Source organism: Amycolatopsis sp. NPDC004169 (assembly GCF_040610315.1).
In the GTDB taxonomy this organism is placed as follows: domain Bacteria; phylum Actinomycetota; class Actinomycetes; order Mycobacteriales; family Pseudonocardiaceae; genus Amycolatopsis.
In genome coordinates, this window is the sequence record NZ_JBEXMD010000016.1 from 1 (window position 1) to 113897 (window position 113897).

Below are 113897 nucleotides of genomic sequence, written 5' to 3' on the forward strand. Positions count from 1 at the left end.
TTTCGTCGTCGTAGCCGCGCAGGGGGGCGAGTTCGCCGAGTTCGGGTGGGATGACGCGGACTTGGGCGCCGGTGGTGGTGAAGGTGACCCGGCCGTCCCCGACCGCGTAGGAGAGGCGGCGGTTGACGCGGTAGGCGCCGCCGGAGACCTCGACCCAGGGCAGTACTTTGAGCAGCCAGCGGGAGGAGATGCCCTGCATCTGCGGGACCGATTTGGTCGTCGTGGCCAGGGTCCGGGCCGCCGCCCGCCCCAGGCTCGACGGCGCCTGCTCGGAGCCCACCTGCTCGGATCCCACCGGGTCGGTGACAGTCACAACGAGGACCACCCAATCATTCGCGTTCGGCACGTGCCCGCCGGCCAGCACGCCGGTCATGACCTGCTATTTGCTGATATGCGCGCGGTTTCGCGGCGGCGCGAAATCAACATAGCAACCGCGCCGGGGCGCACAATGACACGATCGGGTCACCGGGGTAATTGCCGGGCGGAGGACTTGATCATTGTCCGGCGATCTTCGGCACCGGTGGTCACCGGCTGTCCGCGGACGTCACTCGGTCGTGAGGATCCCTGCCCGGCAGCGCGATCCGTGATCGCCCAGCGAGACGGCGCGCCCGCGGGTACCCGTTTCAGCTGCGCCGAATCGGCGACTTTCGGGACGCCGGTGCGGCCACCCGGATGAATTCCGGACCCTCTGTTGTCCGGCCGGAAATGGGTGGCTAACTTGAGCGGACCCGGCCCGAGTAATGCCGGGCAGTGCTTCCCGCCTTCCGCGGGCGAAAGGACCCGGATGAACATCTTCGTGGCCGGCAGTCTCTGGGTGGCCGGCGCGGCCCTGGTCGCGGGCGTGGTCGCCTACCTGGTCCGCCGGTTCGGCTGGGACGAAGGCAGGCCCGACAACAACGACGCCGCCGGCCAGGTGTTCACCATCGTCGGCGGGCTGCACGCGGTCCTGCTCGCCTTCGTGCTCATCTCGCTGTACGACTCGGTGAACAACGTCAGCCAGAACGCGCAGACCGAAGCCGACAGCCTGGTCGCGGCCACCTGGGCGGCCGACGCGCTGCCGGCCGAGACCAAGGACCGGGTGCACCAGCTCGCCGCCGCCTACGCCCGCACGGTCGAGGAACAGGAATGGCCGCGCCTGGCCGACGGCGGCGAGGTCCCGGCCACCGGCGCGACGGAGCTCGACCAGATGCGCCACGCGGTCGCGGAGGCCCCGTCCGACGACGACTGGCTGCTGGACCGCAAGACCGAGGCCAGCAACCAGCTGTGGTCGGTCTACCAGGCCCGCCAGCAGCGGCTGAACCATTCCGGGGCCGGCGGGGTCGGCCCGGTCGTCTGGTTCGCCCTGATCCTCGGCAGCCTGATCACCGCGATCCTGCTGCCCAACCTGTTCGGCGGCACGCGGCTGGCCGCGCACATCATCATCGTGTCCACCCTGGCCGGCACGATCACGTTGCTGCTCTTCGCGATCCACCAGCTGCAGAACCCGTTCAGCGGCGGCGTCAGCGTGCCCCCCGAGGCGTTCACCTCGGCGCTGGCCAGGCTGGCTTGACCGGCACGCGCGCCCGCTGGGTGGCGGCGTTCGGCGTGGCGGCCGCGGCCTCGGCGCTGCTGGCGGCGACGGGCTGGCTCGCGCCCCCGAAGGCCCGGCTCGCCGTGGCCAGGGAGCCGGGCGGCTGCACGGTTCTCCAGGCGGAGAACGAACGCGACGGCGCGCCGACGACGTTGCGGTTGCTGTCCCTGCCCGGCGGGGTCACCAAGCGGATCAGCCAGGCCGGGTACTGGATCAACGCGATGGGCTACTCCGCCGCGCAGAACGTGGTCTACGGCGTCGCCGACGGCACCCGCGCCGGCCGGTACGGCCACGGCGCGCACGCGGTCCGGATCGACGCCGCCGGGGTGGTCACCGACCTCGGCGTGATCGGCCGCGCGGGCGCGCGGCGTCCCGTGTGGAGCCTGGTCACCGGGGCCACCGCGGGCGCGATCGACGGCAACCGCTGGTACGTCCGGCAGAACAGCGATCTGTACACAGTGGACATCGACCCGGCCGGCCAGGACTACCTGCGCGTGGTGCACCGGACGGCGTTGCGGCCGGTCTCGCTCGCCGTCGGTGTCGACGACTTCGCCTTCGACCCGGCGGACGGGCTCCTCTACGGCGTTTCGGTGACTTCGCGCGGGGACAACTCGGTGGTCACCCTCGACCCGTCGAGCGGGCAGGTCGCGGTGGTCCCCGGCCTCCGGTTCCCCGAGGGCGGGGCGTACGGGTCGGTGGTGCTGGCCCCCGGCACGATCTACGCCACGGCCAACCACGACGGGCCGCGCAGCGTCACGTACCGCCTGCCGCGCGACGGCTCGAGCCCGGCCGCCGAGGTCGCGACCGGGCCGCCGCTGGTGAGCGGCGACGCGGCCGGGTGCTTGGCCGAGACGCCCCCGCCCCCGCCCCCGCCGACGACGTCCTCGCCTCCGCCGACGACGCCACCGGGGCAGGAGTCGCCGACGCCGACACCGACGCCGCCACCCTCGACCGAGCCGCCGGTCACCCCGGCCCCGGAGCCGCCACCACCGGCGCAGCCGCCGCCGGTGGAACGGCCCGTCGTCGTGCCGCCGACCCCCGAGCCGGCACCCCCGCCGCCGCCGCGCGTGCAGACGCCCACGCCGGCTGCCCCGCCTCCGCCGCCCCCGCCGTCGACGCCCCGCGCGCGGCCGACGGACAAGGCCGAGCCGGTGGTCCGGGACACCGGCGAGCGGACCGAAGAGAAACGGCGCTGGGGACTGACGGCGCTGATCCTCGTGCTCGGCGGCGGCGCGGCGGCCGCGCACGGGCGCCGGCACCGGTAGGCGTGCTCAGTACTTGAACTGGTCGACGTTGTCGGCGGTGATGAGCAGGGGATCGCCCAGCAGGACGGTCCTCGTGGCCGGGTCGTACTTCACCGCCGGCAGCTCCAGGCTCACCTTGTTGACGGCCTGGAGCGGCTTGCCGTCGGCGATCTGCTTCGCCGTCCACGCGGTCAGGTAACCCAGCGACTCGACGTTCCACAGCACCGACTGCGAACACGAGCCGTCGAGCAGGAACGGCTTGATGGCCTGCGGCGTCCCGACGCCGACGGTGAACACCCGGCCGATCTTCTGCTCGTCGCCGACGGCCTTGGCGACACCGGGCGCGGAGGTCGTGCACTCGCCGATCAGCCCGGTCAGGCCGGGGTGCTCGGTCATGAGCTGCTTGGCCAGCACTGTCGCGGTGTCCTCGTCTTCGCCCGCGTACACGGTCTCGACGAGTTCCGCCTTCGGGTAGTGCTTGGCCGCGTACTCCTTCTGGACCGCGATCCACGAGTTGAGGTTCGCCGCGGCCTTGCCGCAGGAGACGATGGCGTACTGGCCGGCGCCGCCGGTCTTCGCCATCAGGGCGTCGACCAGCGCGGTGCCGATACCCTGCGCGCTGGCCTGGTTGACGAACACCTCGCGTTGCGTGCCCGGCGCGTCGGTGTCCGAGGTGAGCACGTGGATGCCCTTGGCCCTGGCCTCGGCGATCACGCCGGCGAGCGCGGCGGGGTCGTTCGGGGCCACCACGATGACGTCGGGCTTCTTCGCGATCAGGTCGCGCAGGATGGTCACCTGGGCGGCCGGGTCGACCGTCGCCGGGCCGGTCGAGTGCCACGCCACGCCCAGCTGCCTCGCCGCCTCGAGGCCGCCGTTGTCCATCGCCTGGAAGTACGGGATGCCGGCGACCTTGGGCACGAACTCGATCCGGGTCGGCGCCGGCGCGGGGGCGCTGCCCAGCTGGTCGGCGCAGCCCCCGAGCGCGAGTGCCGCGACCAGCGTCGCCGTCGCGGCCAGCCGGAAGGTCTTCGTCGGCCCTCGCATCCCCACCCGTTCCTCAGGACTTTCGATCAGTTCGATGGGTCCGCGCATGGTCGAGACCAAGGGCGAACGTAGGGCTCCGGGTAACGGTGGTCAACGGGATGTGCGCAAAGGGTTACGGAAGTGAGTTCTGCTTCGCCGGAAATGCCCTGGTCGCCCTGTTGTGGCTACTTTGAGTGACAGCAAACCGCCTATCCGTGTCTGTCCGGGGTGGGCGGGACTGTGACGCGCGGAACGTGCGTCACTTACCCCCTAGGGGTATGGTTCACGGCATGAGCGAACAGCACGCAGCTTCGTGGGCGACGGCGATCCAGGCGACTCTGCACTGCCTGACCGGCTGTGCCATCGGTGAGGTGCTCGGCATGGTGCTGGGCACGGCGTTCGGCCTGCACAACGCGGCGACCGTGGTGCTGTCGATCGCGCTGGCCTTCGTCTTCGGCTACGGCCTGACCATGCGGGGCGTGCTGAAGTCGGGGATGAACCTGCAGGCCGCGTTCAAGGTCGCGCTGGCCGCGGACACCGTGTCGATCGCGGTGATGGAACTGATCGACAACACCGTCGTCGTGGCGATTCCCGGGGCGATGGACGCCGGGCTGGCCAGTGCCCTGTTCTGGCTGTCACTGGCGCTCTCGCTCGCGATCGCCTTCGTCGTCACGGTGCCGGTCAACAAGTGGATGATCGGGCGCGGCCTCGGCCACGCCAAGGTGCACGCGCACCACCACCACTGAGCGCGCCCGGGGAGGTGGCGGCCTCCCCGGACGCCGCTACCGGCTGGAAAGGTCGATCGCGCGGTCGAGCCCGCGCCGGTCGAGCACCCGCAGGATGCCTTCCAGCAGGTAGTAGTCGGCGTACGGGAGCGACACCTCGACACCGTCCTCGGCGGGCCGGTTGCGGGTGCAGCGGGCGACGCTCGCCTCGGCACGGGCGGACTTCGTCGTCAGGCAGGTCCGCGAGATCGCGGTGAGGATCCGCAGCGCGCTGTCCCGGTAGTGCGGGCGGTGCGTCAGTTCCGCCAGGTCGAGCAGGCCGCACGCCATGATCACGCCCGCGGACGCGTCCTTGACGTCGTCGGGGGCCTGCGGGGCCAGGTAGTCCCACACCGGGACGTGGTCGGGCGTCAGCCGGGACAACGCGAAGTCCGCGAGCCGGCGGGCCGTGGCCAGGAACTCCGCGTCCCCGGTCCGCCGGTGGATCGTGGTGAACCCGTAGACGCCCCAGGCCTGCCCGCGCGACCAGCACGACGCCGGGCTGTAGCCCTGCACGGTGTTCGGCCCGATCGGCGCGCCGGTGACCGGGTCGAAGTCGAACACGTGCGGGGTGGACCCGTCGGGGCGCGGGAAGTTCCGCTGCACCGTCTTGGCGTGCGCGACGGCGATTTCGAGGTACTTCGGGTCCTGCGTCTGCGCACTGGCGAACGCGAGCAGGTCGAGGTTCATCATCGTGTCCATGATGACGCGGCCGGCGTTGTTCGGATCGGACAGCGCACCCCAGGCGCGGATGAACCGGCCGGCCGGGTTGTACCGCTTGATCAGCGACGACGCCGCCTGCACCGCGCCGGCCCGCCACTTCTCGTCGCCGGTGAGCCGCCAGGCCGTCACCCACGAGGGGTAGAAGAGGAAACCGAGGTCGTGCGTGCCCGTGTCGTTCTGGCGCGGCGCGAGCTTTTCCGCAGAGGCCAGCGCGAGGGTCTTGAATTGTTCCTCGCCGCTGTGCAGCCAGGCCAGCCACAACTGACCGGGCCAGAATCCGCCGACCCAGTCGCCGTTCTGCGAATAGGTCCATTTCTCGAACTTCGTGCCGACCGGGAACGCGGTGACGCCGGGCGCCACGGCGCGGAGCTTGGCCACCGCGTAATCGGCCGCCTGGCGGAGCGTCCGGGTGGCCGAGGCCTGGTCAAGAGTGGCCGCGGAGGCGGCCGTCGAGGTGCTGGCGCCCACCGCGACCGCGGCACCGGCCGCGGTGGTCAGCAGGGTTCTCCGGGAAACGCTCACAGGTACCCGCCATTCCGTGAATCCGTGGGAGGAAAGTGCCCGGAATTTTTGCACGATCGACAGTCCGTTGTACACCCGGCGGATGTCTGTTCACGGTTGTGAATTGCGGTCCCGGTGAGCGGAATAACCCGGAAAAAGGGCGAAGGCCCGGCGGGGTACACCGGGCCTTCGCTGTGGTCGCGGGGTGAGGGCAGTCATCCGCGCGACGATTTTCAGCAGTGCGGGGCGACCGGCTGGTCGGAACCCGTCTGCAGGTAGGTGTCCGACACGTAGTGCCCGGGGCCGATCCGGTCCCAGATGTTGCCGGTGCCGAACTTGCCGGTGACGGTGTCACCCTCGACGTAGCACTCGATGTTCACCTTGGCGTAGTTCGCCGCGAGGCCCTTGATGGCGGCCGAGGTGCTCGCGCTCGCCCGGACGTTCATCGGGTCGCCGGCCGTGCTGACCACGCCGGTCGGGCCGGAGCCGGTCCACAGGTAGGTGACGTTGACGTTGCCGTTGTCGGACATGCCGAGGCCGTCCCAGAACACGCCGTCGGCGAGGTCGATGCCCGCCGGGTTCTGCACCTTGTAGCCCAGGCCGCTCTTACCGCCGTTGTACCCGTTGTGGTAGGCGGCATACGCCTCGGGCTGGCCCTGCGGCAGGTCCTTGAACTTGGTCCGCACCGACGACGGGTTCCAGTAGTCGTCCTGCTCGTTCCACGGGCCGACGTCCCACACCGGCGCGTACTCGCACTTGCTGCCGTCGGTGCGGCAGACGCGGACGGAGTAGTTGCCGGTGCCCTTGGGCGCCAGCGCCTTGCCGGACGGCAGCGCGACGAAGTGGTCCCGGCTGGTGATGACGTGGCCGTTGGCGGTGGTCCCGCCGGGCAGGCCTTCGCGGGTGCCGAAGACCTTGTAGGTCAGCTCGGTGCCGGCGGCCAGTGCGCTGGCCTGCGGGACGCTGTCGGCGCTGAGCGCGACGCTCTTGACCGAGGGCCGCACGCCGTCGGTGGTGCTGTGCAGGCTGATCCGCACCTGCACCTCGTTCACGGCGGACTTCAACGCGGTGCCGGCCGGGGTCCACTCGGTCCAGTCGTTCACCCCGGTCCGCCCGCGGACGTCGACGTCGACCGAGGTGCCCCGGGGCGTGTCGGCGGTGAGTTCCGCGCTGACGCGGTTCGCGGCCGAGCCGAGCCGGTGCCCGGCGGTGAGCAGGCTGCCCTCGCTGCCGGCGAACACCCTGGAGGTTCTGTGCCAGGCCGCGTCGGCCAGGGTGAGCGTGCCACCCTGGCCGGTGACGTTGACGTCGTCCTGGTCCACAGTGGACAGATCGGCGGTCCAGTTCGTCGTGGGCGGTGCCGTCGCGGCCTGCGCGGGGGCTCCGGCCAGCGCCGTCACCGCTCCGGCGGCCAGAACCGCCGCGGTCACGCGGCCGGCCTTCATGATCCGGATCATCCCCGGTTCTCCTCTCACACCTGTTGTTTCGAAGGTGGGAGAAGAGTGACTGTCGGGCGTACATGATCCGTACAACGGGATTGTGCGGGTTGTGCGGGCTGTGCTGGCCTTGCTGGATTTGCTCTGCCGTGGCTTCCCCCCCGCCGGCCCGAACGCCGGATTGTTCAGCGGCCGTCAGGCCTTGTCAAGGCGGGAAAGCGTGCCTTGACAAGGCCTGCCGGCCGCTGAAGCGGCTGCGTATCGGGTCGGCAGGGGGGTGTGGCCGGGACGGTCCTGCGGACCGTTGTCCGGTGGATTGCGGTCCTGCGGACCGTTGTCTGGTGGGCCGCGGTCCTGCGGACCGCTCTCTTGTGGCCCCGCGGTCTTGCGGACCGCCTCACGCTGACGCTATGTGCGCCCGGTCCTCCACTACGACCGCAGGCTCCTTCGGCCGTGTCGACAACTCCCGCCAGATCGTCAGGGCCCGCTCCGAATAATCCCGGGACCGCTCCGGCTGTGACAGCGCCCGGTGCAGTTCGCCCAGCAGCTGCGAAACCTCGGCCTCCGAGCGGCGGTCGCCGTTGCGGCGGTGGACCGCCAGTGAGTTCACCAGCAGCAGCTGGGCGTGGGCGAAGTCGCCGCTGTGCAGGCACAGCTCGCCCAGGTTCTGGTTGGCGTAGCCCACGCAGTGGTCGTCGCCGAGGGCGGTGAAGATCGCGATCGCCCGGTCGACGTGCTCTCGGGCCGCCGCCAGGTTGCCCTGGTGCTGGAACAACAGCCCCAGGCGCTTGAGGGCGTGGGCCTCTCGGTGGCGGTCGCCGATCGAGGCCGTCAGTTCCAGTGCGTCGGTGATCCAGCGCTTCGCCACCGCGTAGCACCCTCGCGACATCCAGACCGCTCCCGCGCCCAGGCGGGCCACCGCTTCGCCGTTCGGGTCGTCGGCTTCGGCGAACAGCTCCAGTGCCTCGTGGCAGTGGTCGAGGGCCAGCTCGTCCTCGCCTTCGATGCGCAGGATCGTCGACAGCCCGGTCAGCGCGACGGCGACGCCCTGTGCGTCACCGACCGCGTCGAACAGCTTCTTCGACTCCTCGAACGCCACCCTGGCCTCGGCGTATTCGTCCTGGTACAGCAGGTACTGCCCGAGGTTGCGCTGGACGATCGCCTCGGCGCGCTCCGAACCCGTCCGGCGGGCCGCGGCCAGTGCGACCAGGTGCGTGCTGTGCCAGTCGTCCTGGGGGCCGCGGAGGTCGAAGTACGGCGTCAGCGCCGAAGCCAGCTGCCAGGCCAGGTCGTCGAACCCGTGCTGGGCGGCCAGCGAGACCGCCGCGACGGTCGTGTGCCGCTCGGCCGCGAACCACGCCGCCGGGTCCTCGGGCAGGACGTCGGTGGGCACCGCGGGCCGGGGCAGCTCGTCGTCGCAGTACGCGCCGAAGAAGTGCAGCGGCATCCGGCGCGCCGCCTCGAGCGCCAGGCCCAGGTAGCCCTCCAGGACCCGCCGCAGGCCGGCGCGGGTCTTCGCCGCGTCACTGCGCTCGGCCAGTTCCACCGCGTACACGCGCAGCAGGTCGTGCAGCCGGTAGCGCGGCTGGCCCGCCGAATCGGAGCCGACCAGCTCGACGAGGTGGCCGTCGACCAGCACGTCGAGGACGTCGTCGGCGTCACGGCGGCCCAGCACGGCCGCGAGCGCCCAGGCCGGGAACTGGACCGGCCCGAGCAGGCCCAGCCCGCGAAACGCCGTCGCCGCCGACATCGGCAGCAGGTCGTAGGACAGGGTCACGCTCGCGCGGACGGCCAGGTCGCCGACGCGCAGCTCGTCGAGCCGGCGGCGCTCGTCGCCCAGCCGGTCGGCCAGCAGCCGCAGCGTCCAGCCCGGCCGGTGCGTCAGCTTCGCGCCGGCCACCCGGATCGCCAGCGGCAGGTGCCCGCACTGGCGCAGGATCGCCGCGGCGCTCTCCGGCTCGGCCGCCACCCGCTCGGCGCCGACGATGCCCTGCAACAGCCGCGCGGCCTCGGCCTCGGGCAGCAGGTCGACGTCCACCGGCTTCGCGCCGGCGAGCCCGGGCAGCCGGATCCGGCTGGTCACCAGCACCCCGCACGCCCCGGCCCCGGGCAGCAGCGGCCGCACCTGGGCCTCGCTGCCGGCGTCGTCGAGCACCACGCACATCCGCCGCCCGGCCAGGCGCGAGCGCAGCAGCGCCGAGCGCTCGGCCAGCTCGCGCGGCAGGCCGGCGTCCGGGATGCCGAGCGTGCGCAGCAGTTCCGCGAGCACGCTCATCGGCGCCCGCGGCGACGACGACGTGCCGGCCAGGTCGACGTGCAGCTGCCCGTCGGGGAACTCGTCGCGGACCGCGTGCGCGACCCGGACGGCGACCGCCGACTTGCCAACGCCGGGCGCGCCCGACAGCACGATCACGGCGGGCGTACCGGAGTCCGCGTTCTTCTGGAGCAGGGTGACGACGTCGTGGATCAGCGCGTCGCGGCCGGTGAAGTCCGGCAGGTCGAGGGGCAGCTGGCAGACCGGGGCGACCTCGGCGGCCCGCGCCGGGACGAGCACGTCGTCCGGGACCAGGGTCGCGCGCAGCTCGCGCAGCCGGACGCCCGGTTCGGCGTCGAGCTCCTCGCGCAGCACCCGCTCGGCCGACTCGTACGCCTCGATCGCGTCCCCGGTCCGGCCCGCGGCGCGCAGCGCGACGATCAGCTGGGCCCACAGTTCTTCGCGCAGCGGGTGCTCGGTGACCAGGCCGCGCAGCTCGGCGATGGCCTCACCGGAGCGGCCGAGGCCGATCCGGGCGCGGAGCCGTTGTTCCTGCACCGAAAGCCGCAGTTCGGCGAGCCGGGCGACGGTCGCGCCCCAGCTGTGGTCGTGCGGCAGGCCTTCGAGGATTTCACCGCGCCACAGCGCATCGGCCCGGTCGAGGAGCTTGAGCGCGCCTTCGGCCGAACCGCCGTCGAGCGCTTCCTGCGCCTCGCCGGCCAGCGCGGCGAAGGCGAGGTGGTCCAGTTCTTCCGGCGACGCGGTCAGCAGGTAGCCGGAGGCCCGGCTGCTGATCCGCTCGCCGAGGGCGGGGTCGATCTCGGCGAAGCGTCTTCGCAGCGAATGCACGTACGTGCGGATGTTCGCCGCGGCCGACCGCGGCGCCGATTCCGGCCACAGCACTTCCACCAGGACGTCGGTCGAGACGACGACGTTCGGCTGCAGGGCCAGCGCGGCCAGCAGCAGCCGGGGCTTCGGCCCGCCGAGGGCGATCACCCGCCCGGCGGCGGTGACCTCCAGCGGACCGAGGACGCGGATGGTAAGCGAGGTGGTCTCAACCTGCCCGATGAGTTCCCCCATGTCCCGGACTCTAGGACCCGTCCGGCGCACGGGATAGATCCATTCGGAGTGTCTGAGCACACACGTGCGCGCTTTGTACGGAACGTGTACGGCCGCGGGCGACGCTGCCGCCATGAAGCGTTCGAAACTCCGGCGTATCGCCGGCTCCGGGCTGGTACTGGCCGCGGTCGGCGCGCTCCTGGCCGGCGGCGCGGCCGAAGCGTCGGCGGCGGCGAGCGGAACCGTGAAGACCGCGGGTGACCCGCTCAACGTCCGCCGGGCACCCACCACCGCCGCCACGGCCGTCAAAACCGTCGCCAACGGTGCCACCGTCACCATCGACTGCCAGGTCAACGGCTCGTCCGTGACCGGTCCCTACGGGACGGGCACGTTGTGGGACTACGTGCCCGCGCTCGGCGGGTACATCTCGGACACCTACGTCTTCACCAACTCCGACACGCGGGTCGCACCCGACTGCGGCGTCGGCTCGGGCAGCGGCCAGTGCGCCGACGCCTGCGCGGGCGAAGCGCAGTACCGCTCGTCCGACTCGCACTTCCTGGTCTACGACACGAATTCCGACGGCTACTCCGCCGTGGTCGCGTACTGGCTCAAGGGCGGCGCCGGGCCGTTCTACGTCTGGAACTCCGGCGGCGAGGGCACGAAGGTCGACAAGGCCGTCACGGTCCCGCACGGCGGCTGGGTCTACTACAAGGTGTGCGTCGCGAACTACACGACCGCCAAGCCCGACCTGAAGTCCTGCAGCGACGGCATCACCGACTTCGCGGCCTGACCGCGCGTCCACCACGAGAAAGGGCTTTCCCATGGGTCAGGTCAACCGGCGCAAGGTGCTCCTCGGCGGGCTCGCCGCGGTCACCGCCACCGCGGCTTCGGCGGCGTTGCCGTCGTGGGCGAACGCCCGCACCACGGCCGCCGCCCCCACCATCCGCGATCCGTTCCAGCTCGGCGTCGCCTCCGGCGACCCGCTGCCCGACAGCGTCGTGCTGTGGACGCGGCTCGCGCCCGCCCCGCTCAACCCGGACGGCTTCGGCGGCATGCCGGACGCCACCTACGCGGTCGACTGGGAGATCGCGAACGACGAGGCGTTCACCTCGATCGTGCAGAGCGGCCAGGCGAGCGCGCTCCGCGCGGCCGCGCACAGCGTCCACATCGAGCCGGTGGGCCTGCAGCCCGCGCGGGAGTACTTCTACCGCTTCAAGACCGCCGGCTACATCTCGCCGGTCGGCCGGACGCGCACCGCGCCCGCCGCCGGTGCCGCGGTCAACCAGCTCAAGTACTGCTTCAGTTCCTGCCAGCACTGGGAGGAGGGCTACTACCACGCGTACAAGGGCATCGTGGCCGACGACCCGGACCTGGTGCTGTTCCTCGGGGACTACATCTACGAGAAGAAGTCGGGCCGGACCGCGCAGGAGCGCAACCCGCGCAGCCTCGCGTTCACCGAGGACGTCACCACGCTCGCGCAGTACCGCGCCCGCCACGCCCAGCACAAGACCGACGCCGACCTGCAGGCCGCGCACGCGATCGCGCCGTGGATCGTCGTGTTCGACGACCACGAAGTGATGAACAACTGGAACGGCACCACCGCGCCCGCCACCGCCGCGCGCAAGGCCGCCGGGTTCCAGGCGTTCTACGAGAACACCCCGATCCGCTCGACGGCCAAGCCCAACGGCGCGTCGATCCAGCTGTACCGGCAGTTCGTCTGGGGCAACCTGGCCCGCTTCCACATGCTCGACACCCGCCAGTACCGCAGCGCCCAGGTGCCCGACCCCTCCGGCGACGCCGGCCCGGCCTGCGCCGACATGCGCAGCACCTCGCGCAGCATCCTCGGTGCCACGGAGGAGGCGTGGCTGCTCAAGCAGTTCGAGTCGCACCCGGCGACCTGGGACTTCCTCGGCCAGCAGGTCTTCTTCGCCACGCGTGACTCCGACGGCAACAAGGCCACCTGCGAGAGCAACGACTCCTGGCAGGGCTACGAGGCCTCCCGCAACCGGATCCAGCAGGGCTGGGTCGACCGGAAGGTCGCCAACCCGGTGGTGCTCACCGGCGACGTCCACCGGCACTGGGCCGCCGACCTGCGGCTCGACTACTTCGACCACAGTGCTCCGGTCATCGGCTCGGAACTGGTCACGACGTCGGTGACGAGCAACAGCGACACCGCCTCGGCGCCCAGCGCGGCCTGGTACGCGAACAACCCGCACGTCAAGTACTGCAAGGGCGAGCGCGGGTACGTCCGCGTCACGACCACTCCGGCGCAAATGCGGGCGGACTTCATGACCACCTCGGACACCAGCGTCTACGACCCGGCGTCGGTCGTGATCAAGAACGACGTCAGCTACGTGGTGCAGGCCGGGAAGCCAGGCCTGCAGCAGGTCTGAGGCTACGCTGCGTGACGTGAACGACGAACTGGGCTTGCGGGAGCGCAAGAAGCTCCGGACGCGGGCGGCGATCTCGGTGGCGGCGATCGGGCTCTTCCTCGAGCGCGGGTTCGACGCCGTCGGGGTCGCCGAGGTGGCGCGGGTGGCCGAGGTGTCCAAGCGGACGCTGTTCGCCTACTTCCCGACCAAGGAGGACCTCGTGCTGCACCGGTTCGCCGACCACGAGACCGACGCGGCGGACGTCGTCCGCGCCCGCCCGCCGGGCCAAGGGCCACTGGCGGCGTTGCGGGAAGCGTTCGTGCGGGGCCTCGATGCGCGGGAGCCGGTGACCGGGCTGTGCGACCTGCCCGAGGTCGTCGCGGTGTTCCGGCTCGTCACCCGCACCCCGGCGCTGGTGGCGCGGCTGGCGGAATTCACCTCCGCGGGGGAGGTGGCGCTGGCCGCCGCGCTCGCCGAGGCCGGGGTGCCTTCGCCGGACGCGGGCCTGGCCGCGGCGCAGATCTCCGCGGTCCGGCGGACGCTGGCCACGGCGAACATGGCCGCGGTCGCGGCCGGCGTCGCCGCGGCGGAGCAGTACCCCGAGGCTCGGGTGACGGCCGAACGGGCGTTCACCCTGCTGTCGTCCGGAGTAGGGTTCGGCTGACCGCCGCCGTCCGTGCCGCACTCATGGTCCGGACCATGAAGAACGCACGGGGCACCCGGGCCCGGCGAAGGTAGACTCCGAGAATCCTGAATGGACACCGGACCCCCGATCACGGGGACCCGCGCCCGACTGGGGGTGGCGCGGGTCCCCAAGCCCCGTCGATCTTGACATTCCCTTCGCCGCACTCGTAATCTGGGTGTTCCGCCGTCATGCCGAATTCTGCGATTTCATGACAAGGCGGTTCCACGGTGAAAAAACTCTTGCTGATCACGTTCGCGGTGGCGGGGCTGGTGGTGACCGGCGCCGGCGTTTCCACCGCCGCACCCGGCGGCGTTTACGACGTCAAGGACTACGGCGCCAAGGGAAACGGATCGGCCAACGATTCGGCCGCCATCGACAAGGCCATCACCGCGGCCAACGCGGCGGGCGGCGGCACCGTCCGGTTCGGATCCGGCACGTACAAGTCGGCGAACACCGTTCACCTCAAGAGCAACGTCACGATCCAGCTCGACGCGGGTGCGACCATCACGGGGTCCGGTGCGGACACCTACGACAAGCCCGAGTCGAACCAGTGGGACGAGTACCAGGACTACGGCCACAGCCACTTCCACAACGCGATGTTCTACGGCGACAAGCTGACGAACATCGGCTTCACCGGCGCCGGCACGATCGACGGCGGCGGCAACCTCATCACCGGCAACCCGAAGTCCGGCGAGGCCGACAAGATCCTGTCCCTCACCCGGTGTGACGGCCTGACCCTCTCCGGCGTCAAGCTGCGTCGCGGCGGGCACTTCGCGGCCCTGATCAACGGCTGCACGAACGTCGTTTCCGACCACCTGACGATCGACACGGCGAGTGACCGCGACGGCTGGAACATCATCAGCACCACCAACGTCACGATCACCAACGCGAACATCGCGGCGAACGACGACGCACTCGTGTTCAAGAGCGACTACGCGCTCGGCGCGAAACTGCCGAACGGGAACGTGACGGTGAACAACGCGAAACTTTCGGCGCAGTGCTGCAACGCGCTGATGTTCGGCTCCGAGACGTGCGGTGACTTCACCGGCTACCAGTTCTCGGACATCACGATCACCGGCGCGCACAAATCGGGGATCGGGATCGTCTCGATGGACGGCGCGAAGATTTCCGACGTGCACTACCGCAACATCACGATGTCCGGCACGTATTCGCCGATCATGATGAAGATCGGCACGCGCAAGCGCTGCGGCAACAACCCCGGCGTCGGTTCGATCAGCAACATCACGCTGGACAACGTCACCGGCACGCACACCGGCAGCAACTTCAGCCCGACGATCTGGGGCGCGGACAGCAGCCACCGCGTCTCCGGCGTCACGTTCACCGGCGTGAAGCTGACCGTGCCCGGCGGCAACGGCACGATGGGCACGGGCGTCCCGAGCAACACGGCGACGGACTACAACCCGAAGAGCATCGGCACCCGCCCCTCCTACGGCTGGTACCTGCACTACGCGAACGGCATCAAGTTCGTGGACAGCTCGGTCGAGTTCGCCAAGGACGACGGCCGCCCGGCGAGCATCGTCAACAACAGCTCGGACATCACGTTCGACCACTTCACGGCGGAGAAGGGCTCGAAGAGCCCGTTCGACATCGGCTTCCAGTCGGTGACGGGCTACTGCGTCAAGGACTCGGCGACCACGTCGGGCTCCGCCCTCCGCCTCAACACCTCAAGCTCCACCTCCACCTGCTGACCCCACCCCCCCCGGAGGCCCCTTCCCGCAAGACGGGAAGGGGCCTCACCCGTGATCAGGGAGGCATCACTCGTGATCAGAGGGGCGACACGCGTGATTGGAGGGGCATCACTCGTGATTGGAAGGTCGACACGGCCCGCGCTCGAGGTTCCGCCGTGTCGCCCCTTCAATCACGCATGATGCCCTCCCAATCACGCGTGATGCCCCTTTCCGCACATGGGGAAGGGGCCCCGGCGGTTGGCCGGGGCCCCTTCTGCGGCGTCACGAGGGTCAGTGGGAGTACTGCTCGTTCATGATGAGGAAGGCGCCGAGGCCGTGGAAGTCGTTGGTCTTGCGGGCCCGGCCGTAGTAGTAGGACAGGTCGCCGACGTTGGTGCCTTCGCAGATGTCAGTGATGTTCGTCAGGCCGTCCGAGCCGACGGAGACCTTGCGAAGCACGCCGGCGTAGCCCTTGTCCGCCACCGCCTGGTAGGACGCCGGCAGGTAGCCGCGCTGGACGCCGCGGGCCATCGTGAACGTGTACATCGACGACGCCGACGTCTCCAGCCAGTTCTTCGAGTCGCCGCCGCGGTCGACCACCTGGTACCAGCGGCCGGTCGCCGCGTCCTGGTAGCGCTGGTAGCCGGCCGCCAGGAACTTGACGACGTCGATCAGCGCGGCCCGCCGCGGGTGGTCGGCCGGCAGCACCTCGAGGATGTCGATGGTGGCCATGCCGAACCAGCCGATCGCGCGGGCCCAGTGGTACTTCGAGTGGTGCCCGGTCCCGGACGCCCACGACTCGGAGCCGTCCTCGTCGTAGGCGTGGTACAGCAGGTTTTTCGCCGGCTCACGCAGGTGGCTGAAGTACACGACGATGTTCTTCGCCGCCTCTTCGAAGCAGTAGGCCCCGTCGCCGAAGGACGCGCCGTACAGCGCGAGGAACGGCTGGGCCATGTAGACGCCGTCGCCCCACAGCTGGCCGACCTTGCTGGTCGCGTGGAACATGCCGCCGTCGGACGTGCGCGGGTAGGACGGGAAGCGCTTGCGCAGCTGGTCGGCCGCCGTCTTGTACTTCTTGCGGCCCGTTTCCGCGTAGAGCAGCGGCAGCATCTGGCACGAGCGCATCGAGTCCAGGTTGTTGAAGCTGTTGGAGATACCGCTGTCGGTGATGAACCGGTCGTACCAGGCCACGATGTAGTCGAGGTACTTCTTCTCGCCGGTGCGCTTGTAGAACAGGTACTGCCCGTAGAGGTACAGGCCGAGCGTGTAGCCCCAGCCGCCGATCTTGTCGGGCGTGTAGCGCTTCATCGTCGAGTCGATCACCGCGCGGGACCAGTCCGCCGGTGCCGCGCCGCCGATCGGGGGGAGCTGGTCCGCGGCCCGCGCGAGGGGGCCCGCGGCAGCCAAAGCGCCCAGGGCGCCGAGGGTGCCGGCCAGGACCGCGCGCCGGGTCGGGCGAAGGGGGTGTTCGGACATCGTCGTCCTTTCATGCGCTGGCCCCGCGACGCGGTGAAAGGGTGGCCGGGATGCCGATCCGCCGTCCGTCGGCATCCCGACCAGCTCTGGGGGGCGCGGCGTGCTGCCCGTGTCGCCGGAGCGATGGTCTGGTGAGCGAAAGCGCTCTCGGGGAACATCTACTCACTTCCCGGAGCCGCCGTCAAGAGAGATCAGATCTCTTGCGTCATATATCAGATATTTAACCCGATCGGCGGCAGTGTCGATGTACCGGCCAGCGAAACTCCGCGGAAAGGTCGGATGTAAGTCTTGACCGGCCCTCGTCGTCGAGAGTACACACCGGGTGGACCAGACCACTGGAGGTTGTCAATGGCAGACAGGTTCCTCCGCAGGCTGCTCGTCGCGTGCGCGGCGGCACTGGCGGTGTCCGGGCTCATCGCCGCGCCGGCTTCGGCCGATCTGCAGAAACCCTCCCAGCAGTGGCTGCGCGACAGCCAGGCCGGGCTGTTCCTGCACTGGGGCATGCGCACCTCACCCGGCTACACCAGTTGCAGCGCCTGGGAAAAGGCGATCACCGACGGCGGGTGGAGTCCCGGCTACTGGGTCACCGAAGCCGAGAAGCTGCACGCGTCCTACCTCGTGCTCGCCTCCTTCCACAGCCGCCTCGGCTACTCGCGGGCGTGGCCGTCGAAGATCCCGGGCAGCTGCAGCACCAAGCGGGACTTCCTCGGCGAGCTGATCGCCGCGGCGAAGGCCCGCGGGCTCAAGGTCATCCTCTACATGACCAACGACGCCCAGTGGCACGACGAAGGCGGCCACGAGTGGCTCGACTCCGCCGGCTACTCGAAGTACAAGGGCAAGGACGTCGACCTCGACAGCCAGTCCGGCTTCGGCCAGTTCAGCTACGACAACTTCTTCGAGGTCATGAAGAACTACCCGGACCTCGGCGGCTTCTGGATCGACAACGACAACGCCTACTGGGAGTCGCACGACCTCTACCAGCAGATCTACCAGCAGCGCCCGGACTACCTGCTCAGCAACAACAACGAAGACACGCCGATCATGGACACGATCAGCAACGAGCAGAAGACCGGCATGACGCCGTCGTACGACTACCCGCAGGCGACGTACACGGCGATGCCCCGGCTCACCGAGGCGTGCTTCAAGCTCCCCGACAGCGGCTCGTGGTGGTACGGCGGGTCCAACTCGGCCGTCGGCAAGATGCTCAACATCGGCCGGTTCATCACCAACTCCGGCTCGTCGATCAAGTCGCTGATGGCCGAGACGGCGATGGTGAACGGCAAGTTCCCGTCCAACCAGGAGGCGTTCAACAACTTCGCGAAGACGTACCTCGACGCGATCTGGGAGTCCCTCGGCGGCACCGAGGGTGGCGGGTACATGTACGGCGGCATGCAGCCGGGCTTCTGGAACGACGGCGCCCACGGCGTCATCACCATCAAGGGAGACACCCAGTACCTGCACGTCCTGACCAAGCCGTCGGGGAGCACGCTCAAGATCCGCGACAACGGCTACCGCGTCCGCCGCGTCACGAACCTGCGCACCGGCGCGGCGATCTCCTTCAGCCAGTCGGGCGGCAGCCTGACGCTGACCGGACTGTCCGGTTGGGACACCTACGACACGGTGTTCAAGGTCGAGACGGCGGGCCGCACCGGCACCTACGACCCGAAGACCGTGACGCTGAAGGCGAGCGCCTCGGCCAGTGAACACAGTGGACAGTCCGCGAGCGACGGCAGTTACCTGACCTACTTCGACAACAACAAGACACTGCCGGTCAACCTGGACTACGACCTCGGTGCGGCGAAGAAGGTCCAGTACCTCGGGATCAACCAGCGGGAGGACTCGGTCAGCTACGCCCGGTCGGACTCCGAGCAGTCGGCGCGGATCAAGGCGTACAAGGTGTTCGTGTCGAGTGACGGCAAGGACTGGGGCAGTGCGGTGAAGTCCGGCACGCTGCCGAGCCACCGCGGCGTCCAGTTCGTCGACCTCTCCGCGGTGACCGCCCGGTACGTCCGGCTCCAGGTGACGAGCACGTACGCGGCCTCGAGCGACAGCACGCGCTACAAGCGGCTGAGGATCGACGAAACCTGGGTGGGCTCGGACTACGCGACCGCGGCGGGCTGAGCGGGACCCGGGTGCCGGACCGCCCAGCCGCCCCCGAAAGCGGCTGGGCGGCCCGTTCCTCAGTGCCGCTCGGCCAGCAGGTCCACGGTCAGTGCCGCGGTCCAGCTGAAGGAGCGGGTGCCGTGTCCGGCTGCGGTCAGCGGGTCGACGTACTCGGCGAAGCCGGTCGCGCACGCGGTCTCGACGAGGTCTTCGCCCAATCGGGCGGCGAGCACGTGCTCCCCGTGGCGGAGCAGGCCCTGGCGGACCAGCCAGCCGACGTTGAACCACGACGGCCCGCGCCAGTACCGGCCCGGGTCGAAGCCCGGTGCGGTCAGGTCGAAGCTCGGGACGCCGTGCACCCGGCCGAGCCGGAAGCGCGGGCCGGTCGCGGTGGCCAGCACGGCGGGGGCGACCGCCAGGTCCGGCAGCAGCAGCGGCAGCAGGCCCGCGCAGGTGTACTCGGGGGCCGGCGCACCGGTGCGGACGTCCCTGGCGAAGAACCAGCCGGCCGCGCTGTCCCACAGCGTGTCCTGCAGCGCCTTCGTGACACGGGCCGCGGCCTCGCGGTGGGTGGCCGCGGCCGCGGGCAGCCGGAGGATCTCGGCGATCTCGGCCAGCGCCAGCTCGGCGTCGGCCAGCAGGGCGTTGAAGCCGGGGTCCTCGACGACGAAGTCACCGAAGTCGCGGTAGCCGCTGTCGCGGTAGTCGGTGGCGAGCCGGACGTACCGGCCGTAGTCCTCGTCGCTCGGCCGGTCGGCGGCTTCGCCGTGCTCCAGGTCGCGGCGGACGAACCCGGTCGACGGCGTGACGCGCGAGAGCGGGCCGTCCCACGCCGGGCTGTTGTCCATGCCCGACTCCCACGGGTGCACGATCGCCGCGAGGCCGCGGCCGCCCGCGTCGCGCCCGGTGTGCAGGTACTCGTGCCAGGCCCGCAGCTTCGGGTACAGGGTGGCGAGGAACATCGGGTCGGGGTCGGCTTCGTGCACCGCCAGCACCGCCCGGGCGTGGATCGGCGGCTGGATCAGCCCCGACGTCCGCCCGGCCTGCCAGAAGGCCGGGCCGGGGAAGTACGCCTCGGGCGGGGTGTCAGGATTGAACAGGATGTGGGGGACGCGGCCGTCGCGCCACTGCGCGGAGAACAGCGTCAGCAGCTCGCGCCGGGCCCGCGAAGGGGAGAGGTGGCGCAGCCCGAACGCGATGAAGGCGGAGTCCCAGCTCCACTGGTGCGGGTAGAGCCCGCGCGAGGGCACGGTCGACGAACCGAGCCAGTTGCCCGCGAGGACCTCGGCAGCACACCCCCATGTTACGTTCATGTGTCCAACATATCTCCTACTTATGTCTTGTCAATGGACAAAAGTCGAAGGGAGCTCGATGGCGACCGCCGGCGAGCTGTTGCAGCTGGTCAGGACCGGGCAGGCGACCACGCGGAAGGCCCTGCAGCTCCGCAGCGGGCTGTCCCGCTCGACCCTGACCATGCGCCTGGAGCAGCTCCAGACGGCCGGCCTGCTCGCCGAGGGTGACCAGGAGGACTCCACCGGTGGCCGCCCGGCGCGGCAGCTGCGGTTCGACGACGGGCACGCCGTCGTCCTCGCCGCGAGCATCGACACGACGCACGCCGAGGCCGTGCTCACCGACCTGGCCGGCCGCGTCCTGGCCCGCCGCGCGGGCGCGCTGCGGGTCGCCGACGGGCCGGAGCCGGTGCTGGACCGGATCGCGGAGTGGTTCGAGACGCTGCGGGCCGAGGTGGGCCGTCCGGTGTGCGGCGTCGGGATCTCGGTGCCGGGGCCGGTGGAGCCCGGTCGCGCCCGGGTCGTCCAGCCGCCGATCATGCCGGGCTGGGACGGCTACCCGATCGACGGCCACCTCGGCGCCCGCTTCGGCGCCCCGGTGCTGGTCGACAACGACGCGAACCTGATGGCGCTGGGCGAGCACCGCGCCCGGCACCCGGATTCGGCCGCGCTGGTCGTGGTGAAGGTGTCGACCGGGATCGGCGCGGGCCTGGTCCTGGGCGGCGAGGTGTACCGCGGGATCGACGGCGGCGCGGGCGACATCGGCCACATCCGGCTGCCGGAGCACCCGGAGGCGCAGTGCCTCTGCGGGTCCCGGGGCTGCCTGGCGGCCGTCGCCGGCGGCGGGGCACTGGCGGCCCGGCTGACGGAGCTGGGCCTGCCGACCGCGTCGGGTTCGGGCGTGCGCGACCGGATCACGGCGGGCGAGCCGGCCGCGGTCCGGCTCGCCGAAGTGGCAGGCCGACAGGTGGGGGAGGTGCTGGCGACGCTGGTCTGCGTGGTGAACCCCGGTGTGGTGGTGATCGCCGGCGACCTGGCCGAGCCGCATTTCGTGGCGGGCGTCCGCGAGGTGCTCTACCGCCGGGCGCTGCCGCGGGCGACGCAGAACCTGCGGGTGGAAATCGGCGGCCGCGGCGAGGGAACGGCGCTGGCCGGCGCGGTGGCGATGGTCGTCGACGCGGTGTTCGCCCCGGCCGAGGTGGACCGGCGGCTGACCGCGCGGGTGTGACGGCCGAACTGCCGTCACCCGCCGCACTGTCCGGTGTGGACGGAGCAACCTACTTTGGTAGGTGGCGCACGCCCGTCTCTGCTGGTCCACGATACCGGCACGAACCGGACTTAGTGCCCATCGAATACCATTCCTCGCGTTTTCCGAGCGACAAATCGGATTTCCGTACCACGGTCACCAGTTCGCGAATTCCCGGCCAGATAACGGTTCCGCACGCACTTCCCCGGGGGTGGAACACCGATCTAGTCTCACCCGGTGTTCCAAGGCCCGTTTCTGGGGGCCGCTTTCGAAGAGGGAGATTTCTGTGCGAAGAAGCTCCACCCTGCTCCTTTCGCTCGCGGTGGTGGGTGGCCTGACCGGCACCCTGCCGGCGACGGCGTCCGCGCAGGGGCGTCAGGACATTCCGCAGTCGCACCCGTTGTGGGCGAACGCGCAGGCGAAGGTCGCCGACACCGCGCCCGCCGCGAAGCTGAGCTTCCGGGTCTACCTGAACCAGCGCGACAACGCCGGTGCCGAAGCGCTGGCGCAGGCCGTGTCCGACCCGGACAGCGCCACCTACCGCCAGTTCTTGAGCCCCGACCAGGTGCGCGACCGTTTCGCCGCCAGTGACGCGACGGTGAACGCCGTCAAGGCGTGGCTGACCGGCAGCGGCTTCAGCATCGGCGACATCCCGTCGAACCGCGCCTACGTCGAAGCCACCGGCACCGCCGCCCAGACGGAGCAGGCGTTCGCCGTCGACCTCGGCAAGTACCGGGTCAAGGGCCAGACGCTGCGCGCCGCCGACAAGAACCTGTCGGTGCCCGCGAACCTCGCCGGTGACGTGCTCGGCGTCGTCGGCGTCGACCAGGCCACCAACCTGTTCAAGCCGGACCACGCGACCGGCTCCGGCACGCCGTCGGACGTCCCGCCCGGCCCCGGCTTCCGCAACGCGCCGCCGTGCAGCGCGTACTACGGCGAGAAGATCGACACCACCGATCCCGCCTACAACGGCAAGCAGCTGCCGTACGCCCCCTGCGGCTACACCCCGGCCCAGCTGCGCTCGGCCTACGGCATCGACAAGGTCGGCGCCGACGGCAAGGGCACCACGATCGCCATCGTGGACGCGTTCGCCTCGCCGACCATCTACTCCGACGCGAGCACGTACGCCAAGAAGAACGACCCGGCGCACCCGCTCAAGCAGAGCCAGTTCAAGCAGCACATCTTCCCGGCGAACCCGGTCCTCGAGCCGCCGGACCAGTGCGACGCGGCCGGCTGGTACGGCGAGGAGACCCTCGACGTCGAGGCCGCCCACGGTCTCGCGCCAGGTGCCGACATCCTGTACGTCGGCGGCGAGTCCTGCGAGGACAACGCCCTCGACGTGGCGCTGAACTACGTCATCGCCGGCCACAAGGCCGACATCGTGTCGAACTCCTACGGCGACACCGGCGAGGACATCCCGGCCGACGAGGTCAAGGTGTTCAACCAGATCTCGCTGCAGGCGGTGCTCGAGGGCATCGGCGTCTACTTCTCCTCGGGCGACAACGGTGACGAGGTCGCGCGCCTCGGCACGCCGTCGCCGGACTTCTCCGCCTCGGCGCCGTGGATCACTGCGGTCGGCGGCACGTCCATCGCCATCGGCAAGGACGGCAAGAAGATCTTCGAGACCGGCTGGGAGACCAGCAAGTCGACGCTGACCAACGGCGTCTACGGCCCGGCCAACTACACCAGCGGTTCCGGCGGCGGCACCAGCCGCCTGTTCACGCAGCCCTTCTACCAGAAGGGCGTCGTGCCGGACGCGCTGGCGAAGAAGAACCAGACCGGCAACACCAAGGGCCGCGTCGTCCCGGACATCTCCGCGGTCGGCGACCCGAACACCGGCTTCCTGGTCGGCCAGACGCAGACCTTCCCGGAGGGTGCGCACTACGACCAGTACCGGATCGGCGGCACGAGCCTCGCGTCGCCGGTGTTCGCCGGCATCATGGCGGTGGCCGACAGCTTCGACCACTTCCACCACGGCTTCATCAACCCGGTGATCTACAAGCTCACGTCCCGCACGCCGGCGATCACCGACGTGAAGCACGTGGACGGCCAGGCCGTGGCCCGCGTCGACTACGCGAACTCGGTCGACGCCTCGGGTGGCCTGCTCCGCTCGGCGCGGAACCTGGACTACCAGGGCCTGACCATCCACACCGCTCCCGGCTACGACGACGTGACCGGGCTCGGCACGCCCAACGGGCTGCTGTTCCTGCTGCTCGTCTAGTCAGAAACCCCGTGAAGGCCTCCTCGGACCGTCCGAGGGGGCCTTCACGGCTTTCCGGCGTTTTCGGCGTTTTCGGCGCCGAGCGGGATCACCGCGGTCACCGTGGTGCCCCCGGCCCCGCTGGCGACGTCGAGTTCGCCGCCGAGGGCCTGGACGCGGTCGCGCAGCCCGGCGAGCCCGGTCCCGCCGTCGGTGTCCGCACCACCGACACCGGTGTCCCCCACTTCCACCCGCAGCTCGGCGCCCACCACTTCGATCCGCACGTCGGCGTGGTCGGTCCGGGCGTGCTTCAGCGCGTTCGTCAGCGCCTCCGACGTCACGAAGTACGCCGTCGCCTCCACCGCCGCGTCAAGGCGCGGCACCGTGCCGACGGTCAGCGCCACCTCCATCGGGATGCGGTCGGACAGCGACCGCACCGCCGCGACCAGGCCCGCTTCGGTCAGGATCGCCGGGCGGATGCCGCGGGCCAGCTCCCGCAGTTCGGTGATCGCCGTCTGCAGCTCGTCGACCGCGCCGGTGAGCAGCGCCCGGAGCTCCGGCGGCAGCTCGGCACGGGGGCGGCGGCCGGCCATCCGCAGCAGCAGCACGACGCTGACCAGGCGCTGCTGGGCGCCGTCGTGCAGGTCGCGTTCGAGCCGGCGGCGCTCCTCGTCGCCGGCCGCGACCAGCCGGGCCCGCGACGCGCGCACCTCGGCCAGCCGCTGCTCCAGCTCGGCGGTGAGCCGCTGGTTGTCCAGCACCAGCCCGGCGGCCGCGTTGAGCGCGTCGATCGACCGGCTGTCCTTCCACACCTCGTCGTCCTGCACCAGCGCGGCCAGCCCGGTGCCGTCGCGCTCCAGCAGCAGCCGGATCATCTCGGCGTTGCCGACCCTGGCCCGCATCACGCCGGCCAGGAACGCCAGCGGCCACAGGCAGAACAGGATCCGGTACGCCATCAGCAGCGGCTCGGACAGCGGCTGCCCGTCGCCGAGCGCCGTGCCCGCTCCCGACGTCACGGCCCCGGCCAGCGCGATCACCACCACCGGCGACAGCAGCCGCCGCTGCGGCAGCCGCCCGGTCAGCCACCGGTAGAGCAGCACGACGATCACCCCGGCGCTGATCACCGTCGCGGCGAGCCCGAGGGCGCGGCCCACCACGGGACCGGCCTGCGAGTCGGCCGCGACGGCCAGCAGGTCGCGCCGGTCGTCGTCGGTCAGCAGGCCGACCACGCCGATGCCCAGCACCACGACGTAGGCCGCGGCCACCAGCAGCCGCTCCCACCGCGAGCGGAGCCGCCCGTGCGGGAAGGCGAGCACGAGGTGCGCGATCACCGGGCTCGACGCGGCACGCAGCGGGACGGCGATCGTGTACAGCACCGGGTCGTGCGTGAACTGCAGGTCTTCGAGGAAGAGGGCGACGCCGGCGAGGGCGATGAGCACCCCGATCGGGTTGGCCGGGCGGCGCACGTGCGCGACCGCGCCCGCGAGCAGGAAGAGGAACCCGGTCGTGGTGCTGAGCGCGGTGTCGAGCGCCGAGTGGGTGCCTTCGCCGGCTTTGAGCGTCAGCGCCACCACGCCGAGCGCGCACCCGGCGGCCAGCAGGCCGGTCATCGCCGACGTCCGCGGGTGCTGCACTGCGCGCCCCTCCCGACGGGTCCTGGCGGTTGTGTGGAGCAGTCCGGCAACGGCTAACCGTGATTCGTCCGTTCGGGCCGTCGCGTTACACCACGCGGCTGCGCTTTAGGGTGATCGTGACAGGAGGCAGGACATGAGCGGACGCGGTCTGGACGCCGAGGTCTTCGGCGGGCGGATGCCCGCCGGCGGGCGGGACCTGGCGATCGAAACCCACGGCATCGCGCCGGTGCCGCCGGGCAACCGGTTCGGGCGGCCGTGGCGGCTGTTCAGCGTGTGGTTCGCGCCGAACCTGACCATGACGGCGGTGTTCACCGGCACCCTGGCGGCGTCGCTCGGCCTCGGCTTCCGGACGGGCTTGGCCGCGATGCTCGCGGGCACCGTGCTGGGGTCGCTGCCGGTGGCGTACCTCTCGACGTGGGGCCCGCGCACCGGCACCGGCCAGCTGCCGCTCGCCCGGCTGCCGTTCGGCGGCGGCGTCGTGCTGCCCGGCCTGGTGCAGTGGCTCGGCTCGATCGCCTGGGACGCCTTGGTCGGCCTGTTCGGCGGCGAGGCGCTGGCCGAGCTGACCGGGCTGCCGTTCTGGGCGGCGGTGCTGATCGTGCTGGTGCTGCAGTGCGCGCTCGGCGTGTTCGGCTACGCGCTGATCCACCGCGTGCAGGCGGTGATGAGCGTGCTGCTGGTGCTCGCGTTCGCCGCGCTGGCCGTGAAGGTCCTTTCCGGACACCCGATCGCCGGGGCCGACACCGCCTCCGGTGCCGACCTGGCGGGCGGGGTCGTGCTGTTCACGACCATCACGTTGTCGCTGGCGATCTCGTGGGCGCCCTACGCGTCGGACTTCAGCCGGTACCTGCCGGTGGCTTCCTCCTCGCGATCCGTGTTCTGGGCCACGCTGCTCGGCCTGGTCGTCTCCTACGCGATCGGCGAAAGCCTCGGGCTCGCGCTGGGGTCGTCGCTGGGCGACCAGACGGCGGCGGGCGTTGCCCACCTGCTCGGCGGCGGGTTCCTGGGCGCGCTGGCGCTGGCGGTGATCGCGCTCGCGGCGGTGTCGTCGAACGCGATGAACGACTACAGCGGCTCGCTCGCGCTGCAGACGGTCGGCGTCCGGCTGCGGCGCCCGGTGTCGGCGGTGGTCGTCACGGTGCTGGCGTTCGCGCTGATCCTCTGGATGCACAGCGGCGACCTGTCGGCCAAGTTCGAGAACGTGCTGCTGTTCGTGTCGTACTGGATCCCGCCGTTCCTCGGCGTGGTGGTCCCGGACTGGCTCGCCCGCACCCGCGGCGGCCGGAGCGTGGACGTCCTGGCGGCGGAGTCCGTGCGCCCCTGGGCGGCGGTGGTGGCGTTCGTCGTCGGGTTCGGTGCCGCGGTGCCGTTCATGAACACGTCCCTCTACACGGGACCGGTCGCGGCGGCCCTGCACGGTGCCGATCTCGCGTACTACGTCGGGCTCGTCGTTTCGCTGGCAGCGTACTTCCTGCTCCGCCGCCGCCTTGACCTCAAGTAATGTAGAGGTTTGACGATGGTGTGGTTCCCCTCGAAGGAGGCACCATGCCCACCGCACTCGTCACCGGCGCCTCGGCCGGGCTGGGCCGCGCGCTCGCGGCCGCCCTGGTCCGTCGCAAGTGGACGGTCATCGGCGACGCCCGCGACGCGGCCGCGCTTTCCGCGGCGGCCCGCGAGGACGGCTTCACGGCCATCCCCGGCGACGTCACCGACCCGGCCCACCGAGCGTCGCTCGCCGACGCCTGTCCCGCGCTCGACCTGCTCGTCAACAACGCCGGCTCCCTGGGTGTCAGCCCGCTGCCGCCGCTGGCCCGCTATCCCTTGGCGGACCTCGAAGACGTCTACCGCGTCAACGTGTTCGCGCCGCTGGCCCTGACGCAGCTGCTGCGGCCCGCCATCGTGATCAACGTCAGCTCCGACGCCGCTGTGGAGGCGTACGAGGGCTGGGGTGGCTACGGCTCGGCGAAGGCGGCTCTCGACCAGCTCACCGCCGTCCTGGGCGTGGAGCACCCGGACCGGCGGGTGTACGCGGTGGACCCGGGCGACCTGCGCACGGCCATGCACCAGCGCGCGTTCCCGGGCGAGGACATCTCGGACCGCCCGCTGCCGTCGTCCGCGGTCCCGGCGTTCCTGCGGCTGCTCGACGAGCGCCCGCCGAGTGGCCGCTACCGCGCGGCGGACCTGTTGTCCGCCCATGCCCCCACCGCCACCCTCAACGGAGGCGCTGCGCGCCCGGAGGCGTCATGAGCATGAGCGTCCGGTTCGACCTGCCGGACGAACTGTCGGCATCGGCGCCGCCGGAGGCCCGTGGGCTGTCCCGCGACGAGGTCCGCCTGCTGGTGGCGTCCCCCTCCGGGGTCCACCACACGGCGTTCACCTCCCTGGGCGAGCACCTGAGGCCGGGCGACCTCCTGGTGGTCAACACCTCGGGCACCCTGCCGGCGGCCGTCGACGCCCGTCGCGCGGGCCACCCGATCGTGGTCCACTTCGCCACCGCCCTCGACGACGGCTCCTGGGTGGTCGAGCTACGCGCCCCGGGAGGGCCGTTGCTCGACGGCCGGGAGGGCGAGCGCTTGACGCTGGCGGGCGACGCGGCGCTGACGTTGCTGGCCCCGATGGTCCCGGGGCAGGCCCGGCTGTGGCGGGCCGCGGTGTCGGTTCCGGTGCCCGCGCTGCTCGAGGCGGAGGGCCGGCCGATCCGCTACGGGTACGTCCCGCGGGCGTGGCCGCTGGCGGACTACCAGACGGTGTTCGCCCGCGAGCCGGGCAGCGCGGAGATGCCGTCGGCGGCCCGGCCGTTCACCGCGGACCTGGTGACGCGGCTGGTGACGGACGGCGTGTTGTTCGCCCCGCTGCTGCTGCACACGGGGGTGTCGTCCCCGGAGGCCGCGGAGCCACCCCAGGCGGAGAGGTACCGGGTGCCGCCGACGACGGCCGCGCTGGTCTCGTGGGTCCGGGCGCGCGGAGGCCGGGTGATCGCGGTCGGGACGACGGCGGCCCGTGCCCTGGAGTCGGCGGTCTCGGCCGGTGAAGTGCGCGCGGCGGAGGGCTGGACGGAGCTGGTCCTCGGCCCGGACCGCCCGGCCCGGGTGGTCGACGGGATCGTCACGGGGTTGCACGCCCCGGAGGCGTCCCACTTGCTGCTGCTGGAAGCGGTGGCGGGGGCGGAGGTGGTCCGGAAGGCGTACGCGGCCGCGGTGGCGGAGCGGTACTTGTGGCACGAGTTCGGCGACGTGTCCCTGCTGCTGCGCCGTCCGGGGGAGTAGCCGAAACGGCCCGGCCCCGGTGTCAACGCGACGAACCCCGCCGATCCCGCAGCTCTCCGTTGAGCGCGGGCCCGGCCCCCGAGTTGTCCACAGGAAAGCTCACCTGTGGACAACTCCCTTTACCGCCCCGCCTCGACCCGCCGCCGCGACCGGATCAGCCCGGCGACCACCACCGCGGCCACACCCAGCCCCACGCCGCACACGATCGAGGCCACCATGCTCGCCGTCGCGGTCGTCAGGCCGAACGCCCCGCCCAGGTAGACCGGGATCGAGATGGCCACCGGCAGCCAGTTGCGCAGCAGGAACGCCCGGTCCGACGCCACCCACAGCACCAGCGTCACCGCTGCCGCGGCGACCACCGGGATCGCCCACACCACCGTGCTCGTCAGCGCGTCCATCCCCAGTGACCGGAGCCACTCGAACGACGCCTGGCCGAACCCGATGAACAATACGACCAGCGCCACGCGGACGCCGGCGCCCTTGCTCGTCATGACTTCCTCCCGTATGCGTGGTTCATCCTCTACCACGTCCGGGTGACGCGAGCGGTTGCCCGCTCGGGTGACTTTCTGCGCGGGCCGTAAGCGCCGCGGCCGCCGATGTCAAGAAATCTCACCGGATATCCCGGGATGCGGAAGCTGTGTGCCTGAGTCGGCGACCGTGCGAACCTCGCCCCCGACACACCGACGAAAGGCGATGCTGACGTGCGCACCCCTCGAAGAATCCTGGCCTCGGCGCTGGCCGCCCTGACCGTCGTGGGCGCGCTCGCCGGCTGTTCGCGCGCCGACAGCACCGCCGCTCCCGCCGCCAACGAGGGCGCCGCCGGCGAGGTCCGCGTCGGGTTCTTCCCGAACGTCACCCACGCGCCCGCCCTGATCGGCGTCAAGAAGGACTTCTTCAAGACCGAGCTCGGCTCGACCAAGCTCACCACCCAGACCTTCAACGCCGGCCCCGAAGAGGTGAACGCCCTGCTCGGCGGCTCCCTCGACGTCGCCTTCATCGGCTCCGGCCCGGCGATCAACGCCTTCACCAAGTCCAAGGGCGCCATCCAGCTGATCTCCGGCGCCGTCTCGGGCGGCGCGCAGCTGGTCGTCAAGCCGGACATCACCAGCGTCGACGGGCTCAAGGGCAAGAACATCGCGACCCCGCAGCTGGCCAACACCCAGGACGTCGCGCTCAAGAAGTTCCTCGCCGGCAAGCAGCTGACCGACCAGGTCAAGATCACCAACCTCGACAACCCGAAGACGCTCGACGCCTTCAAGAAGGGCGAGGTCGACGGCGGCTGGCTGCCCGAGCCGTGGGCGTCCCGGCTGGTCCTCGACGCCGGCGCGAAGGTGCTGGTCGACGAGAAGACGCTGTGGCCGGGCGGTCGCTTCCCGACCACCGTCGTCATCGTGCGCAGCGAGTTCCTGCAGCAGCACCCGGACACCGTCCGCGCGCTCCTCAAGGGCGAGCTCGCCGCCATCGACTGGGCGAAGGCCAACCCGGCGGAAGCGAAGACCGTGGTCAACGGCGCGCTCAAGGAGCTGGCCGGCAGTACCCTGAGCGCAGCCGTCCTGGACCGCGCCTTCTCCGGCATCGAGCTGACCACCGACCCCATCGCCGCCGAATTCCCGCAGCTCGCGCAGGACTCGGTGACGGCGGGCGTGGTGAAGTCGGCCGTCGCGCTGAAGGGCTTCGCGGACTTCGGCCCGCTGAACGAGGTGCTGAAGGCCAAGAACCTCCCCGCCGTCGACGCTCCCGAACTCAGCAAGTAATCCGGAGAGAGGCAGCCAGCGATGACCACGACCCTCCCGACCGGCCGGACCCGCCCCACCGGCGCGGCCGCGGTGCGTCTCGACGGCGTGCGCAAGGCGTTCGGCACGGCAGGCCGCGCGGTCGTCGCGCTCGACGGCGTGGACCTGACGGTCGCGCCCGGCGAGTTCGTCTGCCTGCTCGGCGCGTCCGGCTGCGGCAAGAGCACGCTGCTCAACCTGGTCGCCGGACTGGACGCGCCGTCGGCGGGCGAGATCACGCTGAACACGTCGCGGCCCGCGGTGATGTTCCAGGAGGCCGCGCTGATGCCGTGGCTGACCGCGGCCCGCAACGTCGAGCTGCCGCTGCGGCTGGCCGGCTTCGGCCGGACCGAGCGGCGGGAGAAGGTCGCCGAGCTGCTGGAACTGGTCCGGCTGAGCGGCGCGGGCGGCAAGCGGCCGCACGAGCTGTCCGGCGGCATGCGGCAGCGCGTCGCACTGGCCCGCGCCTTGGCCGCGACGCTGCGCGTCGGCGGCGACCCGGAGCAGGCCCTGCTGCTGATGGACGAGCCGTTCGCGGCGCTCGACGCCATCACCCGCGACGTCCTGCAGGGCGAGCTGCTCCGCGTCTACCGCAGCACGGGCACGTCGGTGCTGTTCGTGACGCACGACGTGCGCGAGGCGGTCCGCCTCGGCCAGCGTGTGGTGCTGCTGTCGTCGCGCCCCGGCCGGGTGGTGCGCGAGTGGACGGACGTCGCGCCGGCCGACGCCGAGGAGCTGACCGAGGAAATCACCGGACACCTGCGTGAGGTGATCAGCACCCATGCCGCAGCTTGACCGGTCCGCCGAGGCCGACCTGGACGCGGTCGGCGCCGGACTGGATTCGCTCGACGCCCCGGTCGGGGAACGCCGTCCCGGCTTCTGGAAGCGCTTCGCCTGGGGCTTCCTGCCCCCGGTGGGCGCGCTGGTGGTGCTGCTCGTCGTCTGGCAGGTCCTCTGGGCCGCGGCCTTCTGGCCCGAGACACAGCTGCCGTCCCCGGCGGCGGTGTGGAGCGAGTTCTGGGGCATCGTCGTCGACGGCAAGGTGTTCGGCTTCGTCTGGACATCGGTGCACCGGGCCGCGCTCGGCTTCCTCGCGGGCGTGCTCATCGGAACACCGCTCGGCCTGGTGGTGGCGAAGGTCCGGGTCGTCAGGGCGGCGATCGGGCCGCTGCTGACGGGCCTGCAGAGCCTGCCGTCGGTGGCCTGGGTCCCGGCGGCGATCCTGTGGTTCGGCATCAACGACGCGGCGATCTACTTCGTGGTCCTGCTGGGGTCGGTCCCGTCGATCGCCAACGGCCTGGTGTCCGGGATCGACCAGATCCCCCCGATCCTCCCGCGAGTGGGCCAGGTGATGGGCGCGAACCGGCTGTCATCGGCCCGCCACATCCTGCTGCCGGCGGCCCTGCCGGGCTTCCTGGCCGGGTTGAAGCAGGGCTGGGCGTTCTCGTGGCGTTCGCTGATGGCGGCGGAGCTGATCGCGCTGTCCCCTCAGCTGGGCGTCGGCTTGGGCGCGTACCTGAACCAGGGATCATCGTTCAACAGCATGGAGACGGTGATCGCGGCGATCTTCCTGATCCTGCTGGTGGGGGTGGGGATCGAGCTGCTGGTGTTCCGCCCGCTGGAACGCGCAGTCCTACGGGCGCGCGGGCTGACCTCGTCCCTGTAGAAGTTTTCCTCCCTGGCTGTCGAAGCGGCATTTCCGGCGCCGACGTCTCCTTCGATTCTCCCCGAGCGAAGGAGCGGACAGTGGTGATCGCGGTACTGGTGACAACGGTGGCGGCATTCGTGGCGAGCGCGGCTTGGTACACGGCGTTCGGGCGGGTTCGGGCCCGCTTGAGCCCGGCGGGCGCGGCGAGCGGGCCGTCACCGTGGCGGATGGGCGCGGAGTTCGCACGGACGCTGGTGCTGGTGACGGCGTTCGCACTGCTGACCGCGGCGGTGGGCGTGGACGGGATCGCGGGCGCGCTCGGGTTGGCCCTGGCGGTGTGGGCAGGCTTCCCGGCGGTGATCCTGGCGGGTTCGGTGCTGCACGAGCGAGTCCCGGTCCGCCTGGCAGCGCTGCACGCGGGGGATTGGCTGGTGAAGCTGACCCTGGTGGCGGCGGTGCTGAGCGTGTGGCGCTGACGGTGGTTATCCACAACGGCCCGAGTTGTCCACAGATTTGCTGGCGGCCGGTTTTTGCAGGTCAGAGCCGATAGACTGGACCAGGGGACGCCCCTTGGGAGCGGCGGGGGATGTCTGGTTGCGACGCGGGCCCCGGCGCACAACGCGCCGAGGCCCGAACGTGCCAGCCGGAGTCAGCGCGACCGGCGGCACGGCTGGAGTCGCCGCAACCTGCGACTTGGCTGGGATCAGCGCGACCGCCAGCTCGGGTACGGGCCGAGGGCGCTGCCACTCCGCCGGTTGGCCGCAGCCGGAGTGGCGCGAACGGCCGGAAGCGGCGGTGGCTGCACCCGAGCGGGGCGTAGCCGCTCGAGCGAACGTCGCCGCCGGAGCGACCGGCCGCTCCTGCTGCCTCGACTGCGCTGCCCGACCTGCGGCTCGGCTGGGGCGACCGGCGACTTGGCTGGGAGTCAGCTCGGCCAGCGACTCGGAAAGGAGCCGCCGTTCCCCCGGCCTTGGCCGCGCTGCCCGACCTGCGGTTGCCGCCCGACCTGCTCCGGCCCTAGGCAGCCGAACGCTGCTCGCCTGTCGCGCCTGGCCGGCCGCCCGGGCCCGACGTGTCAGCTGGAGCCAGCGCGACCGCCGGCCCGGGTACCAGCCGAGAAAGCCGCCGGGCCGTCACTTCGCCGGTTGACCGCCGTGGGGCGCCGGAGCGGTGCGAACCGCCGGAAGCGGCGGTGGTCGCAGCCGAGCGACGTTGCCGCCGGAACGACCGGCCGCTCATTCCGTGGGAGCGGCGGGGGATGTCTGGTTACGACGCGGGCCCCGGCGCACAGCGCCAGGGCCCGGACGTGTCACCTGCGATCAGCGCGACCGGCGACCGCCGGCCCGGGTGCCGGCCGAGAAAGCCGCCGCTCCACCGCTCGACCGGCGGTTGCCCGCAGCCGGGGCACCGGAGCGACGCGAACCGCCCGAGGCAGCCGTGGCCGCACCCGAACGAGCGTTGCCGCCCGAACGACCAGCCGCTCCCTCCGCGCCACCCGACCTCCGGTTCCCACCAGACCGGCCCCGCCCGGAAGCAGCCGACCGCTGCTCCTCCTGCCGAGCCTGCCCGGCAGCCCGGGCCCGCTGCCCACCACGGTTCTCCTTCGGCGCAGGCGCAGCAGCCCCACCACGCCGGCCGCGCCCGCCACCAGGTGCCGACCCAGTGGCCGAGACCTTCTTCGGCCGGTTGTCCACCGCCGGTGCCTTGGAGAACGTCCGCTCGCCCGGGGCCAGCTCCGCCAGCAGCGGGTGGCCCGGACCCAGCTGGGTCGTCGTCGGCTTGATACCCGCCTTGCGGGTCAGGTCGCGCACGTCCCTGACCTGCGCGTCCGTCATCAGCGTCACCACCGTGCCCGACGCGCCCGCGCGGGCGGTGCGGCCCGAGCGGTGCAGGTACGCCTTGTGCTCCACCGGCGGGTCCGCGTGGATCACCAGCCGGACGTCGTCGACGTGGATGCCGCGGGCCGCGATGTCCGTCGCCACCAGCGTGCGGGCCGTTCCCGACGAGAACGCCTCGAGGTTGCGCGTGCGGGCGTTCTGGCCCAGGTTGCCGTGCAGTTCCACCGCCGGGACGCCCGAAGCGTTCAGCTTCCGCGTCAGCGCCTTCGCGCGGCTCTTCGTCCGCGTGAACACCAGCGTGCGGCCGGGCGCCGCCGTCAGGTCGACCAGCACCGGCAGCCGGTGGGTCTCCTCCAGGTGCAGGACGTGGTGCTCCATCGTCGCCACCGGGGACTGGGCCGAGTCGACGCTGTGCAGGACCGGGTCGTCCATGAAGCGCTTGACCAGCACGTCCACGCCGTTGTCCAGCGTCGCCGAGAACAGCAGCCGCTGGCCGCGCTCGGGGGTGGCGTCCATGATCCGCCGGACCTCGGGCAGGAAGCCCAGGTCCGCCATGTGGTCGGCCTCGTCCAGCACGGTGATCTCGACGGCGTCGAGCTTCACGTGCCCGGAGCGCATGTGGTCGGCGAGCCGGCCGGGGCAGGCGACGACGATGTCGACGCCGTCACGCAGCTTCGTGATCTGCGGGTTCGCGCTCACGCCGCCGAAGATGGTGGTCGCCTTGAGGCCCAGCGGGCGGGCCAGTGGCAGGATCGACGCCTCGATCTGCGTCGCGAGCTCGCGCGTCGGCGCCAGGATCAGCGCGCGCGGACGCCCCGGCTTGCGCCGCGTCGGGCCCGCCGCGAGGCGGGCCAGCACCGGCAGCACGAAGCCGTAGGTCTTGCCGGAGCCGGTGCGGCCGCGGCCGAGGACGTCACGCCCGGCGAGCGTGTGCGGCAGGGTCGCCGCCTGGATGGGGAAGGGCTCGGTGACGCCCTGGGTGGCCAGTGCGGCCACGAGCGGGGTCGGCAGGCCCAGTTCGGAAAAAGTGCTCATAAGCGTGCGGGCACGGGGGTGCCCTGGTCTCCATAACCTGAGAAGGGTTGTCCTGCCCGGCGCAGACCGGTCAACGGCCGCGGCGCGTGGTAGTCGACAACAGCAGCGGGCCGAGGCAGAACTGAGCGGCCCGCAAGATCAGTGTACCGAACAACGGTGACCTTCCCCCAGTGAGATTGCCCGCACTCGGACGGGCTTGCTAAGTTACCGGTCGGTAATCGAGGAGGACGACCATGCTGCTGAACCCGCGCGAGTACGACCCGGCGCACTTCGACGCCGAGACGCGGCGCCTGCTGCGCGCCACCATCGACTGGTTCGAGCAGCGCGGCAAGGCGAAGCTGACCGAGGACTACCACAACCGCACCTTCTACGCGGACTTCATCGAGTTCGCGGGCAAGGAAGGCCTGTTCTCGACCTTCCTGACCCCGTCGGCGAACGCCGGCGGCAACCCGGACAAGCGCTGGGACACCAGCCGCGTCGCCGCGCTGTCGGAAATCCTCGGCTTCTACGGCCTCAACTACTGGTACCCGTGGCAGGTCACCATCCTCGGCCTCGGCCCGGTCTGGCAGAGCGCCAACGCGGCCGCACGCGAGCGCGCGGCGGCGGCACTCGACGCCGGCGGCGTCGGCGCCTTCGGACTGTCCGAAAAGGACCACGGCGCCGACATCTACGCCTCCGACATGGTGCTGACCGAGGACGGCGACGGCTACCGCGCCACCGGCTCCAAGTACTACATCGGCAACGGCAACTGCGCGCGCACGGTGTCGGTCTTCGGCCGCATCGACGGCGTCGAAGGCCCGGACCAGTACGTCTTCTTCTACGCCGACTCCGAGCACCCGGCCTACCACGTGGTCAAGAACGTCGTGCCGTCGCAGATGTACGTCGCCGAGTTCCGGCTCGAGGACTACCCGGTCCGCGAAGAGGACATCCTGCACGTCGGCGCCGAAGCCTTCAGCGCCGCGCTGAACACGGTCAACATCGGCAAGTTCAACCTGTGCTTCGGCGGCATCGGCATGGCGACGCACTCGCTGTACGAAGCCATCACGCACGCGCACAACCGCGTCCTCTACGGCAAGCCCGTCACCGACTTCCCGCACGTCCGCCGCGAGTTCGTCGAGGCGTACGCGCGGCTGATCGGGATGAAGCTGTTCTCCGACCGCGCGGTCGACTACTTCCGCAGCGCGAACCCGGACGACCGCCGCTACCTGCTGTTCAACCCGATCACCAAGATGAAGGTGACCACCGAGGCGCAGAAGGTGATCGGCCTGGTCGCCGACGTCGTCGCGGCCAAGGGCTTCGAGGCCGACACCTACCTGGCGATGTCCAAGAACGACATCGACGGCCTGCCGAAGCTGGAAGGCACGGTGGCCGTCAACCTGGCCCTGATCGCCAAGTTCATGCCGAACTACCTGTTCGCGCCGCAGGAGTACGCGCCGGTCGGCACCCGCACCGACGCCGCGGACGACGAGTTCCTCTTCCGGCAGGGCCCGGCGCGCGGCCTGTCGAAGGTCCGGTTCCACGACTGGAAGACCGCCTACGCCGAAGCCGCGCACATCCCGAACGTCGCGCTGTTCACCGAGCAGGCCGGGTACCTGGTCAAGCTGCTCACCGAGGCGGCGCCGGACGAGGCGCAGCAGGCCGACCTCGACTTCGGGCTCGCGCTGGCCGAGCTGTTCACGCTGATCGTGTACGGCCAGCTCATCCTGGAGCAGGCCGGGATCACCGGCCTGGACGACGAGGTCGTCGACCAGATCTTCGCGGTGCTCGTGCAGGACTTCAGCGTCGCGGCGGTGGACCTCAACGGCAAGGCGAGCTCGACCGAGGCCCAGCAGGCGATCGCGCTGGCCGCGCTGCGCAAGCCGGTGGTCGATGCCGCGCGGTTCGAGAACGTCTGGGCGCGGGTGCGGGAGCTCTCCGGGGTCTACGCCATGCAGCCGTGATCGAGTCCGGCGGCGAACGCCGGCTCGGGGGGCTGCGCGCCCGTCCGCAGGATCCCGGTGGCGGTGTCGCGGAAGGCGATCGACACCCGGTGTTTCGCTTGGCAAGATCGCGGACGTGAACCGAGAGCGGGCGGCGGAGCTGATCTGGGACGCGTGGCTGACCGGCAAGCGGCTGGACGGCCTCCCGGACGACCTCCGCCCGGACGGCCACGCCGAGGGCATGGCGGTGCAGGCGGCGCTCGCCGAGCTGGCCGGGCCGGTGTCCGGCTGGAAGATCGGCGCGACCACGGTGTACGCCCGCCAGTACCTCGGCGTCGCCGGGCCGCTGGCGGGCGCGATGTTCGCGCGGTTCCACCACGTCGAGGGCGCGCCGGTCCCCGCGGACACCATGACCATGGGCGTGGCCGAGCCGGAGTTCGCGTTCCGGCTCAAGGCCGATCCGGGGCTGTCGCCGTCGCTGGCCGCGGTGCTCGACGCGGTCGACACGATGTTCCTGGCGATCGAGCTGCCGGACAGCCGCTACACCGACCACCGCCACGCGGGCGGCCCGCAACTGCTCGCCGACGCGGCCTGCTCGGGCCGCTTCGTGGAGGGCAGCCCGGTGCCGGGCTGGCGCGACGTCGACCTGCCCCGCAGCCAGGTGGTCCTCCACGCCGACGGCGAAGAGTTCTCCCGGGGGAGCGGCAGCCTGGTCTTGGGCGACCCGCGCCTGGCACTGCACTGGCTGGCGATGGAGCTGCCCCGCCACGGGCAAGCGTTGCGCCCGGGAGACATCGTGACGACGGGAACGGCAACACCGCCGTGCCCGATCCACGCGGGCGGCCACGTGGTGGCGGACTTCGGCGCGCTGGGCAGTGTGGAAACGAGTTTCGCACCGCTAGAGTGATCAGGTGCTGACTTTCCGTGCGGGCTTCGTTGCGCTCGCGGTGGTCGTGGCAGCCCTCGACGCGGGATTCTGGATCTTCGCCCGTGGCCCCCACCCGGCGACGGCGCGCATCGGCTTCGTCGTGGCGTTCGTGTTCGTGCTGGCCCTGCTCGCGGCGGCGGCCGGCGTGGTGCGCTGGGAAGTGGCGGTACCGCTGGGCGCGGCCTCGGCCTCGGGCCTGCTGTTCGTCGGCGCGACGGCGATCTTCAGCGTGGGCCTGGGTTTCCTGCTGACGGCGGTGGTCGAGGCCGCCCTGGTGCGGCGGCTGGTCCTGGCCGCGTCGCCGGTGGGGTGGCGCGGCGGAACGTGGCTGATCAGCCTGGCCGCAGGCGTGGTTCCGGTGGCACTCTTCGCGGCCGGCCTCTTCGCGCTCCGGGGGAAGTGAAGGCGGGCCACCCGCAGGTGGCCCGCCTTCGGGGGAGAGCTACTTGCCGAACCCGGCCCGCCGGAGCGCGTCGGCCATCGAGCCGCTCGCGTTGCCGCCGCGGTCACGGCCGCCTCCGCCGCCCCGCCGGTCGTTGCCGCTGCCGCCGCGGCGCTGCCCCTGGCCGCCGCCGCCCTGGCCGCGGTCCCGGCGCTCGCCGCCGCCACGCGAGGTGGCCGCACCCGGTTCGTCGTCCAGGCGCAGCGTCAGCGAAATGCGCTTCCGGGGCACGTCCACGTCCAGGACCTTCACCTTCACGATGTCCCCTGGCTTCACGACCTCCCGCGGGTCCTTCACGAAGTTCTTCGACAGCGCCGAAACGTGCGCCAGCCCGTCCTGGTGCACGCCCACGTCGATGAACGCGCCGAACGCCGCCACGTTCGTCACCACGCCCTCCAGGCGCATGCCGGGCTTGAGGTCGGAGATCTTGTCCACGCCGTCGGCGAACGTGGCCGTCTTGAACGCCGGGCGGGGGTCGCGGCCCGGCTTGTCGAGCTCCGCGAGGATGTCCGTCACGGTCGGGAGGCCGAACTGCTCGTCGACGAACTCGGCAGGCTTCAGCGACGACAGCGTCCGCGTGTTGCCGATCAGGGCCCGGATGTCGGTACCGGTCTTGGACAGGATCCGGCGGACCACCGGGTACGCCTCCGGGTGCACCGCCGAGGAGTCCAGCGGGTCGTCGCCGTCCGGGATCCGGAGGAAGCCCGCGCACTGCTCGAACGCCTTCGGGCCGAGCCGCGCGACCTCCTTCAGCGCCGTGCGGGAGCGGAACGGCCCGTTCGTGTCGCGGTGGGCGACGATGTTCTCCGCCAGGCCCGTCGTGATGCCCGAAACCCGGGTCAGCAGCGGTGCCGACGCCGTGTTGACGTCGACGCCGACCGCGTTCACGCAGTCCTCGACCACCGCGTCCAGCGAGCGCGAGAGCGACACCTCGGACAGGTCGTGCTGGTACTGCCCGACGCCGATCGACTTCGGGTCGATCTTCACCAGCTCGGCCAGCGGGTCCTGCAGCCGGCGCGCGATCGAGACCGCGCCGCGCAGCGAGACGTCCATGTTCGGCAGTTCCTGCGAGGCGAACGCCGACGCCGAGTACACCGAAGCGCCCGCCTCGGACACGACCGCCTTCGTCAGCTTCAGCTCCGGGTGCTTCTTGATCAGCTCCTGCGCGAGCTTGTCCGTCTCGCGCGACGCCGTCCCGTTGCCGATCGAGATCAGGTCCACCTGGTGCCGCGCGCACAGCGCCGCGAGCTCGGCGATCGACTGGTCCCACTTGTTCGCCGGCTGGTGCGGGTAGATGACGTGGGTGTCGACGACCTTGCCGGTCGCGTCCACCACGGCCACCTTGACGCCGGTCCGGAAGCCCGGGTCGAGGCCCATCGTCGCGCGGGTGCCGGCCGGCGCGGCCAGCAGCAGGTCGCGCAGGTTGGCCGCGAACACGCGCACGGCGTCGTCCTCGGCCGCCTGGCGCAGCCGCATCCGCAGGTCGATGCCCAGGTGCAGGAGGATCTTGGTGCGCCACGCCCAGCGCACGGTGTCACCGAGCCACTTGTCGGCCGGGCGGCCCTGCTGGGTGATGCCGAACTTGGCGGCGATGCGCTGCTCGTACTCCGTCGGGCCGACCTGCGGCTCGTCGGTGGGCTCGTCCGGCGCCATGGTGAGGTCGAGGACCTCCTCCTTCTCGCCGCGCAGCATCGCGAGGATCCGGTGCGAGGGGAGCTTCGTGTACGGCTCGGAGAAGTCGAAGTAGTCGGAGAACTTCGCGCCTTCCTCCTCCTTGCCCGAGCGGACCTTGGCGACCAGGTGCCCCTGGCCCCACATCTTCTCCCGCAGGTCACCGATGAGGTCGGCGTCCTCGGCGAAGCGCTCGACGAGGATCGCGCGGGCGCCGTCGAGGGCCGCCTGGGTGTCCGCGACGCCCTTGTCCGCGTCGACGAACACCGCCGCGGCGGCCTGCGGATCCGTCGTCGGGTCGTTCAGCAGGCCGTCGGCCAGCGGCTCGAGACCCGCTTCGCGCGCGATCATCGCCTTCGTGCGGCGCTTCGGCTTGTAGGGGAGGTAGATGTCCTCCAGCCGCGACTTGGTGTCCGCGGCGAGGATCGACGCCTCGAGGGCGTCGTCCAGCTTGCCCTGGCTGCGGATGGACTCGAGCACGGCGAGCCGGCGCTCGTCGAGTTCCCGCAGGTAGCGCAGCCGCTCCTCGAGCGTGCGCAGCTGCGCGTCGTCGAGCATGCCGGTGACTTCCTTGCGGTAGCGGGCGATGAACGGCACGGTCGACCCGCCGTCGAGGAGCTCGACGGCGGCCTTGACCTGTCCTTCGCGCACGCCCAGTTCTTCGGCGATCTTCTGCTCGACCGACACGCTCACTGCAACACGCTCCCGATTGACCTGGATCCGATCGTCACATTCTGCCGTTTCGGGCGCCCCGACTTTCGGATGGGGTTCCTTGACAATCAGATTGGTCTAGTCCACTTTGTGGTGACCTGCCTCACCAGTGTCACGGAGGTCTCCCGTGGTCCCCAAGGTCCGCTTCGCTCTGCTTTCCTTACTTTCCGTGGTGACGCTGTGTCTCGGCGTGACCTTCGTGCTCGCCGGCAGTGCTTCGGCGGCGAACATCCTGGCCAACCCCGGCTTCGAAGCCGGCACGACGGGCTGGACGTGCACCGGCACGGCGGCCGCGGTGAGCTCGCCGGTGCACGGCGGCAGCCGCGCCCTGAACGCGACGCCGTCTTCGTCGGACAACGCGCAGTGCTCGCAGACGCTCACCGTCTCGGCGAACACGGCGTACAAGCTGTCGGGCTGGGTCCAGGGCAGCTACGTCTACCTCGGCGTCTCCGGCTCGGCGACGGCCAGCACGTGGACGCCCGGCACCAGCGGCTACCAGCAGCTGTCGCTGAGCTTCACGACCGGCTCGAGCACGTCGCTGACGGTGTACCTGCACGGCTGGTACGGCCAGCCGGCCTACTACGCCGACGACGTCAGCCTGGACGGTCCCGGCACCCCGCCGACCACCACGCCGACGACGCCGACCACCCCCACCACCCCGACGACGCCGCCGACCACCACCCCGCCGACGACGACCACGACGCCGCCGACGCAGGGTGACCTGCCGAAGCACGTCCTGACCGGCTACTGGCAGAACTTCTACAACGGCGCCAAGGCGCTGAAGCTCGCCGACGTCCCGACGAAGTACAACATCATCGCGGTGTCGTTCGCCGACGCCACCGGCACGCCCGGCGCGGTGAGCTTCACGCTCGACTCCGGCCTGTCCTCGCAGCTCGGCGGCTACACGGACGCCCAGTTCAAGGCCGACGTCAAGACGGTGCAGGCCCGCGGCCAGAAGGTGATCATCTCGGTCGGCGGCCAGAACGGCACGATCAGCGTCGCGGACTCGACGTCGGCCACCAACTTCGCGAACAGCATCAAGTCGCTGATCGCGAACTACGGCTTCGACGGCGTCGACATCGACCTCGAGAACGGCATCAACGCGACCTACATGGGCCAGGCGCTGCGCAGCATCCACAACGGCGGCGGCAAGGTCATCACGATGGCACCGCAGACGATCGACATGCAGTCCACGGCGGGCGGCTACTTCCAGCTGGCGCTGAACATCAAGGACATCCTGACAATCGTCAACATGCAGTACTACAACTCCGGTTCGATGAACGGCTGCAACGGCAACGTCTATTCGCAGGGAACGGTCGACTTCCTGACGGCGCTGGCCTGCATCCAGCTGCAGGGCGGCCTGAGGGCGGACCAGGTCGGCCTCGGCCTGCCGGCCTCGCCCCAGGCGGCGGGAGGCGGCTACCAGGCCCCGGCGAACACGGTGTCGGCGTTGAACTGCCTGGCCCGCGGGACATCGTGCGGCTCGTTCAAGCCGTCGGCGACGTACCCGTCGATCCGCGGCGCGATGACGTGGTCGATCAACTGGGACGCGTCGCAGGGGTACGCGTTCGCGAACACGGTGTCGGCGGGGCTCGCGGGCCTGCCGTAAAGGTGCGTTGAGTGTGGCCCTCCCGGCGGCGCGGTCCGGGAGGGCCTTCTCACGCCAGGGGGAGCCGCAGGGCTCCCGGTGCCGCCGACGGCACCACCGGACGCCGAGGCGCCACCGCCGCCACGCGCAGGTACGGCGAGCCCAGCGGCGGCCGCGGATCCACGTCCCCGCGGTTCGGCCAGAACGCCATCGCCCGCTCCGCCTGGGCCGTGATCGTCAACGACGGGTTCACCCCCAGGTTGGCCGAGATCGCCGAGCCGTCCACCACGTGCAGCCCCGGATACCCGTACAGCCGCTGGTAAGGATCGACCACCCCCGAAGCGGGAGAATCCCCGATCGCGCAGCCGCCGATGAAGTGGCCCGTGATCGGGATGTTCGCCAGGTCCGTCCACGCACCTTGAGGCAAGCCGCCGATCTTCGCGGCCACTCGGCGTGTCACCTCGTGACCCGCCGGGATCCAGTCCGGTGACGGCGCCCCCGAACCCTGGCGGGTCGTCATGCGCCTGCCGAACACGCCCCGCCTGGTGTACGTCGTCACCGAATTGTCGAGGGTCTGCATCACCAGCAGCCCGATCATCCGCTCCGACCAGCGCCGCGGGTTGTGGATCCGGAGCAGGTCGCGCCGCGAACGCCACAGCTCCCGCAGCCCGAGCACCCAGCGCCGCCGGCCCGGCACCGCGTCCACCAGCACCGTCGCCAGCAGGCCCATCAGGTTGCTGCCGCGCCCGTACCGCACCGGCTCCACGTGCGTCACCGCGTCCGGGTGGATCGACGACGTGATCGCGACGCCCCGGGAGTAGTCCGTGTCCGCCCGCAGCGACCGCGCCGCCAGGACGGCTTCGGAGTTCGTGCGGGCCAGGAGCCCGAGGCGCGGGGAAACGAGCGGCAGGTTTCCCGTGTCCCGCATCCGGTGCAGCAGCCGTTGCGTTCCCAACGCCGCCGCCGAGAACACGACCTGCGTGGCGGTGAACGTCCGGCGGGAGAAACCGCCGGTCCGGCGGGTGTCGACCGCGTACCCGCCGGAGATCGGCCGGACCGTCACCGCGGTGGTGAGCGGGTGCACCACCGCACCCGCCCGCTCGGCCAGGTACAGGTAGTTCTTGACCGTCGTGTTCTTCGCCCCGACCCGGCAGCCGGTCATGCACTCGCCGCACAGCGTGCAGGAGGACCGCGCCGGGCCGGCGCCGCCGAAGAACGGGTCCACCCCGGACTGTCCGAAGTAGACGCCGACCGGCGTGCGCCGGTACGTGTGGCCGACACCCATGTCCTCGGCCACCGAACGCAGCACCCGGTCCGCGGCCGTCGTCGCCGGGTTCTCGACCACGCCCAGCATCCGCTTCGCCTGGTCGTAGTACGGCGCCAGCTCGGCCTTCCAGTCCGTGATGTGCGCCCACTGCGGGTCTGCGTAGAACCCGTCCGGCGGCTCGTACAGCGTGTTCGCGTACACCAGCGAGCCCCCGCCGACGCCGGAGCCGCTCATCACGAAAGTGTTCTTCAGCAAGGTCAGGCGCTGGATGCCGAAGCAGCCCAGCGCGGGGGCCCACAGGTACTTCCGCACCCGCCACGACGTCTTCGCGAACTCGTCGTCGGCGAACCGGCGGCCGGTCTCCAGCACGCCGACGCGGTAGCCCTTCTCGGTCAGCCGCAGCGCCGTGACGCTGCCGCCGAAGCCCGAACCGATCACCAGGACGTCGTAGTCCATCAGCCCGCCACCCGGTAGTCGGCGACGTCGAAGCGCCGCGTCCGGCGGTCGTACTCGGTGACCAGGCCGGGCCAGTTGGTCGTCACCCGGCCGTCGGCCTGCCGGTACCAGCTCCGGCAGGCGCTCCACACGCTGTGCCCCAGCCGCTGCTGCACCTCCCGGTCGTACCGCTCTTCGACCTCGGGCCGCACGTCCAACGAGGACACGCCGGGCCGCGAAAGCCGTTCCACCGCCTGCCGGATGTACCGCGCCTGCCGCTCGATCATGTAGATGATCGACCCGGCGCCGAGGTTCGTGTTGGGGCCGTAGACGCAGAACAGGTTCGGGAACCCGGGCACGGTCATGCCCAGGTAGGCCCGCGCGCCGCCGGACCACTCGTCCCGCAGCGACCGGCCGCCGAGGCCGCGCACCTCCATCCGGCCGAGGAACTCCGTCGCGGCGAAGCCGGTGCCGTAGATCAGGACGTCCGCCTCGATCTCCGTCCCGTCCTCGACCCGCACGCCCTTCTCGGTGATCTCCGAGATCCGCCGCGTCTCGACGTCGACGTCCGGCTGGGCCAGCGCGGGCAGGTAGTCGTTGGTGAACAGGATCCGCTTGCAGCCGAGCGGGTACGCCGGCGTGAGCTTGGCCCGCAGCTCCGGGTCCTTGATGTGGCGGCGCCGCAGCTGCGCGGTCCGCAGCTCGAACATCTTCGCCAGCACCGGGTGGCGCGTCATCGCGTAGGTGGCGTACTCGGCGAGCAGGAAGATCCGCAGCCGGCCGAGCAGCTGGGTCGGCGGCAGGTGCTCGAACAGCCAGTGCTGCCACCGCCGGTAGCTCGGATCGGACTTCGCCATGACGTACGGCGGCGTGCGCTGGAAGACCGTGACGTGCCGGGCCTGTTTGCGCAGCTCGGGCACGAACTGCACGGCGCTGGCCCCGGTGCCGATCACGGCGACCCGCTTGCCGGTCAGGTCGACGTCGTGGTCCCACCGCGCGGAGTGGAAGGCGTCGCCGGTGAAGCTTTCGCGGTTCGGGATGTCCGGCAGCACCGGGCGGGACAGCTGCCCGACGGCGGGCACGAAGACGTTCGCCTCAAACGTCTCGCCGGCGCTCGTCTCGACGCGCCAGAGGCCGCGATCGTCGTCGAAGGCGGCCCCGGTGACCTCGGTGCGGTACCGGATGTGCGGCTCGAGGCCGTACTTCGCGATGACACGCCGCAGGTAGGCGAGGATGTCGGGCTGGTGCGAGAACCGCTTCGGCCACCGCGGGTTGGGCTCGAAGGAGTAGGAGTACAGCGGCGACGGGATGTCGCACGCGGCGCCCGGGTAGGTGTTGTCCCGCCAGACCCCGCCGGGCTCGGCAGCGCTTTCCAGGATCGTGAAGTCGCCGAACCCGGCGCGCTTGAGCTCGATCGCCGTCCCGATACCGCCGAACCCGGTGCCCACGATCAGCACCGACGGCCCCTTCGCCGAACCAGTCATGCCGGAAAAGCTACGGACTCGCGGCCTGTGACAACAGGCCACGAACGGTCACTCAATCGAGATTTCCGGCCAGCCTCACGCCGGCGGGTGGATGCGCACCTCGTGGGTCTCCGCGGCCGCCTCCGCCCACTGCACCAGCTCGCCCGCCGACTTCTCCAGCGCCGCCGTGTCCCGCTTCGCGAGCTTCTCGAACGGCGACAGCTCGATCACCGCCGCCTTCTTCGCCGCCTTGATCTCCCAGAACCCGCACACCCGGCCGCCGACCAGCAGCGTGCCCTTCACCAGGCCGTTCTGCGAGATCACCCGCTTGCGGTCGGCGTCCGAGATGATCCGCGTCCGGTCCGCGTAGGACAGGATCATCTGGTCGAACGGCCCCAGCAGCCGCGGCGGGGCCGGGACGTCCTCGTCCGGCACCGTCAGCTCCGGCAGGTCCAGCAGCTCGCGGCCGTCCGGGTCCCGGTACCGCCGCAGGTCCATCGAAGACGCCACCTCGCCCAGGCGGGTGATGCCCGCCCATGTCTGGACGTCCGCGACCGTGGCCGGGCCGAACGCGCGCAGGTACCGCGAAATCAGTGAAGCGGGCGAAGGCGGCGGCAGGGGCGCGCCCACCCACTCGTCCAGGCACGCGTACGTCGTCTGCCCGGCCTTGCCCCAGATCGCCCGGGGCGGGGTCTGCACCAGCGGCAGCCGCCCGCGGGCGAGGTGGGTCAGCGAGGACGGCGGGACGTCCCAGGTGCGCGCCAGCTCGGCACCCAGCTTGGTTCCCGGCATCGGGCCACCGAGGAGCAGTTTCCGCGCCGCCTCGGCGACGAGCTCGTGGTCGAGCCCGGCCAGTGCGCTCGCGTGCAGCGTGTTCTGCTTCAGGTCGCGGTCGTAGATCCCCTGCAGCACCGGCCGCCACGCGAGCGCGTCCGCCGCCGTCACGAGGTGGACCGTGCCGCGCATCAGCGCGATCCGGACCACGCGCCGGCTCTCCAGGAGCTCCGCCAGCTCCGACGGCCGGAAGCCCGCCAGCCGCGACCAGAGCCCGAAGTACGGCGGGAACGGCGCCTGCGCCTGCAGCCCGGCCAGGTGTTCGACCGCGTCGAACGCGGACATCTCCGCCCGGCCCAGCAGCAGCTGGCGCTCCAGCGTGGCGCGGTTCAGGGCGCGCCGGGTCAACGTCTCCACGCCGTCACCCTAACGATCACCCCGGACAGTTCCGGTCCTCGATTGGACACCTTCTCCGGTGGTGATCCAGAATTCCGGCCATGGCCGAGCTCGCCGTGCCCGCCGTCGGGGACTGGGACTTCCCCCGCGGCACCGCGAGCATCGAGCTGATGACCCGCTTCGCCGCCGAACGCGGCCTGCCCGCGGCGAACCTGCTGGCCGCCACCACGCTCACGCCGGAGCTGCTCGCCGACCCCGCCGTCCAGGTGGACGCGCGCCAGGAGCTGGCCGTGGTCCGGGCGCTGGCCGACCTGGACGGATCCGACGCGGCGGCACTGGAGCTGGGCCGCCGCTACCGCGTCACCACCTTCGGCATCTTCGGCTTCGCCTGCATCAGCAGCCCGACGCTGCGCGACGCGATGCTGTTCGCCCTGCGCTACTTCGACCTGAGCTTCGCCTTCTGCATCCCGCGCGTCGTCCTCGGCGCCGACCGGCTGACGCTCGAGCTCGACGACAGCCGCGTGCCCGCCGACGTCGCCCGCTTCCTCGTCCTGCGGGACCTGGCCGCGATCTTCGCCGTCATGCGCGACCTCCTGCCCGAGATCGCCCTGGACGAGCTGATGTTCCGCCACGAATCGGCCACGCCGGAGGAATACCGGGCCGCGTTCGGCGTGCTGCCGCGCTTCGGCGCCGACGCCTGCCGGGCGACGCTCGACCCGGCGCTGCTGGGCCGGCCGCTGCCGCAGGCCAACGACCAGACCGTTGCCCTGTGCGCCGCGCAGTGCGAAGCGCTCGTCGCCCGGCGGCGGGAACGTTCGGGGATTTCGCAGCAGGTGCGCGAACGCCTGGTCCGGCTCGGCGGGGTCGACGCCGGCATGGACGAGATCGCCGGGCAGCTCGCCCTCAGCACCCGCACCCTGCGCCGCCGCCTGACCGAAGCCGGCACGAGCTACCGGGCGCTGGTCGACGAGGTCCGCCAGACGCTCGCCGAGGAGCTGCTCGACACCGGTGTGCTGTCGGTCGAAGACGTCGCCTACCGGCTCGGGTACGCCGAAGCGTCGAGCTTCATCCACGCGTTCAAGCGCTGGACGGGGATGACGCCGGCGGCGTTCGCGCGCCGCTTCCGCGCCGCTCGGCGAGGACCGCCGGGTAGGTGAGCTTCAGCAGGTTGAGCAGCGAACCGGTGAGGAAGGTGCGCAGCGCCGCGCGGTCGAGCGTGCCGCGGATCAGCCATTCGCGCGAAGCCGCGCGCAGCATCCCGCCGAACGAGCGGATCATCGCGCGCAGCTCTTCGCGGCCCTCGGTCACGCCGGTCATCAGCGCGGCTTCGAGGACCCGGTCGGCGGCGATCTCGTCGGCCTCCAGCATGATCCGCTCGATCTCGGGGTCGCGGCCCGCCGACTCGGGGCCGATCACGGTCAGCCAGGCGTCGCGGTTGCGGTCCACGACCTCGATCCAGCGTTCGACGCCGATCGCCAGCCGCTCCTCCATCGTGGTGTCCGGCAGCGCTTCGGTGACCGGCGCCGGCACGATCATCAGCTGCCGCACCACTTCCAGGTACAGCTCGCGCTTGCCGCCGAAGTAGTGGTTGATCAGCGGCCGCGCCACCCCGGCGGCCTCGGCGATGTCCGAAGTGGACACCGAGGCGTAGCTGCCCGCGCCGAACAGCCGCCGGGCGGCGGCGAGGATCTCCGCACGCCGTTCGGCCGGTTCGAGCCGGCGGCGCCGCGGCCGGGTACCGGTGGTCATCCGCTCAGCCTCGCGGGGGACCGGCGGCCTGTCAACAGACAGTTGACCCGATGTCAAAAGAGTGACTCCGGTGGCGGGCAAGCGGTGTTTCGCGCCAACCTTTGTCGTTACGCAACCGGAACAACCCGCCGGTAACTTCCCGGCACCCGGATGCGACGAGACGGCAGGGGGGCCCGGACCGGGGGTAGGAGCAGATGAACGAAGAAGGCGCGCCGATCCGGCCGGCCGGACGCTGGGTCAGCGTCCGCCTGCAGCATCGCCACGTCAGCTTCGACGAAGGCTTCGAAGCGGACGAGCCACTGCCCGACGGGGACTGCGCGGACGAAGCGTCCCTGTCGTACTCGGGAATCGTGATTTCCAGTTTCGACCGGGGCGAGAAGGTTTCCGAGCGCTGGATCCCCCTGGGCGTGGACCCGTCCGAAGCGGACGACGAGCGGTTGATCGAGCAACTGCGCGAAGCCCTGCTGTGGCAGGCGGGCCGGCCGCCGCAGACCGCGGAGGACTGACCCGCCCGGCCGCTCACGACCCCGTGCGCAGGCCCTCGAAGGCCACCTTGCACACCGCGTCCGCCAGTTCGGCCGCCGCCGAGCCCCGCCGGGGCCGGTACCACTCGATCAGCGAGTTCACCATGCCGAACACCAGCCTCGCCGTCACCGCCGGGTCGACGTCCGGGCGGACGTCGCCCTCCGCTTCGGCCTGCTTCACCAGGTCCGTCACCAGCCGGTCGAACTCGCGGCGGCGGGCCAGTGCCGCGCGCTCCACCTTCGTGTTGCCGCGCACGCGCAGCAGCAGCGTCACGAACGGCAGCCGGTCCGCCAGCACCAGCACGCTGCCGCGCACCAGGTGCTCCAGCCGGTCGATCGCCCGCCCGTCGAGCTGCGCCGTTTCGGACGCCACCTCGAACAGGCCGTCCAGCGCGCGGTCCACCGCCAGCCGCAGCAGTTCCTCCTTGCTGGGCACGTGGTGGTAGATCGCCGACTTCGTGATGCCGAGCTTGCGGGAGAGGTCCTCCATGCTCGTGCCGTCGTAGCCGCGCTCGTTGAACAGCTTCACCGCCACCTGCAGCAGCGATTCGAGGTCGTAGCCCGGCCGGCCGCGCCGCGGGGCCGTCACGGCTTGTCCCGCTGGTCGACGATCCGCCGCATCTTGCCCATCGACCGCTCCAGCGTGTCCGGGTCGACGACGTCCACCGACACCGTCACGCCGACGCCGTCCTTGACTCCCGAGACCAGCGAAGCCGCGGCCTGTTCCCGCTCACCGGCAGAAGCGTCGTGCCGGGCCTCCACCCGGACGGTCAGGTGGTCCAGCCGCCCGCGTGTGGACCGGACGAGCTGGAAGTGCGGGCTCAGCGCGGGCGTGCGCAGCACGATCTCCTCGATCTGCGTCGGGAACACGTTGACCCCGCGCAGGATGATCAGGTCGTCGGTCCGCCCGGTCACCTTGGCCATCCGCCGGAACGACGGCCGCGCGGTGCCCGGCGACAACGCCGTCAGGTCGCGGGTGCGGTAGCGGATGATCGGCAGCGCCTGCTTGGTCAGCGACGTGAACACCAGCTCGCCGGTCTCGCCGCCGCCCAGCACCTCTTCGGAGTACGGGTCGATCACCTCGGGGTAGAAGTGGTCCTCCCAGATGTGCAGGCCGTCCTTCGTCTCGACGCACTCCTGCGCGACACCCGGGCCCATCACCTCCGACAGCCCGTAGATGTCGACGGCGTCGAGGGCGAACCGCTCCTCGATCTCCGCGCGCATCTGCTCGGTCCACGGCTCGGCGCCGAAGATGCCCACCTTCAGCGAAGACGCCCGCGGGTCCACGCCTTGGCGCTCGAACTCGTCGAGCAGCGTCAGCATGTACGACGGCGTCACCATGATGATCTCGGGCCGGAAGTCGGTGATCAGCTGGACCTGCCGCGCGGTCATCCCGCCGGACGCCGGGATCACCGTGCAGCCCAGCTTCTCCGCGCCGTAGTGCGCGCCGAGCCCGCCGGTGAACAGGCCGTACCCGTACGCGACGTGCACCTTGTGGCCCGGCCGCCCGCCCGCGGCGTGGATCGACCGGGCCATCACCGTCGCCCACGTGTCGATGTCCTGCTCGGTGTAGCCGACGACGGTGGCCTTGCCGGTCGTGCCGCTCGAGGCGTGGATGCGCCGCACCTGGTCCTGCGGCACGGCGAACATCCCGAACGGGTAGTTCTCGCGCAGGTCCTGCTTGGTGGTGAACGGGAACTTGGCCAGGTCGGCGAGCTCCTTGCAGTCGTCCGGGTGGACGCCGGCCTCGTCGAACTTGCGCGTGTAGGCGGGCACGTTCGCGTACGCGTGCCGGAGTGTCCACTGCAGACGTTCCAGCTGGAGGGCGGCCAGCTCGTCCGCGCCGATGTCCGTCTCGATCATGGTCGGTCCCGTTTCGCGGAGATGGCGCGGCTGCGGCCGCGGAATTCGGCGACGACCTCGGGCCCGCCGGGGGTCTCCCGGTGCACGGTGACGTCGTAGATGCCGTTGCGGCCGTAGCGGGTGCGCTCGGTGGCCGTGGCGACGAGGTGGTCGCCGAGCCGGCCGGCGGCGACGAAGGAGATGTCGGCGCCCGCGGCGACCGTCACCGGGCCGCGCGAGTTGCACGCGCAGGCGAACGCGGTGTCAGCGAGCAGGAAGACGTACCCGCCGTGGGCGATGTCGTGGCCGTTGACCATCGCGCGGGTGATCGTCATGGTCGCGACGGCCCGGCCGTCACCCGCTTCGACGAGCTCGATGCCCAGCGCGCGCGAGGCCTCGTCGGCGGCGAACATGGTGTGCGCGGCGTTGGTCATGCACTGCCTTCCCGGACTGACCGAATGGACGGTCACCTTGCGGTGCCGCTCAGTAAAGGCAGTGGCCGGGGCGGCTGTCAAGCATCGCCCCTTCCGATCTCCGGGGACGGCGGCTACCATGGCAATTACTGAACGTCCGGTAGGTAATTCGGCGGGAGAGGTCGGACCTGATGGCATTGCTGCGCAGTTACGTCTCCGGGGAGTGGCACACGGCGGCGGACGAGGGCGTCCCGCTGCACGACGCGGCCACGGGCGAGGAGGTCGCCCGGATCTCGTCGAAGGGCGTCGACTTCGCGGCCGCCCTGGAGTACGGCCGCCGGGTCGGCGGCCCGGCCCTGCGCGAGCTGACGTTCCACCAGCGCGCGGCCCTGCTGAAGGCCCTGGCCTCCCACCTGCGCGAACACCGCGAGGAGCTGTACGCGCTCTCGGCGCGCACGGGAGCCACCCTCGGCGACTCGAAGTTCGACATCGACGGCGGCATCGGCGTCCTGTTCAGCTACGGCTCCAAGGGCAAGCGCGAGCTGCCCAACGACACCGTCTACGTCGAAGGCAACGTCGAGCCGCTCAGCCGCGGGGGCACGTTCGTCGCCCAGCACATCGCGACCCCGCTGCGGGGTGTCGCCGTCCAGATCAACGCGTTCAACTTCCCGGTCTGGGGTCCGCTGGAGAAGTTCGCGCCCGCGTTCCTCGCCGGGGTGCCGAGCCTGGTCAAGCCGGCCAGCTCCACCGCGTACCTGACCGCGCGGCTGGTCGAGCTGATCATCGAGTCCGGCATCCTGCCCGAGGGCTCGCTGCAGTTCGTCGCCGGCAGTGTCGGCGACCTGCTGGACCACGTCACCGCGCAGGACCTGGTGTCGTTCACCGGCTCGGCGTCGACCGCCCAGAAGCTGCGCGCGCACCCGGCGATCATCCGCAACGCCGTCCGCTTCAACGCCGAGGCCGACTCGCTGAACTGCTCGATCCTCGGCCCGGACGCGGTGCGCGGGACCACCGAGTTCGACCTGTTCGTCAAGCAGCTGACCACCGAGATGACGGTCAAGGCGGGCCAGAAGTGCACCGCGATCCGGCGCGCGTTCGTCCCTGCCGAGCTGCTCGACGACGTCGCCGCGGCGGCGTCCGAGCGGCTGGCGAAGGTGACGGTCGGCAACCCGGCGTCCGAAGGCGTCCGGATGGGCGCGCTGGCCAGCCTGGAGCAGCGCGAGGAGGTCCGGCGGTCGCTGAAGGCGCTGCTGGACGCCGGCAGCGTCGTGTTCGGTGACCCGGAGAAGGTCGACGTCGTCGACGCCGACGCCGAGCGCGGCGCGTTCATCTCGCCGGTGCTGCTCAAGGCCGACCCCGAGCGCTCCGAGCCGCACGAGGTCGAGGCGTTCGGGCCGGTCTCGACGCTCATGCCGTACACGTCCACCGAGCAGGTCGTCGACTTCGCCGCGCGCGGCGGCGGCAGCCTGGCCGGGTCCGTGGTCAGCGCGGACAAGGAGTTCGTCCGCGAGGTCGTCCTCGGCGCGGCGCCGTTCCACGGCCGGCTGCTGGTGCTGGACGCCGAAGACGCGAAGGAGTCCACCGGCCACGGCTCGCCGATGCCGCAGCTGGTCCACGGCGGCCCCGGCCGCGCGGGCGGCGGTGAGGAGATGGGCGGCATCCGCGGCGTGCTGCACCACATGCAGCGCACCGCCGTGCAGGGCTCGCCCGCCGTGCTCTCCGCGGTCACCGGCCGCTGGGTCACCGGCGCCCCGCGCGCCGAAGGCGACGTCCACCCGTTCCGCAAGTCCCTGGCCGAGCTGCGCATCGGCGACTCGGTGGTCGCCGGGCCGCGCACGGTCACCCAGGAGGACGTCGACCACTTCGCCGAGTTCACCGGCGACACGTTCTACGCCCACACCGACCCGGAGGCGGCGGCCGCCAACCCGCTGTTCGGCGGGATCGTCGCGCACGGCTACCTGGTCGTCTCCTTCGCCGCGGGCCTGTTCGTCTCGCCCGAGCCCGGCCCGGTGCTGGCCAACTACGGCCTGGAGAACCTGCGCTTCCTGACCCCGGTCAAGGTCGGCGACTCGCTCACGGTGACGCTGACCGCCAAGCAGATCACCCCGCGGATCGACCAGGAGTACGGCGAGGTCCGCTGGGACGCCGACGTCACCAACGCCGAAGGCGAGTCGGTGGCCAAGTACGACGTCCTGACCCTGGTTTCGAAGGAGCAGCCGTGACCGCCACTGTTTCCCTCGAGGAGCACTTCGAGCACACGATCGAGCGCGACCAGCGCATCGAGCCGCGCGACTGGGTGCCCGAGGGCTACCGCAAGACGATGATCCGGCAGATCGCGCAGCACGCGCACTCGGAGATCATCGGCATGCAGCCCGAAGGCAACTGGATCACGCGGGCGCCGTCGCTGCGGCGCAAGGCGATCCTGCTGGCCAAGGTCCAGGACGAAGCCGGCCACGGCCTCTACCTGTACTCCGCGGCGGCGACGCTGGGCGCGGACCGCGCGGACCTGACCGACAAGCTGATCACCGGCAGGCAGAAGTACTCGTCGATCTTCAACTACCCGACGCTGACCTTCGCCGACGTCGGCGTGATCGGCTGGCTGGTGGACGGCGCGGCGATCTGCAACCAGGTGCCGCTGTGCCGCTCGTCGTACGGGCCGTACGCGCGGGCGATGATCCGGATCTGCAAGGAGGAGTCCTTCCACCAGCGGCAGGGCTACGAGCTGCTGATGACGATGATGCGCGGGACCCAGCAGCAGCGGGAGATGGTCCAGGAGGCCGTGAACCGCTGGTGGTGGCCGTCGCTGATGATGTTCGGCCCGCCGGACGCCGATTCGCCGAACACCGCGCAGTCGATGGCGTGGAAGATCAAGCGCCACACCAACGACGAGCTGCGGCAGCGGTTCGTGGACATGTCGGTGCCGCAGGCCGAAGCCCTCGGCGTCACCTTCCCGGACCCCGAGCTGAAGTGGAACGCCGAGCGCGGCCACTACGACTTCGGCGCCGTCGACTGGGACGAGTTCAAGAACGTGCTGAAGGGCAACGGGCCCTGCAACGCCTCGCGGATCGCGCACCGGCGTCGCGCCCACGAAGACGGCGCGTGGGTGCGGGAAGCCGCGGTGGCCCACGCCGCGAAGAAGGAGCACAAGTGACCGACCTGACGGCCGAAGGCGGCCACGGCGCCGTCCCCCTCGAAGGCGTCCCCGCGGCTCCGGGACCGGTCAAGCACGACTGGCCGCTCTACGAGGTGTTCGTCCGCGGCAAGCGCGGGCTGAACCACGTCCACGTCGGCTCGCTGCACGCCGCCGACGACGAGATGGCGCTGCACCACGCCCGCGACCTCTACACGCGGCGCAACGAGGGCGTGTCGATCTGGGTCGTGCGCGCTTCGGACATCACGGCGTCGTCGCCGGACGAGAAGGACCCGTTCTTCGCGCCCAGCGGCGACAAGGTCTACCGGCACCCGACGTTCTACGACATTCCCGAGGATGTGCCGCACATATGAGTTTCGACAACGTGTACGAGGCCATCACCGAGGAGAACGACGCGCGCTGGGCGTTCGGCACCGGCTTCGAGGACCCGCTGTCCGGAGTGGACACCTCGGTGCCGTCCGGTGTGGACGCCGCGTCCTTGGCGGCGTACTGCCTGATGCTGGGCGACGACGCGCTCGTCTTCTCCCACCGGCTCCAGGAGTGGTGCACCAACGCCCCCGAGCTGGAGGACGAGGTCGCGATCGCCAACATCGCCCTCGACCTGCTCGGCCAGGCGCGGTTGCTGCTCGCGCGCGCCGGCAAGGCCGACGGCTCCGGGCGCACGGAGGACTCGCTGGCGTTCCTCCGCGCGGAGAACGAGTTCCGCAACGTCCGGCTCGCGGAGCTGGGCGGCGGCCACTTCGGGCACCTGATCGCGCGCCTGTTCGTGTTCTCGACCTGGCGGCTGGCGCTGCTGCAGCGGCTGGTGTCCTCGGTGGACCCGGTGCTGGCGGCCATCGCGGACAAGGGCGTCAAGGAGCTGACCTACCACCGCGACTACGCGGCGCAGTGGCTGGTCCGCCTCGGCGACGGGACGCCGTTGTCGCACACGCGGATGCAGGAGGGCCTGGACGAGGTGTGGCCGTACGTGGGGGAGCTGTTCCGCACGCACCCCACGGAGTTCGTGGACGCGGCTTCGCTGCGGCCCGAGTTCGATGCGGTGCTGGACCAGGCGCTCGCCGCGGCGACGCTTTCCCGGCCTGCTTCCGGTGAGCTGGCCGGGGTGTCGGGCCGGACGGGCCGCGACGGCGTCCACACCGAGTCCTTCGGGTACCTGCTGGCGGAGCTGCAGAGCGTGGCGCGCGCGATGCCGGACGCGAAATGGTGACCGCCGCGGCCGTGGCCGCCACGGTCACCGACCCCGAGCTGCCGATGCTGACGCTGGCGGACCTGGGCGTGCTGCGCTCGGTGTCGGAGTCCGAGGGGCGGGTGGTCGTCGCGATCACGCCGACGTACACGGGCTGCCCGGCGATGGACACCATGCGCGACGACCTGGAGCACGCGCTGGTTTCGGCGGGCTACGCGGACGTCGAGATCCGGACGCAGCTGTCGCCGGCGTGGACGTCGGACTGGATTTCGCCCGCGGGCCGGGAGAAGCTGGCCGCGGCCGGGATCGCGCCGCCGGGCGCGGCGCCCCGCCGGTCGGGGCCGATCCCGCTGACGCTGTCGGCGCCGGTGTCACGCGTTTTGTGCCCACACTGCGGGTCGCCGGACACCGAAGAGCAGTCCCGTTTCGGCGCGACGGCGTGCAAGGCGCTGCGGCGCTGCCGTGCGTGCCTGGAGCCGTTCGAGCACGTCAAGGAGATCTGAAGTGGCGCGGTTCAATTCGCTGAAGGTGGCCGGGGTCGAGCGGCTGTGCGACGACGCTGTTGCCGTGACCTTCGACGTGCCTTCGTCGCTGGCTTCGGAGTACGCGTTCAAGCCGGGCCAGTCCCTGACGCTGCGGCGCTCGGTCGACGGCCGCGACGAGCGCCGGTCGTACTCGATCTGCGCCCCGGCGGGAGCGGCCCCGCGGGTCGGCGTCCGCTTGGTGCCGGACGGGTACTTCTCGTCGTGGCTGGTGAACGAGGTCCGCCCGGGCGACACGATCGAGGTGGCCCCGCCGTCCGGATCGTTCACCCCGGACCTGTCCGAGGGCGGCCACCACGTCCTGATCGCGGCGGGCTCGGGCATCACCCCGGTGCTGTCGATCGTGTCCTCGCTCCTGCAGTCGTCGACGGCCACGGTGACGGTGCTGTACGGCAACCGCCGCACGGACACGGTGATGTTCGCGGACGAGCTGGCGGACCTGAAGGACAGCGCCCCGTCGCGGCTCGAGCTGATCCACGTGCTGTCCCGCGAGCCCCGCGAGGCGGAGCTGTTCACCGGACGCTTGGACGTGCCGAAGCTGCGCACGCTGTTTTCCACGCTGGTGCCGGTGAATTCGGTGGACCACTGGTGGCTGTGCGGCCCGTTCGAGATGGTGTCGGGCGCGCAGGAGCTGCTGGCGTCGCTGGACGTGCCTTCTGCGAAGGTGCACCAGGAGCTGTTCTACGTGGACACCCCACCGGCCCCGGTGGAGCACCTGGACCCACAGGTGGCGGGCGAGTCATCGGAGGTATCGGTGATCCTGGACGGCCGTGCGACGCCGATGACGTTGCCGCGCACGTCATCGGTGCTGGACGGCGCGCAGAAGTTCCGCCCGGACCTGCCGTTCGCCTGCAAGGGCGGGGTGTGCGGCACGTGCCGGGCGAAGGTGACGGAGGGCAAGGTGGACCTGCGGCGGAACTTCGCACTGGAGGAGGCGGAGGTGGAGGCGGGTTTCGTGTTGACGTGCCAGTCGTACCCGCTCTCGGACACGCTCACGATCGACTTCGACGCCTGAGGTCCGATTCGTCGGCGTCCACGAAACCCCATTGGCGAGCCAGGCGGGTCATGGCGCGGACGGCCCAGGTGCGCCGCTCGCTGTGGCCGAGCCCTATCGGGGCCACGAGGGTTACTCCACCCTGCGGGCCCGGCAGCCCTTCCGGCCTTCCGAACGTCGAGAGGTCGGCAACAGCGGGCAGGCTGGTGTCGGTCTTGACCTGCAGCGTGACCGCCGGTGGCGCGAGCAGTGCGGCGCGCTCGGGATCGGGGACGAGCGCACCAGGCACCACGACGGCCGCGGTCTGCCACGCCGCCGCCCAAAGCTCAACGATCTCGTTCGCCGTGACCCGGAGGTCGACGGCGGTCCCCTTCGGCCGTGTTGCTGCCCACACCGTGAAGTTTGCCTGGAACTCGACGGAAACCGTGACCGCCGAGGTCCAGTTGCCCGGAAGCAGGATGCGCGCGACCGCGCGGACGGCCGTGCGCCCATCGGCCGGCCTACGCAAAGTGTAGTCGTACCGGGTGTCCCGTCCGGTCTGGCGGACGTCCGCCCCGCTTGCCCGTTCCCATCGGGCCGGCGCGGTCCGGGCCCGTCTCAGGAGCGACAAGGCCGGAAGGAGCGTGCTGATCGGCGCCTCTGGAAGCGCCGCTTCGATCAGGTCACGGGTCTGCCGCGTGATCTCGACATCGTCGCCGAGCTGCCACGGCAGGGTGGCGACGGCACGCACCGTCAGGTCCGCCGGCCCAGCGGCCGGCAACCAGAAGGGGCCGATGGTTTCCGTGTCCAGCCGTGGCCGAGGTTGCCAGCGCGCCGCCTGGATCGCGGGGTCGCGGTGCAGAACGCCGTTCCGCCACGCTCCGCCGTTGAGGTCGATCGCGCGGGTGGCGGCATCGGGCTGGTCCTCGGCCGGAAAACCCGGCCCTTCCGGGAAGCCCGGCAGGGCCGAAAGGTCGTCCCAGATCGGTCCGGCGACCACCACGGCCCGCTTGCCGGCGACCGCGCAGAGCACGGCGCCGCTGGTGAAGTGCTGGACGAAGCCGGGCCCCTCGCGGTAGGCCCGGCCGATCGGCGCGCCCAACCGGCCTCCGGATCGGCGGGCGGCCTCTTCGAACGCCCGCTCGGTCGGTGGGTTGGCTCCTTCGCCGACTCGGATGGCGGGCGTGCCGGAAACCGTCACAGAGCCGGTGTTCCCCACCTGGATCACGACCCCATGGACGTCCCCGGTGACCACGTTCTGGACGGCCGGCGCCGGTTGCGGTCGCGGCGGAACCTGCCGTGGTTCCAGCACTGGAGCCGTACCCAGCTTCCGGCGGACGAACTCGGGCTGGTTCGTCAGCAGTCGCAGAAGCGCTTCGGCGCCTTCGACGGTGAAGTCCGAGACCGGGTACACCGTCGAAGTGGCCGGGGCGAGGAAACCCGGCACGTCGTCCGCGCTTCGGCCCGGCAGGACGACCGGGACGATCCGTTTCACCGCGTTCCGGTCGGCGTAGAAGGCCTCGCGGATCAACCGGGCCTCCCACTGGACACCGCGCTCTTCGTGCGCGCCGCCGCGGCCCTCGGCGCTGCGGCGGTAGGCGGGTGAGGCGATCACCAGGACGAAGTCGGCTTCCCGGAGCTGTTCGCCGATCCACAACGGCCAGTCCCGCCGCTCGTGGGTCTCGACCAGGTCCACTTCGGCGTCGACACCGTTGTCCCGCAGGAAGGCCCAGAGCTGGAGCACGGCGTCCTGGTGGGCGGGGTCGTCCGGTTCCTTGGCGTACGAGAGGAACACCCGGGCCAACGCGCACCTCCCCACCTCGCCGCGAGGAGGGATTCTACCGACCTGTCAGAGCTTGTGGCGCCGACGGCGGCGGGGGCGTGGCTCGGTCACCTGGTCCTCCGGCGGCTCCTCCCGGGGCGCCGGGTCCGTCAGGCCCAGCATCTCAGCCGCCAGCTGCTGGGAACTGGCGAACATGCCCGTCGGGGCGGCGCTCGCGCGGCGCAGGGCCGCCGGGCGGAGGCGGTTGTAGCCGCGGACCGTCACCGGTCTGCGGGGGCGGAGGTCGTACGCCTTCTCCTCCGCCAGTTCGTTCGCCAGTTCGCGGTCGACCAGGATCGTGCCCGGGCGGGCCACCGACGTCAGGCGGGCCGCCAGGTTGACCACCGAGCCGTAGACGTCGCCGAAGCGCGACAGGATGCGGCCCGACGCCATGCCCGCGCGGACCGCCGGCAGCGTCTCGTCCGCCGATGTGCGCTCGGTCAGCGTCAGGGCGATCTCCGCCGCGTCGACCGGGGTGTCCGCCACGAACAGGACCTCGTCGCCGATCATCTTCACCACGCGGCCGTGGTGCTCGGCGATCACCTCCGTGGCCAGGGTCTCGAACGCGTCGAGCACGCGGCTCAGCTCGTCCTCGCCGATCTGGCGCGTCAGGCGCGTGTAGCCCACCATGTCGACGAACCCGACCACCTCGGTGCGGGCCTCCAGGTGCTCGTCCGAAGCCGCGAACGCGCGGCCGGCGTACGCGGCCAGGTGGCGGCGCCAGACGAAGTTCTGCACCTGCTCCAGCTCGGGCAGCAACCGGTCGACCAGGCGCGTCACCTGGCGCTCGCTGCGGCCGAGCTCCGGCTGGTCCCGGATCAGCTGCCACAGCATGTCGACCTGCCACTCGGCCAGCCGCGACAGGTGCTGGCCGAGCGCGCGCGTCACCGACACCTCGATGCTCGGGTCGATCAGGCCGGACTGGACCAGCTGGTCGGCGGTCCGCATCGCCTCGACGTCGGCGTCGGTGAAGACCACCTCGTCGTCGCGGACCGTCGCGAACCCCAGTGCGCGCCAGAGCCGGCGTGACCGCTCGTCGGGCACGCCGGCCTTCTCCGCCACCTCGAGCCGGGTGTACTTCCGCCGGCCGCCGAGCAGGACGCGTTCGAGCCGCTGCTGAAGTTCCTCGCTCGGATCGGTCACGTCAGGTCGTGTGGACGATCAGCACGTCCACGCCGGACTTGCGGGCCACCTCGGACGGCACCGAGCCCAGGATCCGGCCGGCGATCGTGTTCAGCCCGCGGTTGCCGACCACCAGCAGGTCGGCCTCGCGCTCCTTGACCACCTTGCGCAGGGAGTCGACCGGGTCGCCCTTGACCGCGACCGTGTCGATCTTCTCCGCACCCGCGCGTGCCGCCCGGTCCCGCGCCGACTGCAGGGTGTCTTCGGCCGGGGCCGAGCCCACGACCTGGTACGCCTCATCGCCGAGGGCGTCTTGAGCCTTCTCGACGTCGGACTGGCTCGCCGGGTAGAACGCACACGCGATGACGAGCGTGGCGCCCGCGTCGCCGGCGACCGCCGCCGCGCGGTCCACCGCCGCGAACGAAGACTCCGAGCCGTCCGTGCCCACCACCACGGTCCGATATGCCGCACCCATGCGCAAAACCTCCAGGTGATCCCGCGTGAGCAGGGACGATAGCCGGTCGGTACCGACCGCGCAGGCTCGTCCGCGCCCGTGTCGGGTGGAAGGTTACTCGCCAGTCGGTTTCTGCGCTCCGGTCGCCCGCGGCGCCGGCTTCGGCGCCGGTTTGGGTGCCGGTTTCACCGCGGGCTTGATCGCGGGCTTGGCCGACGGCTTCGCCGGGGGCTTCGGCACGTCGGAGGCGCGGATCCGGATCGTCTCCTCGACGTCGGGGACCCGGACCGTCTTCTCGGTCTCGTCCTCGGCATCCGGCTTCGGGTCCGTCTTGGCGTCCGCGACCAGGTCGGCCTTGACGTCGGCGGGAACCTTCACGTCGTTGCCGAGCACGGTGTGCGCCTCGGCCAGCACGGCCCGCGCCGCGCGCACCTGCTCGGCCAGCCCGCCGCGCACCTTCCGCAGTGCGTCGACCCGCTCGTTCGCCTGGGTGATCCGCCGGTTGGACTCCTCCGTGGCCGACGTCACGCGGCGCCGAGCCTCGTCGGCGGCCTCCGCGAGCCGGGCGTTGGCCTCGGTGATCGAGTCCTGACGGCGCTTGTTCGCCTCCGCGACCGACTCCCGCTGACGGCGGTCGATGTCGGCCTTCGCGGCCTTCTCCTCTTCGAGGACCTTCGCGCGGATGTCGGCGGCGTCCTGCGTGGCCTCCTGGACGCGCCGCGCGGCTTCGGCCTTGCTCGCCGCCTCCTGCTCCGCCAGCACCCGCATCGCCTCGGTGCGGCGCGCGGCCATCGCGATCTCGAAGTCCTCTTCGACCTTGGTGCGGCGCTCCGACGACTCCGTGTCGAGCCGCTTGCGCTCGGCCTCGGCCTCGTCGGTGATCTTCTTCGCCTCCGCGCGGGCGTCTTCGAGCACCTTGCGGTGCTCCGCCTCCATCTCCTTGCGGCGCAGGTCGAGCTCGGTGAGCAGCTGCTCGTAGCGCGCCCGCATGGCGCTGGCGTCCGTCTCGGCCTTGGCCCGGATGTGCCCGGCCTCGGCTTCGGCGCGGGCGCGCGTGTCCGCGGATTCGTCCTGGGCCAGGCGCAGCATCCGCTGCAGCCGTTCGGACAGGCCTTCGACGCTCGTCGGCGGCTGGGCGAGCCGATCGACCTGCCCGCGCAGGTCCGCGATCTCGCCGCGCGCGATCTCCAGCTGACGGGCGAGGTCGCCCGCCTGCGCGATGGCGGCGTCCCGATCCGCGGTGAGCATCTTCAGATCGGCGTCCAGCCGTTCGAGGTGCTCGTCGACCTGCGCTCGGCTGTACCCGCGCTTCGCCACGTCGAAGCCGGCTCCCAGCGGCACAAGCTCCCGTTCATCGCCAAGGCTCATGGCGCCTACCGTAGCCGCAGTCCGGTCACGGAAGGGTGAGCACCCGTGCCGTGCGCCGAACGCGCCGTCTGCCGCGGCGAAAGGAACCGCCCGGATCGGGCGGTTCCTCGCCGGTTCCCGACGCCGGGAGCGGGACGGCTCCCGGCCTGGTCACGGGTCAGGCGCCGCGGAAGGCGTTGATGCCCTCGATGTGCTTCGCGCGCTTCTCTTCGTCGCGGACGCCGAGGCCCTCCTGCGGGGCGAGGGCGAGCACGCCGACCTTCCCCTGGTGCGCGTTGCGGTGCACGTCCAGCGCGGCCTGCCCGGTCTCTTCGAGCGAGTAGGTCTTCGACAGCGTCGGGTGGATGAGGCCCTTGGCGATCAGCCGGTTCGCTTCCCACGACTCGCGGTAGTTCGCGAAGTGGGAGCCGATGATCCGCTTCAGGTTCATCCACAGGTAGCGGTTGTCGTACTGGTGCATGTACCCCGAGGTCGACGCGCAGGTGACGATCGTGCCGCCCTTGCGCGCGGCGTAGACGGACGCGCCGAAGGTCTCCCGGCCCGGGTGCTCGAACACGATGTCCGGGTCATCGCCGCCGGTCAGCTCGCGGATCTTCGCGCCGAAGCGCTGCCACTCCTTCGGGTCCTGCTCGGTGTCGTTCTTCCAGAACCGGTAGTCCTCGGCGCTGCGGTCGATGATCAGCTCGGCGCCGAGCTTCCGGCAGATCGCCGCCTTCTCGGGGCTGGACACGACGCAGACGGGGATGGCCCCGCCGTTCAGCGCGTACTGCGTCGCGTAGGAGCCGAGGCCGCCCGAGGCGCCCCAGATCAGGACGACGTCACCCTGCTTCATGTCCGCGCCGTTGCGCGAGACGAGCTGCCGGTAGGCGGTGGAGTTCACCAGACCGGGGGAGGCGGCCTCCTCCCAGGTCAGGTGGTCCGGCTTCGGCATCAGCTGGTTGGCCTTGACCAGCGCGATCTCGGCGAGGCCGCCGAAGTTCGTCTCGAAGCCCCAGATCCGCTGCTCGGTGTCGAGCATGGTGTCGTTGTGCCCGTCCGGGCCCTCGAGCTCGACGTTCAGGCAGTGCGCGACGACCTCGTCACCGGGCTTCCAGTTGTGCACGCCGACCCCGGTCCGCAGCACGACACCGGACAGGTCCGAGCCCACGACGTGGTACGGCAGGTCGTGCCGCTTGGCCAGCGGCGAGAGCTTCCCGTACTTCTTCAGGAACTTGAACGTCGGGATGGGCTCGAAGATCGAGGTCCAGACGGTGTTGTAGTTGATGGCGCTCGCCATGACGGCGACCAGCGCCTCGCCCGGCCCCAGCTCGGGCACGGGCACGTCGTCGACGTGCAGCGACTTGCGCGGGTCCTTGTCCCGGCTCTCGAGGCCCTCGAACATGTCGACCTCGTCCGCGTGCACGGTGACCCCGCGGTAGCTCTCGGGCACGGGCAAGGACCCGACCGCGGCGGACTCGCCGTTCAGGATGGCCTGCTGGATCTCGCCGAGCTGCGTCATCGGTTCCTCCGCGGAGATGGGGGGGCGTTGGCGGCAGAAATTACTCGCCGGTAACACGCGCCCACAACTGTACGAGACGGACAGCACGATTACACGCGGAACTGTGACGCACCAATCTTGACCGGCTGGCCAGTCAAGCGGATCATCGATGGTGGGTACACCGCCCGACCAGCAGTTTCACCGACGGAGGTGAGCACGAATGAGTGAAGTCTCTAAGCGCGCGTGGACCCGGCCCCACGACTGGGCCGAGGTCGTCATCGGGGTGGTCGCCGCTCTTTCACCCCTTTGGCTGAGCACGGACACGACCGCGATGTGGACGATGGTCGTCCTGGGCGCGCTGATCGCACTCGACGGCCTGGTTTCGCTGGCGATGCCGGGCATGGTCTACGGCGAAGGCATCCAGATCGCGCTCGGCGTGCTGTTGTTCATCGCGCCGTGGGTGATGGGGTACACGGAGTTCAACGGCGCGTCCTGGACGTCCTGGATCGCCGGGGTGCTGGTGGTCATTGCCGGTGCGGCGGCGATGCCGGTCGCGAACGCCGCGCACCGCACGGCCGGGCAGCACTGACGACGCAGGAGGCACGGGCATGACCGAGGATTCGGCGAAGGAGCGCATTCTCTGCGCCGCCGAGGCGCTCTTCGCCGAGTCCGGCTTCGACGCCACCCCGACTTCGCGCATCGCGGAGCGCGCCGGGGTGCCGAAGGGGCTGGTGCACTACTACTTCCGCCACAAGTCCGACCTGCTGACGGCCCTGGTCGAGCGCTTGCCGGACGAGCGTATCGAGCCGGCGGTGGTCGTCGTGCCGGGCGACCTGGCGGGCAGCCTGCGCCGGTTGGTCCGCGAGCTCGACCACCGGTTCAGCAGGTCGCTGGGCCTGTCGCACCTGCTGTGGCGCGAGGCGGACACGCACCACGCGGTCCGCGACGCCCTGCACGAGCGGTTCCAGGTGCTGGTCCGCCAGGTCCGCGCGGTGATCGTCGCGGCAACGGGCGGCGGCTTGCCGACGGCCGACGTCGAGCGGGCGTCGGGCTTGCTGGCCCGCGCGGTCAGCCACCGGCACGCGACGGCCCGGCACTCGGAGGACGACCTGCCGGCGGAGTTCGACGGCGAGCTGACGTTCATCGCGGACGCGCTCGCGTCGAAGGCCGCACCGGCCTAGCCCGGATCGGCGCGCCGGCCCTGCCTGGGTCGGCGCGTCGGCCTTGCCCGGGTCGGCGTGCTGGCCTTGCCCGGATCGGCGCCGGCCTTGCCTGGGTCGGCGTGCCGGCCGTGCGCCCGTTCGGCGTCACGGGCGTGCGGCCGGCGCCCCGATCCTTTGTGCCGGGCCGAGTCAGTGCTCCGTGGCGCCCTTGGCCGGCTCGACCAGTTCCACGAGCACGCCGCCCGCGTCCTTCGGGTGGACGAAGTTCACCCGGCTGTTCGAGGTACCCCTCTTCGCCTCCTCGTACAGCATGCGCAGGCCCTTCTCGCGCAGGGCCGCCGCCGCGGCGTCCACATCGGACACCCGGTACGCCAGCTGCTGCAGGCCCGGGCCGCTCTTGGCCAGGAACTTGCCGATCGCCGAGTCTTCGCGCAGCGGGGCCAGGAGCTGGATCTGCGTCTCCGTGCCCGCCGTGCCCGGGGCGCGCAGCATCGCCTCGCGGACTCCCTGCTCCTCGTTCACCTCCTCGTGCGCGACCTCCAGTCCGAAGTGCGCGCGGTGGAACTCGATGGCCGCGTCCAGGTCCGGGACCGCGATGCCGACGTGGTCGATGGCCGTCACGAACGGCCGCAGGGCGTCATCCATGGAGGCAGGATAGGGGGCCCGCGCGCCGCGACGAGGCGGATTCGTCGCGTGCCCCGCCTCACACTGGCTCCATCAAGAAGCCCTGCTCCCGGGTATGGTCGGAAAAACTGCCCATGCGCCGATGCTTGGAGGACGCCGTGTCCGGTTCCGTGATCCTGGGTGCCGCCCGTACGCCGATCGGGCGCCTGCTGGGCTCCCTCAAGGACTTCACGGGCGCCCAGCTGGGCGGGGTCGCGATCAAGGCGGCCCTCGAACGCGCCGGGGTCTCCCCGGACGCGGTGCAGTACACGATCATGGGCCAGGTGCTCACCGCCGGCGCCGGCCAGATCCCGGCCCGCCAGGCCGCCGTCGCCGCGGGCATCCCGATGAGCGTGCCCGCGCTGACCATCAACAAGGTCTGCCTCTCCGGCCTCGACGCCATCGCCCTCGCCGACCAGCTCATCCGTGCCGGCGAGTTCGACCTCGTCGTCGCCGGCGGCCAGGAGTCGATGACCCAGGCACCGCACCTGCTGCCCAAGTCCCGCTCCGGCTTCAAGTACGGCGACACCACGCTCGTCGACCACATGGCCTACGACGGCCTCTTCTGCGCCTTCGACCAGGTCGCCATGGGTGCCTCGACGGAGAAGTACAACGCCCGCTACGGCGTCACCCGCGAGCAGCAGGACGCCTTCTCCGCCCGCTCCCACCAGCGCGCCGCCGAGGCGATCAAGAACGGCTACTTCGCCGACGAGATCGCGCCGGTCTCCATCCCGCAGCGCAAGGGCGACCCGGTCGTCTTCGACACCGACGAGGGCGTCCGCGCCGACACGACCGCCGAAGGCCTCGCCAAGCTGCGCCCGGCCTTCGCCTCCGACGGCACCATCACCGCCGGCTCGGCCTCGCAGATCTCCGACGGCGCCGCCGCGGTCGTCGTGGCCAGCAAGGCCAAGGCCGAGGAGCTCGGGATCACGCCGCTGGCCGAGATCGGCGCGCACGGTGTCGTCGCCGGGCCCGACGCGAGCCTGCACGAGCAGCCGTCGAACGCCATCCTCGCCGCCCTGGCGAAGGCGAACCTGACCGCCGACGCGCTCGACCTCGTCGAAATCAACGAGGCCTTCGCCGCCGTCGGGCTCGTCTCCACCGAGAAGCTCGGCCTCGACCCGGAGAAGGTCAACGTCAACGGCGGCGCCATCGCCCTCGGCCACCCGATCGGCGCCTCCGGCGCCCGGCTCGCGGTGCACCTGATCCACGAGCTGCGCCGCCGCGGCGGCGGGCTCGGCGCGGCCGCGCTGTGCGGTGGCGGCGGCCAGGGCGACGCCCTCCTGCTGCGGGTGCCGTCGGCGTAAGTGGCCGGACCACTCGACCTCGACGACCTCGTCGGCCGCGCGCGGGACGGCCAACCCCGTGCCGTCGCGCGGCTGCTGTCGCTCGTCGAGGACGCCCACCCGCGCGTCGCGGAGATCGCGCGGGCGCTGACCCCGCACACCGGGCGGGCCCGGGTCGTCGGGCTCACCGGACCGCCGGGAGTCGGCAAGTCGACATCGACCTCGGCGCTGCTCACCGCGTTGCGCGCGGAGGGCAAGCGGGTCGGCGTGCTGGCCATCGACCCGTCTTCGCCGTTTTCGGGCGGGGCGCTGCTCGGCGACCGGATCCGGATGACCGAGCACGCCACCGACCCCGGGGTGTTCATCCGCTCGATGGCCACCCGCGGGCACCTCGGCGGGCTCTCCTGGGCGACCCCGCAGGCGGTGCGCGTGCTGGACGCGGCCGGGTTCGACGTCGTGCTGATCGAGACCGTCGGCGTCGGGCAGTCCGAAGTGGACGTCGTGAAACTCGCCGACACCACGGTGGTGCTGCTCGCCCCGGGCATGGGCGACGGCATCCAGGCGGCGAAGGCCGGCGTGCTGGAGATCGCCGACGTCTTCGTCGTGAACAAGGCGGACCGCGACGGCGCCGACGCCACCGTGCACGACCTCAAGCAGATGATTTCCCTGGCGCGCCGGGAGATCCGGGGGCCGAGCTGGCGCCAGCCGATCGTGCGGACCGTCGCGGCGAAGGGGGAGGGCGTCGACGACGTCGTCCGGGCGCTGGGCGCGCACCACGACTGGCTGGCCGAGCACGACGAGCTGGCCCGGCGCCGGGTGGCGCGGGCGCGGGACGAGGTCGAGGCCATCGCGCTCCGGCAGCTTCGGGCGGAGCTCGTCGACCTGCGCGGCGGAGGGCGGCTCGCCGGGGTGGCCGAGCGGGTCGTGGCGCGGGAACTGGACCCGTTCGCCGCCGCCGAGGAACTGATCGCGGACCTGCGCGGGTAGTGCGGACGCGAGCCGCGTCAGCAGAAACCGTGCCAGCGCAACGGTTCTCCGCCGGATCTCCATGGTGCTCTCCCCTCGTGGACGGCGGGTTTGCCGTGTGCCGACCATCGTGCGCCGGGGGTCCGACAATTTCCGGGGTGCGGGCGCCGAGGTTCACCCGACCGGCTGACGTGGGGCGACTTTCGCCGGTTCTGGCTGTCGGTGCCGGGCCCTAGACTGCGGGGCGCTCCGGAACCGGGCGATCACTGGGAGGGCGTGCAGCATGAAGAGGACACTTCTCACCGCGCTGGCGGCGGGCGCGTTGTTCGTGGCGGGGAACGGCGTCGCCGCGGCGGCCGACGCCCCGCCGCCGAAGACGACGCACGGGCCCTGCCAGTACACCGAAACCCCGGACGAGCCGCCCGCGCGGCCGGTCCCGCTGCCGCCCGACCCGCGGCACACGCCGGACCGCGGCAAGGTCGACGTCGCCGTGCCGACCAGCCAGGGCGCGCTGCCGCTGCGGCTGGACCGGGCGAAGGCGCCGTGCACCGTGCAGAGCTTCCTGCACCTGGCGCGGCACCGGTTCTACGACCACACGGTGTGCCACCGGCTGACCGCGTACCCGACGTTGAAGGTGCTGCAGTGCGGTGACCCGACGGCGACCGGGGAAGGCGGGCCGGGCTACAAGTACAAGGACGAGCTGCCGGTCGACCTGCCGCCGGCCCCGACCGACCCGACCGGCGCCCGGCGGGTCTACGCGCGCGGGCTGCTCGCGATGGCCAACGCGGGGCCGGACACGAATGGTTCGCAGTTCTTCGTCGTGTACGGCGATTCCGCGCTGCGGCCGAACTACACGGTGTTCGGCACGGTCGGTGCGGAAGGGCTGAAGACGCTGGACAAGGTCGCGGCCGGCGGGATCCAGCCGACCGCGGAGGACCCGGCGCCGGTCGACGGGACGCCGGTGCTGCGGACGGAACTGCTCCGGGTCCGGCCGGACTGCTGGTTCTGACGGTGGCCGCGGGCCGCTCCGGTGGGGCGGCCCGCGGGCATCACCTGTGCTTGGCGGGGTATCTCGCGTGATTGGGCGGGCTTCATGCGTGATTGAGGGGGCATCACGTGTGATTGAAGGGGTATCACGTGTGATTGGGAGGTCGACTCGCGTGATCGGAGGGTCGACTCGCGTACCGGGAGAGTCGGACCGCGCATCTGGAGGGTCGGATCGCGTGCCTGGAGGGTCGGTTGGCGTGATTGGAGGCGGGAGTCGCGTGTTTGGGGGCGGGACTCGCGTGTCTGGGGGCGGGAGTTGCGTGTTTGGGGGCGGGAGTTGGGGTGTCAGGGGGTTATTTCGGCTAGGGCTTCCACCAGGTTTTGGGTTGCTCCGGTGAAGGCGTGGGATGGGGTTGCCGCGTAGCCGACGATGAGGCCGCCGGGGCCGTCGGGGGTCATCCAGTGGCCGGACAGGCCTTCGATGCCGATTGCGCGGCGGCGGCAGGCCGCCAGGGCGGTGGCCTCGGAAGGGCCGTCCGGGGGCAGCATGAGGAGCAGGTGCAGGCCGGCCGCGATGCCGTGCGGGCGGACCGAGTCCGGTAGTGCGGCCAGGAGGCGGGTGCGGCGGGAGCGGTACTCGGCGCGGCTGCGGCGGACGTGCCGGTCGTACGCGCCCGAGTCGATCAGCTCGGCCAGTGCCAGCTGGTTCAGCAACGCCGGGCGCGAGCCGCTTTCGGCCATCGCTGCGCGGACCGGCTCCACCAGCGACCGCGGCAGCACCAGCCAGGCCAGGCGGAGGGCCGGGGCGAGCGTCTTGCTGGCCGTGCCCGCGTACACCACCCGCTCCGGCGCCAACGCCTGCAACGCCCCGACCTGCTGGCGGTCGAAGCGGAACTCGCCGTCGTAGTCGTCCTCGAGCACGAACGCGCCGGATTCGCTCGCCCAGCGGGTCAGCGCCGCCCGGCGGGGCGGCGCGAGCGTGACGCCGGTCGGGTACTGGTGCGCCGGGGTGACGACCACCGCCGGACTGTCCAAAGCGGACACGTCGAGGCCGTGGCCGTCGACGTCCACCCCGACGATCCGCGGGCCCTGCGCCGCCGCGATCGACCGGTACATCCCCAGCGACGGGTTCTCGAACGCCATTTCCCTCGTACCCAACGAGAACAGCGCCCGCGACACCACCGCGATGGCGTGCGAATACCCGTGGCACACCACGATCCGCGCCGGGTCGGCGACCACCCCGCGCGCCCGCGCGAGGTAGCCGGCGAGGGTGTCCCGCAGCTCCGGCGCGCCCAGCTCCGACTCGTACCCGAACGCCGACGCCGGCGTCCGCAGCAGGGCCCGGCGGGTCGCGGTCAGCCACGCCTGCCGCGGGAAGGCCGTCAGGTCCGGACGGCCCGGCCGCAGGTCCCACCGCGGCGCCGGGTCGCGCGGGGCCTGCCGCGGCGCGGACTGGGGGAGCGAACCCGCGGTCGCCACCCGGGTCGGCGCGCCCTGTGCCGTGCGCAGGTACCCCTCGGCGGCCAGATCGGCGTACACGCGGGTGACCGTGCCGCGGGCGACGCCGAGGTCGTGGGCCAGCGCGCGGGTCGAGGGCACCGCCGCGCCCGCCTGCCACCGGCCGTCCCGGATGGCCGCGCGGATCGCCGCCGCGAGCCCGGCGCGGCCGGACGCGGGCTGCCAGCCGAGGTGCACGTCGAGCCCGGAACTGGACCACGAATCCGTCATGCGACTGGACCATACCCGTGGACCAGTTCGCACTAGCGTGGACGCCATGACCAAGCGAATCGCGCTCGGGGGCGCTCCCGAGCTCTACCAGGCGATGGCGAACCTGCAGGCCGAGGTGAACAAGGCCGGCGCCAACGCGGGGCTCGACCCCAAGCTGCTGGAACTGGTGAAGACCCGCGCGTCGCAGCTCAACGGCTGCGCGTACTGCCTCGACATGCACTCCCGCGACGCGCTCGAGCTGGGCGAGTCGCCGCGGCGGCTGTTCGTGCTCGACGGCTGGCGCGAGACCGACCTGTTCACCGAGCAGGAGCAGGCCGCCCTCGCCCTCACCGAAGCGATGACCAAGCTCTCCGCGACGCAGACCGTTCCGGACGACGTCTACGAGCAGGCCGCGAAGGTCTTCACCGAGGACCAGTACCGCGCGGTCGCGTGGGAGGTCATCGCCATCAACAGCTGGAACCGGATGACCATCACCAGCCACACGCCGCTGCCGAAGCGGGACGCGTGAGCGCCGCCGCGCTCCGGGCGCTGCACGTCCCCGGCAAGCCCCTGGTGCTCGCGAACGTCTGGGACGCCGACACCGCGAAGCTCGTCGAGGCCGCCGGGTTCCCCGCCGTCGCGACCAGCTCGGTCGCGGTGGCGGCCGCGCTCGGGTTCGCCGACGGCGAGCAGGCCCCCGCGGCCGAGATGTTCGCCGCCGCCGCGCGGATCGCCAAGGCGGTCGGCGTCCCGGTCACCGTCGACGCCGAGTCGGGCTACGGCCTCTCCGGCGCCGAACTGGCGGCCCGGCTGCTCGACGCCGGTGCTGTCGGCTGCAACTTCGAGGACACCGACCACGCCACCGGTGACGTGCGGCCGGTCGAGGCGCAGGCGGCCCGGATCGCCGCGCTGCGCGAGGCGGCGGGTGACGGCCTGGTGATCAACGCCCGCGTCGACTCCTTCCGCGGCGTGGACCCGCAGGAGGCGCTCGAAGCCGGTGTCGCCAGGGCCAAGGCGTACCTCGAAGCGGGCGCCGACTGCGTCTACCCGATCCACCTGCGGACGCCGGAGCTGATCGCGGAGTTCGTGCGGGAGACCGGCGGCGCGGTCAACACGGCCGCCTGGCCGGGCGGCCCGGGCCTGGAGAGCCTCGCCGATCTGGGGGTGGCGAGGATTTCGCTGGGCGGCGGGCTCTGGCAGCACCTCCGCAAGCAGCTGGAAAGCACGCTCAAGAGCGTTGCCGAGGGCAAGCTGCCGTATTGAAGAATGGCCGAAGGCCGCCGCGAGGGGATCGGGAACACCCTCGCGACGGCCTTCGGTGTCGGTGAAACCTAGTGGACGACGGCCTTCTCGGCGCCCGCACCGGTCAGGGAGCGGACCTCCATCTCGGCGTACTTCTTCTCGTCGTGCTCCTTGGACAGAACCGTGCCCAGCCAGCCGAGGATGAACGCGGCCGGGATCGAGACGATGCCCGGGTTGCTCAGCGGGAACCAGGCGAAGTCGGCGGTCTTGATCATCGACGTCGGCTTGCCCGACACCGCCGGCGAGAAGATGATCAGCACGATGGTGATGGCCAGGCCGCCGTAGATCGACCACAGCGCGCCCTGGGTGTTGAACCGCTTCCAGAACAGCGAGTAGAGGATCGTCGGCAGGTTCGCCGATGCCGCGACCGCGAAGGCCAGCGCCACCAGGAAGGCCACGTTCTGCCCGTTGGCCAGGATGCCGCCGCCGATGGCGAGGGCGCCGATCACCACCGCGGTGATCCGGGCGACCTTGACCTCCGAGTCCGGCGACGTCTTGCCGCGCTTGACGACGTTCGCGTAGACGTCGTGGGCGAAGGACGCCGACGCCGTGATCGTCAGGCCGGCGACGACCGCGAGGATCGTCGCGAAGGCGACCGCGGAGATCAGGCCCAGCAGCACCGGCCCGCCCAGCTCCAGCGCCAGCAGCGGGGCCGCCGAGTTCACGCCGCCCGGCGCCTTCTTGATCGCGTCCGGCCCGACCAGTGCACCGGCGCCGTAGCCCAGCACCAGCGTGAACAGGTAGAACACGCCGATCAGCACGATCGCCCAGACCACCGAACGACGGGCGTCGCGGGCCGTCGGGACGGTGTAGAAGCGCATCAGCACGTGCGGCAGGCCGGCCGTGCCCAGCACCAGCGCGATGCCGAGGGACAGGAAGTCCAGCTTCGACGTGCCGGTGGCGCCGTACTGCTTGCCCGGGCCGAGCAGCGTCTGCCCGGCCTTGCCCGCCTTGTCGACGGCGGCCTGCAGCAGCTGCGAGAAGTTGAAGCCGTACTTGCCGAGCACCCACAGGGTGATCACGAGCGCGCCGACGATGAGCAGCCCCGCCTTGATGATCTGCACCCAGGTGGTGCCCTTCATGCCGCCGATCAGCACGTAGGCGATCATGATGACGCCGACCACGGCGATGACCAGCGCCTGCGCGCCGCTGCCTTCGACGCCGAGCAGCAGCGCCACCAGGCCACCGGCGCCCGCCATCTGCGCCAGCAGGTAGAAGAACGACACGGCCAGCGTCGACGTCGCGGCCGCGGCCCGCACCGGACGCTGCTTCATCCGGAAGGCCAGCACGTCGCCCATGGTGAACTTGCCGGTGTTGCGCAGCAGTTCCGCGACCAGCAGCAGCGCGACGAGCCACGCCACCAGGAAGCCGATGGAGTAGAGGAAGCCGTCGTAGCCGTTGATCGCGATCGCGCCGGCGATGCCGAGGAACGACGCCGCCGACAGGTAGTCACCCGAGATGGCGATGCCGTTCTGCGGGCCGGTGAACGCGCGGCCGGCGGCGTAGTAGTCCGACGCCGTCTTCGTGTTGCGGCTGGCCCGGAACACGATCACCAGGGTGATGACCACGAACAGAGCGAAGATGCCGATGTTGAGGAGCGGGTTGCTGCCCTCAACGCTCGCGGCGAGGGTGGCATTCATTCGTGCTCCTTCGCAGTGCCCTTTTCGATGTCTTCACGGATCTTCTCGGCCACCGGGTCCAGCTTCCGGTTCGCGTACCGGACGTAGAGGCCGGTGATCACGAACGTCGAGACGAACTGCAGCAGGCCGAAGATCAGGCCGACGTTGATGTTGCCGAACACCTTCGTGCTCATGAAGCCGTGCGCGTAGTCCGCGAGGAGCACGTACAGCAGGTACCAGAGGAGGAACACCGCCGTCATGGGGAAGACGAACCGGCGCAGGCGGCTGCGCAGCTCCCGGAACTCGGTGCTTTCGTGCGCCTTCTCCCAGAGGGTGTCCGAAGTTTCGGGGGGCCCGCCGGTGTCGGTCGTGCTCATCGCTGCTCCCTGCGACGCTGCGGAAAGTGACCTGGGACACCGTAGGGACGTGTGAGTCTCGCGTGAAGATTCAGCGGTTCAACAGCCGGGTCAGACGACGAACGGTTGACGAACGGTCGCGCGGTCCGGTCGAACGGGGTTCGTCCAGGTGGAGGCGGAGCATGGCCGCCGTCGACCAGCCGGGGGGCCTGCCCCGCAGGGAGACCAGCGCCATTACGCCGAACGCCAAGGGTACCGACCAGGGTGCCGGTTGCTGGACCAGGATGGCCACCCAGCCGTGCAGCGGCGGCCCGGCCAGCGCGAACAGGATCGAGCCGGACGAGGCCACCAGCCCGGCCAGCACGCCGGCGATCCCGCCGTTCGCAGTCAGCCGCGGCCACCAGATGCCGAGCACCAGCAGCGGGCAGAACGTCGACGCGGCCACCGTGAACCCCCAGGTGACCAGGACGCCGGCGTCGAGCTCGGCCGAGCGCAGCGCCAGCAGCACCATCGCCCCGGCGACGCCGAACACCGCGATCCGCAGCCGCCGCAGGCCGCCGGGGACGAGGTCGTGCGCGAGCGCCCCGGACATCACCAGCAGCAGGCCGAGCGACGTCGCCAGGAACGCGGCGAACGCGCCCGCGGTCAGCAGCGCCGTGAACAGGCCACCCGCCCAGCCACTGTCCACTTGGTACGGCAGGGCGACGACCACGGTGTCGGTGGCGCCGGAAAGGTACAGCCCCGGGACGAGAACGCGGCCCAGGACGCCGTAGATGCCGGGGAAGAGGTAGAACACGCCGAGCAGCGCGACCGTGATCGCGGCGGTGCGGCGCGCGGCGCGGCCGTCCGGGCTGGTGTGGAAGCGCATCAGCACGTGCGGCAGGCCCATCGTGCCGAGCATGGTCGCGATGAGCACGGCCCAGGTGCCGAGCAGCGGGTAGCCCTGGTCGCCGAGGTCGAGCAGCGGGCGCCGCCAGTCCGGGCCGCCCAGCGCGGCGCCGCCGCGGACCGCGGGGACGGCCGCGCCCGTGCCGAACACGACCTCGTCCTGGCTGTGCGCGGTGAACTCGCCCGGCGGCAGCGTTTCGACGACGCCGTTGCGCCGCACCGGTGTCGGCTCGCGGATCTCCATGGTCACGTCGACCTCGAACCGCACCGGCGTCTCGCGGGCGAAGTGGGTGAACTCGACGGGGTTGAGCGCGTCGGTCCGGTTGACCGCGCCCGCCTGCAGCGTCAGCCAGATCGCCGGGATGAGGAACAGCAGCAGCTTGAGGACGAACTGGAACGCCTGCACGTACGTCGCCGCGCGCATGCCGCCCAGTGCCAGGGTGACGCTGACCGCGGCGCCGGCCAGCACCACACCGACCCAGTACTGCGTGCCGCCGACCGCGGCGAGCACCAGGCCGGCGGTACGGAACTGGGGGACGACGTAGATCGTGCCGATCACCAGCACGACGACCGCGGCCAGGCGGCGCAGCGCGGGGGAGTTGAGCCGGGCTTCGGCGAAGTCGGGGACGGTCAGCGCACCCGAGCGCCGCATCGGCGCGGCGACGAGCACCAGCATCGCGATGTAGCCCGCGGTGAACCCGACCGGGTACCACAGCGCCCCGATCCCGTCCTTGACGACGAGCCCGGCGATGCCGAGGAACGACGCCGCCGAGAGGTATTCGCCCGAGACGGCGGCCGAGTTCACCAGCGGCGAGATCCGGCGGGACGCCACGAGGAAGTCCGACGTCGTGCGCATCGCGGCAACCCCGCGGACGCCGATCAGCAGCGTCACGAGCACGACCGGTGCGACGGCGAGGGCGACGCCCACTACTCGTCCTCGATGCGCTCGGCGCGGCGCAGCTGCCAGCGGGCCAGCAGCGCCATCGCGGGGTAGGGGAAGACGGCGAGCAGCAGCCAGGACAGCGGGATGCCCAGCAGGCGCACGGTGTCCAGGGCGGGGAAGAGCGCGAAGACGCCGGGGAGGCCGAGCAGCAACGCGAACATGAGCACCAGCGCGGGAATCCCGCGACGGCGCTGGGCGGCGTAGAGAGCGGTGGCCCGCTGGGTGTCGGCCGCGGGCAGCCGCGGCTGGCGCCAGCGGCCGCGCGACCGGCGGCGGGCGTGGGCGAGCCGGGTCTGCGGGCTGGTCACGGCGACCCGGCGGATCCTGCTCATCGCGAACCCGAGCCGAGCTGGCCGCGCTGCGCGGCTTCCAGCAGCCGGTCGCGCAGGTCACGGGCGTGGCGGCGGCTGACCGGGACGTCCCCCGCTTCGGTGTGGGCCAGCAGGCCGCCCGCCGTGTCGCTGCGCAGCTCCAGCACCGCACCCACGGCCAGCAGGAAACCCCGGTGCACCCGGCTGAACCCGGTGCCCTCCCAGTACTCCTCGAGCCGCGAGATCGGCATCCGCACCAGGTGGACCCCGCCGCGCGTGTGCAGGCGGACGTAGTCGCCGTGGGCCTCCACGAACAGGACGTCGTCGCGGCGGACGTACCGGGTCCGCCCGCCCGACTCGACCGGCAGTGCCGCCATCGCGTCCGGGGTCGGCCGGGACGCCGGGGTCGCCATCTTGAGCACCTTCGCCAGCGCCGCGGCCAGCCGTTCGGTACGGACCGGCTTGAGCAGGTAGTCGACGGCGCCGATGCCGTACGCCGCGACCGCGTGCCCGTCGTGCGCCGTGACGAACACGATCACCGGCGGCTCGCTCAGCTTCGCCAGCAGGGACGCCAGTTCGAGCCCGTCGAGGCCGGGCATGGAGATGTCGAGGAACACCGCGTCGAAGCGATCCGCCTGAAGCAGCTTCAACGCCTTCAGCGCGTCAGCCGCCCCGACGACTTCGCCGACTTCGGGCGCTTCGCGCAGCATGCGGCAGAGCTCGTCCAGCGCGGGCGGCAGGTCGTCGACCGCCAGCACGCGAAGCCCCGTCACGGCAGCACCCCCGGCTGGAACCGCGGCACCCGCACGATCACCCGGGTGCCGGCGCCGACCTCGGTTTCCACGGTGAGGCCGTACCAGGCGCCGTAGACGTCCCGCAGCCGTCTGTCCACATTGGCCAGACCGAGCCCGGCCGGGTCGTCCTCGCCGGTGCGCCCGGCCAGGATGTCCGCCGCCCGTTCCGGGTCCATGCCGACGCCGTCGTCCTCGACGAAGATCACGCAGTCGTTCCCTTCCGCCTGGCCGTGCACCTGGACCTGCCCGGTGCCCGACCGCGGCTCGATGCCGTGCCGGATCGCGTTCTCGACCAACGGTTCCAGCACCAGGTACGGCACCGCGACGGCGAGGATCTCCGGCGCGACCCGCACCTGGACGCGCAGCCGTTCCCCGAGCACCGCCTTCTGCAGCGCCAGGTACGTCTCGATCGCGCGGAACTCTTCGGCGACCACGGTGTACTCGCCGTGGCGAGCCAGGCTGTAGCGGGTGTAGTCGGCGAAGTCGAGCATGAGGTCGCGGGCGCGGTCGGGGTCCGAGCGCACCAGCGACGCGATGACCGTGAGGGCGTTGTAGACGAAGTGCGGTGACATCTCCGCCCGCAGCGCCCGCAGTTCGGCCTGGGCGGCCTGTTCCGCCGACGCCTCCAGCCGCCCGCGCTCGAGCGCCTGCACGACGAGGTCGGCGGCCTGGGCCGCGGCCGCGTCCCGGACGTCCCCGACGACCAGCAGCGCCCCGGCGAGCTCGTCGCGGACGTGCAGCGGCAGCACCAACACGTCGGGGGCCGAGCCGGGTTCCTCGCTGTGCAGCACGCCGTCGAGCACCTGCGCGACGACCGCGTCCGGCCCCGGCCGCCCCGACCACAGCAGCGAGCCGGACAGGTCGGTGAGGCCGAGGCCAGGGAAGCCGAAGAGCCGCCGCAGGCGGTGCGCCGCGCGGCGGGCCGGCGTTCCGGCCAGGCCGTCGCGCAGGTCGTCGGTGATCCGGCGGGCGGCGGCGAGCACCGGCAGCGGGTCGGCGCGGGACGCCGGGCGCAGGTGCACGGTCATCGGGCCCTCCCCTCGGGCGACGGTGTCCAGGGCAGTAGATCCTACGGCTACGCGGGCCCGTCGCGGTCGGCCAGCACCTGGGCGTGGCGGCGGAAGCGGCGCCAGGTCCGGTAGGCGTCGATCGACGTGACGTCGCCCAGCAGGCTCGCGTTCGCGGGGTAGGGCCGGTCCGGCAACGAGATCCACCCGGTCGTGCGAGTTTCCTTGACAGCCACCGGGACCGGCCGGAACGTCGTCGGGTCGAGGCCTTCGCTGTGCCGGACCACCTCGTCGAAGAACCACGCCGACGTGATCAGCGCCAGCACCCCGCGCGAGGACTTGAGCGCGTCCTTCAGCGGCGGCGCCTCCAGCAGCCGGAACGTCTGGTTGATCGCCGGCGCGGTGACGCCGTGGTCGTCGTAGGCGATCTCGCCCGCGTGCAGCGCCATCCGGAGCCGGATCCGGGCCCCGGGGTCGTGCGTGCGGTTGTGCCGGTGCAGCGCCACGGCGAGCGCGGCGGGCAGGAACTCCACGAAGGGTCCCTTCGGCACCTCCGCCGGGACGAGGACGAACACCCCGTCGCCGCAGTCCTCGCGACGGCAGTCGCCCCAAGGGACGCCGGCGTCGTCGAACGCCCGGCGGAGCGCGCGGTACAGCCCGTCGCGCAACGCCAGGCGGTGTGGTGTGGTCCTGCGCTGGTCGCCGTAGCCCTCGACGTCCACGGCGAAGATCGTCCGGTGCATGGCCGGCCGCTCGTAGTTCATCGCACCCTCCCTGCGATCATGCATCTGGTAGTGCAAATGCATGTGCAAATGAGTGTGACGCGGACCACCCGTCCGCGAAACGGGTGGTGCGGTGAGCGGTTCCCCCACCGCGGTGACCGGCAGTGGCCGATCACCGGCGGTGAACACCGCTGGTCAAAGCCCTGCGGATGGCGTATACCACCCGCAGGACTCTGACGGACCCGGCTTTCGGGGGTTCCGGGTGGCGGAGCCCCCGGCCCGGGGCGAAGCCCCGGAATGACACAGATCAGCAGGACTGCTTGTAGAAGTACTGAGAGTTGGCGTCCATGTCCGCCTTGGTGATCGAGTGCAGCTCCGCGGTGAGGTTCCGCGTCACCGGCTTGCCCTCGATGGCCGCGACCGCCTGCTGGACGCCCTGGGTGCCGATCGAGGCCGGGTCCTGCGCGATCAGGGCCTGGTACTGGCCGTTCTTGAGGCCCTCGACCTCGGACGGGCTGGCGTCGAAGCCGATCAGGTTGACCGCGCCGACCTTGCCCGCGTTGCGCAGGCCGGTCGCCGCGCCCTCGCCGGTGTTGAGGTTGGTCGCGAAGACGCCGATGAGGTCCGGCGTCGACGACAGGGCCGCGGTCACCTTGGACGCCGCCTGGTCGGGCTCGTTCTGGGTGAACTGGACGCCGATCGACTTCAGGTTCGGGGTGTTCTTCAGCTCGTCCTCGAAGCCCTTGGCGCGGGCGGCCGTGGTCGAGGTGCCGGCGATCGTGTCGAGCACCAGGACCGAGCCGCTCTTGCCGTTCGCGAGCTTCGCCATCGTCTGCGCGGCGAGCTTGCCGCCGGCGGCGTTGTCGGAGGACACGGACGACACGGCCACGCCGGTGTCCTTCAGCGAGGTGTCGACCTCGACGATCTTCGCGCCGCGGTTCTTCACCTGCTGGATCGGCGCGAGCATCGCCGTGTCGTCGGTCGGGGCGATGAGCAGCGCGGCCGGCGGGTTCGAGCCGAGCGCGTTGACGAGCTGGGTCTGCATCGCCGCGTCGAACTTCTGCGGCGCCTGCGTGGTCAGTTCGTAGCCGAGCTTCTTCGCTTCGGCCTGCGCGCCGCACTGCAGCGAGATGTAGAACGGCTCGGCCTGCACGCCCGGGATGAGCGCCAGCTTCTTGTTCCCGGACTGGGCCTGGTCGCCGGACCCGGTCTGCCCGACCGTGCCGGAGCCGCACGCGGTCAGCAGCGCCGCCGCGGAGACCACGGCACCCATGGCGGTGAGAGTCTTGGTCAGCTTCATAAGCACCTCGTTGTACTTGGGGGAACCGTATTTGTGGGGAACTCAGCGGGAGTTGCGACGGCGGCGGCGTCGCTGGTCGAACCAGACGGCGGCGATGAGGACCGCGCCGACGGCGATCATCTGCCAGAAGTCCTGGACGTGGGTGATGTTGAAGCCCTTCTTGAGCACGGCCGGGATGAACACGCCGATCACCGTGCCCAGCACCGAGCCGACGCCGCCGAACAGGCTCGTCCCGCCCATCACGACCGCGGCGATGGCGTTGAGGTTGTCGGTGGTGTGCGCCGAGATCGTGGTCGACGCGTAGTACGCCAGCGAGAGGAACCCGGCGATGCCGGCCAGGAATCCCGTCAGCGTGTACACCTTCAGCAGGTGCCGGGTGACGCCGATGCCGGCGCGCCGCGCGCCCTCGGCGTTGGACCCGACCGCGAAGGTGTACCGGCCGAACTTCGTCGTGTGCAGCAGCCAGGCGCCGATCACGGTGATCACCACGGCGACGATGACCAGGTTCGGCACGACGCCGAACGAGGTGCCGTAGCCGAGGGTCTGGTTGAGCACCACCGGCACGCTCCGCACGTCCGACCCGTTGTTGAGCAGGTAGGCCGCGCCGAGGGCGGCACCCATGGTGCCGAGCGTGACGATCAGCGGCGGGATCCCCGCCACCGCGATGAGGAACCCGTTGACCAGGCCCCAGGCGGTGCCGGCGACGACCGCGGCGAGCAGGCCGACGGTGATCACGCCCCAGCCCGCACCGGAGGCGTTGCCACCGGACATCGCCTCCATCACCTTGCCGGCGACCATGCCGGCGAAGATCAGCACCGAGCCGACGGACAGGTCGATGCCGGAGGTGATGATGACGAACGTCATCCCGACCGACAGCACCAGCAGCACGGCCGTCTCGATGAGCAGCGTCTGGAAGGTGAACAGCGTCGGGAACTCGCCGGGCGCGATCGCGCTGAACACCACGATCAGCGCGACCAGGACCAGGGCGATCCAGAACGTGTTGGCGCCGACCAGGCGCTTGCCCAGCGGTCGCTTGCCGAAGCCGGCCTCGGGTGACTCCTGGATTTCTTTCGAGGGAGTGGACACGCTCATGCCGCTTCCTCCTGCACGAGGGCGCCGGTCATCGCGGCGACGAGGTCTTCGAGCTTGGTGTCCGATCCGGTGAACCGGGCGACGCGCTTGCCGAGCCGCAGCACCTCGACGCGGTCGGCGACCGACAGCACCTCCGGCATGTTGTGGCTGATCAGCACGACGGCGATGCCCTTGTCGCGCACCTTCTTGATGACGTCGAGCACGCGCTCGCGCTGGACGACGCCCAGCGCCGCGGTCGGTTCGTCCATGAACACGACCTTCGACGCCCACACGACCGAGCGGGCGACGGCGACGCTCTGCCGCTGCCCGCCGGACAGCGAGCCGATCGGGACGTCGGTGCTCTGCAGCGTCACGCCGAGGCGCTGGAACTCCTCGATCGCCTGCCGTCGCATCTCGTTCTTGTCCAGCATCCCGAGCTTGCCGAGGATGCCCTTGCGGTGGATCTCGCGGCCGAGGAACAGGTTGGCCGCCGGGTCGAGCTCGGGCGCCACGGCCAGGTCCTGGTAGACGGTCTCGATGCCCATTCGCCGGGCCGTGGTGGGGGAGTCGAAGTGGACCTCCTGGCCGTCCAGCAGGATCCGGCCCGACGTCGGCTGCTCGGCGCCGGAGAGGCACTTGACCAGCGTCGACTTGCCGGCGCCGTTGTCGCCGATCAGCGCCGTCACCTCGCCCGCGCGCGCCTGGAACGCCGCGCCGCGCAGGGCTTCGACGGACCCGTAGTGCTTGGTCAGGTCGACCGCGTCCAGGAGGATTTCGCTCATCCGTGCCTCTCTTCCGGCGCCGGCGGGCGGCAGCGGATCACCGTCGCCGTGCCGGACAGCTCGGTCTGGCCGGCGTCGAACGGGACGACGTAGGTGTCGCCCTTCGCCAGCGCGTGCTCGCCGCCGTGCTCGGTCCGCAGAGTGCCTTCGCCGTCCAGAGCGACCAGGACCGCGAAGGACGGATCGAGTGACAACGTTGTCAACTCGTCGGTGCGCAGCTGTTCGGCTCGGAAGAACCGCTCCGAGCCGCCGGCCAGCAGCTCCACGGTGGACGCGCGGTCGCCCGCGGTGCGCTTGATGATCGTGCCGAGCCGTTCGGCGTCCCAGCCCGACGTGTCCAGCGCCTCGATGGCGGTGTCGAAACCGAGGCCGAGGTGGCCCTTCTCCGGCGACGCGAGGAAGTCGCGCCACTCGATGGTGAGCGAGAAGTCGGTCGGCTGCTGCAGCTCGACGACGAACACGCCCTCGCCGATCGCGTGCGGCAGGCCGGCCGGGATGTAGACGGTGTCGCCCGCGGACACCGGGATGCTGTTCAGCGCGCCCAGCATCGACGGGACGTCCTGCTCCCGCGTCCACTCGGCCACCGTCGCCTTCGGCAGCGTCTCCTTGAAACCGGGGTAGACGCGCGGGTCGTCGCCGTGGGTGCCGACCACGATCCACGCCTCGGTCTTGCCGAAGTGGGAGTCGAAGTGCTGCTTCGCGAAGGTGTCGTCCGGGTGGAAGTGCACGGGCAGCCGCTGGCCCGCGTCGAGCAGCTTCACCAGCAGCCCGGTCGACGTCCCGAGCGCCTCGACGTGCTTCGCGCCGAGCCAGCCGTTCGGGTTCGCCACGACGGCGTCACGCAGCCAGGCGCCGTCCGGGAGGCGGGTGAGGCCGTTGGTCTCCTGGCCGAACATCGTGGTCGCCGAGGCGACCCAGTCCTCCGGGCCGAACTTCTTGTCCGGCGAGGCGCCCCGCAGGCGTGCGATGGCGTCGCCGCCGCGGTAGAACTGCGGCGGCTGGTTGGCGGGGAGCCGGATCGGTTCGAGGGTCACGGGGCGACCTCACCGGAACCACGGGCGACGAGATGCACGGGCAGGACTACCTTTCTGGGCGGGGACTGGTCTCCTTGGACGCGGGCGAAGAGCAGTTCGGCCGCGGCGTGGCCCAGTGCGCTGACGTCGTGCGCGACCACGGTGACCGGGGGGTCCAGCAGGTCCGCCAGCTCGAAGTCGTCGAACCCGACCATCGCCGGGCGGCGCTCGGCGTGGGCGAGGGCGCGCAGCACGTGCACGGCGACCCGGTTGTTGCCGGCGATCACCGCGGTGGCCGCGTCCGGGCCGTCGAGCAGCCGCTTGACGGCGTTGCCGACCGAGTCCGGCGTCGGCGTCCCCATCGAGACCAGCGCCTCGTCGTAGGAGATCCCGTTGCGCACGCAGCCCTCGCGGAACCCGCGTAGGCGCTCGGCCGCGGTGAAGATGTCCGGGCTGTCGCCGAGGAAGGCGATCCGCCGGTGCCCGTGCCGCGCCAGGTGCGTGACGGCCTCGATGGTGCCGCCGAGGTTGTCGACCAGCACGGTGTCGGCCACGATGTCGCCCGCCGGGCGGTCGATGAACACCACCGGTGTGCCCGCGCGCATCTCCGGCACCAGGTAGCCGTGCTGCAGGCCGGCCGGGACGACGAGGATGCCGTCCACCCGCCGCGCGCAGAACTCCAGGACGAGCTCGCGCTCGCGGTCGGAGTTCTCCTCCGACGAGCCGGTGAGCACCTGGCGGCCGAACGACGTCGCGATGCGCTCGACCGCGCGGTTCAGCTCGGAGTAGAAGGGGTTGCCGACGTCTTCGACGATCAGCCCGATGGTGCCGGTCGTCGACCCGCGGCGCAGGTTCCGCGCGCCCAGGTTGCGCCGGAACCCCAGCTGCTCGATGGCGGCCATGACCCGCTCGGCGGTGTCGGGGTGCACCGCCGGTTCGTCGTTGACCACGCGCGAGACGGTCTTGATGCTCACGCCCGCCAGCCGGGCCACGTCGCTCATCGTGGCCCGCCTGCTCGCGGTGCGCGTGCTACCGTCCCGGTCCCGGCCCAGAGGAGACAACGTTGTCATAGTGACCGGGATTGAACGCCACGCGCCCGGTGCTTGTCAACGCCTGGTGCGAGGATTGTGCCGATTCGGCTACCGACGTCGTAGGGCAGACGGCTGACGGGCGTGTCCGGAAGTGGACAGGTCTTGACGTGTCCCTTGACTGTCCGGTGAGCAGGTACCCAAGGTGGCCGGGTTCGACCGACTGCGCGACAAGGTTGTCATGACACCGTTTCTGGTCGCGCTGACGAGGTGGAGAGGCGATGGCCATGGCGCGATTGCGCTTGAGAGCCGGTTCAACCTTCCTGACCCTGGCGGTGCTCGCGGCGGTGGCTCCCGCCGTGCCCGCCGCGGCCGCGACCAGCACGGACTACGCGAAGTGGGTCAACCCGTTCGTGGGCACCCGGCCCGGCGGGGCCGACCACGGCACCGGGGGCGGTGCCGGCAACACGTTCCCGGGCGCGGTGGCGCCGTTCGGCATGGTCCAGTGGAGCCCGGACACGGTGAAATCCCAGCCGGGCGGCTACTTCTACGACGACAACGCCCTGACCGGGTTCAGTCTGACGCACCTGTCCGGCGCGGGCTGTTCGACCTATCAGGACATCCCGTTCATCCCTTATGTCGGTGAAGTGACGACGTCCCCGGCGACCGACCCCGCCCACTACACGTCGAAGTTCTCGCACACCAACGAACACGCGACCGCCGGCGCCTACGACGTCACCCTCGACAGCGGCGCGAAGGTCGAGCTGGCCGCGACCCAGCGCACCGGCTCGGCGCGGCTGACCTACCCGGCGGGCGCGTCCTCGACGTTGCTGGTCAACACCTCCGGCTCGGTCAACGGCACCGACGACGCGTCGATCACCATCGGCAAGGACACCATCAGCGGCTGGGCCACCAGCGGCCGCTTCTGCGGTGCCCGCAACAGCTACCGCGTCTACTTCTCGGCCAAGTTCGACACGCCGTTCGCGTCGATCGGCACCTGGAAGAACGGCGCCGTGACGCCGAACAAGGCCGCCGAGACCGGTGGCGCCAGGGCGAAGGTCGCCCAGCCCAACGGCGTCGACGCCTCGATCGCGCGCCCGGCCAAGGCGGCGCCGCAGAACACCACCGTGTCCGGCCCGGGCAGCGGCGGGTACGTCACCTTCGCCAACCTCAACGGCGCACAGGTGAACGTCCAGGTCGGACTGTCCTTTGTGTCCGTCGACGGCGCGAAGGCCAACCTCAAGGCCGAGAACACCGGCAAGTCCTTCGACACGATCGCGGCGGGTGCGCGCAGCGCGTGGAACGCCCAGCTCGGCAAGATCGCCGTCACCGGCGGCTCGGACGCCGACCTGACGACGTTCTACACCTCGCTGTACCACTCGCTGATCCAGCCGAACGTCTTCTCCGACGTCAACGGCCAGTACGTCGGCTTCGACGGCCGGGTCCACACGGCCGACAAGGGCCACGCGATGTACACGAACTTCTCCGGCTGGGACATCTACCGCTCGGAGGCCCCGCTCCTGGCGACGATCGCGCCGAAGGAGACGTCGGACATCGTCCGGTCGATGATGGCCTACGCCGAGCAGGGCGGCTCGTGGGACCGCTGGACGGTGGCCAACGACTACACCGGCGTGATGAACGGCGACCCGTACCACATCATCGTCTCCAGCGCGTACGCCTTCGGAGCGCGTGACTTCGACGCCCAGAAGGCGTTGCTGCTCATGATCAAGGGTGCCACCCAGCCGACGCAGGGCTACACCGAGCGGCCGGGTCTCGACGACTACCAGAAGCTCGGGTACGTGCCGGGTGCCGGCGCGGACACCCTGGAATACACCAGCGCCGACTTCTCCATCGCCCAGTTCGCGAAGCGGCTCGGCGACAGCGCGACGTACACGACGTTCATGAAGCGCGCGCAGAACTGGCAGAACCTCTACAACCCGGGTACCGGGCACCTGCAGCCGCGCAACGCGGACGGCTCGTTCTCCGGCACCTACGACCCCGCCAGCTCGCAGGGCTGGGTCGAGGGCAACGGCGCGCAGTACGAGTGGATGGTGCCCTACGACCTCGGCGGCGTGGTGACGGCGTTCGGCGGCAACACCGCGACGCAGTCCCGGCTGGACACCTTCTTCACGGACCTGAACGCGGGCACGCAGGAGCCCTACGCCTTCATGGGCAACGAGCCGAACTCCAACGCGCCGTACGTCTACTCGTACGCGGGTGCGCCGGCCAAGACCCAGGCGATCGTGCACCGCTCGATGGACGAGCTGTACAACCCGCGTCCCGAAGGCCTGATCGGCAACGACGACCTCGGCCAGATGTCGGCCTGGTACGTGTGGTCCGCGCTCGGCATCTACCCGGAGATCCCGGGCCGCGCCGAGACGCTGCTGGTGACGCCGCGCTTCGAGCACGCCGTGCTCACCACCGGCGCGGGCAAGAAGATCACGATCAACGCGCCGGGCACCGGCGACTACGTCGGCAGCCTGAAGGTCAACGGCGGTGCGGCCGCGAAGGCGTGGCTGCCGGAGGCGCTGATCTTCAGCGGCGGCACGCTCGACTACACCCGGTCCGCCACGGCGACCGCGTGGGGCAGCGCGGCCGCCGACGCCCCGCCGTCGTTCCGCGAGCAGGAGAAGCCGAGCCTGTCCTTCGTGGACCCGGCCCGCGCGGTGACCCCCGCGGGGTCGACGTCGAAGGCGTCGGTCGGAGTCCAGGACCTTTCGGGCACCGCCCGGACCTGGACCTACAGCGCGGGCAGCGTCGACGGGATCACGCTGACCCCGGCCACCGGCAGCATCGCGGTGCCCGCCGCGGGCAAGGCGCAGGCCGAGCTCACGGTCACCGTCCCGGCCGGGCTGGCCGACGGCGCCCGCCGCATCCCGGTGACGTTCTCCGCGCCGGGCGTGGCGTCCTCGCAGGCCGTCCTGACCGTGCTGGTGGCCCAGCCGAACAGCTGGCTGGCCACGGTGAACAACGCCGGCATCTCCCCGGACTCGAACTCGGGGGCGGCGAACTTCGACGGCGGCGGCTGGAGCTACTCGGCCGACGCACTCGCCGCGGCCGGTGCCACCCCGGGCGCGACGATCACCAGTGACGGGCTGCAGTTCACCTGGCCGTCGTTCCCGGCCGGGGACCCGGACAACGTGGTCGCCGGCGGCCAGACCGTGAACGTGAGCGGTTCCGGCCGGCTGGCGCTGCTCGGCGCGGCGTCCAACGGCAACGCGTCCGGCACGCTGACGGTGACCTACACCGACGGCACGACGTCCACCGCGACCATCGGGTTCTCCGACTGGACCCTCGGTGGCGGCGGCGCCCAGCCGGCGTTCGGCAACCGGATCGTGCTGTCCACGCCGTACCGCAACGCCGCGGGCAGTGATCCGCAGCAGATCCGGACGATGGTGTTCGGCACCAACCCGATCACTCTGGCCGCGGGCAAGACGGTGGCCAGCGTGACGCTGCCGGACAACGTCAGCGGCGGCGCACTGCACGTGTTCGCGATCGGTATCGGCGCGTGAAGCGCAAGCTCCTGGCGGGCGTCCTGACGCTCACCGCGGCCGCGACGGGGCTCAGCCCCGCCGCGGCCGCGGCCGGCGGGGACGCCCTGGAGACCGTCAACACGTTCATCGGCACGCAGGACGAGGGCAACACGTTCCCGGGCGCCTCGGCGCCGTTCGGGATGACCCAGGTCAGCCCGATCACCTCGCACTACGCCGGCTACCGCTACACCGACACCGCGATCCGCGGCTTCGGGCACTTCTTCCTGTCCGGCGCGGGCTGCTGGGAGCAGGGCGGCCTGGTCTCGACCCTGCCGACGACCGGGGAAGTGGGGCCCGGCAAGGCGTTCGACACGACTCGCCCGGCCACCTTCGACCAGAAGCAGTACGCCGCTCCGTTCACCCACGACGGCGAAGTCGGCAAGCCGGGCTACTACAAGGTGCACCTCACCGGCTACGGCGGTGTCGACGTCGAGACGACGGCTGCCACGCGGGCGGGGGTCGAGCGGTACACCTTCGCCAAGTCCGGTGACGCCAACGTCTTCGTCAACGTCGGCCAGGCCGACGACAAGGAACCGGTGACGGGCAGCAGCATCCGCGTCGTCGACGACCGGACCGTCGAAGGAACCGTCCAGGCGCAGGCGTTCTGCGGCGGCAAGGCCTACACGACCTACTTCACGACGAAGTTCGACAAGCCGTTCAAGACCTTCGGCACGTGGTCGCCGGAGGGCGGCACACCCGGCTCGCGCTCCTCGTCGGGTGGCGCCGGGTTGCGCGGAGCGTGGCTGACCTTCGGTGGCGGCCAGGTCACCGCCACCACGGCGATCTCCCAGGTCGACGCGGCCGGCGCCCGGGTGAACCTGGCTTCGGAGCGGATCCGGTCGTTCGACGCGGCGAAGGCTGACGTTCAGCGCACCTGGCGCCGTGAGCTGTCCTCTGTGGACATCAAGGGCGGCACGCCGGACGACCGCACGGTGTTCTACACCTCGCTCTACCACGCGCTGCTGCAGCCGCTGACGGCGAACGACGCCGACGGCCGCTACTACGGCTTCGACAAGAAGATCCACCGCGCGGTCGGCTGGACCTACTACGACTTCTTCTCGCTGTGGGACACCTACCGCACGCAGAACCAGCTCCTGGCGCTGCTGCGGCCGGACCGCGCTCGCGACATCGCCAAGAGCATCCTGGCCATCCACGACCAGGGCGGCTGGCTGCCTCGCTGGGCGTACGCGAGCCAGGAGACGAACACGATGACCGGCGACCCGGTCACGCCGTTCCTGGTCGACCTCTGGCGGTTCGGGGCGCTGTCCGGCGAGGAAGCGCGCGCCTACCAGGCGCTCCTGCAGAACTCGCGCGAGATCCCGCCCGCCGCGTCGCCGTTCCAGGGCCGCTCGGGCAACGCGAGCTACCAGCGGGACGGGTTCGTCCAGTACGACCCGGACTTCCCGAAGAAGGGCCAGGACACGGACCCGAACCACGGCGCGTCGGCCACCTTGGAGTACGCGCTCGGTGACTGTTCGCTGTCGCTCATGGCGGCCGCGCTCGGCAAGAAGGCCGACGCGGCGGCGCTGGCGGCGAAGGGCCGGACCTACCGGACGCTGTGGGACGCCACCCAGGCCGACCGCGGTTTCACCGGCTTCTTCCGGCCGAAGGTGCTCGGTGGCGCGTGGTTCTCGCCGGCGGACAAGCCCTACAGCCCGCAGAGCCAGGACGGCTTCCACGAGGGCACGGCCTGGCAGTACCAGTGGCTGGTCCAGCAGGACGTCCCCGGCCTGGTGCAGCGGATGGGCGGCCCGGCGGCCACCGGGAAGCGTCTCGACGACTTCTTCGCCTACGACGAACTGGTGAAGGACCCGGCGACGGCGGTCCGCGAGAACTGGGTCGTCGGCCCGTACGACTACTACGACCAGTTCCGCTACAACCCGAACAACGAGCCGGACCTGCACTCGCCGTGGATGTACGCGCTCACCGGGCAGCCGTCGAAGACGTCGACGGTCGTGCGGGCGGCGCACACGCTGTTCACCGACGCGCCCAACGGCGTCACCGGGAACGACGACCTCGGCACCATGTCCGCGTGGTACGTCTTCAGCGCGCTCGGGCTGTACCCGGCCGTTCCAGGGACTGGGAACTTCGTGCTCAACGCGCCGCGGTTCGCGAAGTCCGTCCTGCACCTGGAGAACGGGCGAGACATCACGATCCGGGCGCCGGGCGCTTCCGGTGCGCAGCTGCAGTACATCTCCGCCCTCGAGGTCGGCTCGAAGCCGAGTGACCGGGTGTACGTGAACGTGGACCAGCTGGAACGCGGCACCACGCTCGACTTCACCCTCACCGGCGACGCGACGGCGAAGTGGGGGACGTCACCGGTGTCCGCCCCGGTTTCGCCCTGCGCGGAGTAGACAACGCCCGCTCACGACCGTGGTCCAGACCACAGTGGACCACGGTCGTGAGCATCGTCACGGGCCCCGGTGTTCCCGTGAGGGCCGTCACGCCTCACACTGGTATCAGCACGTCCGACAGCGCCGTTGACGTACAAGGCAAGTCCGCCTTGGACGGTGTACGTCGGGCGTTTTCGTGTTTTGAGACCAACGTGGTGAGACCCCACAGGAGGAAGCAGTGTCCAGCAAGGCCGCTCTCGTGTTCCGCGTGGCCGCAGTAGCCGAAGCCCTGTCCTGGGCCGCGCTGCTGGTCGGGATGTTCCTCAAGTACGTGGTGCACTCCTCCGGCGAGGGCGGCGTGCCCGTCATCGGCATGGTGCACGGCGTGATCTTCGTCCTCTACGTGGTCGTCTCCCTGTCCGTGGCGAAGCCGCTCGGCTGGCGCCCGAAGACGCTGGTGCTGGCCCTGCTCGCGAGCATCCCGCCGCTGTTCACGTGGCTGTTCGAGAAGTGGGCCCTGCGCAACGGCAAGCTCGACGGCCCGCAGCGGCTGTCCCACGGCGGTGTCGGCCTGTTCCAGGCGAAGGAACCCGTCGCCGCCTGATCCCGGCATGTGAGAAAGGGCCCGCACTCGACGAGTGCGGGCCCTTTCCGCTGTTCACTCGCTGAAGTCCCCGGCGGCGCGGCGCACCTTGGTCAGCAGGTCCGTCAGCTGTTCGGTCTGCCGTTCGGTCAGCCCGCTCAGCCCGAAGTCGATGGCGGTGACGGCTTCGGTCGCGGCCTCGCGGCGCTTGCGGCCCTCGTCGGTGATCTCGACCAGCGTCGTGCGGCGGTCGGTCGGGTGCGGCACCCGCTTCACGAGCCCGTCGCGCTCCAGCCGGTCCACTATGTTGGTGACACTGGTGGGGTGCAGCTGGAGCCGCTCGCCCATCACCCGCATCGGCAGGCTGGCGCTGCGGGCGAAGGTGAGCAGCACCAGTGCTTCGTACCGGGCGAAGGTCAAGCCGTGCGGCTTGAGCGCGCCGTCCACCGCGGACTGGATGATCTGCTGGACCCGCATCACCCCGGTCACCGCGGCCATGGTCCCGGAGGGCCCGATCCGGTCCTCCCAGATCCGGGCCGCGCGGGCGATCGGGTCGAACGGCAGCGGACGGTTCATGACACGCGAAGTTACCAGCGGGTACCGGCGGGTGTCGCACGACTGGCGGAAATGGCCACCGAAGAAGGGACTTCCGAGCATGATCGTCGCGTTCAGCGTGAGCCCGTCCGGCGGGGACCCCGACGGCGGGGTGAGCGAAGCCGTGGCCCGCGCGGTGAAGGTGGTCCGCGAGTCCGGCCTGCCCAACTCGACCAACGCGATGTTCACGAACATCGAGGGCGAGTCCTGGGACGAGGTGATGGACGTCGTCAAGCGCGCGGTCGAGGCGGCCGGGGAGGGCTCGTCCCGGGTCAGCCTTGTCCTGAAAGCGGACATCCGGCCGGGCTTCTCCGGCCAGCTCGAAGCCAAGGTGGACCGCGTGGAAGCACGGTTGCGCGAGGCGTGATCAGGGCAGGGGCGGGGTGAAGGCCACCGTCCAGCGGCCGTCTTCGCTCGTCACGGTCAGCGGGTAGCTGAAGGGCTTGCCGTCGCCGAGAGAGCCGGAGACGGTCGCCCGCGTCGGCTCACCGGCATCCGGCCCCAGCTCGACCCGCACGTCGTGGACACCCCGGCCGGCGAGCACGGAGACGTAGTCCTTGGCGAAGTCGTCCCCGCCCGAGCCGGGGTAGTCGAGAAGGTCGGCGAAGGCATCGGCATCGTGCCCCTCGAGCGCGGTGGCGAGCTTGTCCCGCAGCTCGGCGGGCGAGGAGGCCCCGGGATCGGGGTGGTGCACGATGAGCAACGTCACCGCCCCAACCCAGACGGCGGCGGCCGCGACCGACAGGCCCACCTTCACGTCACGCCGGATGTGCACCCGGCGAGCCTGCCCCAGCGCGGCCCGTCCTGCCAAGCGGACGGGCCGTGAGGTGCCCAAAACCCACGGCGCGGGCGCGCTGAGCAGCCCCCGGTTTCCACGCTACCGGTGACCACCGACAGTTTCCTGGGCTGTGGATGAGGGCCGTCCGGGGTGCGCGGACGGTCCGGAATCGTCGGTGCCGGCCGGTAAGCTGGATACCGGGGGGCGGAGGCCGGCGCTACGCGTGGCCTGGCGCTGACCGCGGCTCGGCGCCGGCCGCAACCCGCCGCCCACCCCGGCCCGGCACCGAGCGCGGCCAACTGCGGTTCGCGCCTCGCCGCCGAGCGCGATCCGCCGCCGACCGCGGTCCGCCACCCGCCGTTCGCGCCTCGTCGCCGAGCGCGATCCGCTACCGACCGCGGTCCGCCACCCGGCACTGCCACCCGCCGCTGACCCCGGCCCGCCGCCCTCCGGGGGTCCGCCGCCGAGCGCGACCCGGGACCGACCGTGGCCCGCCGCCGTCCGTGGCCTGCGGCCGTCCGTGGCCCGGCACTGATCCGCCCGCCGCCCGCCGCCCCCCCCGCGCCCGCCGCGCACCGCGACCCGCCGCCGACCCCGCCCAGCACCGACCGCGGAACGTGCCAGACCGTGGACAGCCCGGCCTCCCGGTGAAACTCCCCCGGCCCGCGTGCCAGGATGGAACCGTGACACAACCACGCGGATCTGCAGCGAAGTCAGCGGCCCTGTCGGCCGCCCTTTCCGGCGCGGTCGACCTGTCCGCGCTCAAGGCCCGTGCCGAAGCGGCGCAGCGGCAGCCGGCCCCGCCCGCCCGCCCGGCCGGTGACGGCCCGCCGCGGCCCTCCGGCGAAGGCGCGGGCGCGGCCGTGATCGATGTCACCGAGGCCACCTTCCAGGCCGAGGTCGTGGAGCGGTCCCTGCGCCAGCTCGTGGTCGTCGACCTCTGGGCCGAGTGGTGCGGCCCGTGCAAGCAGCTGTCCCCGGTCCTGGAGCGGATGGCCGGCGAGTCCGGCGGCGCCTGGGTCGTCGCGAAGGTCGACGTCGACGCCAACCCGCGGATCGCGCAGCTGTTCGGCGCGCAGTCCATCCCGACGATCGTCGCCATCGCCGGCGGCCAGCCGGTCGACGCCTTCTCCGGCGCGCTGCCCGAGCCCGAGATCCGCAAGTGGATCAACGCGCTCCTGGACGCCCTGCGCGACAAGCTGCCCGGCATCCGCGACGCCGAAGCGGCCGGCGGCCCGGTCGAGGAGCCCGAAGACCCGCGCTTCACCGAGGCCGAGGAGGCCTTCGAACGGGGCGACTTCGCCGCCGCCCAGGCCGCCTACGAGCGCATCCTCGACGTCGAACCGGCGAACGAGCTGGCCAAGAACGCCCTGGCCCAGGTCAAGTTCACCGCCCGCGCCGAAAACGCCGACCCGGAGGCCGTCGCGAAGGCCGACGCCGACCCGTCCGACCTGTCGGCCCAGCTCGACGCGGCCGACCTGGAGATCGCGGCGAACGAGGTCGAGGCCGGCTTCAAGCGCCTCATCGACACCGTCCGCCGGACCGCGGGCGAGGACCGCAACAAGGTCCGCGAGCACCTGGTGGCCCTGTTCGACCTCTTCGACCCGGCCGACGACCGCGTCATGAAGGCCCGCCGCGACCTCGCGAGCGCCCTCTTCTAGACACGAAAAGGGCCCCCACCAGGCGGTGGGGGCCCTTTTCGCAAAAGATCAGGCGTACGCCTTCGAGCAGACCGACGAACCCTCGAGGTACCCGCGCCGCAGCGCCTCGACCCGGTCGAAACCGCTGTCCGGGCGCTTCCCGTTGACGTCCGCCGACACCAGGCTCTCCGGCTGCAGCAGGTCCGCGATGGCCTCGTCGAGGTCACCCGCCGACAGCCGCAGGTCGCCCGGGCGGTTGGTGAACGCCGCCCAGGCACCCACCAGGCAGGCCGTCCGCAGGCCCGCGTTCGCGTTGTCGATCGACGCGCCGACACCCTTCTGGATGCCCAGCGCGTACCGGGCCGCGACCTCGGCGAACGCCGCGAAGTCACCCATGCCGCCCGGGTCCTCGCCCTTCATCTCGGCGTCGCGGTCGATCGGCTGGGCGAGCTGGGCCAGCTTGGCCATGTCGATGCTGACCGTGTTGTCCGCCGGGCAGTACGACGCCGGCGGCGTGGTCTGGCAGCTGCCGCCGTCGGTGATCTCCGGCGCGGCCACCCCGGCGCCCTTGAACGCCTCGTCCAGGCTCTTCTTCAGCAGCGAGACGGTCTGCTCGGTGAACTTCGCGTCGCCCTTGCCCTTGTCGCCCTTGTCGAACGGGCGCTCGGTGAGCCGGGCCTTGACGTTCTCGGTCGTCATCCCCGCGCACTCCTTCGGGCCCTTCTCGAACCCGGCCTGGAACGCGAAAGTGCGGTCGAACGCCGTGCCGTGCGCGCCCTTGTCGGCGGCGCTGGTGCCCGCCTGGTCGCGGATCAGGAACATCGACGCCATCACCTGGTTCAGGCCCTCGGACGTCGAGACGCGGTAGTACTTGCTCTTGTCCTCGGCGACCCAGCGGAAGTAGCCGCCGGCGAAGCAGTCGGCCTGCTGCTCCTTGACCACGGTCGGGGTGTTCTTGGCGATGCCCGCCTTGTCGCCGAGCCGGTACTGCACGGCGTGGCCGAATTCGTGCGCGAGCACGACGACCACCGACATCGGGCCGAAGCGCTGGCGCAGCATCGGCAGCAGCACGCCGCGGTCCCACGCCACCGAGTCGTCGACCGGGCAGTAGAACGCGTTCACCAGCTTCTTCACGCTGCCGCAGCCGGTCTTCTCGGTGTCGGTCTGCGCGTCGTAGGACAGCAGGGACTTCACCGGCTCGAACTGCTGGCCGAAGTTCGACGGCAGCATCTCGCCCCAGTAGGTCTGCACGTCGTCGATCGCGGCGGTGGCGAGCTTGTCGTCCTCACCGCCGTCGGCGTTGCGGACGTTCAGGCTCGGCGTCGGCGCGCCCGGCTTGAGGCCGCTCTCGAAGTGCGTCACCGGCAGCCCGGAGACCGAGCCCGCGCCGGTGTCCTTGGCCGGGTCCCCGTTCGCGCCGCCCTTGCTGTTGCACCCGCTCACGGCGACCGCCGCGACGGCCAGCAGCGCGACCAGCGCCCGCCGTCCTCCCCCTGGGATCATTCTGTTCCACTCGCTCTCGTGCCACCCGGTACCCCGACGGGCAGGACCATACCCAGGGCTTTCGCGGAGCGTGCACGTTATCCCGAACTACGTCCCTGCGCAGGGCGCGCCGCGGCCCGATATCGTCGCTTCCCATGCGTGCAGTCCGCCGGTTCACCGTCCGCGCCAGCCTCCCGGATTCCCTGTCCGGCCTGGGCGCGCTGGCCACCAACCTGCGCTGGACGTGGCACCCGCCGACGCGCGACCTGTTCGCGTCGATGGACGCCGAGCTCTTCAACGCCGTGCGCGACCCGCTGCGGATGCTCACCGCGCTGCCGCCGGCCCGCCTGGACGAGCTGGCCGTCGACGACGACTTCCTCGCCCGGGCGCGCGAAGCGGCCGAAGACCTGGAGAAGTACCTCTCTGAGCCGCGCTGGTACCAGCAGCGCGACGACCCGGAGCTGCCGCCCGCGGTGGCCTACTTCTCGATGGAGTTCGGCGTCACCGAGGCCCTGCCGAACTACTCCGGCGGCCTCGGCGTGCTGGCCGGCGACCACCTCAAGGCCGCGTCCGACCTGGGCGTGCCGATGGTCGGCGTCGGCCTGCTCTACCGCAACGGCTACTTCCGCCAGTCGCTGTCGCTGGACGGCTGGCAGGTCGAGCACTACCCGGTGATCGACCCGAACGCCTTCCCCCTGGAACTGCTGACCGCGGGGGGCAGGCCGGTGCTGATCGGCGTCGCCATGCCGGGCGGGCGCGAGCTGTGCGCGCAGATCTGGCAGGCCCGTGTCGGCCGGGTGCCGCTGCTGCTGCTCGACACCGACACCGAGGCCAACGACGAGGACCTGCGCGGCGTCACCGACCGGCTCTACGGCGGCGACGCCGACCACCGGCTGCGGCAGGAGATCCTGGCCGGCATCGGCGGGTTCCGCGCGGTCCGCAAGTACTGCGAGCTGACCGGCCACCCGCAGCCGATGGTGTTCCACACGAACGAGGGACACGCGGGGTTCCTCGGCCTGGAGCGCGCCCGCGAGATCGTCCAGGCCGACGGCCTCGCCTTCGACGAGGCCATGCCCGCGGTCCGCGCCGGGACGCTGTTCACCACGCACACGCCGGTCAGCGCGGGCATCGACCGGTTCCCGGTGGACCTGGTGCAGCGCTACTTCGCCGACGGCAGGCTCGTCCCGGACATCGACCCGCGCCGCGTGCTCGCGCTCGGCGCCGAGGACAACCCCGGCCTGTTCAACATGGCGCACATGGGCCTGCGGCTGGCGCAGCGCGCGAACGGCGTCTCGCAGCTGCACGGCCGCGTCACGCGCAAGATGTTCTCCCGGCTGTGGCCCGGGTTCGACCACGACGAGGTGCCGATCTCGTCGGTGACCAACGGCGTCCACGGCCCGACGTGGGTCGCGCGCGAGCTGAGCACGCTGCTCGGCCGCGAGTGGGGCCTCGACGTCGGCGAGGGGCCGCTGCGCGACGGCGTGTCCGACGCCCAGCTGTGGGAGCTGCGGCGCGAGCTGCGCGAGAAGCTGGTGCACGAGGTGCGGCGCCGGGTGCGCGCGGCCTGGCTGCAGCGCGGCGCGTCACCGCTGGAGCTGGGCTGGGTCGACTCGGTCTTCGACCCCGACGTGCTGACGGTCGGCTTCGCCCGCCGCGTCCCGACCTACAAGCGGCTGACGCTGATGCTGCGCGACCCCGAGCGGCTGCGCACGCTGCTGCTGCACGAAGACCGGCCGATCCAGGTCGTCGTGGCCGGCAAGTCGCACCCGGCCGACGAGAACGGCAAGCAGCTGATCCAGCAGATCGTCCGGTTCGTCGACGGCGCCGACGTCCGGCACCGGATCGTCTTCCTGCCCGACTACGACATGTCGATGGCCCGGTACCTCTACCGCGGCTGCGACGTCTGGCTGAACAACCCGGTGCGGCCCCTGGAAGCGTGCGGGACGTCGGGGATGAAGTCGGCGCTGAACGGCGGGCTCAACCTGTCGATCCGCGACGGCTGGTGGGACGAGTGCTACGACGGCAGCAACGGCTGGGCGATCCCGACCGCGGACGGCGTCGCCGACCCGCTGCGCCGCGACGACCTGGAGGCCGCGGCGCTGTACGAGCTGCTCGGCCAGCAGATCGCGCCGCTGTTCTACGACCGGTCCGCCGACGGCGTCCCGACCGGCTGGCTGTCGATGGTGTGGCACACGCTGGAGACGCTCGGCCCGCGGGTCCAGGCGTCCCGGATGGTCCGCGAGTACGTCGACAACGGCTACCTCCCGGCCGCCCGCACGGTGGCGGCGGCCACGGGCGACGGCTACCGCGGCGCGCTGTCGCTGGCGGACTACCGCACGAAGCTCGAGGTGTCGTGGCCGCGGCTGCGCATCTTCGACTCGGAGCTGCTGGTCGAGACGACCGGGCCGCTGGTGGTCGGCACGGAGGTGACGATCCGGGCGCGCATCGACCTGGCGGGCCTCGATCCGTCCGAAGTGGACATCCAGGCGGTGGTCGGCCGGGTGGCGGACGACGACGAGCTGCGCGACACGGTGACGGTCCCGATGTCCGCGGACGGCATCGGAGCGTTCGCGGCCCGCGTCAAGCTGCCACGGCCGGGCGCGATCGGGTACACGGTCCGGGTGCTGCCGAAGCACGGCCTGCTGGCCACGCCGGCGGAGCTGGCGCGGGTCGTCTTGGCCTAGTGCCGCCCCGCCTCCGGGGCGGCACCAGGCCCGGACGTCAATGCGCTCCGCCGCAGCAACAGGCCCTCGGCTGCCGGCACCTGGTGCCCACCCGCGGTGGTTCGCGGCGCGCCTCGTCGTAACGGTGCCGCGACCACCAGCTGGTCACCATCGTGGCGGCCAAACCGCCCGCCGAAAAGGCGAAGGCGGTGAGCAGAACGATCAGCGTGTTTTCCATGGGTGCTCCGTGAGGTCGTGGCCGCTGGGGATGCGGCCGTCGAAATCACCGTAAGCACGTTCCGCCATTTCGGGTTCACGCTCGGCGGGTTCGGTCAGGAACAAGTCAGCTAACGGACGTACGGTTTGCCGTGGCGGAAAAAGCCGTCACGGGCGGAACCGGCCCGCCATCGCCGGAGAACTGTCCAGAATCTGGCAAAAACGCAGGTGAGAGCTATTTCCGAGGGTTGTCCGCGGAGTCGGACACTGGTGCGCAAAATGCAGAACAGTCGCGGCGGAGGTCGAGGCGCCGGACCCCGTCCCCCTTCTGCAGGCCGGCGGCGGCGTCCGATCTCGGCCCCGAACTGCGGCGCATCTGGCACATCGCCGACGACGAACCGCCCCACCGGGTGGCGGCGATCGTGTTCCTGCGGCTGGAGGCGGTGCTCGACCGGCTCAACCGGCAGAAGCTGGAAAAGATCGTCCGCACCGCGTACAACACGGACACCGAGCCGCTGGCGGGGAACAAAGGAGACCGGCTGAAAAGCCTGGCCGGCGGTCCTTCACTGCGGACGTGCGACCGATGGCTCGAGCCGTTCCAGAAGCTGCTGGCGGCCAGTCTCGGCGGCCCGCAAGATCGGCTCGCCCCAGAACGGGGTCCGGCAGGCTGAACGCCGGTTCCTGGCGCGCACGGTGATCGCGGAATCCGCCGGGCGGCGAACCGACCCGGCCTCGTTCGGCGACGTCGACCATTTCCTGCATTCGTTCACCGCGCATTCCTGGTGCACGCCGGCCGGCCGGGACGGCGATCCGGTGACCGTCGCACTCGGCGCGCGGGGTTCCTGGGTCTGCGTTTTCGACACTCCCGCCCGGCTGGCCGGGTACCGTGCGGCCACCGGGGCGGCGTGGCCGGCCGAGGTCGTCCGCAAAGGACGCGAACTGGTGGGAACGGCTCTCATCCGGCCGGAGCCCGCCGGCATCCTCGTCAACCCGAGTGCCCGCCGGGGCACGGGAACCGCCGAATCCGTCGCCCTGCCGCCTCCGGTGCTCGCGGGGCTGATCACCGTCCGCCGCTGATGACAAGGACCTGTCACGTATGAACGGCTTCGAGGCCGACCCCACGCTGCTGCGCGCCGCCGCGGGCCGGGTCGGCGCACTCGCGCGGGAGTCCGCCGGACGAGCGGCCCTGCGGTATTCGACGCGGCCCGAGCTGGTCGGGGACGTGCTGCTCACCGCGGCGCTGGCGGACCTGCAACGCGCGTCGCACGCCGCGACCGAGGTCCTGCTGGCCGACGTCGAGGAGCTGGGGGAGCGGCTGGGCTCGGCGGCCCGTCGCTACGGCGAAGGCCAGGACGACGCGCGTGACCGGTTGGTGAGCGTCGCTCGTGCCCTCCGCGCGGCAGGCTGAGCGAGCGGAGATGGCATCGGATCAGGCGTGGTCCCCTGACGCCGTCAAGCTGCTGCAGGACGAGGCGATGCGGTTCGCCGACATCGCGGTCATGCTCGAAGAACTGGCTTCGGATCTGCGGTCCGTGGTGCCGGAGGGCTGGGCGGGCCGGGCCGCCGACGCCTACGGCGAGCTGCGCGACCGGCTGGCCCGGCAGTGCCGCACCGGCGCGGACGCCTACGAAGCGGCGGCGGGGGCGACGGAGACCTACGCCGGAATCTTCGCCGAGCTGTCCGGGCGGCGGCGGTACGAGACCGCGTCGGACGCCTTGGCCCGGCTGGAGCAGCAGCGCGTCGAAGCCGCCGGGTCCCTCGAAGCGTCGTGGCGGGCGGCCACGGAACAGTTCGAGGCGATCCGGACGGCGTTGCCCGAAATCGTCGTCGAGCCGGCGGTCCGCGCTCCGGGACGCGCGGAAGCCGGGCTCGTGCCGCGCTACGGAGACCCGCGGTACGTGCAAGACCTCTCCGACGCCGTCTTGGATTTCTTCGCGCGGCCGGTCTGAGCTGGAGCAGCTCCAGGCCGAAATAACGCCCCGCCGGCGCGGGGGCCGCGTTAGGTTGTAGGCATGCGCTTCGGAATGTTCGTCCCGCAGGGCTGGCGGCTCGACCTGGCCGGCATCGACCCCGCGGACCACTGGCAGACCATGCTCGGCCTCGCGAAACACGCGGAGGCGGGCCCCTTCGAATCCATCTGGGTCTACGACCACTTCCACACCGTTCCGGTGCCGACCGAGGAAGCCACGCACGAAGCGTGGTCGCTGATCTCGGCCTTCGCCGCCGCGACGGAGACCGTCCGGCTCGGGCAGATGTGCACCTGCATGGGCTACCGCAACCCCGCCTACCTGGCGAAGGTCGCCGCGACCGCCGACCTCATCTCGGGTGGCCGGGTCGAGATGGGCATCGGGGCCGGCTGGTACGAGCACGAGTGGCGTGCCTACGGCTACGGCTTCCCGACCGCCGGCGAGCGGCTCGGCCAGCTCGACGAGGGCGTCCGGATCATGCGTGACCTCTGGACGACCGGCAAGTCCACTTTGGACGGCAAGCACTACCGGACCGACGGCGCGATCCTGAGCCCGCGGCCGCTGCAGGACGGCGGCATCCCGCTGTGGATCGCCGGTGGCGGCGAGAAGAAGACCCTCCGGATCGCGGCGAAGTACGCGAAGTACACGAACTTCTTCCCCGAGCCGGAGGCGTTCACCCGCAAGTCCGAGATCCTGGCGGCCCACTGCAAGGACGTCGGCACCGACTTCGACGCGATCGTCCGCTCGGGCAACCTCAGCGTCGTCCTCGGCGAGACCGAGAGCGAGGTCCAGGAGAAGCAGGCCTGGCTGAAGGCGCACTACGCGAAGTACGTCCCGGCCGAGGCCGCCGAGCGCGCGGTGGCCACCTTCGCGAGCGGCCCGACGGCCGGCACGCCGGAGCAGGTCGCCGAGCACCTCGCGGCCCTGGGCAAGCGCGGGTTGTCCTACGCGATCCTGAACTTCCCGGAAGCCGCGTACGACCGCGCCGGCATCGACCTGTTCACCAAGCAGGTCGCCCCGGCGCTCGCGGGCTGAAACCGTCAGTCCCCTTCGGTAGCGTGGAAAACGGGGGCTGCTAAGGCACGGCCGGGCTGCCGCCGTCCTGCACAGGCAGGCCGGCGGCCGCCCAGGCCCGGAACCCGCCCTCGAGGTCGGTCGCGCCGGGCAGGCCCAGCCGCTGCAGGTCGGCGGCCGCCAAACTGGACGAATACCCCTCGTTGCAGACCACGACCACCGTCGTGTCCGGGCCGACCCCCGGCAGCCGCCACTCGCTGTCCGGCGCCAGCCGCCACTCCAGGTGGATCCGCTCGACGATCACCGCGCCCGGGATCTCGCCCTCCGCCGTGCGGTTCGCCAGCGGCCGGATGTCGACCAGCAGCGCCCCGGCCTCCTGCAGCTCGCGGGCCCGGGCGGGCGTCACCCTGGCCAGTCCGGACCGGGCGGAAGCCAGCAGCGAATCGACAGCGCTCATGACCGGACGATAGCGGGCAGCGGCGGGATTTCCGCCGGAACGTCGGCCAGCGTGGCGTACTCCCGCGTCGGCACCAGCGGCGGCGAATACGCGTGGACGCTCGCCGCGGGCTGGTCGCCGAGGCCGGTGACCTGGTGCGCGCGGCCCGCGCCGAAGCCGAGGCCCTCGCCGGCGACGTGCGTCCGGCGCCGGATCGGCCCGCCCGGGTAGCGGTACTCCTCGCCGAGTTCACCCTGCAGGACGGTGAACGAGCCGGACGCGCCGCCGTGGTCGTGCGGCTTCGTCCGCTGGCCCGGCAGCCACGACAGCAGCCACAGCTCGACGCCGTCGGTCAGCGCCAGCCGCGCCCACCAGCGGCGGTCCTCGTCGAACCGCAGGATGCCGCGCAGGCCCGCGGTCAGCTCGGTGGTGACGGTGGCGGTCAGGTCGGCCAGCTCCCGCGGCGTCCAGAGCAGCCGTGACGGGTGCAGCAGTTCGGGCAGCAGTGGATCGGTCAGCTGCGGGTGGATTTCGACGGGCGGGCGAACCAGGGACGTGGTCAACGTGGGTGCTCCTCGCGACTGTGGTGATACCGGACACGGGGTCAGCGCGGCACCGCACGCGTCGCAGAAGACGCGAAGGATCAGTGGAGCCGCGCCCGCGTACACCCGGCCGAAGCGACGAGGAGCAGGTCGATCGCGCGACGGCGCCAGAACGAGCCCCGGGTCACCGGGGTCACGGGCGCGTCGGCTGACATGCCTGTGATGGTGCCACAACCCGGCCCGGAGGTGCTCTCCTGCGGTGCGCCGTTCCACGACGTGGACACCCTCCGACCTGCCGGATCGCCCACTCACCCGGGCGGGTGCGCACGCGCGCGCGAGGAGCAGACAGAATGGGCCACGTGAGCGAGCCGATCCAGCCCAGCGAACTTGACGACCTCGTGGTCCGGATGGCCGGTGTCGGCGTCCGCCGGGGGACCAACGACCTCCTCGCCGGCCTCGACTGGTCCGTGGAACTGGACGAGCGCTGGGTGGTGCTCGGCCCGAACGGCGCGGGCAAGACCACCTTGCTGCGCCTCGCCGCGGCCGAACTGCACCCGACCACCGGCGAGCTCGACCTGCTCGGCGAGCGGATCGGCCGGGTCAACATCTTCGACCTGCGTCCCCGCATCGGCTTCACCTCGGCCGCCATCGCCCAGCGCGTGCCGGGTGACGAGCTGGTCAAGGACGTCGTGGTCAGCGCCGGGTACGCGGTGCTCGGCCGCTGGCGTGAGGAATACGACACCCTCGACACCGCCCGCGCCACCGAGCTGCTCGACGCGATGGGCATCGGGCACCTGGCCGAGCGCACCTTCGGCACGCTGTCCGAGGGCGAGCGCAAGCGGGCGCTGATCGCCCGGTCGCTGATGACCGACCCGGAGATGCTGCTGCTCGACGAGCCCGCCGCCGGGCTCGACCTCGGCGGCCGCGAGGACCTGGTCGCGCGGCTCTCGGCACTGGCCCTCGACCCGGACGCCCCGGCGCTCGTGCTGGTCACCCACCACGTCGAGGAGATCCCGCCCGGGTTCACCCACGCGCTGCTCCTGCGTGACGGCCACGCGGTGGTGTCCGGCCTGGTCGACGACGTCATCACCAGCGAAAACCTCTCGAAGACGTTCGACCAGGACCTCGTGCTGGAGCGCTCCGGGGATCGCTTCTTCGCCCGCCGTCGCTAAGCTGGCGCTTACCGGCCGGTAGCGTGCTGGCGATCCGTCAACGAGGAGGAGTGGCGTGGGAGAGTTCGTAACCCTCGAGGTGAAGGACGGGGTCGGCACGATCCGGCTCGACCGGCCGCCGGTCAACGCCCTGAACGCCCAGGTCACGGCCGAGCTCGCCGAGCTGGCGAAGGAGGCAACCGAGCGCGACGACGTCCGCGCGGTGATCCTCTACGGCGGCGAGAAGACCTTCGCGGGCGGCGCGGACATCAAGGAGATGGCCACCCGCACCTACCCGGAGATCGCCAAGTTCGGCGCGAACCTGACCGGCACCCTCGCGGCCATCGCGAACATCCCCAAGCCGGTCGTCGCCGCGATCACCGGGTACGCCCTCGGCGGCGGCCTCGAGCTGGCGCTGACCGCGGACTGGCGCGTCGCCGGCGACAACGTCAAGGTCGGCCAGCCCGAGATCCAGCTCGGCGTCATCCCCGGCGCGGGCGGCACCCAGCGGCTGGCCCGGCTGATCGGGCCGAGCAAGACCAAGGACATCGTCTACACCGGACGGTTCGTCAAGGCCGAAGAGGCCCTCCAGCTGGGGATCGTCGACCAGGTCGTCGCCCCCGACGACGTCTACGCGGCCGCCCACAAGTGGGCCGCGCAGTTCGCGAACGGCCCGGCCGTGGCGCTGCGCGCGGCGAAGGCGGCCATCGACGGCGGCCTCGACGTGGACCTCCCGAACGCCCTCAAGCTCGAGTCGCACCTGTTCGCCGCCCTCTGGGCGACCCAAGACCAGCAGAACGGCATGAAGTCGTTCATCGAAAACGGGCCCGGCAAGGCCACTTTCGAAGGGAAATGACGCCTTGACCGACGTGAACGACCCGGCGCCGAACCCGCACGCCACCGCCGAAGAGGTCCAGGCGGCCTACGCCGACCCCAAGCTGGCGAACGTGCTCTACCACGACTGGGAAGCCGGCACTTACGACGAGAAGTGGTCGATCTCGTACGACGAGCGCTGCATCTCCTACGCCACCGACGTGTTCAACGCGGTCGCGGGCGAGGACGGCCAGCCCTACCAGCACGCGATGGAGCTGGGCAGCGGCACCGGCTTCTTCCTGCTGAACCTGATGCAGGGCGGGGTGGCCAAGAAGGGCTCGGTCACCGACCTCTCGCCCGGCATGGTCCAGGTCGCGCTGCGCAACGCCGAGAAGCTCGGCCTCGACGTCGACGGCCGGGTCGCCGACGCCGAGCGCATCCCGTACGACGACAACACGTTCGACCTGGTGGTCGGGCACGCGGTGCTGCACCACATCCCGGACGTGCAGGCGGCCTTCCGCGAGGTGCTGCGCGTGCTCAAGCCGGGCGGCCGGTTCGTCTTCGCGGGCGAGCCGACCAAGATCGGCGACTTCTACGCCCGCAAGCTCGGCCAGTTCACCTGGTTCCTGACCACCCGCGTGACGAAGCTGCCGGTGCTGAGCGGCTGGCGGCGCCCGCAGGCCGAACTGGACGAGTCGTCGCGTGCGGCCGCTCTGGAGGCCGTGGTCGACATCCACACCTTCGACCCGTCGGAGCTGGAGTCGTGGGCCCGCGGCGCCGGCGCCCAGGACGTCCGCGCGGTCACCGAGGAGTTCGCCGCGGCACTGGCCGGCTGGCCGATCCGGACGTTCGAGGCCGCGGTGCCGTCGGAGAAGCTGACCGTGCGCTGGCGGATGTTCGCCTACCACCTGTGGCTGCGGCTGTCCGCCGTGGACAAGAAGGTGCTGTCGAAGATCCTGCCGCGGGAGCTGTTCTACAACGTGATGATCACCGGGACCAAGCGGCCGTCCTGAGTTGGGTTATTCGTTCAGCCTCGGCGACGTCGCCTACCTGCGCTCCGGCGCAGGCGTGGCGGCGCTCGCCGAGGCTTCGTCGTTGCCGCTGACCGATCCGATCAAGTCCGTGGCGCAGGTGCGCCGCCTGGCGGGCGAGGAGCACGCGGCCGCCGTCCTGGAAACGGTGCTGCTGCGGCGGAAAGCCGTCGGCAAGCTGTCCGGTTCGGACTGGCTGTTCACCTCCGACGCGCTCCAGCAGGCGAGCGCGTCGATCGTGGCGCGGCACCGGGCGGTGCGGCTGGCGGGGCTCGACGTGCACGACGTGACCTGCTCGGTGGGCGCCGACCTCGTCGAAATCGCCCGGGTGGCGCGGCGTGCCCTGGGGTCCGATCTGGACCCGGTGCGGCTGGAGATGGCCCGCCACAACGGAACTGCCGCGGGTGTCGCGTTCGGACTCGCGCAGGCCGACGCGCTGCACCCGGTGAGCCGGTCGGGCGTGGTCGTCGCCGATCCGGCCCGGCGGGACTCCTCCGGGCGGCGGGCGTGGAAGCCCGCGGACTTCGCCCCACCCCTGGACGGCCTGGTCGAGGCCTATCCGGGGCGTGCGCTGTCCGTGAAATGCGCCCCCGGGCTCGACTTCGCGCTCACGCCGTGGGCCGAGGAGGTCGAGCTGGTGTCCCTGGACGGCCAGGTCCGCGAGTCCTGCCTCTGGCGGGGCCTGGGTACCGGCGTCACCCGCCGGGCGACCGTGCTGCGTTCGGACGGGACACAGTGGACGGTCACCGACGCGGAACCGGACGAACTGCCCACCCGGGAGCCGGGGGAGTGGATCGTCGACCCCGACGGCGCCGTCGTCCGGGCCGGGCTGGTCCGGCACTACGCGGCGCGGCACGGGTTGTGGCAGCTGGACGAACGCATCGCGTACTTGACGGGCGACGCCCCGCCACCCGGCGTGCGGGCCTTCCGCGTCCTGGAACAGGGTCCCTACAGTGAAAAAGCACTGAAGGCCGTCCTCAAGCGCCACGACGTCGGGCGGCTGGAAATCCTGGTGCGGGGCCTGGACGTCGACCCGGACGCCCTGCGGAAGCGGCTGAAACCCCGTGGTGACGCCGAAGCGTCGGTGGTGCTGACGCGGATCGGGCGGTCGCCGGTGGCGTTCCTGTGCCGCGCCGGTCGGTGAACGGCAACTTTTGAGGGGTGGAACTCCCGGTGAACGTGACGTAGGTTCCCCGGGTCGTCAAGTTCCACTGGAGGGTGCGCCGTGTCCGGAAAATGGTCAAATCTCGTCAAGCTCGCCGCCGCGGCGGCCATCGGCGCCACGGTCGCTTCGGGCGCCACCGCACTGGCCGGCTCGGACGAGGCGACGGCCGCCCGTGCCAAGGAACCGGCCAACATCGGCCAGGTCAAGCTGGACGTCAAGGCGTACTACGGCGACTACGTCGACGCCGCGGGCAAGCACCACTACTCCGACACCAGCCGGTTCGTGAAGGACACCGGCCGGATCGTCTCGGACGCGAAGCGTTACCTGCAGCAGTCGCTGGGCCGGGTGAAGAACCCGGCGATCGTGCTCGACGTCGACGACACCTCCGAGGTCACCTACGGCTGGGAGGCCGACAACGACTTCGGCTTCGACCCGGTCAAGCAGCAGCAGGCCATCGACAACGGCACGTTCGTCGCGAACAAGCCGGTGCTGGAGCTGGCCAACTGGGCGGCCCAGCACGGCGTCAAGGTCTACTTCCTGACCGGCCGCAACGAGTTCCAGGGCCCGCAGTCGCTGAAGAACCTGGCCAACGAGGGCTTCCCGGCTCCGGCGGGCGCGTTCTTCAAGCCGAAGACGACCGCGCCGGACTACCTGCCGTGCGGGCTGACCTGCAACACCGTCCAGTACAAGTCCGGCACGCGGGCGCACATCGAGGCCACCGGCGCGAAGATCGTCCTCAACCTCGGCGACCAGTTCAGCGACCTCGAAGGCGGCTACGCGCTGCACCCGGTCAAGCTGCCGAACCCGATGTACTACCTGCCCTGACCGCGGAATATCGGCCGGGCCCTGCGCGCTGCTCCGTGAACAGAGGACTCTTAGGGAGCTGACATGGCGAAGAAGGTTCTGCAGCCGGGCCCGGACCACCCGATCACCGTCGAGCCGACCAAGGCCCGCGTGGTGGTCAAGGCGGGCGGGCGCGTCGTCGCGGACAGCCGCAACGCGCTCACCCTGCAGGAATCCACGTACCCGGCGGTCCAGTACATCCCGCTGGCGGACGTCGACGCCGGCGTGCTGGAACGGACCGACCACGAGACGTACTGCCCGTACAAGGGCGACGCGAGCTACTACTCGCTCAACGCGGGCGAGGTGCACGGCGAGAACGCGGTCTGGACGTACGAGAAGCCGTACGACGCGGTGGCGCCGATCAAGGACCACGTCGCGTTCTACCCGAACGTCGTGGACTCGATCGAGCTGGTCGAGGACTGAGCTGGACTTCGACCTGCTGCGCACGTTCCTGGCCGTCCACCGGGCCGGATCGCTGACCGGCGCGGCACCGTCGCTGGGCCTGTCCCAGCCGACGGTGACCGCGCAGGTCAAGGCCCTCGAGGAGCAGCTCGGCCGTCAGCTGTTCGTCCGGCGCGCCCGCGGCGTGACCCCGACCTCGGCCGCCGACGAACTGGCGGCCAGGATCGCCCCGCACATCGACGCACTGGCGGCGGTGACCGTCGGCGAGACCGACCCCTTCGCCGCCCCGGTGCACCTGGCCGGACCGGCCGAGCTGACCACCGCGCGGGTGCTGCCCGCGCTGGCCGGCCTGGTCGCCCGCGGTCTCGAGCTGCGGGTGACGTTCGGCCTGGCCGAAGACCTCCTGGCCGGTCTCGCGCGGCGGCGCTTCGACCTGGTCGTCTCGACGATCCGGCCGCGCGGCCGCGGCTGGACGGCCACCCCGCTGACCGACGAGGAGTTCGTCCTCGTCGGCCCCCGCGGCTTCACCGGCGATCCCCGGACCGCCCCGCTGGTGTCCTACGCCGAAGACCTGCCGATCATCCGCCGCTACTGGCGCTCGGTGCTCGGCGCGCGCCCGGCGACGGGCCCGGCGGTGGTCGTCCCGGACCTGCGCGGGGTGCTGGCGTGCGTGCGGGCGGGCTTCGGCGTGAGCGTGCTGCCGCGCTACCTCTGCGCGGCCGACCTGGCCTCGGGGGACGTCGAAGCGCTGCTGGAGCCGGAGGAGCCGCCGATCAACACGCTGTTCGTGGTCAGCCGGACCGAGCCGTGCCGGGCGGGGCCCGCGGCCGTGCGCGACGCACTGCTCGCGGACGCCGCCCGGTGGTGACTCAGCCGGTGTAGCCGGCGAAGATCTTCGCGAACTCGTACTTCGACTGGGGCACGTTGGTGCACTTGTAGAGCGCCCCGGTGCACGCGTTCGCGTCGCGGCCCTGTTCCCAGAACGACAGCATGCCCAGGTGGACCGTCTTGGCGAAGGCCACCAGCGCCTTCGCGTCCTTCTGGTAGAAGATCTCGTTCTGCGAGTCGTTGACGCCGATCATCGGGGTCACCCCGACCTTCTTCCACGCCGCCGCGTCGCTCAGCCCGTACAGCGACTTGAGCTGCGCCTGCGTGGCCTTGGCCGCCGAGATCGCCTTCGCGCCCTGGTCGCCGGCGCCCTGGTAGTAGTCCATCGCCATGATGTTCACGAGATCCAGGTTCACCCCGGCGTTCTTCGCGGCCTTGACGACGTTGAGCCCGTCCGCGGTGAGGCCGTCCGGCAGCACCGGCAGGGTCAGCGAGATCTTGAGCCCGGGGTTGTTGTCCTGCAACGTCTTGAGCGCCTGGGAGCGGCGCGCGATCGACGTCGGGTCTGCGACGGCCGCGCCTTCGATGTCGAAGTCGGCGTACTTGAGGCCGTACGCCTTGACGACCGCGTCGTATTCGGCCGCGACCTGCGCGGACGTGCTGCACGCCTGCGCCAGCTCGATGCCGGACGCGCCGCCGAAGGAGATCTTGACGTCCCCGCCGGCGTTGCGGATCTTCGCGATCTCCTCCTTCTGCCAGCCCGTGCGCGGGTCGTAGGCGCCGAACCAGCTCGCCTTGCAGCCGTAGGAGTTGACGAACGCGAGCGTGAACCCCTTGACGCCGCTCGCGGCCGACATCGCCGACAGGCTGGGTGTCGGCCAGGCGCCCATGTCGACGTAGGGACCGACCGGGATCGGCGAGCCGGCCGCCGCGGCGGCGACCCCGTTGCTCAGCAGGGCGGCGCCGGCCAGGGCGGCCAGCAGGGACTTCAGGCGCATGGGGAACCTCCACGACTGGAAGCGCGGCGGCGGAAAGTTGTCCCCATTGGTATAGACCATTTACCATGGTGTGGACCATCGGCCGAACGGGCTACCCCGGTCACGCGGCGCGACGGCGTCCCCGGCCCAGCCACCATTCGGCGGCCAGCAGCGGGAGCACCCAGCCGGTCCACGTCGTGATCCCGGCGATCGCCTGGCCCAGCGCGATCTCGCTGCCGCCGAAGGTGGTGTCCAGCTGCGGCGTCAGCACGACGGCGCAGACCACGCCCCAGATCCGGTTGCTGATGATCGACATGCACAGCGCGAAGCTGCGGACCATCCACCGGCGGTGTTCGCCGAACCGGCGGGCCCGCGCCATCCGGTAGCCCTGCACGGTGCAGCCGAACCAGAGCGTCGCGAGCAGGACGTTCGACACGGCCCCGACCGGACCGAACGGCGCGGCCAGCGCGATGGCGAAGCCCGCGATCGACGCGGGGATCGCGCCGGCGAAGACGTAGACGCGCCCGGTGCGGCGGTGCACCGCCGGGTGCTTCTGCCGCAGCCACGGCCAGATCTGCAGTGCGCACGTCACCATGGCGACGGTCGCGAAGCCGATGTGCGTGACCAGCACCGGGTAGTACCAGCCGGTGGGGGCCGGGATCCGCGACCGGGCGGGGTCGAGCCCGAGGTAGGGCGGCAGCGAGAAGACCAGGAACGCCGTGACCAGCAGGCCCAGCGGGAACACCCACGGGCGGCGCACCCACGGCTTCGGGCGGCGGACTTCGGTCGTCGTCATCGGTTCCCCCTGTTTCATACGGTGTATCCGCACCGTATTTGCTGGCCGTTATGGCGGACAATCCATGCTGGCGACATTGGGGGAGTACCCTGAAACCGTTCTAGGTGCCGTGGGTAAGTGTTCTAGTACGGAGGGCTCTTGGCGGAAGCGCCTTACCTGCGGATCGCGGCGGACCTGCGCCGCCGGATCACCGCGGGCGAGCTGCGGCCGGGCGACCGCGTCCCGTCGACCCGCGCACTGGTCCGCGAGTGGGGCGTCGCGATGGCGACGGCGGCGAAGGCCCTGGCCGCGCTGGGCGAGCAGGGCTGGGTGCGCGCGGTGCCGGGCAGCGGAACGGTCGTCGCCGACCGCACGCCGGCCAAGCCACCGCTCGGCCGCGACGCACTGGTGCGCGCGGCGATCGCACTGGCCGACGCCGAGGGCCTGGCGGCGTTGTCGATGCGCCGGCTGGCGGCCGGGCTGGGCGTCGGCCCGATGGCGCTGTACCGGCACGTGCCGGACAAGGACGAGCTGCTCCGCCTGATGGCCGACGTCGCGCTCGGGGAGGCGGAGCTGCCGGAGCCGGGCCCGGCCGGGTGGCGCCCCCGGCTGGAGACCGCGGCCCGCGCGCAGTGGCGGGCGTACCGCCGCCACCCGTGGCTGGCGCCGATCCTGCTCAATTCCCTGGTCCGCCCGCCGGTGTTGGCGGCGGGCCTGCGCCTGGTCGACTGGTCGCTGCGCGCCCTGGCCGGAACCGGCCTGAAGAGGCGGGTGAAGCTCCAGGTGATCATGACGCTCAACGGCTGGGTAGGCGGCCTGGCGGCGAGCAACGCGTTCGAGGTCCAGTCGGAGCAGGACACCGGAATCACGGGAGACCAGCGTCTGGAGGCCGACATGGCCCTGCTGGCCGAGCACCTCGGCTCGGGCCGCTACCCGGTGCTGACCGAGGTGATGACGGGAGTGGCGGACGTCGACCTCGACGAAGCGTTCGAGTTCGGCCTGCAACGCCAGCTCGACGGGATCGCCGTGCTGCTGGGAGACCACTAGACTGGCGGCGGTGCTGATCACCACGGAGAGGCTCACGCTGCACGCGTGGTCCGAAGAGTTCTTCGACGGCCTGTTCGCCATGGCCCAGCTGCCCGAAACGGTCCGTTACGTGGGCACGGGCGAGCCGTGGAGCCACGAGTACACGCTGGCCAAGCACCGGGCAACGCTGAACCACTGGGCCGAACACGGCTTCGGCTGGTTCGCGGTATCGGCGGCCCCGGGCTCGTTCGACGGCGTGGTGTCGTTGGTGCGCCGCAACGCCACGGAGTCGGGCTTGGGCTTCCCGGCGGTGGAGATGGGCTGGTGGATCGGCCCCTCGGGCTGGGGCCGCGGGTATGCGACGGAAGCAACGACGGCGGTGCGGGACAAGGCTTTCGAGTCGGGGTGGGCTGAGCGGTTGCTGGCGGTGTACGAGCCGGTCAACAAGCCGTCGGCACGGGTGGTCGAGAAGCTGGGGTTCGCTTTGCACAGCAAGTTCGTTCTGGAGGGGCGGGTGGAGCAGCGGGCGGTGTTGGAACGGCCGCGTTGAGGGACCTGTCCACAACCTGAAGGGGCTCAGGCAATTGCCGGCACCGGCACATCCCCCACCCACCGCCGCACCGCCTCCGCCAGCCCGGCATCACCCGACCCGCACCTGCCCACCCAGGCCACGTGCCCGTCCGGCCGCAGCAGCACCGCCTCGATGTCCGAAGTGGACGGAGAATCCGCCGCGACCACCGTCACCCCAGCCGACCACGCGGCGAACGACCCCGAAGCCGTCAGGTCCAGCAGCACCGGCCGCCCCTCGTGCAGCAGTGCCGCCAAGTGCGTCTCCGCTCCCGAAACCCGTAGCGGCACGTCCGGCGCCAGCCGTCCCAGCCACTCGTGTCCACCAGGCTCGTAACACGCGTCCAACCCCGTGATGATCTCCGCCAGCGCGCGGTTCCCCGCCGGGTGCGCGGCCACGCGCCGCAGCAAGTCCGCCCACGGCTCCTCGGTCGCCTCCTCCAGCGCCACCTGGGCTCGCGTGTTCGCCAGGATCCGCGCCCCCGCCGCGTGGCGCTCGTCGTGGTAGGTGTCCAGCAGGCCCTCCGGTGCCGTCCCGCGCACCGTTGCCGCCAGCTTCCAGCCCAGGTTGAACGCGTCGTCGAGGGCGACGTTCACGCCGATCGCCCCCGCCGGTGGGTGGATGTGGGCCGCGTCGCCCGCCAGGAGGACCCGGCCCTCGCGGTAGGTCGACGCCAGCCGCGCCGCGTCGCCGAAACGGCTCAGCCAGCGGGGTGCGCGCAGCTCGACGTGCCTGCCGAGAACCGCGTCCACCTGGGCCTGCAGCTTCTCCAGCGTGACCGGCGTGTCCTTGTCCGACGGCGGGTCGTCCTCGCGCACCACGATCCGGACGTACCCCGGCCGCGGGATCACGAACAAGCTCCGCCCGTCCGGCCCGGCCGAAGGCCCGTACGGCAGCTCGCATTCGACGTCGCCGAGCAGCGCGTACCAGCGCGCGTCCACGCCCGGGAAACCGATGCCCGCCTGCTTGCGCACCGTGCTGCGGCCGCCGTCGCAGCCGACCAGGTAGCGGGACCGGATGGTCCGGCCGAAGCGTCCATTGTGGACCACCGTGGCGACCTCGTCCGCGGACTGGGTGAACGAGCGCAACTCGTGGCCGCGCAGGATTTCGACGCCCAGTTCGACTGCCCGAGCCTCCAGGACCTCTTCGACACGCGTCTGCGGGATGCCCAGCGAGAACGGGTGATCCGTCGCCGCGCCGTCGAGCAGGAGCGGGCCGGGCAGGCCGGTCGCCGGCGCGTGCGGCACCCGGTGCCCCTCCGCCACCAGGCCGTCGGCCAAGCCTCGGCGGGCCAGCAGGTCCAGCGCCCGCGCGTTCAGGTTGAAGCCGCGGCAGTACGGCGGCCGCTCCGGCAGCCGCTCGACGATCGTGGTGCGGACGCCGGCCAGCGCGAGCTCCGCGGCGAGCAGCAGCCCGGCCGGACCGGCGCCGGCGATCAGGACATCGGGATCGGACACGGTTTCCCCTCAGAAGTTCTCGGGCCACGGCAGCGAGCCGGACCGGATTTCGGCGGCCGTGCGGCGCGCCCAGTCGAGCTCCGCGCGCCACGCGTGCCGGACGAATTCGACCTCGATCATGAACAGCCGCGGCGCGCCCTTGCCGACGGTTTCGGCCAGCGCCGCCTCGGCGCCGTCGATGCGCTCGGCGAGGTGGCGGGCGCGTTCCTCCAGCGCGTCGGCCGCCCGCTCCGGACCCAGCGCGCCGAGGTAGCTCACCGCCGCGACGAACTTCGGGTACTCGGCGACCGGTTCGCGGACCAGCTCGTCGAGCCAGGCGACGAACTCCTGGCGGCCGAGTTCGGTGTGCGCGTAGACGGTCCGCTCCGGCCGGTTGCCCTCCCGGACCGTCTCGACGGGCTCGATCCAGCGGTGCTTCGCCAGCGACTCCACGGTGTCGTAGAGCGAGCCCGGGTTGATCTTGAACGTCGAGCCCTTGTGGCGTTCGCGCAGCGTGGCGGCCATCTCGTACGGGTGCATCGGCCGTTCCAGCAGCAGGCCGAGCAGAGCCAGCGCGAGGGTGTTGCGGATCTTGCGTGGCGGCACTAGTCGCTCCCTATTAGTCGGAACCGACTATACGACCGCCGTCAAGGTCTAGAAGCGCGTGTTCGCCAGCCAGTGCCGGAACAGTGCCGCGTCCCCGGTCACGGCGAGCCGCGGGTCGTCCGCGGGAAGACGTCCGTTCAGGGCGAGCAGCAGATCGGCCGCGCGGCCCTCGACCACGACATCGGCTCCGGCGGTTTCCTCGCTCACCTCGACCCCCGACGGCGTCCGCCGGACGAGCCAGCCGGTTGCGGGTTCGGTGGCGTGGAAAGCCAGCGTCTCGCCGGTGCCGTGCAGGGAAGTACGGTCCAGCGCCGGGTGCGGCCGGCGCGAGAAGACGGCCACCAGGTCCAGTCCTTCGGAAATCCCGTCCGCGGCCAGATCGGCGTCGACGTCGTACGCCTTGCCCGTCGCGAAGGCGGCGTCCGCGCGGTGGACGACCGTCTCGTGGGTCAGCCGTCGCGTCCAGAACCCGGCGCGCCGATCGGGCGTCCACGTCGACGTCGGCGTCTCGGGGCCGACCTCGGCCACCGCGGCGACGAGCCGTTCCGCGCCCTCGCGGAGCCAGCCGCCGAGGGCCTCGAACGCGGGCGGCTCGTCGATCGTGACAGCTTCGAACGGCACGTAACCCGTGGGCCGGCTCGCGATGATCGCGGCGGATTTGTGGTAGGCGGCCCCGACGTGACAGGTCAGGTCCCGCAGTGTCCACTCCGGACACGTCGGGACGCGCGTCTCCCCGTCGGCGCCCGCTATCGCCGTCCCGAACCGGTCCGCTTCGGTGACGAGGGCGCCGGCCAGCCGGTCGTGGCTCAAGGATTTCACCTTGCCACCGTAGGCCGGGCGACCGCGGCCGTGGGGTCGTGATGGCCTGCCCCGGAGTCCACCTCCGTGGACCTGGACAGCCGGTTCGCCGCGGGCCAGGATCGTGGTGGTGACGGGGGAGCTGAAACGCGCTCGGCTGGGGGTTTCCGTCGTGTTCGCGGTGTGCGGTGCCGCGTTCGCGACCTGGCTGGCCCGGGTGCCCGCCGTGCAGGGGCGGCTCGGGCTGAGCACCGGTGAGCTGGCGACCGGGCTGTTCGGCCTCGCCGCCGGATCGGTGCTCGCCCTGCTCGGCGCGGGCGCGCTGCTCACCCGGATCGGCAGCCGGGCGGCCGTCGTGCTCGGCGCGACGGTGCTGTGCGCAGGGCTGCCGCTGGTCGCGCTCGCGTGGTCGGCGCCGGTGTTCTTCGCCGCGCTGGTCGTGCTCGGCGTGGGCAACAGCCTGCTCGACGTCGCGATGAACGCGCACGCGGCCCGCGTCGAGGAGGGCTACGGGCGCCCGATCTTCGCCGGCTTCCACGCCTTCTGGAACATCGGCGGCCTCGCGGGCTCGGGCGTCGACGCGCTGATGGAAGCCGCGCACGTCCCGGTGACGGCGCACTTCCCGGTCGCCGGCGCGGTACTGCTCGCGCTCGCGCTGTGGGCGGCCCGCACCCGCTTCCTCGGCGGCGCCGACCGCGGCCAGGGCGGCGCGGCGTTCGCGTGGCCGAGCCGGGCGCTGGTGCCGC

General features: G+C 71.4%; 104 protein-coding genes and 1 pseudogene (1 of these 105 running past the window's edge). 57 read left to right on the plus strand and 48 right to left on the minus strand.

The genetic code is table 11. The features are described 5' to 3' along the window. A pseudogene (locus ABZX11_RS22360) lies at positions 1-373 on the minus strand (Crp/Fnr family transcriptional regulator); the annotation flags it as partial. A 411-nt stretch (positions 374-784) separates the two neighbouring features. Between ABZX11_RS22360 and ABZX11_RS22365 the strand changes: the two are divergent. Both ABZX11_RS22365 and ABZX11_RS22370 read left to right on the plus strand, forming a co-directional pair. Beyond that, positions 785-1549: a DUF4239 domain-containing protein gene (locus ABZX11_RS22365; protein ID WP_176172546.1), complete on the plus strand. Its 765-nt coding sequence runs from the start codon at positions 785-787 to the stop codon at positions 1547-1549. Beyond that, positions 1546-2835 carry a hypothetical protein gene (locus ABZX11_RS22370; protein ID WP_354915814.1) on the plus strand — a complete coding sequence of 430 codons (1290 nt, stop codon included), beginning with the start codon at positions 1546-1548 and terminating at the stop codon, positions 2833-2835. Before ABZX11_RS22365 ends, ABZX11_RS22370 begins: the two co-directional genes overlap by 4 nt. Before the next feature lie 6 nt (positions 2836-2841). Here ABZX11_RS22370 and ABZX11_RS22375 read toward each other — a convergent pair whose 3' ends face one another. After that, entirely contained in the window at positions 2842-3858 is a 1017-nt protein-coding gene (locus ABZX11_RS22375) for an autoinducer 2 ABC transporter substrate-binding protein (protein ID WP_176172544.1), read from the minus strand. A 269-nt stretch (positions 3859-4127) separates the two neighbouring features. Between ABZX11_RS22375 and ABZX11_RS22380 the strand changes: the two genes are divergently transcribed. After that, entirely contained in the window at positions 4128-4583 is a 456-nt protein-coding gene (locus tag ABZX11_RS22380) for a DUF4396 domain-containing protein (RefSeq protein WP_176172543.1), read from the plus strand. A 36-nt stretch (positions 4584-4619) separates the two neighbouring features. Here the strand turns inward: ABZX11_RS22380 and ABZX11_RS22385 are convergent, their stop codons facing one another. From ABZX11_RS22385 to ABZX11_RS22395, 3 genes are all read right to left on the minus strand, one after another. Continuing rightward, positions 4620-5846 (minus strand): glucuronyl hydrolase, encoded by a 1227-nt coding sequence (locus ABZX11_RS22385; RefSeq protein WP_354915818.1) that lies wholly within the window; start codon positions 5844-5846, stop codon positions 4620-4622. A gap of 212 nt (positions 5847-6058) precedes the next feature. Beyond that, entirely contained in the window at positions 6059-7282 is a 1224-nt protein-coding gene (locus tag ABZX11_RS22390) for a hypothetical protein (RefSeq protein WP_354915821.1), read from the minus strand. A 376-nt stretch (positions 7283-7658) separates the two neighbouring features. Beyond that, positions 7659-10595: a BTAD domain-containing putative transcriptional regulator gene (locus tag ABZX11_RS22395; RefSeq protein WP_354915824.1), complete on the minus strand. Its 2937-nt coding sequence runs from the start codon at positions 10593-10595 to the stop codon at positions 7659-7661. A gap of 112 nt (positions 10596-10707) precedes the next feature. On the opposite strand from ABZX11_RS22395, the gene ABZX11_RS22400 reads away from it, so the two are divergent. The 4 genes from ABZX11_RS22400 (at position 10708) to ABZX11_RS22415 (ending at position 15340) form a co-directional block, all read left to right on the plus strand. Beyond that, entirely contained in the window at positions 10708-11364 is a 657-nt protein-coding gene (locus ABZX11_RS22400) for a hypothetical protein (RefSeq protein WP_176172539.1), read from the plus strand. Between the two features lie 31 nt (positions 11365-11395). After that, the gene (locus tag ABZX11_RS22405; RefSeq protein WP_176172538.1) at positions 11396-12967 is read left to right on the plus strand and encodes an alkaline phosphatase D family protein; all 1572 of its coding nucleotides are present in this window, start codon (positions 11396-11398) and stop codon (positions 12965-12967) included. Positions 12968-12983: 16 nt separating this feature from the next. Beyond that, positions 12984-13610, plus strand: coding sequence for a TetR family transcriptional regulator (locus tag ABZX11_RS22410; protein ID WP_354915828.1), 627 nt, complete (start codon positions 12984-12986; stop codon positions 13608-13610). 248 nt (positions 13611-13858) lie between these two features. Then, positions 13859-15340: a glycosyl hydrolase family 28 protein gene (locus ABZX11_RS22415; RefSeq protein ID WP_176172536.1), complete on the plus strand. Its 1482-nt coding sequence runs from the start codon at positions 13859-13861 to the stop codon at positions 15338-15340. Between the two features lie 270 nt (positions 15341-15610). Here the strand turns inward: ABZX11_RS22415 and ABZX11_RS22420 are convergent, their stop codons facing one another. After that, the gene (locus ABZX11_RS22420; protein WP_354915831.1) at positions 15611-16795 is read right to left on the minus strand and encodes a glycoside hydrolase family 88 protein; all 1185 of its coding nucleotides are present in this window, start codon (positions 16793-16795) and stop codon (positions 15611-15613) included. A gap of 348 nt (positions 16796-17143) precedes the next feature. Here ABZX11_RS22420 and ABZX11_RS22425 point away from each other — a divergent pair, with 348 nt between their 5' ends. After that, positions 17144-18916, plus strand: coding sequence for an alpha-L-fucosidase (locus ABZX11_RS22425; RefSeq protein WP_354915834.1), 1773 nt, complete (start codon positions 17144-17146; stop codon positions 18914-18916). 59 nt (positions 18917-18975) lie between these two features. Here the strand turns inward: ABZX11_RS22425 and ABZX11_RS22430 are convergent, their stop codons facing one another. After that, positions 18976-20211 (minus strand): trehalase family glycosidase, encoded by a 1236-nt coding sequence (locus tag ABZX11_RS22430; RefSeq protein WP_354915837.1) that lies wholly within the window; start codon positions 20209-20211, stop codon positions 18976-18978. Between the two features lie 58 nt (positions 20212-20269). Between ABZX11_RS22430 and ABZX11_RS22435 the strand changes: the two genes are divergently transcribed. Both ABZX11_RS22435 and ABZX11_RS22440 read left to right on the plus strand, forming a co-directional pair. Beyond that, a complete protein-coding gene (locus ABZX11_RS22435; RefSeq protein WP_354915840.1) occupies positions 20270-21415 on the plus strand; it encodes an ROK family protein in 1146 nt (381 codons plus the stop codon). A 304-nt stretch (positions 21416-21719) separates the two neighbouring features. Next, positions 21720-23654: a S53 family peptidase gene (locus ABZX11_RS22440; protein ID WP_176172531.1), complete on the plus strand. Its 1935-nt coding sequence runs from the start codon at positions 21720-21722 to the stop codon at positions 23652-23654. Positions 23655-23698: 44 nt separating this feature from the next. Here ABZX11_RS22440 and ABZX11_RS22445 read toward each other — a convergent pair whose 3' ends face one another. Beyond that, positions 23699-25243, minus strand: a complete 1545-nt coding sequence (locus tag ABZX11_RS22445) for a histidine kinase (RefSeq protein WP_354916152.1) — start codon at positions 25241-25243, stop codon at positions 23699-23701. Positions 25244-25400: 157 nt separating this feature from the next. Here ABZX11_RS22445 and ABZX11_RS22450 point away from each other — a divergent pair, with 157 nt between their 5' ends. Genes ABZX11_RS22450 through ABZX11_RS22460 form a run of 3 tightly spaced genes read left to right on the plus strand, consistent with a single transcriptional unit; the run spans position 25401 to position 28533 of the window. Beyond that, positions 25401-26768 carry a cytosine permease gene (locus tag ABZX11_RS22450; RefSeq protein WP_354915843.1) on the plus strand — a complete coding sequence of 456 codons (1368 nt, stop codon included), beginning with the start codon at positions 25401-25403 and terminating at the stop codon, positions 26766-26768. 44 nt (positions 26769-26812) lie between these two features. Then, positions 26813-27514, plus strand: coding sequence for an SDR family NAD(P)-dependent oxidoreductase (locus tag ABZX11_RS22455; protein WP_354915846.1), 702 nt, complete (start codon positions 26813-26815; stop codon positions 27512-27514). Positions 27515-27516: 2 nt separating this feature from the next. After that, on the plus strand, positions 27517-28533 hold the full coding sequence (locus ABZX11_RS22460) for an S-adenosylmethionine:tRNA ribosyltransferase-isomerase (protein ID WP_354916155.1): 1017 nt from the start codon (positions 27517-27519) through the stop codon (positions 28531-28533). Between the two features lie 119 nt (positions 28534-28652). Here ABZX11_RS22460 and ABZX11_RS22465 read toward each other — a convergent pair whose 3' ends face one another. Further along, a complete protein-coding gene (locus ABZX11_RS22465; RefSeq protein ID WP_354915849.1) occupies positions 28653-29024 on the minus strand; it encodes a hypothetical protein in 372 nt (123 codons plus the stop codon). Between the two features lie 210 nt (positions 29025-29234). Here ABZX11_RS22465 and ABZX11_RS22470 point away from each other — a divergent pair, with 210 nt between their 5' ends. The 4 genes from ABZX11_RS22470 to ABZX11_RS22485 all read left to right on the plus strand — a co-directional run bounded on the left by ABZX11_RS22470 (position 29235) and on the right by ABZX11_RS22485 (position 32429). After that, entirely contained in the window at positions 29235-30287 is a 1053-nt protein-coding gene (locus ABZX11_RS22470) for an ABC transporter substrate-binding protein (protein ID WP_354915852.1), read from the plus strand. Between the two features lie 21 nt (positions 30288-30308). Continuing rightward, positions 30309-31100, plus strand: coding sequence for an ABC transporter ATP-binding protein (locus ABZX11_RS22475; protein ID WP_176172524.1), 792 nt, complete (start codon positions 30309-30311; stop codon positions 31098-31100). Then, positions 31087-31971, plus strand: a complete 885-nt coding sequence (locus tag ABZX11_RS22480; protein ID WP_354915856.1) for an ABC transporter permease — start codon at positions 31087-31089, stop codon at positions 31969-31971. The genes ABZX11_RS22475 and ABZX11_RS22480 overlap by 14 nt, the downstream gene beginning before the upstream one ends. An 80-nt stretch (positions 31972-32051) precedes the next feature. Then, a complete protein-coding gene (locus tag ABZX11_RS22485) occupies positions 32052-32429 on the plus strand; it encodes a DUF1761 domain-containing protein (RefSeq protein WP_354915859.1) in 378 nt (125 codons plus the stop codon). Positions 32430-33272: 843 nt separating this feature from the next. Here ABZX11_RS22485 and ABZX11_RS22490 read toward each other — a convergent pair. Further along, positions 33273-34826, minus strand: a complete 1554-nt coding sequence (locus tag ABZX11_RS22490; RefSeq protein ID WP_176172522.1) for a DEAD/DEAH box helicase — start codon at positions 34824-34826, stop codon at positions 33273-33275. A gap of 233 nt (positions 34827-35059) precedes the next feature. On the opposite strand from ABZX11_RS22490, the gene ABZX11_RS22495 reads away from it, so the two are divergent. From ABZX11_RS22495 to ABZX11_RS22505, 3 genes are all read left to right on the plus strand, one after another. Further along, positions 35060-36766 (plus strand): acyl-CoA dehydrogenase, encoded by a 1707-nt coding sequence (locus ABZX11_RS22495; RefSeq protein WP_176172521.1) that lies wholly within the window; start codon positions 35060-35062, stop codon positions 36764-36766. A 115-nt stretch (positions 36767-36881) separates the two neighbouring features. Further along, positions 36882-37652 (plus strand): fumarylacetoacetate hydrolase family protein, encoded by a 771-nt coding sequence (locus ABZX11_RS22500; protein ID WP_354915861.1) that lies wholly within the window; start codon positions 36882-36884, stop codon positions 37650-37652. A gap of 4 nt (positions 37653-37656) precedes the next feature. Continuing rightward, positions 37657-38076: a hypothetical protein gene (locus ABZX11_RS22505; protein WP_354915863.1), complete on the plus strand. Its 420-nt coding sequence runs from the start codon at positions 37657-37659 to the stop codon at positions 38074-38076. Between the two features lie 39 nt (positions 38077-38115). On the opposite strand, the gene ABZX11_RS22510 is transcribed toward ABZX11_RS22505, so the two are convergent. Further along, positions 38116-40479, minus strand: coding sequence for a Tex family protein (locus ABZX11_RS22510; RefSeq protein ID WP_354915865.1), 2364 nt, complete (start codon positions 40477-40479; stop codon positions 38116-38118). Positions 40480-40624: 145 nt separating this feature from the next. On the opposite strand from ABZX11_RS22510, the gene ABZX11_RS22515 reads away from it, so the two are divergent. Beyond that, positions 40625-42106: a glycosyl hydrolase family 18 protein gene (locus tag ABZX11_RS22515; protein WP_354915868.1), complete on the plus strand. Its 1482-nt coding sequence runs from the start codon at positions 40625-40627 to the stop codon at positions 42104-42106. Between the two features lie 49 nt (positions 42107-42155). Here ABZX11_RS22515 and ABZX11_RS22520 read toward each other — a convergent pair whose 3' ends face one another. From ABZX11_RS22520 to ABZX11_RS22530, 3 genes are all read right to left on the minus strand, one after another. Continuing rightward, positions 42156-43808: a GMC family oxidoreductase gene (locus tag ABZX11_RS22520; protein ID WP_354915871.1), complete on the minus strand. Its 1653-nt coding sequence runs from the start codon at positions 43806-43808 to the stop codon at positions 42156-42158. Next, positions 43808-45271 (minus strand): NAD(P)/FAD-dependent oxidoreductase, encoded by a 1464-nt coding sequence (locus ABZX11_RS22525; protein ID WP_354915874.1) that lies wholly within the window; start codon positions 45269-45271, stop codon positions 43808-43810. The genes ABZX11_RS22520 and ABZX11_RS22525 overlap by 1 nt, the downstream gene beginning before the upstream one ends. A 75-nt stretch (positions 45272-45346) precedes the next feature. Beyond that, positions 45347-46441 (minus strand): winged helix DNA-binding domain-containing protein, encoded by a 1095-nt coding sequence (locus tag ABZX11_RS22530; RefSeq protein ID WP_354915877.1) that lies wholly within the window; start codon positions 46439-46441, stop codon positions 45347-45349. Between the two features lie 80 nt (positions 46442-46521). On the opposite strand from ABZX11_RS22530, the gene ABZX11_RS22535 reads away from it, so the two are divergent. After that, positions 46522-47577 (plus strand): AraC family transcriptional regulator, encoded by a 1056-nt coding sequence (locus tag ABZX11_RS22535; RefSeq protein ID WP_176172513.1) that lies wholly within the window; start codon positions 46522-46524, stop codon positions 47575-47577. Here the strand turns inward: ABZX11_RS22535 and ABZX11_RS22540 are convergent. After that, a complete protein-coding gene (locus ABZX11_RS22540; protein WP_176172512.1) occupies positions 47498-48169 on the minus strand; it encodes a TetR/AcrR family transcriptional regulator in 672 nt (223 codons plus the stop codon). The genes ABZX11_RS22535 and ABZX11_RS22540 overlap by 80 nt on opposite strands. Positions 48170-48363: 194 nt before the next feature. Between ABZX11_RS22540 and ABZX11_RS22545 the strand changes: the two genes are divergently transcribed. After that, positions 48364-48675 (plus strand): hypothetical protein, encoded by a 312-nt coding sequence (locus ABZX11_RS22545; protein ID WP_354915881.1) that lies wholly within the window; start codon positions 48364-48366, stop codon positions 48673-48675. 13 nt (positions 48676-48688) lie between these two features. On the opposite strand, the gene ABZX11_RS22550 is transcribed toward ABZX11_RS22545, so the two are convergent. The 3 genes from ABZX11_RS22550 to paaI are packed head-to-tail and all read right to left on the minus strand — an operon-like array spanning position 48689 to position 50969. Continuing rightward, the gene (locus ABZX11_RS22550) at positions 48689-49282 is read right to left on the minus strand and encodes a TetR/AcrR family transcriptional regulator (protein WP_176172510.1); all 594 of its coding nucleotides are present in this window, start codon (positions 49280-49282) and stop codon (positions 48689-48691) included. Continuing rightward, positions 49279-50556 carry a phenylacetate--CoA ligase PaaK gene (paaK, locus tag ABZX11_RS22555; protein ID WP_176172509.1) on the minus strand — a complete coding sequence of 426 codons (1278 nt, stop codon included), beginning with the start codon at positions 50554-50556 and terminating at the stop codon, positions 49279-49281. The genes ABZX11_RS22550 and paaK overlap by 4 nt, the downstream gene beginning before the upstream one ends. Next, positions 50553-50969: a hydroxyphenylacetyl-CoA thioesterase PaaI gene (paaI, locus tag ABZX11_RS22560; protein ID WP_354915886.1), complete on the minus strand. Its 417-nt coding sequence runs from the start codon at positions 50967-50969 to the stop codon at positions 50553-50555. The genes paaK and paaI overlap by 4 nt, the downstream gene beginning before the upstream one ends. Before the next feature lie 170 nt (positions 50970-51139). Between paaI and paaZ the strand changes: the two genes are divergently transcribed. The 6 genes from paaZ to paaE all read left to right on the plus strand — a co-directional run bounded on the left by paaZ (position 51140) and on the right by paaE (position 56842). Continuing rightward, positions 51140-53170, plus strand: a complete 2031-nt coding sequence (gene paaZ, locus ABZX11_RS22565) for a phenylacetic acid degradation bifunctional protein PaaZ (RefSeq protein ID WP_354915889.1) — start codon at positions 51140-51142, stop codon at positions 53168-53170. Next, positions 53167-54099 carry a 1,2-phenylacetyl-CoA epoxidase subunit PaaA gene (gene paaA, locus ABZX11_RS22570; RefSeq protein WP_176172506.1) on the plus strand — a complete coding sequence of 311 codons (933 nt, stop codon included), beginning with the start codon at positions 53167-53169 and terminating at the stop codon, positions 54097-54099. Before paaZ ends, paaA begins: the two co-directional genes overlap by 4 nt. Positions 54100-54194: 95 nt before the next feature. Then, on the plus strand, positions 54195-54452 hold the full coding sequence (paaB, locus tag ABZX11_RS22575; RefSeq protein ID WP_254897476.1) for a 1,2-phenylacetyl-CoA epoxidase subunit PaaB: 258 nt from the start codon (positions 54195-54197) through the stop codon (positions 54450-54452). Then, positions 54449-55306, plus strand: a complete 858-nt coding sequence (gene paaC / locus ABZX11_RS22580) for a 1,2-phenylacetyl-CoA epoxidase subunit PaaC (protein WP_176172504.1) — start codon at positions 54449-54451, stop codon at positions 55304-55306. Before paaB ends, paaC begins: the two co-directional genes overlap by 4 nt. Continuing rightward, on the plus strand, positions 55300-55788 hold the full coding sequence (gene paaD, locus ABZX11_RS22585) for a 1,2-phenylacetyl-CoA epoxidase subunit PaaD (protein WP_354915894.1): 489 nt from the start codon (positions 55300-55302) through the stop codon (positions 55786-55788). Before paaC ends, paaD begins: the two co-directional genes overlap by 7 nt. 1 nt (position 55789) lies before the next feature. Beyond that, on the plus strand, positions 55790-56842 hold the full coding sequence (gene paaE, locus ABZX11_RS22590; protein WP_354915897.1) for a 1,2-phenylacetyl-CoA epoxidase subunit PaaE: 1053 nt from the start codon (positions 55790-55792) through the stop codon (positions 56840-56842). Here the strand turns inward: paaE and ABZX11_RS22595 are convergent. From ABZX11_RS22595 to ccrA, 5 genes are all read right to left on the minus strand, one after another. Then, a complete protein-coding gene (locus ABZX11_RS22595; protein ID WP_354915900.1) occupies positions 56820-58619 on the minus strand; it encodes a toll/interleukin-1 receptor domain-containing protein in 1800 nt (599 codons plus the stop codon). The two genes, paaE and ABZX11_RS22595, sit on opposite strands and share 23 nt — an antisense overlap. Positions 58620-58649: 30 nt before the next feature. Then, complete coding sequence (locus ABZX11_RS22600) at positions 58650-59765, minus strand: adenylate/guanylate cyclase domain-containing protein (RefSeq protein ID WP_354915903.1); 1116 nt, start codon at positions 59763-59765, stop codon at positions 58650-58652. 1 nt (position 59766) lies between these two features. After that, complete coding sequence (locus tag ABZX11_RS22605; RefSeq protein WP_176172499.1) at positions 59767-60219, minus strand: universal stress protein; 453 nt, start codon at positions 60217-60219, stop codon at positions 59767-59769. A gap of 93 nt (positions 60220-60312) precedes the next feature. Then, positions 60313-61539, minus strand: a complete 1227-nt coding sequence (locus ABZX11_RS22610; protein ID WP_303247029.1) for a chromosome segregation protein — start codon at positions 61537-61539, stop codon at positions 60313-60315. Positions 61540-61723: 184 nt separating this feature from the next. Beyond that, positions 61724-63064, minus strand: a complete 1341-nt coding sequence (gene ccrA, locus ABZX11_RS22615) for a crotonyl-CoA carboxylase/reductase (RefSeq protein ID WP_354915906.1) — start codon at positions 63062-63064, stop codon at positions 61724-61726. A 199-nt stretch (positions 63065-63263) separates the two neighbouring features. Here ccrA and ABZX11_RS22620 point away from each other — a divergent pair, with 199 nt between their 5' ends. Next, positions 63264-63632 carry an SPW repeat protein gene (locus ABZX11_RS22620; protein WP_354915909.1) on the plus strand — a complete coding sequence of 123 codons (369 nt, stop codon included), beginning with the start codon at positions 63264-63266 and terminating at the stop codon, positions 63630-63632. Positions 63633-63651: 19 nt separating this feature from the next. Then, positions 63652-64224 carry a TetR/AcrR family transcriptional regulator gene (locus ABZX11_RS22625; RefSeq protein WP_354915912.1) on the plus strand — a complete coding sequence of 191 codons (573 nt, stop codon included), beginning with the start codon at positions 63652-63654 and terminating at the stop codon, positions 64222-64224. A 171-nt stretch (positions 64225-64395) separates the two neighbouring features. On the opposite strand, the gene mce is transcribed toward ABZX11_RS22625, so the two are convergent. Continuing rightward, entirely contained in the window at positions 64396-64851 is a 456-nt protein-coding gene (gene mce, locus ABZX11_RS22630; RefSeq protein WP_176172494.1) for a methylmalonyl-CoA epimerase, read from the minus strand. A 137-nt stretch (positions 64852-64988) separates the two neighbouring features. On the opposite strand from mce, the gene ABZX11_RS22635 reads away from it, so the two are divergent. The 3 genes from ABZX11_RS22635 (at position 64989) to ABZX11_RS22645 (ending at position 68130) form a co-directional block, all read left to right on the plus strand. Continuing rightward, the gene (locus ABZX11_RS22635) at positions 64989-66176 is read left to right on the plus strand and encodes an acetyl-CoA C-acetyltransferase (protein WP_176172493.1); all 1188 of its coding nucleotides are present in this window, start codon (positions 64989-64991) and stop codon (positions 66174-66176) included. Continuing rightward, complete coding sequence (meaB, locus tag ABZX11_RS22640; protein WP_354915916.1) at positions 66177-67142, plus strand: methylmalonyl Co-A mutase-associated GTPase MeaB; 966 nt, start codon at positions 66177-66179, stop codon at positions 67140-67142. 262 nt (positions 67143-67404) lie between these two features. Further along, positions 67405-68130, plus strand: a complete 726-nt coding sequence (locus ABZX11_RS22645; protein WP_176172491.1) for a peptidylprolyl isomerase — start codon at positions 67405-67407, stop codon at positions 68128-68130. A 323-nt stretch (positions 68131-68453) separates the two neighbouring features. Here the strand turns inward: ABZX11_RS22645 and ABZX11_RS22650 are convergent, their stop codons facing one another. Continuing rightward, on the minus strand, positions 68454-69836 hold the full coding sequence (locus tag ABZX11_RS22650; protein WP_176172490.1) for a PLP-dependent aminotransferase family protein: 1383 nt from the start codon (positions 69834-69836) through the stop codon (positions 68454-68456). 46 nt (positions 69837-69882) lie between these two features. Between ABZX11_RS22650 and ABZX11_RS22655 the strand changes: the two genes are divergently transcribed. Together ABZX11_RS22655 and ABZX11_RS22660 are read left to right on the plus strand one after the other, a co-directional pair. Beyond that, positions 69883-70344, plus strand: a complete 462-nt coding sequence (locus ABZX11_RS22655; protein ID WP_176172489.1) for a carboxymuconolactone decarboxylase family protein — start codon at positions 69883-69885, stop codon at positions 70342-70344. Further along, a complete protein-coding gene (locus tag ABZX11_RS22660) occupies positions 70341-71078 on the plus strand; it encodes an isocitrate lyase/phosphoenolpyruvate mutase family protein (RefSeq protein ID WP_354915921.1) in 738 nt (245 codons plus the stop codon). Before ABZX11_RS22655 ends, ABZX11_RS22660 begins: the two co-directional genes overlap by 4 nt. Positions 71079-71146: 68 nt before the next feature. On the opposite strand, the gene ABZX11_RS22665 is transcribed toward ABZX11_RS22660, so the two are convergent. The 12 genes from ABZX11_RS22665 to ABZX11_RS22720 form a co-directional block, all read right to left on the minus strand. Beyond that, entirely contained in the window at positions 71147-72757 is a 1611-nt protein-coding gene (locus tag ABZX11_RS22665; protein ID WP_176172487.1) for a cation acetate symporter, read from the minus strand. After that, the gene (locus ABZX11_RS22670; RefSeq protein ID WP_176172486.1) at positions 72754-73113 is read right to left on the minus strand and encodes a DUF485 domain-containing protein; all 360 of its coding nucleotides are present in this window, start codon (positions 73111-73113) and stop codon (positions 72754-72756) included. Before ABZX11_RS22670 ends, ABZX11_RS22665 begins: the two co-directional genes overlap by 4 nt. Before the next feature lie 70 nt (positions 73114-73183). Further along, positions 73184-74908: a cation acetate symporter gene (locus ABZX11_RS22675; protein ID WP_176172485.1), complete on the minus strand. Its 1725-nt coding sequence runs from the start codon at positions 74906-74908 to the stop codon at positions 73184-73186. After that, positions 74908-75255: a hypothetical protein gene (locus ABZX11_RS22680; RefSeq protein ID WP_354915926.1), complete on the minus strand. Its 348-nt coding sequence runs from the start codon at positions 75253-75255 to the stop codon at positions 74908-74910. The genes ABZX11_RS22675 and ABZX11_RS22680 overlap by 1 nt, the downstream gene beginning before the upstream one ends. Beyond that, positions 75252-76007: a LytTR family DNA-binding domain-containing protein gene (locus ABZX11_RS22685; protein WP_176172483.1), complete on the minus strand. Its 756-nt coding sequence runs from the start codon at positions 76005-76007 to the stop codon at positions 75252-75254. Before ABZX11_RS22685 ends, ABZX11_RS22680 begins: the two co-directional genes overlap by 4 nt. Then, positions 76004-77056 (minus strand): histidine kinase, encoded by a 1053-nt coding sequence (locus ABZX11_RS22690; protein WP_354915929.1) that lies wholly within the window; start codon positions 77054-77056, stop codon positions 76004-76006. Before ABZX11_RS22690 ends, ABZX11_RS22685 begins: the two co-directional genes overlap by 4 nt. A gap of 47 nt (positions 77057-77103) precedes the next feature. Continuing rightward, positions 77104-77799 carry a hypothetical protein gene (locus tag ABZX11_RS22695; protein ID WP_354915932.1) on the minus strand — a complete coding sequence of 232 codons (696 nt, stop codon included), beginning with the start codon at positions 77797-77799 and terminating at the stop codon, positions 77104-77106. 265 nt (positions 77800-78064) lie between these two features. Continuing rightward, positions 78065-79057, minus strand: coding sequence for an ABC transporter substrate-binding protein (locus tag ABZX11_RS22700; RefSeq protein WP_176172480.1), 993 nt, complete (start codon positions 79055-79057; stop codon positions 78065-78067). Positions 79058-79099: 42 nt separating this feature from the next. Further along, positions 79100-80149, minus strand: coding sequence for an ABC transporter permease (locus ABZX11_RS22705; protein ID WP_176172479.1), 1050 nt, complete (start codon positions 80147-80149; stop codon positions 79100-79102). Continuing rightward, on the minus strand, positions 80146-80910 hold the full coding sequence (locus tag ABZX11_RS22710; protein ID WP_354915936.1) for an ATP-binding cassette domain-containing protein: 765 nt from the start codon (positions 80908-80910) through the stop codon (positions 80146-80148). Before ABZX11_RS22710 ends, ABZX11_RS22705 begins: the two co-directional genes overlap by 4 nt. Next, positions 80907-81944, minus strand: a complete 1038-nt coding sequence (locus tag ABZX11_RS22715; protein WP_354915939.1) for a class I mannose-6-phosphate isomerase — start codon at positions 81942-81944, stop codon at positions 80907-80909. The genes ABZX11_RS22710 and ABZX11_RS22715 overlap by 4 nt, the downstream gene beginning before the upstream one ends. Then, a complete protein-coding gene (locus ABZX11_RS22720) occupies positions 81941-82924 on the minus strand; it encodes a LacI family DNA-binding transcriptional regulator (RefSeq protein WP_176177904.1) in 984 nt (327 codons plus the stop codon). Before ABZX11_RS22720 ends, ABZX11_RS22715 begins: the two co-directional genes overlap by 4 nt. 314 nt (positions 82925-83238) lie before the next feature. Between ABZX11_RS22720 and ABZX11_RS22725 the strand changes: the two genes are divergently transcribed. The 3 genes from ABZX11_RS22725 to ABZX11_RS22735 all read left to right on the plus strand — a co-directional run bounded on the left by ABZX11_RS22725 (position 83239) and on the right by ABZX11_RS22735 (position 89421). Continuing rightward, entirely contained in the window at positions 83239-86463 is a 3225-nt protein-coding gene (locus tag ABZX11_RS22725; protein WP_354915943.1) for a GH92 family glycosyl hydrolase, read from the plus strand. Further along, positions 86460-88838 carry a GH92 family glycosyl hydrolase gene (locus ABZX11_RS22730; protein WP_354915946.1) on the plus strand — a complete coding sequence of 793 codons (2379 nt, stop codon included), beginning with the start codon at positions 86460-86462 and terminating at the stop codon, positions 88836-88838. The genes ABZX11_RS22725 and ABZX11_RS22730 overlap by 4 nt, the downstream gene beginning before the upstream one ends. Before the next feature lie 217 nt (positions 88839-89055). Continuing rightward, positions 89056-89421 (plus strand): DUF3817 domain-containing protein, encoded by a 366-nt coding sequence (locus tag ABZX11_RS22735; RefSeq protein WP_004562934.1) that lies wholly within the window; start codon positions 89056-89058, stop codon positions 89419-89421. Between the two features lie 54 nt (positions 89422-89475). Here ABZX11_RS22735 and ABZX11_RS22740 read toward each other — a convergent pair whose 3' ends face one another. Then, positions 89476-89976, minus strand: coding sequence for a MarR family transcriptional regulator (locus tag ABZX11_RS22740; RefSeq protein WP_004562932.1), 501 nt, complete (start codon positions 89974-89976; stop codon positions 89476-89478). Between the two features lie 79 nt (positions 89977-90055). Here ABZX11_RS22740 and ABZX11_RS22745 point away from each other — a divergent pair, with 79 nt between their 5' ends. Next, positions 90056-90361 (plus strand): thiamine-binding protein, encoded by a 306-nt coding sequence (locus ABZX11_RS22745; RefSeq protein ID WP_354916159.1) that lies wholly within the window; start codon positions 90056-90058, stop codon positions 90359-90361. Here the strand turns inward: ABZX11_RS22745 and ABZX11_RS22750 are convergent, their stop codons facing one another. Continuing rightward, entirely contained in the window at positions 90362-90769 is a 408-nt protein-coding gene (locus ABZX11_RS22750; RefSeq protein ID WP_254896933.1) for a hypothetical protein, read from the minus strand. It abuts the gene before it with no gap. 686 nt (positions 90770-91455) lie between these two features. On the opposite strand from ABZX11_RS22750, the gene ABZX11_RS22755 reads away from it, so the two are divergent. Further along, positions 91456-92433 (plus strand): tetratricopeptide repeat protein, encoded by a 978-nt coding sequence (locus tag ABZX11_RS22755; RefSeq protein ID WP_176172475.1) that lies wholly within the window; start codon positions 91456-91458, stop codon positions 92431-92433. A gap of 48 nt (positions 92434-92481) precedes the next feature. Here ABZX11_RS22755 and ABZX11_RS22760 read toward each other — a convergent pair whose 3' ends face one another. Then, positions 92482-93915, minus strand: a complete 1434-nt coding sequence (locus tag ABZX11_RS22760) for a neutral zinc metallopeptidase (RefSeq protein ID WP_176172474.1) — start codon at positions 93913-93915, stop codon at positions 92482-92484. 134 nt (positions 93916-94049) lie between these two features. Between ABZX11_RS22760 and glgP the strand changes: the two genes are divergently transcribed. Next, positions 94050-96578 carry an alpha-glucan family phosphorylase gene (gene glgP / locus ABZX11_RS22765; RefSeq protein ID WP_176172473.1) on the plus strand — a complete coding sequence of 843 codons (2529 nt, stop codon included), beginning with the start codon at positions 94050-94052 and terminating at the stop codon, positions 96576-96578. Between the two features lie 37 nt (positions 96579-96615). Here glgP and ABZX11_RS22770 read toward each other — a convergent pair whose 3' ends face one another. Then, positions 96616-96795 (minus strand): hypothetical protein, encoded by a 180-nt coding sequence (locus tag ABZX11_RS22770; RefSeq protein WP_354915950.1) that lies wholly within the window; start codon positions 96793-96795, stop codon positions 96616-96618. A gap of 130 nt (positions 96796-96925) precedes the next feature. On the opposite strand from ABZX11_RS22770, the gene ABZX11_RS22775 reads away from it, so the two are divergent. The 5 genes from ABZX11_RS22775 to ABZX11_RS22795 all read left to right on the plus strand — a co-directional run bounded on the left by ABZX11_RS22775 (position 96926) and on the right by ABZX11_RS22795 (position 99775). After that, complete coding sequence (locus ABZX11_RS22775) at positions 96926-97444, plus strand: hypothetical protein (protein ID WP_354915953.1); 519 nt, start codon at positions 96926-96928, stop codon at positions 97442-97444. 22 nt (positions 97445-97466) lie between these two features. Continuing rightward, positions 97467-97850, plus strand: a complete 384-nt coding sequence (locus ABZX11_RS22780; protein ID WP_354915956.1) for a hypothetical protein — start codon at positions 97467-97469, stop codon at positions 97848-97850. A gap of 19 nt (positions 97851-97869) precedes the next feature. Next, a complete protein-coding gene (locus tag ABZX11_RS22785; RefSeq protein ID WP_354915959.1) occupies positions 97870-98181 on the plus strand; it encodes a hypothetical protein in 312 nt (103 codons plus the stop codon). Between the two features lie 10 nt (positions 98182-98191). Beyond that, the gene (locus tag ABZX11_RS22790) at positions 98192-98722 is read left to right on the plus strand and encodes a putative T7SS-secreted protein (RefSeq protein WP_354915962.1); all 531 of its coding nucleotides are present in this window, start codon (positions 98192-98194) and stop codon (positions 98720-98722) included. 63 nt (positions 98723-98785) lie between these two features. Then, positions 98786-99775 (plus strand): LLM class F420-dependent oxidoreductase, encoded by a 990-nt coding sequence (locus ABZX11_RS22795; RefSeq protein WP_176172468.1) that lies wholly within the window; start codon positions 98786-98788, stop codon positions 99773-99775. 40 nt (positions 99776-99815) lie between these two features. Here the strand turns inward: ABZX11_RS22795 and ABZX11_RS22800 are convergent, their stop codons facing one another. Together ABZX11_RS22800 and ABZX11_RS22805 are read right to left on the minus strand one after the other, a co-directional pair. After that, positions 99816-100211 (minus strand): rhodanese-like domain-containing protein, encoded by a 396-nt coding sequence (locus ABZX11_RS22800; RefSeq protein WP_354915965.1) that lies wholly within the window; start codon positions 100209-100211, stop codon positions 99816-99818. After that, a complete protein-coding gene (locus ABZX11_RS22805) occupies positions 100208-100753 on the minus strand; it encodes a cysteine dioxygenase family protein (protein WP_176172466.1) in 546 nt (181 codons plus the stop codon). The genes ABZX11_RS22800 and ABZX11_RS22805 overlap by 4 nt, the downstream gene beginning before the upstream one ends. Positions 100754-101082: 329 nt before the next feature. Between ABZX11_RS22805 and ABZX11_RS22810 the strand changes: the two genes are divergently transcribed. From ABZX11_RS22810 to ABZX11_RS22840, 7 genes are all read left to right on the plus strand, one after another. Beyond that, positions 101083-101904 carry an ABC transporter ATP-binding protein gene (locus tag ABZX11_RS22810; protein WP_354915968.1) on the plus strand — a complete coding sequence of 274 codons (822 nt, stop codon included), beginning with the start codon at positions 101083-101085 and terminating at the stop codon, positions 101902-101904. A 55-nt stretch (positions 101905-101959) separates the two neighbouring features. Continuing rightward, positions 101960-102739: an enoyl-CoA hydratase-related protein gene (locus ABZX11_RS22815; protein ID WP_176172464.1), complete on the plus strand. Its 780-nt coding sequence runs from the start codon at positions 101960-101962 to the stop codon at positions 102737-102739. A 4-nt stretch (positions 102740-102743) separates the two neighbouring features. Beyond that, entirely contained in the window at positions 102744-103709 is a 966-nt protein-coding gene (locus ABZX11_RS22820) for a class I SAM-dependent methyltransferase (protein WP_176172463.1), read from the plus strand. Between the two features lies 1 nt (position 103710). Beyond that, on the plus strand, positions 103711-104871 hold the full coding sequence (locus ABZX11_RS22825) for a class I SAM-dependent methyltransferase (protein WP_354915972.1): 1161 nt from the start codon (positions 103711-103713) through the stop codon (positions 104869-104871). 81 nt (positions 104872-104952) lie between these two features. Further along, entirely contained in the window at positions 104953-105717 is a 765-nt protein-coding gene (locus tag ABZX11_RS22830; protein WP_176172461.1) for an HAD family acid phosphatase, read from the plus strand. A 63-nt stretch (positions 105718-105780) separates the two neighbouring features. Beyond that, positions 105781-106158: a DUF427 domain-containing protein gene (locus tag ABZX11_RS22835; protein ID WP_176172460.1), complete on the plus strand. Its 378-nt coding sequence runs from the start codon at positions 105781-105783 to the stop codon at positions 106156-106158. A gap of 16 nt (positions 106159-106174) precedes the next feature. Continuing rightward, entirely contained in the window at positions 106175-107005 is an 831-nt protein-coding gene (locus ABZX11_RS22840; RefSeq protein ID WP_354916162.1) for a LysR family transcriptional regulator, read from the plus strand. A 1-nt stretch (position 107006) separates the two neighbouring features. Here the strand turns inward: ABZX11_RS22840 and ABZX11_RS22845 are convergent, their stop codons facing one another. Both ABZX11_RS22845 and ABZX11_RS22850 read right to left on the minus strand, forming a co-directional pair. Further along, positions 107007-107963 (minus strand): chitinase, encoded by a 957-nt coding sequence (locus ABZX11_RS22845; protein ID WP_176172459.1) that lies wholly within the window; start codon positions 107961-107963, stop codon positions 107007-107009. Between the two features lie 100 nt (positions 107964-108063). Next, positions 108064-108738, minus strand: coding sequence for a DUF2306 domain-containing protein (locus ABZX11_RS22850; protein ID WP_354915976.1), 675 nt, complete (start codon positions 108736-108738; stop codon positions 108064-108066). 138 nt (positions 108739-108876) lie between these two features. Between ABZX11_RS22850 and ABZX11_RS22855 the strand changes: the two genes are divergently transcribed. Together ABZX11_RS22855 and ABZX11_RS22860 are read left to right on the plus strand one after the other, a co-directional pair. Further along, a complete protein-coding gene (locus ABZX11_RS22855; RefSeq protein ID WP_176172457.1) occupies positions 108877-109764 on the plus strand; it encodes a TetR/AcrR family transcriptional regulator C-terminal domain-containing protein in 888 nt (295 codons plus the stop codon). A gap of 10 nt (positions 109765-109774) precedes the next feature. Next, entirely contained in the window at positions 109775-110293 is a 519-nt protein-coding gene (locus ABZX11_RS22860; RefSeq protein ID WP_354915980.1) for a GNAT family N-acetyltransferase, read from the plus strand. Between the two features lie 26 nt (positions 110294-110319). Here ABZX11_RS22860 and ABZX11_RS22865 read toward each other — a convergent pair whose 3' ends face one another. The 3 genes from ABZX11_RS22865 to ABZX11_RS22875 are packed head-to-tail and all read right to left on the minus strand — an operon-like array spanning position 110320 to position 113172. Next, positions 110320-111768, minus strand: a complete 1449-nt coding sequence (locus ABZX11_RS22865) for an FAD-dependent monooxygenase (RefSeq protein ID WP_354915983.1) — start codon at positions 111766-111768, stop codon at positions 110320-110322. A 9-nt stretch (positions 111769-111777) separates the two neighbouring features. Beyond that, entirely contained in the window at positions 111778-112353 is a 576-nt protein-coding gene (locus ABZX11_RS22870; RefSeq protein ID WP_354915986.1) for a PadR family transcriptional regulator, read from the minus strand. 48 nt (positions 112354-112401) lie between these two features. After that, positions 112402-113172 (minus strand): maleylpyruvate isomerase family mycothiol-dependent enzyme, encoded by a 771-nt coding sequence (locus ABZX11_RS22875; protein ID WP_354915989.1) that lies wholly within the window; start codon positions 113170-113172, stop codon positions 112402-112404. Between the two features lie 109 nt (positions 113173-113281). On the opposite strand from ABZX11_RS22875, the gene ABZX11_RS22880 reads away from it, so the two are divergent. Beyond that, positions 113282-113897: the 5' portion of an MFS transporter gene (locus ABZX11_RS22880; protein WP_354915992.1), read on the plus strand. It continues 551 nt past the right edge of the window; 616 of the gene's 1167 nt are visible here — the first part of the coding sequence; it begins with the start codon at positions 113282-113284; the stop codon falls past the right edge of the window.

Excerpts from the sequence above, each read along its gene's own strand:
- ABZX11_RS22365 (WP_176172546.1), top strand. The coding sequence starts at position 785 with ATGAACATCTTCGTGGCCGGCAGTCTCTGGGTGGCCGGCGCGGCCCTG.
- ABZX11_RS22375 (WP_176172544.1), bottom strand. The coding sequence starts at position 3,858 with ATGCGAGGGCCGACGAAGACCTTCCGGCTGGCCGCGACGGCGACGCTG.
- ABZX11_RS22380 (WP_176172543.1), top strand. The coding sequence starts at position 4,128 with ATGAGCGAACAGCACGCAGCTTCGTGGGCGACGGCGATCCAGGCGACT.
- ABZX11_RS22390 (WP_354915821.1), bottom strand. The coding sequence starts at position 7,282 with ATGATCCGGATCATGAAGGCCGGCCGCGTGACCGCGGCGGTTCTGGCC.
- ABZX11_RS22395 (WP_354915824.1), bottom strand. The coding sequence starts at position 10,595 with ATGGGGGAACTCATCGGGCAGGTTGAGACCACCTCGCTTACCATCCGC.
- ABZX11_RS22400 (WP_176172539.1), top strand. The coding sequence starts at position 10,708 with ATGAAGCGTTCGAAACTCCGGCGTATCGCCGGCTCCGGGCTGGTACTG.
- ABZX11_RS22405 (WP_176172538.1), top strand. The coding sequence starts at position 11,396 with ATGGGTCAGGTCAACCGGCGCAAGGTGCTCCTCGGCGGGCTCGCCGCG.
- ABZX11_RS22420 (WP_354915831.1), bottom strand. The coding sequence starts at position 16,795 with ATGTCCGAACACCCCCTTCGCCCGACCCGGCGCGCGGTCCTGGCCGGC.
- ABZX11_RS22425 (WP_354915834.1), top strand. The coding sequence starts at position 17,144 with ATGGCAGACAGGTTCCTCCGCAGGCTGCTCGTCGCGTGCGCGGCGGCA.
- ABZX11_RS22430 (WP_354915837.1), bottom strand. The coding sequence starts at position 20,211 with ATGAACGTAACATGGGGGTGTGCTGCCGAGGTCCTCGCGGGCAACTGG.
- ABZX11_RS22435 (WP_354915840.1), top strand. The coding sequence starts at position 20,270 with ATGGCGACCGCCGGCGAGCTGTTGCAGCTGGTCAGGACCGGGCAGGCG.
- ABZX11_RS22445 (WP_354916152.1), bottom strand. The coding sequence starts at position 25,243 with ATGACCGGCCTGCTGGCCGCCGGGTGCGCGCTCGGCGTGGTGGCGCTG.
- ABZX11_RS22450 (WP_354915843.1), top strand. The coding sequence starts at position 25,401 with ATGAGCGGACGCGGTCTGGACGCCGAGGTCTTCGGCGGGCGGATGCCC.
- ABZX11_RS22455 (WP_354915846.1), top strand. The coding sequence starts at position 26,813 with ATGCCCACCGCACTCGTCACCGGCGCCTCGGCCGGGCTGGGCCGCGCG.
- ABZX11_RS22460 (WP_354916155.1), top strand. The coding sequence starts at position 27,517 with ATGAGCGTCCGGTTCGACCTGCCGGACGAACTGTCGGCATCGGCGCCG.
- ABZX11_RS22465 (WP_354915849.1), bottom strand. The coding sequence starts at position 29,024 with ATGACGAGCAAGGGCGCCGGCGTCCGCGTGGCGCTGGTCGTATTGTTC.
- ABZX11_RS22475 (WP_176172524.1), top strand. The coding sequence starts at position 30,309 with ATGACCACGACCCTCCCGACCGGCCGGACCCGCCCCACCGGCGCGGCC.
- ABZX11_RS22480 (WP_354915856.1), top strand. The coding sequence starts at position 31,087 with ATGCCGCAGCTTGACCGGTCCGCCGAGGCCGACCTGGACGCGGTCGGC.
- ABZX11_RS22490 (WP_176172522.1), bottom strand. The coding sequence starts at position 34,826 with ATGAGCACTTTTTCCGAACTGGGCCTGCCGACCCCGCTCGTGGCCGCA.
- ABZX11_RS22495 (WP_176172521.1), top strand. The coding sequence starts at position 35,060 with ATGCTGCTGAACCCGCGCGAGTACGACCCGGCGCACTTCGACGCCGAG.
- ABZX11_RS22520 (WP_354915871.1), bottom strand. The coding sequence starts at position 43,808 with ATGGACTACGACGTCCTGGTGATCGGTTCGGGCTTCGGCGGCAGCGTC.
- ABZX11_RS22525 (WP_354915874.1), bottom strand. The coding sequence starts at position 45,271 with ATGACTGGTTCGGCGAAGGGGCCGTCGGTGCTGATCGTGGGCACCGGG.
- ABZX11_RS22535 (WP_176172513.1), top strand. The coding sequence starts at position 46,522 with ATGGCCGAGCTCGCCGTGCCCGCCGTCGGGGACTGGGACTTCCCCCGC.
- ABZX11_RS22540 (WP_176172512.1), bottom strand. The coding sequence starts at position 48,169 with ATGACCACCGGTACCCGGCCGCGGCGCCGCCGGCTCGAACCGGCCGAA.
- ABZX11_RS22545 (WP_354915881.1), top strand. The coding sequence starts at position 48,364 with ATGAACGAAGAAGGCGCGCCGATCCGGCCGGCCGGACGCTGGGTCAGC.
- paaK (WP_176172509.1), bottom strand. The coding sequence starts at position 50,556 with ATGATCGAGACGGACATCGGCGCGGACGAGCTGGCCGCCCTCCAGCTG.
- paaI (WP_354915886.1), bottom strand. The coding sequence starts at position 50,969 with ATGACCAACGCCGCGCACACCATGTTCGCCGCCGACGAGGCCTCGCGC.
- paaZ (WP_354915889.1), top strand. The coding sequence starts at position 51,140 with ATGGCATTGCTGCGCAGTTACGTCTCCGGGGAGTGGCACACGGCGGCG.
- paaC (WP_176172504.1), top strand. The coding sequence starts at position 54,449 with ATGAGTTTCGACAACGTGTACGAGGCCATCACCGAGGAGAACGACGCG.
- paaD (WP_354915894.1), top strand. The coding sequence starts at position 55,300 with ATGGTGACCGCCGCGGCCGTGGCCGCCACGGTCACCGACCCCGAGCTG.
- ABZX11_RS22605 (WP_176172499.1), bottom strand. The coding sequence starts at position 60,219 with ATGGGTGCGGCATATCGGACCGTGGTGGTGGGCACGGACGGCTCGGAG.
- ccrA (WP_354915906.1), bottom strand. The coding sequence starts at position 63,064 with ATGACGCAGCTCGGCGAGATCCAGCAGGCCATCCTGAACGGCGAGTCC.
- ABZX11_RS22620 (WP_354915909.1), top strand. The coding sequence starts at position 63,264 with ATGAGTGAAGTCTCTAAGCGCGCGTGGACCCGGCCCCACGACTGGGCC.
- ABZX11_RS22625 (WP_354915912.1), top strand. The coding sequence starts at position 63,652 with ATGACCGAGGATTCGGCGAAGGAGCGCATTCTCTGCGCCGCCGAGGCG.
- mce (WP_176172494.1), bottom strand. The coding sequence starts at position 64,851 with ATGGATGACGCCCTGCGGCCGTTCGTGACGGCCATCGACCACGTCGGC.
- ABZX11_RS22645 (WP_176172491.1), top strand. The coding sequence starts at position 67,405 with ATGAAGAGGACACTTCTCACCGCGCTGGCGGCGGGCGCGTTGTTCGTG.
- ABZX11_RS22650 (WP_176172490.1), bottom strand. The coding sequence starts at position 69,836 with ATGACGGATTCGTGGTCCAGTTCCGGGCTCGACGTGCACCTCGGCTGG.
- ABZX11_RS22655 (WP_176172489.1), top strand. The coding sequence starts at position 69,883 with ATGACCAAGCGAATCGCGCTCGGGGGCGCTCCCGAGCTCTACCAGGCG.
- ABZX11_RS22665 (WP_176172487.1), bottom strand. The coding sequence starts at position 72,757 with ATGAATGCCACCCTCGCCGCGAGCGTTGAGGGCAGCAACCCGCTCCTC.
- ABZX11_RS22670 (WP_176172486.1), bottom strand. The coding sequence starts at position 73,113 with ATGAGCACGACCGACACCGGCGGGCCCCCCGAAACTTCGGACACCCTC.
- ABZX11_RS22680 (WP_354915926.1), bottom strand. The coding sequence starts at position 75,255 with ATGAGCAGGATCCGCCGGGTCGCCGTGACCAGCCCGCAGACCCGGCTC.
- ABZX11_RS22690 (WP_354915929.1), bottom strand. The coding sequence starts at position 77,056 with ATGACCGTGCACCTGCGCCCGGCGTCCCGCGCCGACCCGCTGCCGGTG.
- ABZX11_RS22695 (WP_354915932.1), bottom strand. The coding sequence starts at position 77,799 with ATGAACTACGAGCGGCCGGCCATGCACCGGACGATCTTCGCCGTGGAC.
- ABZX11_RS22700 (WP_176172480.1), bottom strand. The coding sequence starts at position 79,057 with ATGAAGCTGACCAAGACTCTCACCGCCATGGGTGCCGTGGTCTCCGCG.
- ABZX11_RS22705 (WP_176172479.1), bottom strand. The coding sequence starts at position 80,149 with ATGAGCGTGTCCACTCCCTCGAAAGAAATCCAGGAGTCACCCGAGGCC.
- ABZX11_RS22710 (WP_354915936.1), bottom strand. The coding sequence starts at position 80,910 with ATGAGCGAAATCCTCCTGGACGCGGTCGACCTGACCAAGCACTACGGG.
- ABZX11_RS22720 (WP_176177904.1), bottom strand. The coding sequence starts at position 82,924 with ATGAGCGACGTGGCCCGGCTGGCGGGCGTGAGCATCAAGACCGTCTCG.
- ABZX11_RS22725 (WP_354915943.1), top strand. The coding sequence starts at position 83,239 with ATGGCGCGATTGCGCTTGAGAGCCGGTTCAACCTTCCTGACCCTGGCG.
- ABZX11_RS22740 (WP_004562932.1), bottom strand. The coding sequence starts at position 89,976 with ATGAACCGTCCGCTGCCGTTCGACCCGATCGCCCGCGCGGCCCGGATC.
- ABZX11_RS22745 (WP_354916159.1), top strand. The coding sequence starts at position 90,056 with ATGATCGTCGCGTTCAGCGTGAGCCCGTCCGGCGGGGACCCCGACGGC.
- ABZX11_RS22760 (WP_176172474.1), bottom strand. The coding sequence starts at position 93,915 with ATGATCCCAGGGGGAGGACGGCGGGCGCTGGTCGCGCTGCTGGCCGTC.
- glgP (WP_176172473.1), top strand. The coding sequence starts at position 94,050 with ATGCGTGCAGTCCGCCGGTTCACCGTCCGCGCCAGCCTCCCGGATTCC.
- ABZX11_RS22770 (WP_354915950.1), bottom strand. The coding sequence starts at position 96,795 with ATGGAAAACACGCTGATCGTTCTGCTCACCGCCTTCGCCTTTTCGGCG.
- ABZX11_RS22785 (WP_354915959.1), top strand. The coding sequence starts at position 97,870 with ATGAACGGCTTCGAGGCCGACCCCACGCTGCTGCGCGCCGCCGCGGGC.
- ABZX11_RS22790 (WP_354915962.1), top strand. The coding sequence starts at position 98,192 with ATGGCATCGGATCAGGCGTGGTCCCCTGACGCCGTCAAGCTGCTGCAG.
- ABZX11_RS22795 (WP_176172468.1), top strand. The coding sequence starts at position 98,786 with ATGCGCTTCGGAATGTTCGTCCCGCAGGGCTGGCGGCTCGACCTGGCC.
- ABZX11_RS22800 (WP_354915965.1), bottom strand. The coding sequence starts at position 100,211 with ATGAGCGCTGTCGATTCGCTGCTGGCTTCCGCCCGGTCCGGACTGGCC.
- ABZX11_RS22810 (WP_354915968.1), top strand. The coding sequence starts at position 101,083 with ATGGGCCACGTGAGCGAGCCGATCCAGCCCAGCGAACTTGACGACCTC.
- ABZX11_RS22835 (WP_176172460.1), top strand. The coding sequence starts at position 105,781 with ATGGCGAAGAAGGTTCTGCAGCCGGGCCCGGACCACCCGATCACCGTC.
- ABZX11_RS22845 (WP_176172459.1), bottom strand. The coding sequence starts at position 107,963 with ATGCGCCTGAAGTCCCTGCTGGCCGCCCTGGCCGGCGCCGCCCTGCTG.
- ABZX11_RS22850 (WP_354915976.1), bottom strand. The coding sequence starts at position 108,738 with ATGACGACGACCGAAGTCCGCCGCCCGAAGCCGTGGGTGCGCCGCCCG.